The following is a 115343-nucleotide window of genomic DNA, read 5'->3' on the forward strand; positions in this document are numbered from 1 at the left end:
CCTCGATCCGGCCAAGGTCAACCCGAACGGCTCGGGCATCTCGCTGGGCCATCCGATCGGTGCCACCGGCGCACTGATCACCGTCAAGGCCGTGCACGAACTGCAACGCGTGCAGGGCCGCTATGCGCTCGTGACGATGTGCATTGGCGGTGGCCAGGGCATTGCTGCTATCTTTGAGCGTATCTGAGTCCTGATCCGGGGTTTGCCTTGCTGCGTCCGATGCCTTTCCGCCTGACCGTTGTGGCCGCGTTTGCGGTGTTCGTCCCGCTGGCCGCCCAGGCGGCTGGCGGCGAGTCGTTGTCGACGGGTGGGCAGGGCAGTCTCGGCATCAATGACGCGATCCGCGCTGGGGAAGCCCGGCGCGGGACGTCGTTGTCTTCGGGCCCGGTCGGCTCGCTGGCGCCGCGCTCCGAGTACGCGAAGTTCCCGGTCTACGTCGGCAACGTCGGCGACAAACAAGTGCGGCTGCGCGTGGGCGCCAAGACCGACACCCGCGACAGCCTGCAGGGCGAATACGCGTCCGGCGACGGCAAGGGCGGTGTGCGCCTGCTGTCCGGCGAATGGAACGAAGGCGCCTTCCTGATGGAAGAGTCCGATGACGGCACGCGTGTCTCGGGCAACTGGGAAGGCCGTATCGACCAGAATGGCGCGGTGAGCGGCACCTGGACCGACGCCTTCAACCCGGCCATCGTGCTGCCGTTCTTCATCCGCCCGCTCGGCGGTTATCTCGTCATTCCGCCGTTCGACATGCGGCCCAGCAGCGGCGTCACCTACGCGCCGCTCGTGCCGAAATCCTCGATCTCGATCGGCAACTCGCGCTGACATCGGCGTGGTGGCCCCTCGGCCACCCCGGCATTTGCTGGTAAGCTCGGACGTCTGATCCGACCTCCCGCAAAACGAGGAACTCGCCGTGTCCGACCATTCCCAATCCGACGCCTCCCGCTATCTCCAGACGCTCGCCGTCCAGCCCGAACTCGATATCGCGCCGGGCTTTGATTCGTTTTCCACGCCGACCTATCGCGGCTCGACCGTGGTCTTCCGCAATCTGGACGAATTGCGCGCCTATGGCGACCCCACCAAGACGTACTGGCGCTACGGCCTGCACGCCACGCCCACCAGCGAGGCGCTGTGCCAGCAACTCGCCCAGATCGAAGGAGGCCGGCAGACCCTGCTGCTGCCGTCTGGCATGGGCGCCATCTCGCTGGTCTATTTCGCGTTCCTGAAGTCGGGCGACGATGTGCTCGTGCCGGACAACGTCTACGGCCCCAATCGCGACCATGGCGAGTGGCTGGCCCGCGAATTCGGCGTGAGCGTGCGCTACTACCATCCGATGGCGGGTGCCAGTATCGCCTCGATGATCCAGCCGAACACCAAGCTGATCTGGCTCGAGTCGCCGGGCTCGGTGACGATGGAGGTGCCCGATACCGAGGCCATCGTCGCAGCGGCCAAGGCGCGCGGCGTGCTGACGGCCATCGACAACACATGGTCGGCGGGGGTCTACTTCCAGCCGTTCGCGAAGGGCATCGACGTCTCGGTGCAGGCGCTGACCAAGTACCAGTCGGGCGGCAGCGACGTGCTGATGGGCGCCGTGATCACGGCCGACGAATCGCTCCACAACCGCCTCAAGCGCACGCGCATGGTGATGGGCTGGGGCGTGTCCGCCGATGACTGCTTCCTGGTCCTGCGCGGCATGGCGAGCATGCCGGTGCGGCTGGCCGCGCACGACCGCGCCGCACGCGAGATTGCCGAATGGCTGACCAAGCGGCCCGAGGTGACCCGCGTGCTGCATCCCGCGCTGCCCGATTGCCCCGGCCATGCCGAATGGCGGCGTGACTTCACCGGCGCGAGCGGGCTGTTCTCGATCATCCTGCACAGCCGTTTTGGGCGCGAGCAGGTGGATGCCTTCGTCGAGGCGCTGAAGCTGTATGCGATTGGCTGGTCGTGGGGCGGGGCGCACAGCCTGGCCGTGCCGTACCACGTGGAGGGCATGCGCCCGGCGGGCACGTGGCCGCCGGCTGGCTGGGAAAATGCGGGGGAGCTGGTGCGGCTCTACATCGGCCTGGAAGATTCACGCGATCTGATCGCGGACCTGAAACAGGCGATGGAAAAGCACCTGCGCTGAAGAGGGAAGCAGAAGGCGTCCCTCCCCGAGGGGGAGAGACGCCGGCACATCAGGACGCGTCGGCCTTGCGCAGGGCCGGCTGCGCGGCTTGCTCGGACGTAGCCGGGCGCAGCGCCCAGACCGATTCCGCCGGGCCGTTGTGCGCGCGCCGCTGGGTGGCGCGGGCCAGCACCACATAGCCCACTGCCAGCGCGATGGCGCCGATATCGAAGMCCGCCACACCCCAGCGCCCGTGCAGGGCGGCCACGACGAAGTGGTCGCCGGTCAGCAGGGCATTGGCGAGCGGCACAGTCAGCGAGGCCAGCGCCGCCACATAGAGCAGCTCGACGGCCGCCCGCACCGGCGGACGCACCAGCGACCAGCCCACCGCCAGCAGGAACACCGGCCAGAACACATAGCTCACGGCGCGCTCAGGCCACAGCAGCGCGGCCGGGAAGCACAGCGCCACGCCGATACAGGTGCCGATGCACACGCCCACGGTGGCCTGCGCCAGCAGTCGATGCACGCGCGGCTGCTCGGCCTGGCGCGTCTTGCGGCGCGACTCGATCCACAGCAGGTTGCCCGAATAGAACAGGAACGCGCCCGCCAGACCGGCCAGCAGGTACAAGATCCGCACGGGCAGGTTGCCGTAGGTGCCGTAGTGCAGCGCGAAGACGCCGCTATACAGCGTGTGATTGGTGTCGCGCGCGCCGGGGGTCTGGTTGGCGATCAGCTTGCCCGCGTTCGGCTCGTTGGCCGCCGCGTGGATGCCCACCGAGCCGCCATTGCCGAGCGCGCGCTCGCTGTCGCCACGGACTTCCGCCACGGCATTGGCATCGCCATAGCGCTGGAAGCGGATGGCTTCCGGCGTGAAGCGTTCGCCGCCATGCTCGCGCGCGATGGCCAGCAGTTGCGCCGCCGGCATGGTCGGCGAAGGCCGTCCGGCCGCCGTCATTTCCGGCGTGGCCGCAATCGCGGTGGGCACCTGCTCGAACAGCTTGCCGTTGAAGGTGAGCGCGTTGAACACCATCACCATGACCAGCGACAGGCACAGGAACGCGCCCGTGACCGCGAACACCATGTGGAACGGCAGGCTGAACAGGCCGATCACGTTGTGCGCGTCCATCCAGAACCGCTTCAGGTTGCGGCCCGGCCGCACCGCGAAGAGGTCCTTCTTGAGGCGCGGCAGGTGCAGTAGCACGCCGGACACCAGCGCCAGCCCGTACAGCACCGAGATCACGCCCATGAAGTAGGTGCCGTTCTGGCCCAGGCCGAGCGAGTAGTGCAGGGAGTTCAGGAACGCCGACAGCTCGCCGGTCACGTGGTCGAGCGAGGTGTTGCGCTGCGCGGCGGCGTCGCCGTTCAGCGCCGTGCCATTGATGGTGTGCCACGCACCGGCCTTGTCCTGCCAGTAGGCGTTGAAATCGGGCTCTTCCTTGCTCGGCAGGGCCACGTAGACGCTGGCGGCGGCATCCGGATGCACGGCCACCAGCTTCTGGACGAAGGCGTCGACGGCCGGGCCCTCCACGTGGACCTCGGTGGCGTGACGGCCTTCCAGGCGGGCCGGGTTCTGCCAGATGTGCAGCTCGTGGTGGAAGATCGTGATGGCGCCGGCGAAGAAGGCGATGAAGAGCGCCCAGCCGGCCATCAGGCCGACCCAGGTATGCAGCGTCTGGTAAAGGCGGAGGGTATTGGGTTTCATGGAGAGGTCCTCACGACCCGGCCAGCGCGGACGCGGCGGGCATGGTGTTCGTCAGGCGCAGCGCCCACAGGAGGCCGAAGCAGATCAGGTTGGCGCCCCCCAGCCAGAGCCACGCGGCCGTGCTGGTGCGGAACAGCAGGCTCAGGCTGATCAGCGTGACCCAGGCGACGAAGCTGAGCAGCACTGCGGCGACCACGCCGCCATGCCAGCCGCCCGGCAGCCAGAGGATGCCCAGCGTGCACAGCGCGAGGGCCAGGGGCAGGCCCAGCAGTGTCCCGGCAAGCCATTTCGTGCCCATCATGCTGCGCTTCCTTCCCGGCGGGCCAGCCCGCGACGGTGGTGGACCCACGTGCCGATGAACGGCCACAAGGACAGGCTGCAGGTCAGCGAGACCAGCGTGGCGGCGATGGCCACGGGCCAGCCTTCGGGCACGCTCATGGTCCAGGCGCTGGCGACCGTCAGCAACAGGCCGAGCCAACCCAGCAGCCGGGGCGGCAGGGGCGCGCGGCCTTCACCGTCGGCGGAGACAAACAGAACCTGGTTCGGCGCAGCGAGGTACAAGCACGCAGCCGCCGCCAGTCCTAGCAATACAGCGAACGCTTGCATGCGGGCAACATCGGAATGGTTGGAACTCCGAATAATAATGATTCGTATTTGTTTTCACAAGGAAATCAATACGTTGCGGTACATTTCGGCGGCCGAACGGGGTGGAGAACTAGGGGAAATGCGATGCGGGCKCCGCCCGGAGCCAATCTCCGGGCGGGCTGGGGGGGGTGGAGATTTAGTGCGGGAAGAGGTTCAGCAGGCCGTCCAGGCCGACGTGGTTGAACGCCACGCTGGCCTGCGCGCGCACCACCGGCTTGGCCCGGAAGGCGACGGAGAGGCCGGCCACGGCCATCATCTTCAGATCGTTCGAGCCGTCGCCCATGACGATGGCCTGCGACACATCGGCGCCGATCTGCGCGCAGACCTCGCGCACCGTACGTGCCTTGACGTCCGCATTGACGATTTCGCCGACGACTTCGCCGGTGAGCTTGCCATCGACAATCTCCAGCGTGTTCGCGCGCGTGAAGTCCAGCTTCAGGCGCGGCTTGAGCTGGTCGGTGAAATGGACGAAGCCGCCCGACACCAGCAGCGTGCGCATGCCCAGCGCCTGCACGGTCTGCAGCATCCGCTCGGCACCCGGGGACAGGCGCAGGCGCTCCGCGTAGACGCGGTCGAGTACGCTGGCATCCAGCCCCTTCAGCAGGGCCACGCGGCGCCGCAGGCTTTCATTGAAATCGGTGATCTCGCCGCGCATGGCGGCTTCCGTGATCGCCGAAACCTCGGCCTTCAGCCCGCAAAAGTCCGCAATTTCGTCGATGCACTCGATCGTGATCAACGTCGAGTCCATGTCCATGGCCACCAGCCGGAAGTCCGAGAGCTTGCGCCCGGCCGGCACCACGGCCCAGTCGATGCCGCGTGGGCCGCAGGCTTCGTCCAGCGCCTTGTGCAGTGCGGGCGTCAGCGGGGCGCAGTCATCGGCGGCCGCGACGTTGGCCGCACGCAGCGTGAAGGCCGAAGCGTCGGCGATGGGGCGGATGGCGTCGAGATCGGCGGGCGACAGCGGGGACAGGCTCTGGAGAATCAGGGGCATGACGGCAGGGGGAAGTCGGGGCGGGGCGCGCAAAGCGAGGAAGGCGATATTGTAAGCGCACCGCCCTCCTGCTCAAACGCTCAAGCAGCTCAGGCGGCCACGCGCAGGCTGTCCACCACCTTGTGCAGGAAGGCTTCGCAGGCTTCCAGTTGGTCGAGGGCGACAAACTCGTCCGGCTTGTGGGCTTGCTGGATGTCGCCGGGGCCGCAGACCACGGCCGGGATGCCGGCGCGCTGGAACAGGCCGGCCTCGGTGCCATAGGCCACCTTGTTGGTGTCCCGGTCAGCGGTCAGTGCGCGCACCAGTTGCGTGATGGCGTCGGCCTCGGCAGCGTCGAKCGACGGCGCAGCGGCAATCTTCGCCAGCGTCAGCCCCGCGTCGGCATGTTCGGCGCGCATCTTCGGCAGCAGCACGCCATTCGCATATTCCTGAATCCGCGCGAAGATCGCCTCGGGATMCACGCCCGGCAGGTTGCGGAACTCGAACACGAACTCGCACAGCGCCGGAATGGTGTTCAGCGCGATGCCGCCCTGGATCGTGCCGGTGGAGGCGGTCGTGAACGGCACGTCGAAGGCTTGATCGTACGGGCCGTTGGCCTTGAATTCATCGGCGATGTCGCGGATGAAGCAGATCAGCCGCGCCGCGTATTCGATGGCGTTCACGCCCTTCGGCGTCAGCGACGAATGCGCGGCCTGACCCTTCACGCAGCAGCGGTAGGCGTTGATGCCCTTGTGCGCGACGATCACGCGCATGCTGGTCGGCTCGCCGACGATGCAGCCGCCCGGCCGCACGCCACGGTCTCGCAATTCGGCCAGAAGATACGGCGCGCCCATGCAGCCGATTTCCTCGTCGAACGACAGCGCGTAGTGCACCGGCTCGCGTAGCCTGGCCTCCAGGATGGTCGGCAGCAGCGCCAGGCTGGTGCCGATGAAGCCCTTCATGTCGCAGGTGCCCMGGCCATAGAGCTTGCCGTCGCGGATCACCGGCTTGAACGGGTCGGTGGTCCAGTTCTGGCCGTCCACCGGCACCACGTCAGTGTGGCCGGACAGCACGATGCCGCCATCGGTGGCGCCATTGGCCGCCGGCACGGTCACGAACAGGTTGGCTTTGTCGCCCTGCGGGTTGTAGCTCAGGTGCGGCCGCAGCCCCTTGGCCAGGAAGTGGTCGCGCACGGCCTCGATCAGGCCGAGATTCGAATGGCGCGACGTGGTGTCGTACGACACCAGCCGCTGGGTCCAGTCGAGCGCACTGCCGCGCGGCTTGGCTGCGGTGGCGGAAGATTGGGCATTGGCGTGGGCAGGCATGGGGCGGAAAGATGATTGATTCGTCAAGGATGCGATGCTACACCGTCACGCCAGTTGCCGCAGCGTGTGCTTGATGGTCTGGGCGCGCACGGCCACATCGGGCATCTTGGCCTCGATGCGCAGCTTGTCCTGCCCGGCCAGCTTGATATGGCGGTTCTTTTGCACGAGGTCGATGATGCGGATGGCGTCKATCGGCGGGTTCGGCACGAACTGCATGCTGATGGTGGCCTCGCCCGCATCGATCTTGCGCACGCCCAGCGGCACGGCGGCGATGCGCAGCCGGTGCGTCTCCACCAGCGCCTGCGCCTGCGGCGGCAGGCGGCCGAAGCGGTCGATCAGCTCTTCCTGGATGTTGTCCACGCTCTCGGCCGTCTCGCAGTTGGCCAGCCGCTTGTAGAGCGACAGCCGTTCGTGCACATCGGCGCAATAGTCGTTCGGCAGCAGCGCCGGCGTGCCGAGGTTGATCTCGGTGGTCACCTGCAGCGGGGCCATCAGGTCCGGCTCCTTGCCGGCCTTGAGCGCCTTCACGGCGGCGTTGAGCATGTCCGTATAAAGCTGGAAGCCGATTTCGTGGATTTCGCCCGATTGCTTGTCGCCCAGCACCTCGCCGGCGCCGCGGATTTCCAGGTCGTGCATGGCGAGGTAGAAGCCGGAGCCGAGTTCCTCCATCTGCTGGATGGCCTCGAGCCGGCGCTGCGCCAGCTTGGTCAGGCCATCGACATCATGGACCAGCATGTACGCGTAGGCCTGATGGTGCGAGCGACCCACGCGGCCCCGCAGCTGGTGCAGCTGGGCCAGGCCGAACTTGTCGGCGCGGTGGATCAGGATGGTGTTGGCGGTCGGCACGTCGATGCCGGTCTCGATGATCGTCGTGCAGAGCAGGATGTTGTCGCGCCGCGCCACGAAATCGCGCATCACGCGCTCCAGCTCGCGCTCGTGCATCTGGCCATGGGCCACGGCGATACGCGCCTCGGGCACCAGTTCCATCAGCCGGGCGCGCTTGTTCTCGATGGTCTCGACCTCGTTATGGAGGAAGTAGACCTGCCCGCCGCGCTTCAGCTCGCGCAGGATGGCCTCGCGGATCACGCCGTCTTCCTCGCGTCGCACGAAGGTCTTGATCGCCAGCCGCTTCTGCGGCGCCGTGGCGATGACCGAGAAGTCGCGCAGGCCCTCCAGCGCCATGCCCAGCGTGCGCGGGATGGGGGTGGCGGTGAGCGTCAGCACGTCCACCTCGGCGCGAAGTGTCTTGAGCGCCTCTTTTTGGCGCACGCCGAAGCGGTGTTCCTCGTCGATGATGACCAGGCCCAGGCGCTGGAACTTCACGTCGTCCGAGAGCAGCTTGTGCGTGCCGATGACGATATCGACGGTGCCCTCGTTAATCTGCTTGATGGCCGCGTCGATCTCCTTCTTGGTCTTGAAGCGCGACAGCTCCACGATGCGCACCGGCCATTCCGCGAAACGGTCGGACAACGTCTGGAAGTGCTGCTCCGCCAGCAGCGTGGTCGGCGCGAGCATGGCCACCTGCTTGCCGCCGAGCACGGCCACGAAGGCGGCGCGCAGGGCCACCTCGGTCTTGCCGAAGCCCACGTCGCCGCAGACCAGCCGGTCCATTGGCTTGCCGGAGGTCATGTCGGCGATCACAGCCGAAATGGCGGCGGCCTGATCGGGGGTTTCCTCGAAACCGAAGCTTTCGGCGAAGGTCTCGTAGTCCTTGGGCTGGAGTGGGAAGGCAAAGCCCTGGCGCAAGGCGCGGCGTGCGTACAGGTTCAGCAGCTCGGCGGCGGTGTCGCGGATCTGCTGCGCGGCGCGGCGCTTGGCCTTGTCCCACTGGCCGGAGCCGAGGTGGTGCAGCGGCGCGGATTCCGGATCGGCGCCCGAGTAGCGCGAGATCACATGCAACTGGTGCACGGGCACGTACAGCTTGCTGCCCTTGTCGTAGTCCAGGTGCAGGAATTCCTCCTCGCCCTGGCCCAGGTCCATCGTCACCAGCCCCTGATAGCGGCCGATGCCGTGCTCGCTATGTACCACGGGGTCGCCGATCTTCAGTTCGGCGAGGTCGCGCACCATCGAATCGACGGCGCTGGCCTGTTCCTGCTTGCGGCGGCCCGTGCGACGCGCGGTGCCGGCGTAGAGCTCGGCCTCGGTCACGAAGGCCAGTTGCGCCTGCGGCAGCGCAAAGCCGCTCTGCAGCGGCGCCACGGCGATCGAGAAGTGCGCGTCACCGGCCAGATAGGCGGCGAAGTCGTCCACTGGCTGCGGACGCAGGCCGCTTTCGGCGAAGAGTTGCATCAGCGTCTCGCGCCGGCCAGCGGAGTCGGCGCACATCAGCACGCGCGTGGCCTTGTTCAGCAGCAGGGCCTCAAGGTTGACCAGCGGGTCTTCGGCGCGGCGGTTGACCGAGACATCGGGCAGGGCAGCCGAGAACGGTGCCTGCTCGGCCGTGGCCTCGCGCTGCAGCACCACGCGCGCCAGCGGCTTGGCGGCTACGAAGAACTGCTCCTCGGACAGGAACAGGTCCGCCGGCGGCAGCAGCGGGCGTTCGCGGTCGTGCCGCATGAAGGTGTAGCGCTGGGTGGTATCGGCCCAGAAACGGCGGATGGCCTCGTCGATATTGCCTGCGAACGCCAGTTGCGTGCCGGCGGGCAGGTAATCGAACAGGGTGGCGCTTTCCTCGAAGAACAGTGGCAGGTAGTACTCGATGCCGGCGGACGGCACGCCGTTGCCAATGTCCTTGTAGATCGGCGATTTGGTCGGATCTCCCTCGAACACCTCGCGCCAGCGGCCCCGGAAGGCGGTGCGGGCGGTTTCGTCGAGCGGGAACTCGCGCCCGGGCAGCAGGCGCACTTCCTTCACCGGGTACAGGCTGCGCTGGGTGTCGGGGTCGAAGGCGCGGATGGTCTCGATCTCATCCCCGAACAGGTCGATCCGGTACGGCAGGGCCGAGCCCATCGGGAAGAGGTCGATCAGCCCGCCCCGTACGCTGTACTCGCCGGGGCGCATGACCGCGCTGACGTGCTCGTAGCCGGCCAGTGTGAACTGGGCCTTGAGCGCGTTTTCGTCGAGTTTCTCGCCCTGCTTGAAGAAGAAGGTGTACGCGGCCAGGAAGGCCGGCGGCGCCAGCCGGTACAGCGCGGTGGAGGCGGGCACCAGCATCACGTCGCACTGGCCGGTCTGGATGTCGTGCAGCGTGGCCAGCCGCTCGGATACCAGGTCCTGGTGGGGCGAGAAGCTGTCGTAGGGCAGCGTTTCCCAGTCCGGCAGCAGCCGCACACGCAGTTCGGGCGCGAACCACGGGATTTCCTCGGCCAGGCGCTGGKCGTCGGTGGCGTTGGCGCACATCACTGCCAGCATCGGCAGGGCGCCCTTGTGTTGGCGCGCGTAGGCGGCTACCAGCAGGGCGTCGGCGGAGCCGGTCAGGCCGGCCACCGCGTGACGCATGCCGGGCTTGACCAGCGACAGGTTGGCGAAGGATGTGACAGCGTGGATGTCAGGCATTGGCAGCAAGGGCKATCGAAACGACAGCGCCCCGCCGGCAGCGCGGGCGGGGGTTGGCCATGATAGTCCGGCCCCGGAAGGGATCTCCGTGGCGGTGGACAAGGGCCGTATTATAGAATGCGCACCGGCCGGTCCGCCGCCCGTCTTATTCCTACTTCGCCCCGCTACCCTGTGTCTGCTCGCCGCTTCGCCCTGATTCCCTGTGCCGGTACCGGCAGCCGCGCCGGCGGCCACGTCGCCAAGCAATACCAGACCGTGGCCGGCCGCCCGATGATCTGGCACGCGCTGGCCGCCTTTTCCGCCTGTGAGCGCATCAGCGCCACCGCGCTGGTGCTGGCGCCGGACGATATGCCGCTGGAATCGCGCTTCGGCGCGGAGGCGTTCGCGGGGCTGCGCTTCGATACCGCCTTCGTGGGCGGCGACACGCGCCACGCCTCGGTGCTGGCCGGCCTGCATCACCTGGCCCAGCTCGGCGCCACGGACAGCGACTGGGTGCTCGTGCACGATGCCGCCCGCCCAGGACTGACGCCGGCCATGATCGACACGCTGATCCGCGCCGTGGAGGCCGACGACGAGGCCGATGCGGCCATCGGCGGCATTCTGGCGGTGCCGGTGCCCGATACGCTCAAGCGGGCGGACGAAGGCACCCAGGTTGGCGTGCGGATTGGCGCCACCGTGCCGCGCGAAGGGCTCTGGCAGGCCCAGACCCCGCAGATGTTCCGCGTAGGCGTGTTGCGCCAGGCGTTGCAGGAGGCGCTGGCCGCCGGCGCCGTGGTCACCGACGAGGCGAGCGCCATCGAGCGCCTGGGCCTGCATCCGCGCCTGGTCAACGGCTCGCTGCGCAATTTCAAGGTCACCTACCCCGAGGATTTCGCGCTGGCGGACATCCTGCTCGCGCCGGCAGCCCCGCTGGCTGACCGTTAAGCATTTTTCAGAGGAGTCGCATTGAATCCGTTCGATATCCGCATTGGCCAGGGCTATGACGTGCACGCCCTGGTGCCGGGCCGCAAGCTGATCCTGGGTGGCGTGGACATTCCGCATGACCGTGGCCTGCTCGGCCATTCCGATGCCGACGCGCTGCTGCACGCCGTGACCGACGCGCTGTTCGGTGCCGCCGCATTGGGCGACATCGGCCGGCATTTTCCCGACACGGACCCGAATTTCGCCGGTGCCGACAGTCGCGTGCTGTTGCGCGAGGCGGCCCGGCGGGTGCGCGAGGCCGGTTACGAGATCGGCAACGTGGATGCCACGGTCATCGCACAAAAGCCAAAACTGGCGCCGCATATCGGCGGCATGGTGGCGAATCTCGCGGAAGACCTCGGCCTGCCCGTCACGCGTTGCAACGTGAAGGCGAAGACCAATGAGAAGCTGGGGTTCGAAGGGCGCGAAGAGGGCATCGTCGCGCAGGCCGCGGTGCTGATCTACCGCAAGGCTGGCGACGTTCAGGATTGAAGCAACTGCGCGATCAGACAGTCAGACCGGGGGTGGCGACGGTAGCGGCGCTTCCTCGGGCAGGATCGCGAAGGTGTAGTCGTTCAGGCGCGCCATGGCGCCGCTGCGTGCGCCGGCTTCGGTCCGTTTCTGGAAGCCCATCTGCTGGCAAAGTTTGTTGGCGGAGGCCATCTCGGGCATGGTCCGCACCACCAGCGCACTGGCGCCGATATCGCGCGCCCGCTGGATGCAGATCTGCATCAGCCGATGTCCCAGCCCCTGGCCACGCGCCTGCGGGCTGACCGACAGCAGCCGTGCCTCGGGCTGCGTCAGCGTCACGGTGCTGTCGTCCAGGGCGGGCAGCGTGGCGCCCGGATGGCAGAACAGCACGGCACCGCTGATGCCGTGGTCGCTCTCGGCGACCCACCATTCCATGTCGGGATTGTCCTTTGCGGCCAGCACGGACTGCATGCCGCGCTGGAACGATGCGCGGCAATCTTCCATGATCGCAAGCTCATACTGCCCATAGGCTTGCTGCGTGACCGCTGCGATGTCGCCCCAGTCGTACGCCGCCGCCAGGCGGAAGCGAAAACGGGGGGAGGTATGCGAAGGCAAGGTACTCATGGCCTCTGTATCCGTGTCCTTGCGTGGATTGTAGGCCGGTCGCGGCACAAGTGCATGGTTCCCGATCGCCCGTTTGCGTGTCAGACAACATGCCGCCCAGCGTATTGACATCGTCTTGACATCAGGCTTTCGCGCTGGGGCGAAAAAAAACCTGCCGCCCCTTGCGGTGGCGGCAGGTTTTCCTGACCAGGCGGGCAATGCCTGCCCGGCAAGCCTTATTCTGCGGCGATCACGTTGGCGGCAGCCCCGATCACGGCGGCGATGCGGCCCACGTCGCGCAGTTGCTGCGCGCTCATGCCTTGCTCGGTCTTCAGCAACTGATAGTGCGACTTCACGCAGAAGTGGCACTTGCCGATGATCGACGCGGCCAGTGCGTACATCTCGAAGCGGCGCTTGTCCACGCCACCATGGGTAGCGTAGGCGTTCATGCGCAGTCCGGCGGGCTGGCTCGACAGGTCCGGGTCCTCGGCCATCTCGATGTACGGATACCAGACATTGTTCATGCCCATCAGCGCGGCAGCCGTCTGCGCAGCGGTGACTTCCTCCGGCGACAGCACGTTCGCATTGCGGATGGCATCGACGATGATCTTGCTCTTGGCGGCGAAGGCGGCGGCGAGTGCCACGCCCACGGCGTCATTGCCTTCCAGCGACGAGCGCGCGATCGTGCCATCCACATTCAGGCGGATGTCCTTCGCGTAGTCGGGAATGAGGTTCTTAATCGTGCTGAGGAATTCCATTTATTTCTCCTATCGTCCAGGGCTCAAAAAACCCGCATTTGCGGGCTTTGACGCGGAAGCGCCGGTTTGGCCACTTCCGCGCGCGCCGGTCCGCCCGGGGAGGGCGGTTGGCAGGTCAAACAAATTACAGCGTGGCGCCGCCGACAGCGCGGTTGCACGGGCACAGCTCGTCCGTTTGCAGGCCGTCCAGAATACGCAGGACTTCGTCCGGGCTACGGCCGACGTTCAGGTTGTTCACCGACACGTGTTGGATCACGTTGTCCGGATCGACGATGAACGTAGCGCGCAGGGCCACGCCGGCAGCCTTGTCACGCACGCCCAGCTGGTCCACCAGCGAGCCGGTCACGTCGGCGAATTGCCACTGGTTCAGCTTGTTCAGGTCCTTGTGTTCGCGGCGCCATGCCAGCTTCACGAACTCGTTGTCGGTCGAGCCGCCCAGCACGATCGCGTCGCGATCAGCGAAGTCGTCGTTCAGCTTGGCGAAGGCGACGATTTCGGTCGGGCACACGAAGGTGAAGTCCTTCGGGTAGAAGTAGATGATCTTCCACTTGCCTTCGAAGGACTTCTCGGTGATGTCTTCGAAAGCCGACTGGCCATTCTCTTCGTGGTTGTTGAAACCCGGCTTCACGCCAACGATTTGGAACGATTCGATCTTGTCACCAACGGTCTTCATCAACTTCTCCTGATACGGTTGAACAGAGTAACGCACGCGACACGCCGGGCGGGGTGGGGCAGCACGGGGCTGCAGAACGCCACGATACGGCATCGCAACAAAGCCAGATTATGACCTGTCCGATACGCGCAGGGCCAATTGATTGTCTCAAAGAGACCGATAGGCATCGGCCTTTCCCTGCACGGCGCGCGCCAAAGACGAACGGTGAGTATGCCATGTGCGGACGCACATGACGAAAGCCGCCACAAAAGTTTCATCTTGTGGCGGCGATCGGGTCGGGGCCGCATCAGGCCACGCGTATCAGGCGGTGCGCAGGGCGCCCTGCAGGCGGCGGGTGCGGAAGATGACCAGCGTGGCCACCAGGCCACAGGCGGCGGCGAACGTCAGCCACAGGCCCGGCGCGGCCTTGTTGCCGGTTTCGTGGATCAGGTAGGTGGCGATGGCGGGCGTGAAGCCGCCGAACAGCGCCGTGGCCAGGCTGTAGGCGAGCGAGAAGCCCGCCGTGCGCACCGCCGGCGGCATGATCTCGGCCAGCGTGACGACCATCGCGCCGTTGTAGCTGCCGTACAGGAACGAGAGCCACAGCTCCACCATCAGCAGGCGGCCGAAGGACGGCTCGGCCACCAGCCAGGACACGGCCGGGTAGGCGGTCAGCAGGGTGGCGATGGTGAAGATCACCAGCAGCGGCTTGCGTCCCACGCGGTCGGAGACGGCGCCCATCAGCGGCAGCCAGATGAAGTTGGAAAGGCCGACGCACATCGTCACGATGAGGTTGTCCACGTCGCCGAGCTTGAGCACGGTCTTGCCGAAGGTGGGCGTGTAGGCGGTGATCATGTAGAACGACACCGTGGTCATCACCACCATCATGCAGCCCGCGAGGATGATGCCCCAGTTGTCGAGCATCGAGCGGTAGATCTCGCGCATGGTCGGCTGGTGCTTGCGGGTGCGGAAGGCTTCGGTTTCCTCCAGCGAGCGCCGGATCATGAACAGGAATGGCACGATCAGGCAGCCGATCAGGAACGGCACGCGCCAGCCCCAGCTATCCATCTGTTCCGGCGCCAGCGTGGCGTGCAGGATCACACCCATTAGCCCGGCAAAGATCACCGCCACCTGCTGGCTGGCCGACTGCCACGCCACATAGAAGCCTTTCTGGCCCGGCTTGGCGATCTCGGACAGGTAGACCGATACCCCGCCCAGCTCCACGCCGGCCGAGAACCCTTGCAGCAGCCGGCCCGCCAGCACCAGCAGCGGCGCGGCCACCCCGATCGAGGCATAGCCGGGCACCAGCGCAATCAGCAGCGTGCCCATCGCCATCAGGATCAGCGTGAGAATCAGGCCCTTGCGGCGGCCATGGTGGTCGATATAGGCGCCGAGAATGATGGCGCCGAGCGGACGCATCAGGAAGCCGGCGCCGAAGGTGGCCAGCGAGAGCATCAGCGAGGCGAATTCGTTGCCGCTGGGGAAGAACGTACGGGMGATGGCGGCGGCGTAGAAGCCGTACACCATGAAATCGTACATTTCGAGGAAGTTGCCGCTGACGACGCGGAACACGGTACGGGCGCTGTGCTGGGAAGCCGGCGCGGAGGCGGTGCTGGACATGGCTGTCTCTCGGTCAGCGCCGGTGCGGCCGGCGACATGTTGTGGGATCGCAATGGCCGCCAGTGTGCGCCGCGGGGCTGTCAATGCCCTGTCAACCGCCTTTCAATCTGCTATCAAATGCTGTCGAAAACCTGTCAGTGCCCGCGCGGGGTGGCGCCTCATGCGCGCCGGAAGCAGGCGCGCACCACCAGCCCGGACTTGGGTGGCGGCCGATTGGCGAGCACCAGCCGCCCGCCGTTGCGCTGGAGGATGCGGTTGACGATGGACATGCCCAGCCCCGCGCCCTTGGCCTCGCTGCGCGCGCTGTCGAGCCGGTAGAACGGCCGGGTCAGCAGCGAGAGCTGCGCATCGGGCACGCCCGGACCGTTGTCGGCCACGGTCAGCACGGCGTCCTTGTCATCGAGCCGGGTGGAGATCTCCACCTCGGCCATGCCGCTTTCCTCATCCTTGGCGTAGCGGCGCGCGTTCTCGACCAGGTTGTCCAGGATGCGCTGGATCTCCATGCGATTGGCCACCGCCATGACCGGGCCGTTGGCGCGCACGTGCACGCGCACATCGTCGTGCGCGGCATAGACGCCCACGGCGTCCTGGACCAGCGCGGAGAGATCCACCGGCTCCACCATTTCCTGGCCGGGCCGGGCGTAGTTGAGGAACTGGCCGATGATGGCGTCCATCTGCTCGATGTCGGCGATCATGGCGTCGCGCGTGATGTTGTCCACCGGCGACATCTCGGTCTCGAGCCGCAGCCGGGTGAGCGGGGTGCGCAGGTCGTGGGAGATGCCGGCCAGCATGACCACGCGGTCGTCGTCGAGCTGGCGCAGGTCGCGCACCATCTGGTTGAAGCTGCGGTTGGCCTGGGCTACCTCGCTGGCGCCATGCTCGCGCAGCGGCGGCGGGTCGCCGCCCGTGCCGATCTGGCGCGCCGCGTTGGCCAGCCGCTTGAGCGGGTAGTTCACACGTGCCGTGATAAAGGCCGCGCCGATGATCGACAGCAGCAGCGCGGCGATACTCCACCACAGCCACTGGATGCCCGGCACGCGCTCGAAGCGCTCCGGGCTGATGGCGACCCAGTAATCGTCCCCCTCGATCTCGAAGCTGACCCACACGCCCGGAATGTCATTGACGGTGGTGGCGAGCACGGTGTCCTCGCCCAGCCGCCCGCGAATCTCCTGCTGCACCAGCTGGGTCAGGAACGGGTTGGCCGTGGGCGCGGCGAAGTCGTCGTCCTTCTCGCGCGGATAGACCTTGATGCCCTCGTTCTGCACGAGGTCGAGCAGCAGGAAGCGCCGCCGCGCCGGGTCGGAATAGAGCAGGGCCGCGCGCGTGAGCTTGACCACGCTGACCACCTGCATGGCGATCTGCTGGGCGCGCGGTGCGCGTTCGAAGAGCCGGTAGCTCTGGAACCAGATACCCAGCGAGATCGCCAGCAACAGGGCGATCAGCATGAAGGTGCGCCAGAACAGCGAACCAAAGAACCGCGTTGCGGTACGGCCGAGAGCGGTCGCCACGATGCTGACTGCGGACGAACCGGGACTACTTCACGCCATCGGGAATGAAGACGTAGCCCAGGCCCCAGACCGTCTGGATGAAGCGGGGGTTGCCCGGGTCCGGTTCGATGAGCTTGCGCAGGCGCGAGATCTGCACGTCCAGGCTGCGGTCGAACACTTCGTATTCGCGGCCGCGGGCCATTTCCATGAGCTTCTCGCGCGAGAGCGGCTGGCGCGGATGCCGCGCGAACACCTTGAGCACCGAGAATTCGCCCGTGGTGAGCGTGATTTCCTCGTCGTTCTTGGTCAGCGTGCGGGTGGCCAGGTTCAGCACGAAATCGCCGAAGGCGAAGGTTTCGGGCGTCTCGGACGGGGCGCCCGGTACCTCGGCGGGGCCCTTGCGGCGCAGCACGGCGTGAATGCGCGCGATCAGCTCGCGCGGGTTGAAAGGCTTGGGCAGGTAGTCATCGGCGCCCATTTCCAGGCCGACGATGCGATCGACGTCCTCGCCCTTGGCGGTCAGCATGATGATCGGGGTCTGATCGTTGGCACCGCGCAGGCGGCGGCAGATGGACAGGCCATCCTCGCCCGGCATCATCAGGTCCAGCACCAGCAGGTCAAACCGCTCGCGCAGCCAGAGCTTGTTCATGGCGGTGGCGTTTTCCGCCACCAGTACCGTGAACCCCTGCTCGCCAAGGTAGCGGCGCAGCAGGTCGCGCAATCGCGGGTCGTCGTCCACGACGAGAATCTTGTGGCTGGTATTTTCCATGGCGGTATCTTAGCGACTTACGCTTTCGCTCAAAATGGCTTAACAAAACGTTACATACTTTACCCTGTGGTATGGCGGCGTGCATCTTTTGTGCAATTACACTCCGCAAACCGTAGCCCGACGCCGATTTGGCGCGACGGGCATTCACGGTGACCAAGGGGCGTCCCATCTCTCTKACGAAGGCGTTGGCATAGTGCCTGCGTCGTCCTCCACGCGGATGTGCGACCACGGTCAAGACCGCCATTATCCAATGAAAGTGAAGCAAAACCGGCACGGACAAACCCTGCAACGCACGGCGTGCGTGCGGGCGGCTTGCCATGCCGGCGCGGCCATGCTCATCGTACTGCTGCCGGCGCTCGCGCAGGCGCAGTCGGCGGGCATGGCCCAGTTACTCCGCCCTGCCCAGCCGGGCCACGCCAGCGGTGGCGCACCTACCCCCGCCGTGCCGGGCAAGCCGGGCGGCGGTGAGCGCCTGGACCAGCGCGAGGCCCGCACCCGCGCCGAAAAGTACCGCACGGAGCGCGACATGGCCGACCGCGCCGGCCGCCAGGGCCCACCGGGCGGGCATCCCAAACTCTCGCCCGACGAGCGCAAGACGCTGCGCAAGAATCTCCAGGATCTCGGCCGCGAGATGTACGAAGGCGGCTGACCGCCCTCCCTATCAGTCCTGCGGTCGGAAATGTCGCAGGAAATCCACGAATACCTCGGCCGCCAGCTGCGCATCTTCCACGGTGATGGTTTCCAGCGGGTTGTGGCTGATGCCGCCATTGCCGCAGCGCACGAACAGCATCGCCACGTCAGTCATGCGTTGCATCATCATCGCGTCATGCCCGGCGCCGGACGGCAGCTCGAACGCCTCCAGACCGCGCTTGCGCAGCACCGCGCCGAACTGATCCATCAGCCAGCGCGCGCACGGCGCGTTGTTCACCGGCGTCACTCGTTCGACGGTGGCGGTCAGGCCACGGCGCGCCGCGATCCGCTCGATGCCCATCACGATGTCGGTGATGGCGGCTTCGCGGATGCCGTCCTCGCCGGCGCGGATGTCCATCGAGAACACACACGCGGCCGGAATCACATTGCTGGAGCCGTTCGGCACCTGAAGCTGGCCCACCGTGCCGACCAGCGTCGGCACCTGCGCGCAGCGCGACTCCACCAGCAGGATCATCTCGGCGGCGCCGGTGGCGGCGTCGCGCCGCATGTCCATCGGCGTGGTGCCGGCGTGGCTGGCCAGCCCCTCCACCCGCACCTGGAAGCGGCTGCTGCCTGCGATCTGCGTGACGATGCCGAGCGCCAGGTCGCGGTTCAGCAGCACCGGGCCCTGTTCGATATGCACTTCGACGAACCCTGCCAGCGTGGCCGGATCKACCGCCGCGGCGCGCAGGGCGTCCAGGCTGCCGGCGCCGGGCAGGCCGGACTGGGCCAGCGCCTCGCGCATGGTCACCCCGTCCGGGTCCGCGCGGTCCAGCAGGGCCGGGTCGAAGCGGCCCGCCAGCACGCTGCTGGCCAGGAAGCTGGTCTTGAAGCGCAGCCCTTCCTCCTCGGCGAAGCCGACGATCTCGAAGTGATACGGCAGCCGGATGCCCGCCGCATGGAGTGCGCCCACCACCGCAATCGGCAGCAGGATGCCCAGCCGCCCGTCATACCGCCCGCCGTTGCGCACGGTGTCGAAATGAGAGCCGGTCATCAGCACCTTCGGCGCAGCCACGGCCGGATCGGCGGCATACCGCCCAATCACATTGCCGATGGCGTCCACGCGCACCGCCATGCCGGCTTCCTCCATCCACTGCACCAGTTGCGCCTGTGCCCGGCGATGCGCCGGCGTAAGGAACGCGCAGGTCAGCCCGTCCTCCATGTCGGAGTGGGCGGCGAGCGCGGCGGCGCGGTCGAGGATGGATTGGCCGAGCGAGGCGAGTACGGTAGTCATGGTGCGKATCGGGGTCGGGTCGGGATCAGTTCGGTTCGGTTCGATTCGGTTCGATGGCGGTCAGCGGTTGCGCAGCCAGGTCTTCCAGGCGATCCACAGCATGCGCATCGGCGTCAGGGCGATGCGCTGCGTCAGCACCTGGAACTGGTCGGCCTCGATCTCGTCGAGCTGGGCATGGGAGAGTGCCGCCATCACCAGCGCGGCGCGCTGGGCGCGGCGGTCCTGGCGCGGCAGCAGCGCCAGCGCCTCGCGGTAGAGCGTGCGGGCCACCTCGGCCTGCTCGCGCATCAGGGCCACGAAGCGCTCGGAGTAGCGCGACTGGAGGATGTCGGCCGCCGGCACCTCGTGGCGCTGGAGCGTGTCCACCGGCAGGTAGATGCGGCCCTGGCGGGCATCCTCGCCCACATCACGGACGATGGTCGCGCGCTGCATCGACAGGCCTAGCTGGCGGGCGAAGTCCAGCGTGCGCGGATCGGAAAACCCCAGCACCCGGGCCGACAGCACGCCCATGGCACCGCCCGCGCACTGGCAGTAGCGTTTCAAACCGGCTTCGTCGAGGTAGCGGGTCTGGGTCAGATCCATTTCCATGCCGTCCAGCATTTCAGAAAATTCGGATTGCGGCAGGCCGCACGGCGCAATATGGGGCTGCAGGGCCTGCGTGACCGGATGTGACGGTTGACCGTCATAGAGGCGGCGCAGTTCGCCGCGCCACCAGTCCAGCCGCTGGTGGGCTACGCCGGCGTCGTGGCTCTCGTCGATGATGGCCTCCAGCTCGCGGCGGAAGGCGTACAGCGCCGTGATGGCGCGGCGGCGTTCGGTCGGGAGGAACAGGAAGCTGTAATAGGGGAGGGAGCCGCCCGGGGCGGCCTTGTCCTGGCAATACTGATCGGGCGTCACGCCAATCTCTTTTTAATGCGGTCTGTGGGGCGATACGGACCGGCGCAGCGGGTCCGCGAAAGCGGCAAATTGTAACATCGCCCCCCGTCCACCCCGTGTCCGCCATTCGCGCCAAGTTTCGGCCCATTCGTMGCCCGGCGTTTGACGCACTCGGAGCCGCTCGTTATATTACTGACCGGCCAGTTATTAATTCCCCGGCAGGCACCCGCAGAAGGGTCCGCCGCGAGACGCTTTCCCCAATTGGCTGTTCCCCCGCACTCTCCAGCTTGTTCCGACGTTCCACCGACTCAAGACGCTTAACCCATGCCAGTGCCTTATGCCAGGCCGGATGTTGCGGCCGCCGACGTTGATGTTTCCCCGATGCCCGCCCGGACCCGCCGGACGCCGATGGTCGCCCTGCTGACCGTGGCGACGCTGGCGATCCTGGCCGGGCTGTCCGGCTGCGGGAAGAAGGCGGAGCCGGTGGAGTCCGTGCGGCCCGTGCGGCTGCTGCAATTGCATTCGGGTGCCGGGAAGACCGCATTCGAGTTTTCGGGCGAGGTACGGCCGCGCGTGGAGTCGCGCCTGGGCTTCCGGGTGCCCGGCAAGATTTCGGCCCGTCTGGTGGACGTAGGCGCCAGCGTCAGGAAGGGCCAGCCGCTGGCCCGCCTGGACCCGACCGACTTGGCGCTGGCCGAAGCCTCCGCGCGTGCCCAGTTCGATGCCGCCAAGACCGACCGCGATCTGGCCGACTCCGACCTGAAGCGCTACAAGGAGCTGGCCGCCAAGAATTTCATCAGTGCCGCCGAGCTGCACCGGCGCCAGGCCACCTACGATTCCGCCGCCTCGCGGCTGGAGCAGGCGCAGGCCAATCTGCGCAACCAGAGCAACCAGACCGGCTACGCCGTGCTCGCCGCCGATGCGGACGGCGTGGTGACGGCCGTCGATGCCGAGGTCGGCCAGGTGGTCACGGCGGGGCAGTCGGTGATCCGCGTGGCGCAGATCGCCGAGAAGGAGGTCGCCATCGGCCTCCCCGAGGATCAGGTGGACATGCTGCGTGGCATCTCCGACGTCACCGTGCGCACCTGGGCCGAGCCGGACCGCGCGCTGCCGGGCCGCGTGCGCGAGATCTCCGGCGCCGCCGATCCGGTCACCCGTACCTACCCGACGCGCGTCAGCGTGCCCAATCCGCCCGCCGACCTGCGCTTCGGCATGACCGCCGTGGTCACCTTTACCCGCACCGGCGAATCCGCCGCCATCCGCATCCCGCTGACCGMGCTGCTGCAGGACCGCGGCACCAATCAGGTGTGGATCTACCAGGGCGCGGCCAGTGGCGGCACGGGCACGGTCAAGCCGGTGCCGGTGACGCTGGGCGACCCGCAAGGCAATGAAATCGAGGTGCGCCAGGGGCTGGCGCCGGGCCAGACCATCGTCACGGCCGGCGTGCACCTGCTGCAGCCGGGCCAGAAGGTCAAGCCGATGCAGAGCGCCACGTCCGCCCAGCCTGCCCAGTCGGCCCAGCCGGCCTCCAATCCGGGCGCCGCCGCCGGCAGCAAGGGCTGATCGATGGAACACTCGCGCTTCAACCTATCGCGCTGGGCGCTCGAGCACCAGCCGCTGACCCGCTACCTGCTGGTGGTGCTGCTGATCGGCGGCCTGCTGGCCTTCTTCCAGCTTGGTCAGGACGAAGACCCCCCGTTCACCTTCCGCGTGATGGTGGTGCAGGCCTTCTGGCCCGGCGCCACGGCCGAGCAGATCGCGGTGCAGGTGACCGACAAGATCGAACGGCAGCTCCAGGAAGTGCCGTACGCCGACAAGATCCGCAGCTTCTCCAAGCCGGGCGAGACCACGGTGATCTTCCAGCTGGCCGATAACTCGCCCGCCAAGGACACCGCGCAGATCTGGTACACGGTGCGCAAGAAGATCGGGGACATCGCCCAGACCCTGCCGCAGGGCGTGCGCGGCCCGTTCTTCAACGATGAATTCGGCGATGTCTACGGCTCGATCTACGCGCTCTCGGCGGACGGCTTCAACTACAAGGAGCTGCGCGAGTACGCCGACCTCGTCCGCCAGGCGCTGCTGCGCGTGCCCGCCGTGGCCAAGGTCACGCTGCTGGGCCTGCAGGACGAGAAGCTCTATATCGAGTTCAACCAGACGCGCTTCGCGCAGCTTGGGCTCGACATCAACGCCATCGCCAACCAGATCTCGGAGCAGAACAATCCCACCGGGAGTGGCGTGATGGTCACCCCGACCGACAACCTCCAGGTCCGCGTGACCGGCCAGCTTGGCGATGTGCAGGACCTGGAGAGTCTGGTGCTGCGCGGGCCCAACGGCATCGCCAATATCCGGCTGGGCGACATCGCCCACGTCTATCGCGGCTATATCGACCCGCCCGCCAGCCGCATGCGCTTCAACGGCAAGGATGTGATCGGGCTCGGCATCTCGATGGAGAAGGGCGGCGACATCATCGCGCTGGGCCAGGAACTGCGCCGCGTGACCGACGGCCTGCGCGGCCAGTTGCCGATGGGCATCGAGATGGAGCAGGTGCAGGACCAGCCGCAGGCGGTCAAGCGCTCGGTGGGCGAGTTCGTGCACGTGCTGATCGAGGCCGTGGTGATCGTGCTGGCGGTCAGCTTCATCGCGCTGGGGCTGCACACCAAGCCGCTGCGGCTCGACGTGCGCCCCGGGCTGGTGGTGGCGCTGACCATTCCGCTAGTGCTGGCCGTGACGTTCCTGTTCATGAACATCTTCGGCATCGGCCTGCACAAGATCTCGCTCGGGGCGCTGATCGTGGCGCTCGGGCTGCTGGTGGACGACGCGATCATCGCCGTCGAAATGATGGTCCGCAAGCTGGAGGAAGGCTTCTCCAAGATGGAGGCGGCCACTTTCGCCTACACCTCCACGGCCATGCCGATGCTGACCGGCACGCTGATCACGGCGGCCGGCTTCCTGCCGGTGGGGCTGGCCAAGTCCACCGTGGGCGAGTACACCTTCGCGATCTTCGCCGTGACGGCGCTGGCGCTGGTGCTGTCGTGGCTGGCGGCGGTGTACTTCACGCCCTACCTCGGCTATCTGCTGCTCAAGACCCGCGCCAGCGACGGCGGCCATCACGAGGTGTTCGACACGCCGTTCTACGCGCGCTTCCGGCATCTGGTGAATTGGTGCGTGACGTGGCGCAAGACCGTGATCGCCGTCACGCTGGTCAGCTTCGCGCTGGGCCTGTGGGCGTTCAAGTTCGTCGAGAAGCAGTTTTTCCCGGATTCGAGCCGGCCCGAGCTGATGGTGGAGTTGTGGATGCCCGAGGGCACCAGCTTCGCGCAGATGGAGGGCGAGGCCAAGCGCTTCGAGACCGCCATGCGCCGCGACAAGGCCGTGGATAGCCTGACCACCTTCGTCGGCGTCGGCGCGCCGCGCTTCTACCTGCCGCTGGACCAGATCTTCCCGCAGAGCAACGTGGCGCAGGTGATTGTGATGCCGGTCAGCGTGGAGGCGCGCGACGCGCTGCGCAAGCGCGTGATGGAGGTGCTGGCCACCCAGTTCCCGCAGCTGCGCGGCCGCGTGAAGCTGCTGCCGAACGGACCGCCGGTGGCGTACCCGGTGCAGTTCCGCGTGATCGGGCCCGAGGCCGCCGGCGTGCGCAAAATTGCCGATCAGGTCCGGGCGATCATGGCCGCCAATCCGAACACGGTGGGCGTGAACGACAACTGGAACGAGAACGTCAAGATGCTGCGCCTGGAGATCGACCAGGACAAGGCGCGCGCGCTGGGCGTGACCACCAACGCCATCGCCCGTGCCACGCAGGCCGTGCTGACCGGCGTGCCGGTGGGCCAGTATCGCGACGCCGACAAGCTGATCGACATCATCATGCGCACGCCGAAGAACGAGCGCGACGCGATGTCCGACATGGCCAACGTGCTGGTGCCGACCAACACAGGCCGCGCGGTGCCGCTGACGCAGGTGGCGCGCGTGACGCTGAAGTCCGAGCCGGGCGTGATCTGGCGCGAGAACCGCGACTTCGGCATCACGGTGCAGGCCGATGTGGTGGATGGCATCCAGGGTCCGACCGTGACCGCGCAGATCAACCCGCAGCTCAACAAGCTGCGCGCGAACCTGCCGCCCGGCTACCTGATCACCGTGGCAGGGGCCGAGGAGGAGAGCGGCAAGGCGGGGGCGTCCATCGCCGCGCAACTGCCGCTGTGCATCTTCCTGATCTTCACGCTGCTGATGCTGCAGCTCCACAGCTTCTCGCGTTCGGTGATGGTGTTCCTGACCGGCCCGCTCGGGCTGATCGGTGCCGCCGCCACGCTGCTGCTGCTGCGCGCGCCGATGGGGTTTGTCGCCCAGCTTGGCATTACGGCGCTGCTGGGCATGATCATCCGCAACTCGGTGATCCTGGTGGACCAGATCGAGCAGGACATCAGCGCCGKGGTGCCGCCGTGGCAGGCCATTGTCGAGTCAGCGGTGCGCCGGTTCCGGCCGATCATCCTGACCGCCGCAGCGGCCGTGCTGGCGATGATCCCGCTCTCGCGCTCGACATTCTGGGGGCCGATGGCGGCCGCCATCATGGGCGGGCTGATCATCGCCACGGTGCTGACGCTGCTGTTCCTGCCGGCGCTGTACGCAGCGTGGTTCCGCGTGAAGCCGCCCGAGGGCGGCAGCGGGGTGATGGCGGGGTGATGGCAGGGTGATGGCAGGGTAGGCGGGGTGATCCCCGGGGGAGAAGAAAAAGCGCCGGTTACGACTGGCGCTTTTTCATTTGGGCGGTCAGCCGCACGATGTCCACCGCGATCTGCGCTGCGCGGCGGGGATCGGCGGCCACGGGTTTGCCGGTGCGGGGATCCTTCACCGACGGCATGCGGGCCATTTCCCGCAGCAGGTCGGCCAGCAGCGTCATGTCCTGCACCAGCGGCGCGCGCGGGTCGCCCGGCGGCAGCGTGATGCGGACCAGTTCGGACACGGCCTGATCGAGCGCCGGGGCGTGCACGGTCCGGCTGCGGTCGTCCGCTTCCTCGGGCGTCATCCGGCCGGCCTTGGTTGCCGCATTGTCGGCCTGCATGGCCTGGAAGGCGGTCGTGAAGGTCTTGTGGGCGCGCTCGATCTGGCGGGAAGCGGCCAGGCTGTCGCGCATGGCCTGGGGCACGCGCGGTGCCAGCGCGGCGGTACCCACCACCAGCACGGCGGCAACGGCTGCCGCCATGGCCAGGCCGCGCCGCAGCTTGCTGGCGTAGCTGGCGCGGTCCAGCCGCACCGGCAGGCATAGCGCGATCAGCGCGCCGCCGATCAGGCCGCCCACGTGCCCGGCGTTGTCCACGCGGGTTGACAGGAAGCCCTGCACCAGCGAATAGCCGATCATCACCGCGGCGTCCGTCGTCAGTTGCCGATGGATGCCCTCGGGCAGCAGCCGGCGATGCCGCAGCACCCCCGCCAGCAGCGCGCCGCCCACGCCGAACACGGCGCCCGACGCTCCGACCGACACCGCCGTCTGCGCCCCGAAATGCAGGCTCAGCGCGCTACCGGCCAGCCCCGCGCCGAGATAGATCAGCAGGAAGCCGCGCRTGCCGTAGAACCGCTCCACATGCTTGCCGAGCAGGAACAGCACCAGCATGTTGGCGCCGATGTGCCGGAGGCTGCTGTGCAGGAAGGTGGCCGTCAGCAACCGCCACCACTGGCCCTCCTGCACCAGCACGGCGGCGTTGCCGCCCCAGTCGACGAGCTTGGCGGGCGCTGTGGCGTCGAGCGTGGCGCCGTGCGTGAGCGTGAAAAGCCAGATCCCCACGTTGAGGGCGATCATCGCGTACAGGCCCCAGGTGTGCGGCAGTGCCTGCATCTCGGCCCGGAAGGCCTGGTCGGCCGCCAGCGCGTTATCGACTGCGACGCCCGCCGTACGCATGTGATGGGTGACCAGCGCCTGGGCGAGCTGCTGGTCTGCCTCGCGCATCAGGGCCAGCCGGATCGTGAACGCCGCCGGGGTCCGTTTCCGGGCGCCCGGCACGGGCTTGGGAAAGACCTCGATCACAGGACCGCCGCGCAGGTTGCGCACCGCCACAGCGGCGATCTCGGCCCAGCGCAGGTGGGGGCGGCGGCGCGGGAAGGACGTCGAGCCGATGCCGCCGGCGTCCACCGTCAACAGCGGCTTGCGCAGCGGCGCGTGCCGGCCCCAGGACCATTCGAACAGGATCAGCACGCCGAAGAAGCCGGCGCCGACGACGATCAGGCTGGTCTTGCCGTGCGAGAACAGCAGGAGCAGCGTCCCCAGCCCGCCGAAGCAGAGCCAGAGCAAGGCGCGCACGAGCAGCGCGGACCCGAATCGGCGCACATGGAACGCGCCGCTGCGGCGCGAGCCGATGGCCGGCGCGCGCATGAATAGCGATGTCTGCATGGTTCTTCCCGACAAGACGATGTCATCGCGTCATCTCGCTGGCCCCGGTGCGGCAGGGCCACGGCGCGCGTCACGCGACGATATGCGGTCGTCCGTMGGGAAGCATCTCCCCCGTCGGGAGGGTTGCGGCCCTAGTCGGCCAGTTCGAAGACCACGTCCTGCGCGCCCTCCCAGAGCACCTTGGTGCCGAGCGCCCGGAGGTTCTCCCGGCCTTCGACGATGGTCAGAAAGTGGTTGCCGGCCAGCTGGCCCATCTTGCTGGCGAAGCAGCAGCTGCCGTAGGCCAGGATGATCTCGGTTTCGCTGTAGCCGCCCGGGTAGAACAGGATGTCGCCCACGGACGGGTKGCTGGTGTGGTTTTCGAAGCCAACGCCCAGCTTGAATTCGCCGAGCGGAATCCAGCAGCCTTCGCCGCTCCAGCGCACGTGGATCAGCTTCTGCCGGTAGGGCAGCAGCTTCAGGAAGGCGGCCACGGTCTCGGGGGCGTCCGGGTGGGTGTCGGCMAGGAAGGTCTGGCCGGCGGCGGTGATGCGGAGTCGGGRCATGGCTATATCTATATAGAGGGGTCGATGGGGGCCGGGTCAGGCCAGCGCCGTCATCAGCGTCTCCGCCACGGCGATCAGGCTGCGGTCGCTGCCCTTCGGGCCGAGCAGGGAAATGCCGAGCGGCGCGCCGGCGCGGCCGGAGAGCGGCAGGCTCAGTTGCGGGAAGCCCGACAGCGGCGTCAGGCACAGCGAGTGGGCGGCGGCGGTGCGGTAGTCCTCCAGCGTCTCGCCGGCGGCGGTGCGCAGCGGGGCGATGTCCGGCATGGTCGGCAGCACCAGCACGCCGTCATGGCCGAGCAGGCGACCCAGGTGCGCGGTGAACTCGCGGCGCACCGCGCTCGACTGCTCGAACTGGGCTTGCGTGACCCCCTTGCTGAACGCGAAGCGCGCGGCCACGTCCGGGCCCATCTGCAGGCCGTAGTTCTCGATCAGGGCGCCATCGGCCTGCCAGGCTTCCCAGCCCTGCACGTAGCGGAAGGCCCAGTACAGGTCGGCCAGCGGCCGGTCGGCCACGTCCACCGGGGTGGCATGGCCCAGCACGGCCTCGATGCGCGCCACCGTGGGCGCCAGCGCGGCGCGAGCTTCGGGTGTCGGCAATTCGAACAAGTCCGATGCCAGCAGCAGGCGAGGCCGGGCCGGCAGCGGATCGGCATCCTTGCCGAACAGCACGTCCGCCACGCGGGCGAAGGTGCCTATGTCTCGGGCGAAGAAGCCGCAGGTATCGAGCGTCTCGCACAGCGGCATGCAGTGCTGGAGCGAGATACGGCCATGCGAGGGGCGGATGCCGAACAGGCCGCAGTGGCTGGCCGGGGCGCGCACCGAGCCGCCGGTGTCCGTGCCGAGCGCGAAGTCGCACAGCTTGTTGGACACCGCCGAGGCGGACCCCGACGACGAACCGCCCGTCACGCGATCGGGCGCGCCACCGTTGACTGGGCCGCCGTAGTGCGCGTTCTGGCCGTTCATCGAGAAGGCCAGCTCGTCCGTGTGCGACTTGCCGACGAACATCGCGCCGGCATCGAGYAGCTTCTGCGCCGTGGGCGCGGTCACGCTCTTGATGCCGGAGCGGGCCAGCACGTGCGGATTGCCGCCGCCGGTGGGGTAGCCGGCCACGTCGAACAGGTCCTTGACGGCGAAGGTCAGCCCCCGCAGCGGGCCGATGGCCGCGTTGGGCACGGGCGCGTCGGGGTAGGGCATGAAGGCGCGGGCGGGATGGGTGGCCAGGGTCATGGCGTTCGGCTTCCTTCTTTTTCGGAGGATGGATGGAGTTTAGGCGGCGGCCGGCGAGGCAGCGGCGGTATTCGAAGGTTCGGAGCTATCGGCCACCAGCACGCAACTGACGCGGTGGCCGTTGCCCAGCGCCACGCTGCGCGGCACCTCGGCCAGGCAGGCGGGGCGGGCGTGCGCGCAGCGCGGGGCGAAGGTGCAGCCCGGCGGMAGCGCGGCCAGGTCAGGCGGGGCGCCGCCGATGGCCTGCAGCCGCTGGCCGCGATCCATGCCGTGCTGGCGGCTTTGCAGCAGCGCCATCGTGTACGGGTGGCGCGCCTCGCGCAGCAGCGTGCGGATCGGGCCTTCCTCGACGATGCGGCCGCCGTACATCACGGCCACGCGGTCGGCAATCTCCACCGCCGCACCCATGTCGTGCGTGACGAAGACGATGGAAAGGCCCAGCTCGCGTTGCAGCTCCCGCAGCAGGATCAGCACCTGGATCTGCACGGTGGCGTCCAGCGCCGTGGTGGGCTCATCGGCCAGCAGGATTTTCGGTTGGGCCGACAGCGCGAGCGCAATCATCGCCCGCTGCCGCATGCCGCCGGACATCTCGTGCGGATAGGCGGCCAGCCGCCGCTCGGGGCTGGGAATGCGCACCGCTTCCAGCGCCTTCAGCGCCAGCGCGCGGGCTTCGGCGGCGGACACCTTCTTGTGCGTCCGAATGCACTCGACGATCTGCTGGCCCACCGTGTACACCGGGTCCAGCGCCAGCAGCGGCTCCTGGAACACCATGGCGACGGTGCCGCCGCGCAGCCGGGCCAGCGCGCGCTTGTCCAGCGCGAGCACGTCCTGGCCATCGACATGGATCTGGCCGCCGATGCGCGTGCGGCGGGGCGGATGGAGGCGCATCAGCGCGCGCAGCGTCACGCTCTTGCCGGAACCGGATTCGCCGATCAGCGCCACGGCTTCGCCGGGGGCCACGTCGAGCGACACGCCGTTCACCGCGCGGATGGTCTTGCCGCCGCCGGCGAAGGTGACGTGGAGGTCCTTGACCGAGACGGCAGGGGAATGGGGGGCTGTCATAGGGGTCTCCCGCAGGTCAGGTGGGTCAGGGCGTGGCCGCGTGCAGGCCCGGCGTCATGCGCCGCAGCGGCAGCGAGTGGCCACCGTCGGGCATCGCCATCAGGCAAGACACGGGATGGCCGGCCAGTTCGTCGGCCAGCACGGGGGTGCGGCGCTCGCAGACCGGCTCGGCGCGGGCGCAGCGCGGATGGAAGCTGCATCCGGACGGCGGATTGATCGGGTTGGGCGGGTCGCCCGCCAGCGGCGCGGCCAGCGTGCGGTGGTCCGGGTCCATCGACGGCATCGACGCCAGCAGCGCGCGCGTGTACGGGTGCGAGGGATTGGCGTAGATCGACTCCGTATCGCCAATCTCCACCACCTTGCCCAGGTACATCACCATCACCCGGTCGCACAGGTAGCGGATGACGTTGAGGTCATGGCTGATGAAGACGTAGGTCAGGTCGAACTCGGCTTTGAGGTCGAGCAGCAGGTTCAGCACCTGGGCTTCCACGGATTTGTCGAGCGCGGACACCGCTTCGTCCAGGATCACCAGCCGGGGCCGCAGCGACAGCGCGCGGGCGATGTTCACCCGCTGGCGCTGCCCACCGGACAGTTCGTGCGGATAGCGCCCGGCAAAGCGCGCCGGCTCCAGTCCCACGCGCTCCAGCAGGTAGCGCGCCCGCTCGGTGGCCTCCCGCGCCGGCACGCCGTGCACGCGCGGCGTGAAGGCGATCGATTCCTCGATGGTCAGGCGCGGGTTCAGCGACGAGTAGCTGTCCTGGAACACCATCTGCACCTGGCTGCGGAACGCCTTCATCGGCAACTGGGGCKAGCCCACGCCCTGGGCGTCGAAGATCAGCTCGCCGCTGTCTTGCGCGGTGAGCTGCATCAGCAGCCGMGCGGTGGTGGACTTGCCGCAGCCGGACTCGCCGACCACGCCGAGGGTTTCGCCCTTGAGCACGTCGAAGCTGACGCCGTCCACGGCGCGGACCTCGCCGGCCTTGTGGAACGGGATGGCCGACTTGAGCGGGAAATGCTTGACGAGATCGCGCGCGATCACGAGTGGCTGGGCCGGGCCGCCGATGTCGCGGGCGTGGGCGGGTGCGGGCGCTGTGAGGAGGTCGCTCATGTTCATTCCTTGATTTCCATGGCCGAGCGGATGCCGTCGGCCAGCAGGTTGAACGAGATCKAGGTCAGGAAAATCATCGCGCCGGGCAGGGCGGCGACCCAGGGCTGGGTGTAGATGGCGGTGCGCAGCGTGTTGAGCATCAGGCCCCATTCGGGCTCGGGCGGCTTCACGCCGAGGCCGAGGAAGGAGAGCCCGGAGGCCAGGATCATCGACACCGAAATCAGACTCGTCGCATAGACGAAAATCGGCCCAAGTACGTTATTCAGCACATGGGCGCGCACGATGGTCAGCGAGCTGGCCCCGGAGGCGCGCGCCGCATCGACGAACTCGCGGTTGCGTACCTGCGTGGTCACGCTCTCCGCCACCCGCACGATCTGCGGCACGAAGACGATGGTCAGCGACAGCAGCGCGTTGCCCACCCCGGCGCCCAGCGTGCCGGACAGCGCGATGGCCAGCAGCACCGACGGAAAGGCGTAGAGGATGTCGGTGAGCCGCATGATGATGGTGTTGGTCCAGCCGCCCGCGTAGCCGGCGATGATGCCGAGTGCGCTGCCGATCACAAACGCCAGCAGCACCGGCGTGATGCCCATGAACAGCGAGAGCCGGCCGCCCAGCATCAGGCGCGAGAGCAGGTCGCGGCCCAGTTCGTCGGTGCCGAGCGGATAGCCAGCCGTGCCGATCGGCTTGAGTCGCTTGAGGATGGAGGACGCGTACGGGTCCGCCGGCATCAGCGCCGGGGCGAAGATCGCCAACACCACCAGGGCGATCAGGATCAGCGCGGCGGCCATCGCCAGCTTGTTGCGCAGCAGGCGGCGGCCCACGGTGGCCCAGTAGCCGGGCGAGCGCGCCACGGGCAGCGGCGCCACGGCCTTGTTCAGTGCGATCTGCATGGGGGCCTCCTTAATTGCGCTGGATGCGGGGGTCGAACAGCGTCTGCAGCGCGTCCACCAGCAGGTTGAGCAGGACAAAGAACACGGCCAGCACGAGGATCGTGCCCTGCAGCAGCGGGAAGTCGCGCTGGAAGATGGCCGAGTTCAGCAGGAAGCCGGTGCCGGGCCACGAGAACACGGTCTCGATCAGGATCGACCCGCCGAGCAGGTAGCCGAGCTGGAGGCCCATCACGKACAGCGCGGTCGGCGCCACGTTCTTGACCACGTGGCGGAACACGGCCACGTCCGACAGGCCCCGGGCGCGCAGGCCGACGATGAACTCGTTGGACAGGATCTCCGCCACCAGCGCCCGGATCGTGCGGGCGACGATGCCCATCGGGATCACCGACATCGTGATGGCCGGCAGCAGCATGTACTGGAAGTGCTCCCAGTCCCACGCCCAGTCCCCCGAGCCGCCCGGGCCGGCGCCGGTGGCRGGCAGCCAGCMGAGCAGCACCGAGAAGGCGATGACCAGCACCATGCCGAGCCAGTAGTGGGGAATGCTGACGCCGAGCACGGACAGGAAGGAGGCGGTGCGGTCGGCGATGGAATCGCGCAGGTAGCCGGCCACGAAGCCGAACAGGCAGCCGAAGGTGAAGCCGATCAGCGTGGCCACGCTGGCCAGCCGGATCGAGTTGATCACGGCGGTGGAAACCTCGCTCATCACCGGCCGGTTGGTGGCGATGGAGGTGCCCAGGTCGCCATGGAGCGCGCGGGCCAGCCAGTGCAGAAATTGTTCGAGGAACGGTTTGTCGAAGCCGTACAGCGCGGTGAGTTGGCGCCGGAGGTCTTCGGAGGCATCGGGCGGCAGCACCGAGACGAGGGGGTCCCCGGGGGCGATGTGGACCAGCGAGAAGCAGAGCAGGGCAACCCCAAGCAGGATAGGCAGCGCATAGAGAATGCGGCGAAGCAGGTAAGTCATGGTCTGTGGCCGGCTAGTGTGGGGGCGGAGGGTTTTCTCCCCTCGCCCGCTTGCGGGAGAGGGGCCGGGGGAGAGGGCCGGAGTGTCTCGATGCGATGTCTCAACTTGAACCGCTGCMCTCTCCCCCGCCCCTCTCCCAAGGGGAGAGGGGAGAACACAACGGGGCGCAAACCAACTCAGTCCATCGACATCGTCGCGATATCGATAAACCAGCTCTGCGGCTGCACCACGCCCTTGACCTTCTTCGAGATGGCGCGCGGGCCCACGTCGTGGGCGATCAGCACGAATGGCGACTCTTCCACGATGCGCGCGTGCAGCTTGGCCAGCGCGGCGTCACGGGACTTTTCGTCGAACGAGGTGCGGGCGGTCTCGATCAGCTTGTCGAACTCCGCATTGCCGAAGAAGCCCCAGTTGTTCGAGACCGGCGGCTGCGTCTTGGTGCTGACGAAGCGGACCATCGCGAAGAACGGGTCCATCGCCGCGAAGCTGACGTTGATGGCGTTGGCGCCGTGCGCGCTGGCATCCTTGGCGCCGATGCGCCAGTTGGTGAACAGGGTGTTCCACTCCACGACGTCGAAGTCCACGTCGAAGAAGCACTCCTTGAGGTTCTGCTGCACGTACTCGTTCATCGGCAGCGGCTGCATCTGGCCCGAGCCGGACGCCGACACCTGCACCTTCACCTTGAGCGGCTTGGCGGCCGAGTAGCCGGCTTCGGCCATCAGCTTGCGGGCGGCGTTGGCGTCGTACTTGATGTCGAACTTGGGATTGCCCCACCACGGGTTGCCGGCTTCCACGATGCCCTTGGCCTCGGCCATGTAGCCGCCCAGCAGCGTCTTCAGGCCCGAGCGGTTCACGCAGAGGTTGGCGGCCTGGCGCACGCGCTTGTCCAGCCACGGCGAATTCGGCGCGAAGGAGAGCTGCCACGGCCACATGTGCGGCTGGGCGTTGGCGTAGACCTCGAAGCCGCGGCTCTTGATCTGGGCGACGGCGTCAGGCGCGGGAGCTTCGATCCAGTCGACCTGGCCCGACAGCAGCGCGGCGGTGCGCGCGTTGGCCTCGGGCATCGGCACCATTACCACCTTGTCGATCTTGGGCACGCGCTTGCTGTCCCAGTAGCTGGCGTTCTTGGCCAGTTCCAGGCGCTCGCGCGGGACGAAGCGGGTCATCTTKAACGGGCCGGTGCCGGAGGCGTCGGCGGCGAAGGCGACCCACGCCTGCTTGCTGCGCTCGGCCGCATCGGTCACCGAGGCTGGCACGGCGGCGAACTTCTTCTCCCACTGCGTGGGCGAGGCCATGAACAGGTTCGAGATGTTGTACGGCAGGAACGAGTCCGGCTCGGACGTGACCAGCTCCACGGTCAGGTCGTCGATCTTCTTCGCGCTGCGCAGCGTGGGCATGCGCGAGGCGGTCACGCCCACCTGGCTCGCATCGAACTGCTTGGCGGTCTTGTCGAGCACCTTGTTGACGTTCCAGACCACGGCGTCCGCGTTGAAGGCGGAGCCGTCGTGGAACTTCACGCCGGGACGCAGCTTGAAGGTCCACTTGGTCTTGTCGGCGGCGTCCACCTTCCACTCGGTGGCGAGGTCGGGAATCAGCAGGCTGGGGCCGTTGCCCTTGGAGAGGTCCCACTGCGTCAGCGCGTCGTACATCGGAATGCCGGTGAAGCGGTTGCCCTCGAAGCCCTGGTCGGGCTGGCCGAGCGTGCGCGGGATGTCGGCAGCGGTCATGCCGATGCGCAGCGTCTTCTCGGCCATGGCGGCGCCGGGCAGTGCGAGKAACGAGAGGGCCAGGACTGCGGCGGAGAAACCTTTCGCGTGGGCGGACGTTTGGTGGTTCACAGGCAATGCTCCTGAGTGGGGGAAGGGCTGCCTTCGGTCTAGCAAGTCATGTGCCAGTCGCGCCGCCCCGGCGCGTGGTCTGGTTCTTGCACCGGGCGTTGGTCATTCATCATTCACTCACGAAGCAGACAAGGCAGACATGGATTCGAAAGTTCTTCCCCGCATCAATGGCGCCCGGCTGTGGCAATCGCTCATGGATCTGGGCGCGATCGGCGCCACGCCGAAGGGCGGCGTGTGCCGCATCGCGCTGACCGATGAAGACCGCAAGGGCCGCGACCTCGTGGTGCAGTGGTGCCGCGAGGCGGGCCTGGACGTGCGCGTGGACGAGATCGGCAATGTCTTCGCGCGCCGCGCCGGCACGGACCCTGCCGCGCGGGCCGTGGCCACGGGCAGCCATATCGACACCCAGCCCTCGGGCGGCAAGTTCGACGGCAACTTCGGCGTGCTGGCGGGGCTGGAGGTCATGCGTACGCTCAACGACCTCGGCATCCAGACGCGCGCGCCGCTGGAGGTGGCGTTCTGGACCAACGAGGAGGGCACCCGCTTCACGCCGGTGATGATGGGCTCGGGCGTGTTCGCCGGCGTGTTCGATGCCGACGAGGCGCGCCGCCAGCAAGACCGCGACGGGGTGAGCGTGGGCGACGCGCTGGCCGCCATCGGCTATCACGGCGCGCAGCCTGCCGGCGAGGTGCCGGGCGGCATGTTCGCGGCCTACTTCGAGGCCCATATCGAGCAGGGACCGGTGCTGGAGGCGGCCGGGCTGCCGATCGGCGTGGTCTCGGGCGCGCTGGGCCAGCAGTGGTACGACGTGACCGTGACCGGCCAGGACGCCCACGCCGGCCCGACCCCGCTGGCGCTGCGGCACGATGCGCTGCTGGCAACGGCGCGGATGATCGAGGCCGTGAACCGCATCGCCCGGGATGCCGCACCGCATGGCCGGGGCACCGTCGGCTATGTCGAGGTCAAGCCGAACTCACGCAACGTGATTCCGGGGCGGGTGGACTTTACGGTGGACTTCCGCAACCTGTCGCAGGACGGGCTGGACCGGATGGATGCGGCGATGCGCGCGGCCTTCGCCGGCATTGCTGACGTGGCGGCGGTGAGCGTGGAGATTCGCCAGGTGGTGAAGTTCGAGCCCTGCCTGTTCGCCCCGGCCTGCGTGGACAGCGTGCGGCGCGCGGCGGCGGCGCTGGGGCTGTCGAGCATGGACGTGGTCAGCGGTGCGGGCCACGACGCCGTCTACGTGGCGCAGCGCGCCCCCACCGGGATGATCTTCGTGCCCTGCAAGGACGGCATCAGCCATAACGAACTGGAAGATGCGCTGCCCGAGCACATCGAGGCCGGCGCCAACGTGCTGCTGCAGGCGATGCTGGAGCACGCTCGCTGATCGCCGGTGGCAGCCTCAATGTCCGATCGACCTTGAAATCGCCCACGCGCACTCGATGACGAGGGGCCCCAGCTTGCGCTGGGCCTCCGCCATCGTCCACCGGCTGGCCGGCGGCGACACATGCACCGCCCCCACCGCCACCCCCTGGCTGTTCACGATGGGCGCCCCCACGCCCATATCGCCCAAAAACAGCTCCTCCTCGTTGCAGGCATAGCCCAGGCCCCGGCACGCCACCACCTGCGCGAAGATCGCGTCTACATCGGTCAGCGTGGCCGGCGTGCGCGGCGCGCGCGTGGAGGCCTCCAGCACCKCGCGCACCTGCGCATCGGGCAACGTGCTCAGGTAGGCGCGGCCGGAACTCGTGCAGTACATCGGAATGCGCATGCCCACCGGCGTCAGCACGGGCATGTGCTTGGCGGTCATCAGTTGCGCCACGTAGACCATGTCCAGCCCCACGGGCTCGGTCAGATTGGCCGTCTCGCCGCTGGCGTTGGCCAACTGGGACAGGTAGGGGCTGGCAATCGGAATCAGCGCATCGGCGGCCAGGTAGTTGTAGCCGATCTCCATCACCTTCGGCGTCAGGCGGAAGCGGCGGGTCTGCGGGTGCTTGTCGATATAGCCGAGGCTTTCGAGCGTATGGACCGTGCGCTGGGCCGAACTCTTGGTCATGCCGGTGAGGCCGGCCACTTCGGAGAGCGTCAGCGTGCGATGGACGGCGCTGAAGGCGCGCAGGACTTCGAGCCCTTTTTCGAGCGATTGATTGAACAGCGGATCGGCGGACATGGGAGACGGACAGCGGGGCGGATTACCAAGGTTCGGCACCATCGTCGTGAAACCCTGCACCACGATGGCTGCATATTGCACCAAGATACGCATGAATCGATTATCGATTTCATAACGTCCCGCCATGATACCCGGCGCCTCGACGGCTGGCGCGTCTCTGGTGTTTACCCCTAGGGTTTTCCGGGTTGTCTCCAGTGAAATATCACACTAGTATCACAGCAACTTCAACGAACGTTGAGACGAAGCGAGCAACCCGTGGCGAACCCTATTCGACTGGTCGGCGGTGCCGACCCCCAGCCGGCAACCACTCCCGTAGCGCCCCTCATGCCCCCCACGCCTGCCCAGAGCGGCGCGGCGCTGCGCGAGCAGGCGTACACGGAGATCAAGCGCCGCATCATCGCGTGCGAGTTCCGTCCCGGCGAGCCGCTGATCGAGGCCCAGGTGGCCGCGCTGCTCGGCCTGGGCCGCACGCCGGTCCATCAGGCGCTGCATCGGCTCGAAGTGGAAGGGCTGGTGTCCATCCTGCCGCGCAAGGGCGTGCTGGTGACGCCGCTGTCGCTGAACGAAGTGCTMGACATGATCGAGGTGCGCGCCACCAATGAGGTGCTGTGCGCCACGCTGGCCTGCGAGCGCGGGCACGACAGCGACTTCAAGGCCATGCGCGACATCGTGGACCGCTCGCCCGAGCTGATTGCCCGCCGCGACATTCCCGCGCTGGCCTCGCTCGACCTCAAGTTCCATACCGCCATGTCCGCCGCCTCGCGCAACCGCGTGCTGGCCGAACTGCTGCGCGGCCTGCATGAGAAACAGGCGCGCTTCTGGTTCCTCTCGCTGTCCGATCCCCAGCACCTGGAGAACGTCTACCAGGAGCATCTGGAGATCGTCGACGCGCTCGAGCGCCGGGACATCCCGGCCGTGCGCGAGGCGATCCGCGAACATATCGACGAATTCCGGAAGAACATCATCCGGACTCTCTGACCGACCCTTTTCCCTCGTAACAAGGTAGTACGCCATGCCGACACTGCACCTCCAGGTAGCCGGCGGGGGCCCGCTCGCCCTCGACGTCCAACGACTCATCATCGCCGGCTGGACTGGCCGCGACGCCGCCGCTGTCCAGCATCACATCGAAGAACTCCAGACGCTGGGCGTGAAGCCGCCCGCCACCGTGCCGACCTTCTACCCGCTGGCCGCCTCGCTGCTGACCACCGCCGACGTGCTCGAGGTGCCGCGCGACGACTCGTCGGGCGAGACCGAATTCGTGCTGCTGCAGGGCGCGGACGCGCTGTACATCGGCATCGGCTCGGACCATACCGACCGGAAGGTCGAAGCCTATGACGTGACCGTCTCCAAGCAGATGTGCGGCAAGCCGATGGGCCGCGAGGTCTGGCGCTTCGACGAGGTGGCCGATCACTGGGACGAGCTGGAAATGCGCTGCTGGCGCGTGCGCGACGGCCAGCGTGCGCTGTATCAGGAAGGCAAGGTCACGCGCCTGCTGGACCCGCGCGATCTGGTGCAACGCCTGACTGGCGAAGCGCAGCTGCCGCCCGGCACCGCCATGTTCTGCGGCACGCAGGCCGTGATCGGCGACCTGGGGCACGGCGACGCCTTCGAGGTGGAGCTGCACGACCCGGTGCGCCATCGCACGCTGCGCCATGCGTACCGCGTGGCGTCGCTGGAGGTGGCTGAATGAGCGCCGCCCCGACCATTGCCGCCCTGGCGGCATCGCTGGCGGCCGGGCGCACGACCAGCGTGGCGCTGACCGAAGACGCGCTGGCCCGGATCGCGCAGCACCAGCGTGCTGGCGGCGTCGCCTTCCTGCACGTGGACGCCGAAGGTGCGCTGGCGCAGGCCCGCGCGGCTGACCAGGCGCGCGCCGCCGGGCTCGTGGCATCGCCGCTGGCCGGCCTGCCGGTGTCCATCAAGGATMTGTTCGATGTGCGCGGCCAGATGACGCGTGCCGGCTCGGTGGCGCTGGACGGCACCGCCCCGGTCCAGGCCGACGCGCCCGCCGTGGCTCGCCTGCGCGCGGCTGGCGCGGTGCTGATCGGCCGTACCAATATGAGCGAGTTCGCGTTCTCGGGCCTGGGGCTGAACCCCCACTACGGCACGCCGCGCACGCCGTTCGACGCCGAGCGCATCGCCGGCGGCTCCACCTCGGGCGGCGCGGTCAGCGTGGCCGAGGAGATGGCCGTGGCCGCGCTGGGCACCGACACGGGCGGCTCGATCCGCATTCCGTCGGCGTTCTGCGGGCTGACCGGCTTCAAGCCGACCGCGCGCCGCGTGCCGCTGTCCGGCGCGGTGCCGCTGTCGACCTCGCTCGATTCGGCCGGCCCGCTGGCGCGCTCGGTGGCGTGCTGCGTGGCGATGGACGCGGTGCTGAGCGGCGAGACGCTCGACACCCGGCCCGCCGATCTGTCCGGCCTGCGCCTCTACGTCACGCGCGACTTCGTGATGGATGGTGTGGAGGCCGAGGTGGCGCAGGCGTTCGAGGCCACGCTGTCGCGTCTGTCGGCCAAGGGGGCGCAAATCGTTACCTTCGATTTCCCCGAACTGCGTCGCCTGCCCGAGATCAACGCTGGCGGCGGGCTGACCGCCGCCGAGTCGTGGACCTGGCACCGCGATCTGCTGGCCAAGCAGGGCGACCGCTACGACCAGCGCGTGGCCCAGCGTATCCGTCGCGGCCAGCAACAGAGCGCCGCCGACTACATCACGCTGCTGGCCGAGCGCGCCGCCATGCAGGCGCGCGCCGCCGAGCGCCTGCGCGATGCCGACGCCTGGCTGATGCCGACCGTCGCCGTGCGCCCGCCGCGCCTGGATGCGTTGGCGCGTGACGAGGACTTCTTCGCCACGAACGGCCTGGTGCTGCGCAACCCGAGCGTGATCAATTGGCTCGACGGCTGCGCGGCGTCCCTGCCGATGGGGCAGGGCATCGGCCTCGGCATCTGCGGCCTGCACGGGCACGACGCCCGCGTGCTGCAGGTAGCCGGCGCCATCGAGCAGGGCCTGGCGTAAGCCGGGCAGCCAGCAAATCGGCCGGATTCCCACGGCCGCGGCAACGCGCTCCAGCACAACACAGCGCAAGCCAGAGGGCGCCGCCAATGTAGCGGCGCCCCGCCCACCACACCCAAGGAGTAATCACCGATGTCTTCCGTGATGACCGGCGCCCCTGGCGCCCTGGAGAGCCTGCCGCCCGCGGAATTGGCTCAGCAACGCAACGAGGCGTACCGCAAGATCACCGTGCGCCTGATCCCGTTCCTCGTGTTCCTGTTCATCCTGGCCTGGATCGACCGCGTCAACGTGGGCTTCGCCAAGCTCCAGATGCTCCAGGATCTGCAGTTCAGCGAGGCCGTGTACGGCCTGGGCGCGGGGATTTTCTTCATCGGCTACTTCCTGTTCGAGGTGCCGAGCAACCTGCTGCTGGAGAAGATCGGCGCGCGCAAGACGCTGGCGCGCATCACCATCCTTTGGGGCCTGGCCTCGATGGCGATGATCTTCGTTAAGACGCCGGGGCAGTTCTACGCGCTGCGCTTCCTGCTGGGGATTTTCGAGGCGGGCTTTTTCCCGGGTGTGGTGCTGTACCTGACCTACTGGTTCCCGGCCGACCGCCGCGCGCGCATCAACGGCCTGTTCATGACCTCGTTCGCGATCGCTGGCGTGATCGGCGGCCCGCTGGCCGGCTTCATCATGAGCGCGATGGACGGCGTGGATGGCCTGGCCAACTGGCAGTGGCTGTTCGTGATCGAGGGGATTCCGTCGGTGCTGGCCGGTGTGGCGGTGCTGATGTTCCTGCCCGAGAAGCCGGTCAACGCGAAATGGCTGACGGCCACCGAGCAGACGCTGGTGACGCGCGAGGTGGAGGCCGAGGCACGTGACCCGGCCAAGCATTCATCGCTCAGGGACGCCTTCGCCAATTCGCGAGTCTGGATCTGCGCGGCGATCTACTTCTGCGTGGTGAGCGGCAATGCCACCATCGCGTTTTGGTCCCCGTCGATCATCAAGGAGCTGGGCGTCAAGGGCAACCTGCAGATCGGTCTGATCTCGGCGATTCCGTTCGTGGCCGGCACCATCGCCATGGTGCTCAACGGCATCCACTCGGACCGCTCGGGCKAACGCCGGATGCACTGCGCCATGGCCACGCTGCTGGCCGCGGTGGGCCTGACGCTGACCGGCATGTGGCTGCACAGCGCCACGCTGGCACTGGTGGCGCTAACCATCGCCTCGGTCGGCATCCTGGCGGCTTTCCCGGTGTTCTGGTCCCTGCCGTCGGCCTTCCTGGCCGGCACGGCGGCGGCGGGCGGCATCGCCCTGATCAACTCCATCGGCAACCTGGCCGGCTTCGTGGCGCCGTACATGATCGGCTGGTTCAAGACCAATACGGGGCGGCTGTCGTCCGGCCTGTATTTCGTCGCCGCGCTGGAAGCCTGCGCCACGGTGTTGGTGCTGGCCTTCATCCGCACCCGGCGCTAAGCCCCAGGCGGGGCCGGACGAGGCGCAAGCCGGGCAGGGGGCTGGATTCCCGCTGCGGCTTGCGCTACAATCCGCAGCCTTGTCGACCGTTGGAAAAAGTTACCTCAACGGCACGGCCGGCATCCGACGGCAGATCATGAAAGGCGGGCAGTTCCAGCCGCCTTTTTTGCTTTGTCGAGGATGCGCAGCGCCAACCGACAACGCGGCCGCCCGCCAGGGCAACCGCCGCAAGGACCGCGAGGGTGGCGAAATTGGTAGACGCACCAGGTTTAGGTCCTGACGCCAGCAATGGTGTAGGGGTTCGAGTCCCCTCCCTCGCACCAATCATCATTTGTGGGTTATTCGCCACAATTTCCTGCCTCACGCGGGCTACCCAGCCAACGGGGGTCGTCCCCTGCGTCGCGGCACAACCGGCCCCTAACGAGACCGGTCCCCCCCCTCAATTCAACGGAAAGCGCTTCGCCAATGCGGTGAACCGTGCATCTTCCTTGCGCACCTGTGCGGCGAATTCTTCTGGCGTGTTGACCAGCGGTTCGGCGCCAACGGCCGTGATCGCTTTTTGCAGTTCGGCATGACCCATGGCTTCGCGCACGGCGGCGTAGATGCTCTGGGTGACGGCTGGCGGCGTGTCTTTCGGTGCGAACAGGCCGAACCAGGTGGTGTACTCGTACTGCGGCATGCCGGTCTCCACCACGGTGCGCACATCCGGCGCCTCGCTGAACCGATGGGTGCCCTGGTTGGCGACGATCTTCAGCGTGCCCGCCTTCTGGTGCGGGAGCGCCGACGCCACGCCGGTCACGGCGAAGTTCACGTTGTTGGCGATCATGTCGGTGATGATGGCTGCGGTTCCCTTGTAGTTGACCACGATCAGGTTGGGCAGCGCTTCCGCCTTCAATTGCTGGCCGAAGAGCTTGGCGACGTTTTCGCCCGTGCCCATGGAGCAGGGCGTGGCGGCTGTCTTGCAGTACTTGATCAGTTCGGGCAGGGAGGTTGCGGGGAATTTTCCGTTGGCAACGATTACGCCCGGCGATTGCGCGATGTTGGTGACGGGTACCAGGCTGGTCAGCGGATCGGTGCCCGTGAACGAGGGCGCGTGCTTGGTGAGGACGATGGCCGGCGTTTGGAGCAGCAGCGTGTAGCCGTCGGGCTTGGCCTCGGCGACCTTGCGCGTGCCGATCAGGCCGTCGGCGCCAGGCAGGTTGACCACCAGCACCGGCTGGCCCCATTGCTCGCCCAGCAGTTTGGCCGTCGCGCGCGCGGAGGCGTCGGTGCCGCCGCCCGGTACGTAGGGCACGACGATGGTGACGGGGCGATTGGGCTTCCACGCCGTCTGCGCCAGCGCGGGTGTGACAGCGCCCCAGGTGGCGGCTGCCAGGACGGCGCAGCGCAGCAGCGGGCCCTGATAGGCGTGGCGGCGGGGGTTGGTGTGGGTGATCGGCATGTTGGGTCTCCTCCTGTGATTTTTTCTAGTGTCGATTGGCGGGTCAGCGCGCCCAGCGCTTCTCGAAGTCCCAGACCTCTTCGAAGCCGATCAGCCTGCAGAACTCGTTGAAGTCCGCCATGGGAATCTCGGGCGACAGGCTGGTGCCCGCCTCCTTGAGGTGGCGCAGGGACTTCTCCATCGCGGCGGCGGCGACCAGGCTGGTCATGGCGGGGAAGATGGCGAGCGAGTAGCCGATCTCCTTGAGCACGCTGGCTGGCAGGATCGGCGTCTTCCCGCCGTCAGCCATGTTGGCCATCATGGGCAGGTCGAAGGCGTCGCAGGCGCGGCGCATTTCTTCCTCGGACTGGGGCGCCTCGAAGAACAGGATGTCGGCGCCGGCCTTCGCATAGGCCTCCATGCGGCGCATGGCATCGTCCACGCCCAGGCTGGCGCGGGCATCGGTACGGGCGATGATGAGGAAATTCTCCTTGTCCTGACGGGCTTCCGACGCGACCTTGATCTTTTCGACCATGTCCTCGATCGGCACGCAGCGCTTGTAGGGCGTGTGGCCGCACTTCTTGGGAAATTCCTGATCCTCGATCTGGATGGCGGTGACGCCGGCTTCCTCGTAGCCGCGCACGGTGTGGTGCACGTTGAGCAGGCCGCCGTAGCCGGTATCCGCATCGGCGATCAGCGCCGCCTTTGAGGTGCGGGTGATGGTGCGCATGCGGTCCACCATCTGCGTATAGGTGGCAATGCCGGCATCGGGCAGCCCCAGGCTGGAGGCGGTGAGCCAGTAGCCGGAGCCGTAGATGATCTCGAAGCCGACCTTGTTGGTCATGACGGTGGCGATCATGTCCTGCACGCCGGGGATGACGATGAACTCGCCGGCGGCAAGTTTTTGTCGGAGGATGGGATTGGCCATGGCGGCTCCAGTAGGCTAGAAAAGGGAAGGGAAGTGCGGCTTAGTCCATCGAGGCCAGCCACGGCTGGTCGCGCTGCACGCGCGCCTCATAGGCGCGCAGCGCCGCGTCATGACGCAGGGTCCGGTCTACCTCGTCTTCGGCCGAGAGCAGTTGCTCCGCATGGCCGTCGGCGAGCGTGACGGGAATGACGCTGCCATCGGGAAGCTGCAGGCTGCGCTCGGCAACACGCAGGTGCAGCGGCGCGTCCACCGCCCCAGCGAGTGCTTGCAAGAGGCGCGCATGATCCGCTGGCGTCACGGTGGCGGCCACCACGCCGTTCTTCACGCAGTTGTTGCGGAAGATGTCGCCAAACGACAGCGCGACCACGGCCTGCACGCCGTAGTCCGACAAGGCCCAGACGGCATGTTCGCGCGATGAGCCGCAACCAAAGTTCTGCAATGCGACCAGCACCTGCGGCGGCGACGGTTGGGCCATGAACGCCACTTCCGGGCGGCCTTCGGCCAGCCAGTCGGCAAACAGGTGCGCTCCCATGCCAGTGCGCTGCACCAGGCGCAGGAAGCGTCCCGGGAAGATGGCATCGGTGTCGATGTCGTCGCGCTGCATGACCGCAGCGCGGCCTTGGACTTCTGCGATAACGGCTTTCATGCGAGGTACTCCCGGGGGTCGGTCAAGCGTCCTTGCAGGGCGGATGCCGCGACGGCGGCGGGGCTCATCAGGTGGGTACGGCCGCCTTGTCCCTGCCGGTTCTCGAAGTTCCGGTTGGAGGTGGAAGCGCAGCGCTCGCCCGGCGCGAGGCTGTCGCCATTCATGCCGATGCACATGGAGCAGCCCGATTCACGCCACTCGAAACCCGCGTCGACAAAGACTTTCGCCAGGCCCTCGGCCTCGGCCGCGCGCTTGACGCTGCCCGAACCCGGGACCACCAGCGCACGTACGCCCTTGGCCACGTGGCGACCGCGCACCACATCGGCAGCGGCGCGCAGATCTTCCAGTCGACCATTGGTACAGGAGCCAATAAAGGCCACGTCGATCGGCACCGAAGACAGCGCCTGGCCGATCTTGAGACCCATGTAGGCGAGGTTTTCTTCCAGACGGTTGCGCTCGGCTTCCTCGCCGAGCATGGCGCCGTCGCCGACGTTGCCGGAGAACGCAGCGCTGTCGGCTGGCGTGGTGCCCCAGGTGACGAGCGGGGAGACGGTGGCGGCATCGAACGCCACGCTGCGGTCGTAGTCGCCCGTCGCATCGGTGCGCAGCGCGCTCCATGCCTGCGCGGCCTGCTCGAAATGGTCGCGCGCGGCGCCTTGTACGCGGTCGCGCAGGTAGGCGAGGGTGGTCGCATCCGGTGCGATCAGGCCGAAGCGTGAGCCGGCCTCGATGGTCATGTTGCAAAGCGTGAGCCGCGCCTCCATCGACAGCGCATCGACCATCGGGCCGAAGTATTCGACGCCGTAGCCATTGCCGCCGCTGGTGCCGATGTGATGGATGATGGCCAGCGCCAGGTCCTTGGCGTAGACGCCCCTGGCCAGCGCGCCCGAGATGGCGATGCCCATCGTGCGCGGCTTGCGCATCCACAGGCTCTGGGTGCTCATGACATGGGCGACTTCCGAGGTGCCGATGCCCCAGGCCAGCGCGCCCAAGGCGCCCAGCGTGGCGCTGTGCGAGTCGCCACAGACCACGGTGCTGCCCGGCAGCACGTAGCCCAGTTCCGGCGCGATGACGTGGACGATGCCCTGCAAGGGGTGGTCCAGGTCGAACAGGCGCATGCCGGTGGCCTGCGCATTGCGCCGCAGGGTGGCGATCTGCTCGCGGCTTTCCGCGTTGGGGATGTGGGTCAGGCGGTCGGCCGTGGTCGGTACGTTGTGATCCTGCACGGCGATGTGGCGCGGCGACGAGCGCAGCGCATGACCCGCCTCGGCCATGCTGGCGAAGGCTTGCGGACTCGATACCTCCTGCACCAGGTGCCGGTCGATATAGATCAGGTCCTCGCCGGCATCGTTACGGGCCACCGCGTGGGCCGCCCAGATCTTGTCGAATAGAGTTGTCATGGTGTGGGGTCACTCAGCATGGGTCGGTGGTGCCACCGTCCAAAGTCAATCGAGCTTGATGTGGGCAGCCTTGACGATCGCCTTGTTCTTGTCGAGGTCACGCACGATCTCGCGGCCATAGGCATCAGGCGTGCCCGGCGTGGCGACGATGCCGAGCGACGCCAGGCGCTCACGCATCGCGGGGTCGTTCAACACTTTCTGTAGCGCGGCGCTGAGCTTGTCGATCACAGGCTTGGGCGTGCGGGCGGGGGCCATCAGACCCACCCACGAGCTGATCTCGAAGTCCTTCATGCCAGCTTCGATCAGCGTCGGCACGTTCGGCAGCGAGGGGGCGCGCTCGCGCGACGTCACGGCCACCGCATCGACCTGGCCGCTCTTGACGAAGGGCATGGCGCCCGTCACCGCCGCGAAGGTCACGGGCAGGTTGCCCCCGACCACATCGAGCAAAGCCTGGCCGCCACCCTTGTATGGCACGTGGGTCATCGGGATGCCGGTGCGCTGATGGAACATCTCGCCGGCCAGATGGGTGGTGCTGCCATTGCCCGCGCTACCGTAGGACATGCCCCCAGCCACCGTCCTGGCGTAGTGCTGCAAGTCCGCCACGGTCTTGATGCCCAGCTTCGGATTGGCGGCGATCATCAGCACGGCGTCACCGATCTTGCCGATGGGCGTGAAGTCCTTGACCGTGTCGAAGGGCACCTTGGCATAGACATTGGGATTGATCACCAGCGTGCCGTCATAGCCGAGCAGCAGCGTGTAGCCATCGGGATCCGCCTTCGCCGCCATCTGCGTGCCGATATTGCCGCCAGCGCCGGGCTTGTTATCGACGATGATCTGCTGGCCAAGCTGCTGGCCGAGCTTCTCTGCCACGATGCGGGCGCTGGTGTCGGTCACGCCGGCATTGGCGAAGGGCACGATCAGGCGGATTGGCTTGTTGGGATAGTCGGCTTGCGCATGCGCGGCGGATATGCCGCAAGCGGTCAATGCCAGGGTGGCGCCGAGCAGGCGGCGGCGGGCTTGGGCGGACAGGCTGAGAGGCTGTTTCACGATGGTTGTCTCCGGTCTTTGTAGTGGGGAAGGCATCGACGTGCCTTTTCTATGACGATTGCAGCGGAACTTCGAAGTCGGTGTGGCTCAGGCTCGTGGGTCGCGGGCGCGACGGTTGGCGGCTATCGCCATCAGGTTTTCATCGCGCCAGGCCCGTCGGGATTCCAGGTCTGACTGCGGCAGGTGCTCGCGGCGTTGCGCCTCCACTTCCCGGATCAGCGCCGGGTCCCAAGGTGTCTCGTGGCCGCGTGAATTCGCGATGCGCTGGTACAGCGGACCCAGCCGCACCGCATAGTCGGCCACGCCGCCCGGCGCGTTCAGGTCGATGGTTTCGAATGGCCCCATGAACGACCAGCGCCAGCCCAGGCCGTCGCGTATGGTCTTGTCGATGTCCTCGCAACTGGCCACGCCTTCCTGCGCCAGCGCCCACGCTTCGCGCAGCAGCACAGCCTGCAGCCGGTTCAGGACGAAGCCTTCCACTTCCTTGCGCACGTGGACCACGGTCTGGCCCACGGCGCGCATCAGGGCGTCGGCAAAGTCGACTGTGCTCGACGCCGTCTCCGGCGACGGCACCAGCTCAACGACCGGGACCAGATAAGGCGGATTGACCGGATGGGCGATCAGCACGCGCGGCGAGATGGACAGGCCCAGGGCAAACGCCGATCCGGGGATGCCGGACGTAGAGCTTCCGACGACCATATCGGGGGAGGCCAGCGCGTCGAGATCCACCATCAGCTGGCGTTTCACCTCCACGCGTTCGAGCACCGACTCCTGCACATAGGCAACGCCTTCCACCGCCTCGGCCAGCGTGGCAACCGGCGTGATGCGGGCCAGCACGGTGGCGGGGTCCTCATCGATCAACCCGTGCCGCTGCAAGCCGGCCAGTTGCCCTTCGATGAGCGGCACCGCCTGGCGCGTGATCTCCGGGTTGGCGTCGAACATCGTCACGTTCAGGCCAGCCCGGGCAAAGACGATGGCCCAGCCGGCGCCTACCAGCCCGGCGCCGACGATGGCTACCGGGCGGCCGGCGCAGAGCGCCTGAATCTTATGGTTGTCGGTCATGTTGTCTTGGGTCTCCTGTTATGTGGCGTCGCGCTTGCGTACGGTGCCGCGCTCGACCAGCACGCAGGGCACATCCACGCTGCTCGCCATGACCTGTCCGCCGATCTGCTCGAACAGCAGGGTCCGCGTGGCGTGCACCATCTGCTCCACGTTCTGCTGCACGGTCGTCAGGTCGAAGGACGGCCACGCGGCTTGCGGCACGTTGTCGAAGCCCACCACGGAAACATCGCGCGGCACTTGCATGCCCAGTTCGGCACGCAGGGTCTCCAGCGCCGCGATGGCCATGTGGTCATTGGCGGCGAACAGCGCGTCCGGGCGGTTGTCGGGGTCACGGAACAGCGCGAGCACCGCGCGCCGCGCTTCGGCGAAGTCGTAGTCGCCGACGCCCCGGGCATGCAGCGGCAGGCCGGCTGCAGCGAGGGCATCGCATAGCCCGGCCTCGCGGTCGCGGCTGGTCGATGCGTTCTCCGATCCGGCCAGCCAGGCAATGCGGCGGTGGCCGGTGCGCACCAGCAGTTCCCCGACTTGCCGGCCGCCCGCGCGGTTCTGCGAGGTGACCGAACTGGTCGAGTAGCCGCCCATGGGGCCAACCTGTGCCACCCGGTTGAACAGCACTACGGGAATGCCGGCGTTGATGCAGTCGTTGGCAAGTGCCGACGACAGCGTCGTGGAGGCCATCACGATGCCATCGACCTGATACTGGAGGATGTCCGCCAGGACGTTGTCGGCCTCTTCCGTCTCGCTGATAAACAGCAGCACGTKATAGCCATCCTGCTGCAGCGCCTGGCACAGGCGTTCGATGACCACGGGGTAGAACTGGTTCTCCAGATAGCTCATGACCAGGCCGATGATCCGGCTGCGGCGGGTGATCAGGCTGCGGGCGATGGCATTGGGCCGGTAGCCGAGCTTGCGGGCGGCGGTCTCGATACGCTCACGCGTTTCGGGCGCCACGCTGGCGCCGGGCGTGAAGGTGCGGCTGACGGCGGACTGCGAGACTTCCGCCAGGCGGGCCACGTCGTGGGCGGTGACTTTTTTCATGCCGCTGTCCATCCTCCGTCAAGCATCAGCGCGCTGCCCGTCATCAGGCTGGAAGCGTCGCTGGCGAGGAACACCACCGGACCCATCACCTCGTCGATCCGACCCAGCCGGCCCAGCGCGATCTTGTCGAGCACAAAGCGGCGAAACGACGGGTCCTCGAACATCGGCGCGGTGAGCGTCGTCTCGATAAAGGTAGGGCAGAGCGTATTGACGCGGATGCCCGCCGGTCCCAGCTCCCAGGCCAGGGCCTTGCTCATGCCCTCGATCGCATGCTTGCTGGCGCAGTAGAGCGCACGGCGCGGGCTGCCCACGTGCCCCATCTGCGAGGAGACGTTGATGAAAGAACCGGGCAGGCCCGCCGCCTGCAGGCTGCGCGCCACTTCGCGGGAGACATAGAAGGTCGCCTTTACGTTCAGCGCAAAGACCGCGTCGATGTCTTCGTCGGACGTTTCGGTCAGCAGTTTGGGCCGATTCATGCCCGCGTTGTTGACGAGGATCTGGAACGGGGGGCGGCTGCTGATCGCGCGCTCGACAGCCGAGGGGTCCGTGACGTCCAGCACCATGAAGTCGGCGCTGCCGCCTTGCGCACGAATGGCGGCGCAAGCGGCCTCCAGCTCGGCACCGGACCGGGCGGCCAGGGTGACCTCGGCACCAGCCTGTGCCAGTGCCACGGCCGCCGCCAACCCCAGGCCGCGGCCTCCGCCGGTGACGAGGGCGCGCTTGCCATCGAGACGAAAGCCGCCGAATGCCGGCAATGGCGTCACGGCTGTCACCCCTGCAACGCCGGCACCGGCGCGTACCACGGCACTTCGGGACGTTCGCCATAGCGGCGCACGCGGATGTTGGCCTGCTCGCCATGGCCCGCGAAGTTCTCCATATGGCACAGGCGCGAGCAGTATTCGCCGATCTCGGCGCTGGCGGCATCCGTCGTCACGCGCTGGAACGTGCAGGTCTTCAGGAATTTGCCGACCCACAGGCCGCCGGTATAACGCGCCGCCTTGTTGGTGGGCAGCGTGTGATTGGTACCGATAACCTTGTCGCCAAAGGCGACATTGGTGCGCGGTCCCAGGAACAGCGCGCCGTAGTTGGTCATCTGGTTCAGGAACCAGTCGGGATCGCGGGTCATCACCTGCACGTGCTCCGAGGCGATCTCATCCGCCTTCTGTAGCATCTCTTCGCGCGTATCGCAGACGATCACCTCGCCAAAGTCCGCCCAGGCCTTGCCGGCGATCTCCGCCGTCGGCAGGATCTTGAGCTGCCGCTCGATTTCGGCCATGGTGGCGTGCGCCAGCGCTTCGCTATCTGTCAGCAGAACCGCCGGCGAGGTCAGACCGTGCTCGGCCTGGCCCAGCAAGTCGACCGCACAGATTTCGCCGTCTACCGAGTCGTCGGCAATGACCAGCGTTTCAGTGGGACCGGCGAACAGGTCGATGCCGACACGGCCGAACAGCTGGCGCTTGGCTTCCGCCACGAACATATTGCCCGGACCGACCAGCATGTCCACGGGTGCGATGCTGGAGGTGCCGACGGCCATCGCCACCACCGCCTGCACGCCGCCCAGCACCAGGATCTCGTCCGCGCCCGCCATGTGCATGGCGGCGACGATCGCCGGGTGCGGCTCGCCGTGGAAGGGGGGCGCCGTCGCCACCACGCGCTTGACGCCGGCGACCTTGGCGGTCAGGACGCTCATGTGGGCCGAGGCCAGCAGCGGATACTTGCCACCCGGGATGTAGCAGCCGACCGCATTGACCGGAATATGGCGGTGGCCCAGGAACACGCCGGGGCGGGTTTCGACCTCGACGTCGAGCATGGAGTCACGCTGGATCTGTGCGAAGTTGCGAACCTGTGCCTGCGCGAAGCGGATGTCCTCCAGTTCGCGCGCCGAGAGGCTGTTCATCGCCTTCTCAATGGCGGCCTGCGGCAGACGGAAATCCTGGGGGTCCCAGTTATCGAACTTCTTGCTGTATTCGCGCACGGCCGCATCGCCGCGCGCTTCGATGTCGCGGATGATGCCTTCGACGGTATTGCGAACAGCGCTGTCGTCATTGGCACGCGCCTGGACGTCACGTCCACGCTTGAGGTAGCGAATCATGGGGAGTTCCGAGGTTGGTTGTGCATACGTATGCACAGTAACTTTCTTGCATTCGTATGCAAACTCAGTGTTTTCCCTAGCCGATTCTGCGTGACGGGTAAGTCTCAAGTATTCTCCGAACCTGCCGTTAGCCGTGGATCACCCGAGGTCCTAACACCAATAATATGCTCGAAAAAACCTATTTCCCCCGACTGCTCGCCGGCCTCCTCGCGGCAAGCCTGGCATTGTGTGGCGCCGGTGCATGGGCCAGTACCGATCCGATGGCAGCCGAAGGGCCGGCTGTGGAGGCGGACCGGCCGTCCGATGCGTCGCGGACGCGCCTTGTGGCGGAGCTTCAGCAGCGGATCAAGGACAAATCAGTTCGCGAACTGCGCGCGAGCGCCAATGGCGAGTACGCCACGACCCTGATGCTGGCGGAAGATGAAGTGGTCTGCTACGTCGGGCTGCTCTACCAGAACAAGCTGTGGCGCGTGTCGCGTTTCAGCTCGCTGGCGAGCGCGGAATCGGCATACCGCAAGGCCACCGCGCAGAGCGCGGCGCTGGCCGATCAGGCGATCCGCCGGCAAGTGCTGGCGACGGAGCAGCGCCAGTACGAGCGGGCGATCCAAAGTGCGGAAGCCCAGGCGGACGCGCTGGCCACTGAACTGCGCGCCGAGCAGGCGCAGCGTGAGCAGTTCGCCGAGGACCAGAAGACGTTCCGCGCCGACAACGACGCCCGAGAGGCCGACAACCGCAGCGCGCGCAGCCAGTTGGCGAAGCTGCGGCAGGAAATTCGCCGCCTGGAGGCGTCTCTGGCGGACTCTGGCCAGAAGCTGCCGGCGCCGGACAAGGTGCGGCGCTAACAGCATCGCCCGGCCCGGGACCACAAGTCCCAGGCCGGACCGGATGAATCCATGGAGGGGGAGGGGCGCGAGCCCGCTCCCCCTTTTGCCATCCCGCTCAAGGATTGAACGTATCCCCGAGGACCACCCCTTCACGGCGCGGATCCGTGCCGCCCATCCACACCGCCGCGCCGCCTGACTGGCTGCGCAGGACCGTGTTGACCCCGCTCGCCTGCGCGCCGATCGATACCGTATGGCCCAAGGCACGCAGGCCCGTGACCAGCGGATCGTTGCCGCCGTTGCTTGTGGCGTCGATGTTCGGATGCTCGCCCCCGACCGTGGTGCTTGGGTTGTTGCTGGCACCGAAGTCGACGAGGCCCGAGGACTGCTGGGCGTCGAGCCCCCAGTCGAGCACACCCACGAGCGTCTTCACGACGTATTGCGGGATCGTGCCGCCGCCCGGCGAGCCGGTGGCCATCAGGAAGTCGCCAATCGACCCATCTGCGGCCTGACGGAACACCATCGTCGGCGCCATCGAGCTGCGCGGCCGCTTGCCGGGCTGCACCCGGTTGGCCACCGGTATGCCGCCGCTGTCGGTCGGCTGGGCCGAAAAGTCGGTCAGCTGGTTGTTGAGCAGGAAGCCGTTGGTCATGTGGAACGACCCCATGCTCGATTCAACCGACGTGGTCGCGCTGACCACGCTGCCGTCCGCATCGACGATCGTGAACTGGTTCGTGCCGTGCTCGATCAGCGACGCCACGCCGAGGGGCACCGAACCGAGGTTCCCAGCCGTGGCCGTGCCCATGCTGACCGTCGGCGAGATCAGTGCCGCGCGGGAGGCCAGGTACGGCTTGTTMAGCATGGTGTTGGCGGAGCCGCCGGGCAGGGGGACGAAGTCGGTATCGGCCACGTACTTGTCACGGTCGGCGTAGGCCAGCCGTTCGGCTTCGCTGACGAAGTGCACGCCGAGCACGGTGGGCTTGCCGCMTTCGCCGTCGATGGCGGTCGGCTTCAGCGCGGCGAGGTCGAAGTTCTCGAGAATCCCCATCGCCGACAGCACCGTGATCCCGCCMGACGTCGGCGGCGGCGCCCCGCAGATCCAGTACGCGCGATACGTGATGCAGACCGGGTCGCGCTGCTTGGCCTGATAGTTGGCCAGATCGGCCAGCGTGGTCTTGCCCGGCGTGATCGCCGAGCCGTCCGTGGCGGCCGTCGTGCCGATCTTGGCGATGATGTCGCTGGCGATCTGGCCCGTGTAGATCGCATTGGCCCCGTTGGCAGCCATCTGCGTCAGGGTGTTGGCGTAGGCCGGATTCTTCAGCACCGTGCCGAGCGCCTTGGGCGTGCTGTCGGCGTTGAAGAAATAGGCGAGGGCTTCGGGGTCACGCTTGAGCGACGTGGCGTTGCTCTGGATGGCGGCGGCCAGCCGTCCGCCGATCGGAAACCCGTTGGTGGCCAGCGTGATGGCATCCCCGAACAGGTCCTTCCACGCGAGCTTGCCATGCTCCTTCTGCACGCGTTCGATCAGGCGCGGGATGCCGACGGTGCCGATCGAACGGCCGCTGGCGCGGGCGCTCGGCACGGGCGGGTTCGTGTTGGTGGCGTCGTCGATATAGCGCAGATAGTTCTCGGTGGCGGCGGCCGGCGCCGATTCCCGGCCATCGTAGGCCTGCACGGCGCGCGTGCGGGCGTCGTAGTAGAGCATGAAGCCGCCCGAGCCCATGCCGGTGGCTTCCGGCACGGTCAGCCCGAGCACGGACTGGACGGCCACTGCGGCGTCTGCTGCGCTGCCGCCTTTCTTGAGCACCGCGCAGCCGGCCGCGCTGGCATAGGCGTTCGACGACGACACCATATAGGTCTTCGCGTAGACGGGCTTGAGCCCCTTGCGGTAGCCGGACGCCGGCTCGGGCAGGGAAGGGTCGCCGGGCTGGTTCGATCCCACCACGACCGTGCTGCCGTCGCTGGCCAGTACCTGGCAACTGGTGTCGGCCTGTGGGGTGGTTGGGGTGGTGGGGGGTGTGGCGGGCTTGTCGTCGCTGCCGCCGCATGAAGCGATCAGCAGGGTACTGGCAACGGCGGTGGCCAGCGCCAGCGGGGTTTTCTGGATGCGCAACACGATCTTTCCTCCGGAACTACGACGTGAAAGAACGAGCCCGAGGGCTCGGACTGCAGTGCTGCAAGCTGTTTGGGCGTTGGCATGTCGTCGCGCACGGGCGTGCCCTCGCCCCGCTGGCGCGTGTTGGGCTGCGGTGTGAAAAAACGCGATAAGCGACCCCGTCCCCCGACGGGGGAACCTGTCGGGGGATGCGGTATCTGGAGCCGGATTCGGGAGGGTGGAGCGCTAAGACGAGTCGGTGTCAGTCATGACGCGCTAGACACTTTTGATGGGGAAGTGTCTAGCGTAGTACACCACTATCGATATGCAAGTGCGTTACGCCACGTTTCGTGGTGTTCAGCCGCGCGTGCCTGCCATGGCCTCGCCGTAGCGTTCCATGTGGAAGTCCGTATCGCCGAACAACACGTCCACCATCGTGAGCTGCTTGAAGTAGTCGCCGACCTCCAGTTCGTCKGTCATGCCCATGCCGCCGTGGAGTTGAACGGCTTGCTGGCCGATGAAGCGCGCCGCCCGGGCCACCACCACCTTGGCACCGGCAAGCATGCGCCTGCGCGCGGCAGCGTCGGTCTCGTCGAGCGCCTGTACCGCAACGTAGGCCATCGACAGCGCGAGTTCCTTGTGCACCAGCATCTCGGCCATGCGGTGCTGCAGGGCCTGGAACGTGGCGAGCGGCGTGCCGAACTGCCGGCGCGTGCGAAGGTATTCGCCCGTCAGTTCGATCAGGCGCTCCATCGCACCTACTGCAGCGGCGCACTGTGCGGCGATACCGTGGTCGAGCCCATGTTCGAGCGCAGCCAAGCCGATTTCCGCCTGTCCGATCCGCGCGGCGGCTGGCACTGTCACGCCTTGCAGCCGCAGGTCGGCGCCGCGCAGGCCATCCATGGTCGGATAGCTGGTGACGTGCAGCCCTTCTGTGTCGCGCGGCACGAGGAACAGCGCGAGATCGCCCTCAGGCGCCGGGACCCGCGCGCAGACCAGATAGGTGTCCGCCGCATCGCCATGCCAGACCAGCGATTTGATGCCATCGAGCCGATAGCTATCACCGTCACGCACGGCCGTCGCCTGCGCGGCTTCCGGCCGATAGCGCGTGCCCGGTTCGAGATAGGCGAGGGCGAGCACGCGCTCGCCGCTGGCAAGCGCCGGCAGCCATGCCGCCTGTTGCGCCGCGCTGCCATAGTTGCCGAGCACGGCCGTGCCGACCACCGCGCTCGGGATCACAGGTTCCAGCACCAGCCCGCGCCCCAGTTCCCGGTGCACCACCAGCTGGCTGGCCGGGCCTTCGCCAAAGCCGCCGAAGTCGGTCGACACGGTGAGGCCCAGCACACCCATCTCCGCCAGTGCGGCCCAGATGCCGCGATCGAACGCGCCACCCTGGCGAGCAATCTCCCGGCGCCGCGCAAACGGATACTCGGTCTCGACGAAACGCCGCAGGCTGTCCGCCAGCATCTGCTGTTCTTCGCTGTATTGGAAGTCCATGCTTGTGTCTCCCTTCAGAATCCGATGATCATCTTGGCGATGATGTTCTTCTGCACTTCGTTGGCGCCGCCGTAGATCGATGTCTTGCGCGTATCGAAGTAGGTGGCCGCAGCCGGCGATGCCCAATCCGGCCCGCTGACCGGCTGGACGGTGCCCGCCTCGCGCCACTCCGGCGCGTACGGCCACGCGTTCGGGCCCGCCACCTCCAGTTGCAGCATGGCGATGTCCTGCTGCAGCTCGGAGCCGCGGATCTTCAGGATCGAGGCTTCCGGACCGGGCCCACGGCTACCTTCCTGCGTGGCCACGCGCAGCAGGAGCATTTCCATGGCCATCAGGTCCATCTCAAGCCGGGCGATCTTGTCGCGCATGCGCACATCGTCGATCATCCGCCGGCCCTTGCCGTCGGTAGCCTCGGTGGCGTAGTGCTTGAGCAGGCGCATCTCGCGATGGCAATGGCCGATGCCGGCGATGGAAGTGCGCTCATGGCCCAGCAGGTACTTGGCGTAGGTCCAGCCGCGGTTCTCCTCGCCCACCAGGTTCTCGACCGGCACCTCCACGTCTTCGAACCACGTTTCGTTGACGTCGTGGCCCCCGTCGAGGGTGGTAATGGGACGGATCGTCACGCCGGGGCTCTTCATGTCGATCAGCAGCATCGAGATGCCGTCCTGGAGCTTGGCCTCGCCATCGGTGCGGACGAGGCAGAAAATCCAGTCGGCATATTGCGCATACGACGTCCACGTCTTCTGGCCGCTCACGATGTAGCGGTCGCCCTGGCGCACGGCGCGCATCTTCAGCGAGGCGAGGTCGGACCCCGCGCCGGGCTCCGAGTAGCCCTGGCACCAGAAGTCTTCCATGGTGGGGATGCGCGGCAGGAAATGGGCCTTCTGCGCAGCGTTGCCGTACTTCTGCAACACCGGCCCGATCATGGCCAGGCCGGTCGGCAGCAGGCGCGGGGCGTCGCCGTGGAAGGTCTCGATCTCGAAGATCAGCCGCTGGATGGCGTTCCAGCCGGTGCCGCCGTACTCGACCGGCCAGTTCGGCGCCCCCCAGCCGTGCGCCTGGAGGATGCGATGCCACCGCACGAAGTCGTCCTTTTCCAGACGCTGGTGATTGCGGACTTTGTCGGCGATGTCGGCGGGCAACTGGCTCCGCACGAAAGCGCGGACTTCCTCGCGGAAATCCTGTTCGGCTCGGGTGAATCGCAAGTCCATGCACGGCTCCCTGCTGGCTGTTGGTCGGATCAGGGGAACGAGCATAGCGGTGGGGCCCCCTCCGCCACCCTCCCCAACATGGGTAGGGGCGGGGAACGGGGTGATCGATACGAAGCAGGTATCGGGCGACATGAAGACGGTATTTGTCGCGGCCGGGGTGCGTCCGTAGCATGCGCTCCATCGTTTCGAGGAGATTGCGATGGAGGTGGAAGGTACTGCACGCGCCACGGGCGCAGTTGGCGAGGACGGCAAGGACGGCAAGGAGAGTAACGGGCCGCTGGCCGGGATACGCATCCTGGACCTGACCACGGTGTTGATGGGACCGTACGCCACCCAGATCCTTGGCGATCTCGGCGCGGACATCATCAAGATCGAGCCGCCCGGCGGCGACACCGTGCGTGGCATCGGTCCTGCCCGCAATCCCGGCATGGCGGGCGTTTTTCTCCATGCCAACCGCAACAAGCGCAGCGTGGTGCTGGATCTCAAGCAGCCAGCCGGGCGTGATGCGCTGCTGCGCCTGGCCGCTGACGCCGATGTGCTGATCTATAACGTCCGCCCGCAGGCCATGCAGCGCCTGCGGCTCGGCTACGCGGACATCGCGGCGGTCAATCCGCGCATCGTCTACGTGGGTGTCTACGGCTACGGCCAGCGCGGTCCCTACGCGGCCAAGCCGGCCTATGACGACCTGATCCAGGGCGCCGTGGGCATCCCGGCGCTGAGCACGCTGGCCGGCTCCGAAGAGCCGCGCTACGCGCCGAACGCCATGGCGGACCGCATCGTCGGCATGAGCGCCGCCAACGCGGTGACGGCCGCGCTGCTCTACCGCACCCGCACCGGTGAAGGCCAGTCGATCGAAGTGCCGATGTTTGAGACCATGGCGCAGTTCGTATTGGGCGATCACATGTACGGCGCGACCTTCGATCCGCCAATCGGCCCCGCCGGCTACGCGCGCCTGCTGAACGACAACCGCAAGCCATACCGCACGCGTGACGGCTACCTGTGCGTGATGGTCTACAACGACAAGCAGTGGAAAACGTTCTTCGCGCTGATCGGCCAGCCCGACGTCATGACGAACGACCCGCGCTTCCACTCGATCGGCGAGCGCACGAAGCACATCCACGAGTTGTACCGGATGCTGGCCGAGGTGATGGCCACGCGCACGTCGGCGGAATGGACGGCGGTGCTCGAAGCGGCCGACATCCCAGTCATGCCCATGCACACGCTCGACTCGCTGATGAACGACCCGCACCTGCAGGCGGTGGGGTTCTTCGAGATGGTCGAGCATCCGAGCGAAGGCCGCATGCGCTCGATGGCGGTGCCGTCACGGTGGTCGAAGTCCCAGCCGCATATCGCCCGGCAAGCCCCCCGGCTTGGCCAGCACAGCGCCGAGGTGCTGGCGGAAGCCGGCTACAGCCCGGCGGAGATCGAGGCCATGGCGGCGTCGGCCGCGACCCTCGTCGCGGACGCCTGATCGGGCATCCACCCCCAAGACATCGTTCCAGGAGATGCAGTGATGCACGAGCAAGATTCATCCATTGTCATCGTGGGCGCGCAGCGCACGCCCATCGGCGCGTTCCAGGGCGCTTTATCGACGTTCTCGGCGCCCGAGCTTGGCGCTGCCGCCATTGCCTCCGCCGTGGCGCAGGCAGGGGTGTCGGCCGATAGCGTCGACGAAGCCATCATGGGCTGTTGCCTGTTCGCCGGCCTTGGCCAAGCCCCGGCCCGGCAGGCCGTGCTTGGTGCGGGATTGCCGCCATCGGTGCCGGCGACGACGATCAGCAAGATGTGCGGGTCCGGCATGAAGGCAGCCATGCTGGCGCATGACCTGCTGCGCGCCGGCAGTTGCACGGTGGCGGTGGCGGGCGGCATGGAGTCGATGACCAACGCGCCGCACCTCGTGCCGCGCGGCCGGCAGGGCTACCGCCTCGGCCACGGGCAGTTCCTGGACCATATGTATCGCGATGGTCTTGAGGATGCGTATGAAGGCCATCTGATGGGCTATTACGCCGACCTGACCGCCGAACAGGCTGGCATCTCGCGCGCGGCGCAGGATGCGTTCGCCGCCGAAAGCGTGGCGCGTGCGCAGGCTGCGGTGCGCGAAGGCCGCTTTGTGGCGGAGATCGTCGAGCTGTCGCCGAAGTCGGGGAAGAGCCGCAATCGCGAGCCGCTGCGCGATGACGAGACCCCGGCGCGCTGCGATATCGACAAGATCCCACGTCTGTCGCCCGCCTTCCGCACCGAGGGCACGGTGACGCCAGGCAACGCGTCGTCGATTTCAGACGGCGCCGCCGCGCTGGTCATGATGCGCGAGGCGGATGCGCGGGCAAAGGGCATCGCGCCGCTGGCCCGGATCACCGCGCTCGCCACGCATGCACTGCCGCCGGGGCAGTTCTCGCTCGCACCGGTGGGCGCCATTCGCCGCGTGCTGGACAAGGCCGGCTGGCAGGCTGGCGACGTCGACCTGTTCGAAATCAATGAGGCCTTTGCGGTGGTGACGCTGCTCGCCATGCGCGAACTGAACCTGCCGCATGCGCGCGTCAACGTGAACGGCGGCGCCTGCGCGCTGGGCCATCCGGTCGGCGCKACGGGCGCCCGGCTGCTTGTGACGCTGGTCCATGCGCTGCGCGAACGGGGGCTGCGCCGTGGCGTGGCGAGTCTGTGCCTGGGTGGCGGAGAAGCCACGGCCATGGCGGTGGAGGTGGCATGAGCATGACCTTCGATCATTCCCCCGAACATCGCGAGATTCGCGAGGCCATCCTGAAGGTCTGCGAGCGCTTTGACGCCGAGTATTGGCTGGAGAAGGACAAGGTCGGCGGCTTTCCGACCGATTTCCATCAGGCGCTCGCCAGGGACGGTTGGCTGGGCATCTGCATCCCGCAAGCCTACGGCGGTTCGGGCCTCGGCATCACCGAGGCCGCCATCATGATGCAGGCCATCGCCGAATCCGGTGCCGGCATGAGCGGGGCTTCGGCCGTGCACATGAACATCTTCGGCCTGAACCCGGTGGTGGTCTTCKGCAGCGAGGCGCAGAAGCAACGCATGCTGCCGCCCCTGATTCAGGGCAGCGAGCGGGCCTGCTTCGCCGTGACCGAGCCCAACACCGGCCTCAACACCACGCAACTGAAGACGCGCGCGGACCGGCACGGCGATCACTACGTGCTGAACGGCGCCAAGACCTTCATCTCCACCGCCAGTTGCGTGGAGAAGATGCTGATCCTGGCGCGCACCACGCCGCTGGAGGCCATCAAGAGCAAGACGGAAGGCCTGAGCCTGTTCTACACGACCATCGACCGGAACCACGTGGAGACCCGCGAGATCGACAAGATGGGCCGCAAGGCTGTCGACACCAACCAAGTCTTTATCGACGGCCTCAAGGTGCCCGTGGAGGACCGCATCGGCGAAGAGGGCAAGGGGTTCCAGTACATCCTGCATGGCATGAACGCCGAACGGATCCTGGTGGCGGCGGAAGCGGTTGGGCTCGGGCGCGTGGCGCTGGCGCGGGCCACGCAGTACGCCAAGGAACGTATCGTGTTCGACCGCCAGATCGGCAAGAACCAGGGCATCCAGCATCCACTGGCCGAATGCTGGATGGAGCTGGAAGCCGCCAACCTGATGGTGCTCAACGCGGCTGCGAAGTTCGATCGCGGCGAGCCCTGCGGCGCGGAGGCCAATGCGGCCAAGTACCTCGCGGCCGAGGCCTGCTACAAGTCCTGCCAGACGGCGGTGATGACGCACGGCGGCTATGGCTATGCCAAGGAGTATCACGTGGAGCGCTATCTGCGCGAAGCGCTGATTCCCCGCATCGCACCGATCAGCCCGCAGCTGATCCTGTGCTTCGTGGCCGAGAAGGTGCTTGGCCTGCCGAAGTCCTACTGAGGAGGCAACAGATGGATATGAAGCGTCGCCGCGCGGTCGGCCGGCGTGGAGAAGGAATAGCCGGCGGCTGCAGGGCTGCCTTTCGTCCCCTTACCGAAATCAGAATCCAAGCATGAGCGACTTCCTCAAGATCGAAACCATCGGACACGTGGCCGTTGCCACGATGAACCGCCCGCAGACCCGCAACGCCTTGTCGGATGACGATGCGATAGAGAGCATCGTCGACCTGTGCCAGGCGATCAACGACGACCTCTCGGTGCGTGTGCTGGTGCTGACCGGGGCGGGCCCGGCGTTCTCGTCAGGCGGTAACTTGAAGACGCTGCGCGATACCGTCGGCACCGGGCTGGGCGTGCCTGCGAATAGCCGTTACGCGTACCGGAACGGCATCCAGCGGCTGCCGCTGGCATTGCAGGCGCTTGAGGTGCCGACGATCGCCGCCGTGAACGGCCCCGCGTACGGTGCCKGCAATGACCTCGCGTGCATGTGCGATATCCGGATTGCCTCGGACAAGGCCGTGTTCGCGGAGAGCTTCGCCAAGTTGGGATTGCTGCCCGGCGATGGCGGGGCGTGGCTGCTGCCGCGTGCCGTGGGCATGTCGCGCGCCTGCGAGATGTCGTTCACGGGCGAGGCGATCGATGCGCAGCAGGCGCTGGCGTGGGGGCTGGTCTCGCGCGTGGTGCCTGCGGACGAGTTGATGCCGGCCGCCATGTCGCTGGCGGGGCGAATCGCCGCCAACCCGGGGCACGCGCTGCGCATGACCAAGCGGCTGCTGCGCGAAGGCCAGCAAACCAGCCTCGCCACGCTGCTCGAAATGTCCGCCGGCTTCCAGGCGCTGGCGCACCATACCGAGGAGCACGAGGCCGCGCTCGACGGTTTCCTGAAGCGCTAGCGTCACACCAGCCGGCCGTCGCCGGTCGGCACATAACCATAATGGAGACAACAATGCATCGACAAATCGCGGGCCTGTGCATGGCCGCCATGCTTTGCGCGACCAGCGGCGCCGCCGCCGCCGCGGACTACCCAGACCGGCCGGTCAAGATCGTGGTATCGCTGCCGCCCGGCAGCGGCGCCGACACCACCGCGCGTTTTATCGGCAAGCACCTGACCGAGAAGTTCGGCCAGCCCTTCGTGGTCGAGAACAAGCCGGGCGCCAACAGTTTCATTGCCGCGCGCCAGGTAGCCGAGTCGGCACCGGACGGCTACACGATGTTCGTCGCCAGCAACTCGCCGATGGTGACCAACGCGGCAGTCTTCCGCCAGCTGCCTTATGACCCGATCAAGGACTTCGTGCCCGTGGCGCGCATCGCGCGGTTCCCGATGGTGCTGGCGGTGCCCGCCAGCTCGCCGTACACGACGCTCGACGGACTGGTCACGGCCGCGCGCAACGCGCCGGGCAAGCTGAACTACGCAGCCGGCACGCCGACCTATCAGGTGGCGCTGGAACTGTTCCACGAAACGCGTGGTATCCGCGCCATGCCCGTGCCGTACAAGGGGACGTCGCTCGCCATGAGCGACCTCGCCGGCGGGAGCGTGGATTACACGATGGCGGAGGTGAGCGCCGTGATGCCGCTGGTGCGAGCCGGCAAGGTGCGCGCGCTGGCGGTAGGCAGCCCGGAACGGCTCAAGGAGCTGCCCGGCGTGCCCACCATCGCCGAGACCGGCAGCAAGGGCTACGAGGCGTTCGCCTGGACCGGCGTGTTCCTGCCGGCCAAGACGCCGCAGGCCGTGGTCGACCGGATTGCCAAGGCGGTGGGTGATCTCCTTGCGACGCAGGAAAGCGCGCGTTTCATCGAGACGATGGGCGGCACGGTGTTCCCGGCCACTCCACAGCAGTTCCGCGATTTCCAGGTCAGCGAGATCGAGCGGACACGGCGCATCGTCAAGACGGCGAATATCCACCAGGAGTAGTGCCGCCAGCCTCGCCCGCCAAGCCCGCTGCAGCGATGCTGCGGGCGACGGCGACGAAATTGCTCGCCGTGGCGGTCATCGCATCCGGCAGCGTGGCGAGTGCAACGCCCATGGCCTGTTGCATGGGCCAGTCCCGCAACCGCAGCAGCCGCACGCCGGTGCCGGCGTACTTGACCGCGTTGTTCGGCACCAGCGCCACGCCCAGCCCGCTATCCACCAGACTCAGGATCGATTGCACCTGCACCGCTTCCTGCGCGATGCGCGGCTTGATGCCGGCGCCGTGCAGCGCGCAGGTGATCAGCATGTGCATCGACGGCACCCGCGTGCGCGAGTACATGATGAAGGGCACATCCCCCAGTTCGGATAGGGCGATGTCCGCCTGTGCGGCCAGCGGCGAGTCCGTGCTGACGGCCAGCATGAAGTGGTCGCGCTGCAGCAGGGTCAGTTCGGCATTGGTGGGTTCGAGCACCGGGTAGCGCACCAGCGCCACGTCGAGCGAGTGGTCCTCGAGCCGGCTCAGCAGTTCCACGGTCGTCGATTCCTCGATGGCGAGGTCCACGCCCGGGTACTGTCGCCGATACGTACGCAGCAGTTCCGGCATCACTGAGTACGTGGCCGATCCGATGAACCCCAGCCGCAGCATGCCTTGCTCGCCCGCTTCGCCCTCGCGCGCGGCACGGCGCACTTCCTCCGAATAGAACAGCGTGCGGCGCGCGTTGCGCAGCACCACCTCGCCCGCCGGCGTCAGGCGCAGGCCCGACGGCAATCGATCGAACAGCGTCACGCCCAGCTCTTCCTCGAGCTTGCGGATCGACGTGGAAAGCGGCGGCTGCGCCATGTGCAGTTTTTCGGCGGCACGGTGAAAGTTCAGCGTTTCCGCAAGAATGAGGACTTGCCTGAGTTGACGAAGCTCCATGGGCGCGAAGAAGGGCGGTTGGCAATACGGCTGGCGTATCGGGCGGTCTCTATCCGGTATTGGACGCGGCCGGGCGGGGGCCATAGATTATGCCATCCCGGCACCGCAACAGGCGGCCTGCCGGCCATGCAAAAACCGGAGCCATCTTGACGACTTTGCTTCCCACACCCGGCCTGATTGCGATCCCGCCCGAGGACGAGGCCCTGCGTGCACCGGTGCGCGCCTTCCTGCGCTCGGCGATGCGCGACGTCGCACCCGAGGTCCGCTCCCGCTCATGGCTTGGCTTCGATGCCAGCTTCAGCCAGGCGCTCGCCGCACAGGGCTGGATCGGCCTGACCCTGCCACGGGAATACGGCGGCGGTGGCCGCAGCGGCTTCGCGCGCTTCGTGCTACTCGAGGAATTGCTCGCTGCCGGCGCGCCGGTCTCCGCCCACTGGATCGCCGACCGGCAGACCGCGCCACTGATCCTGCGCTACGGCACGCCGGCGCAGCGTGACTTCTACGTGCCGCGCATCATTCGCGGCGAAGCGTTCTTCTGCATCGGCATGAGTGAGCCCGATACGGGCTCCGATCTCGCCAGCGTGCGCACCCGGGCCACGCGCAACGACGCGGGCTGGCTGCTCAACGGCCGCAAGATCTGGACGACCAACGCGCATCGCTCGCAGTACATGGTGGCACTGGTTCGCACGTCGGGCGTGACCGAGGATCGCCACCAGGGCTTGTCGCAGGTCGTCATCGACCTCTCGCTGCCCGGCATCACGATCCGCCCCATCCGCGACGTGGCCGGCGACGCCCACTTCTGCGAAGTGCTGTTCGAGGACGTGCAACTGCCGGCCGACGCACTGATTGGCGAGGAGGGCTCGGGTTGGAAGCAGGTGACGGCGGAGCTGGCTTTCGAGCGCAGCGGCCCCGAGCGCATCTATTCGAGCCTGGTGCTGGCGGAAACATGGCTGGCGGAGGTTCGCGCGGCGGGCGAGGTGTCGMTGGCATCCACCGAACTCGCGGGCCGGATCGTCGGCAATCTGGCGGTGCTGCGTGCGATGTCGCTGGCCGTGGCCGACAAGCTGAACCGGGGCGAGAACCCCGAGCAGGAGGCCGCGCTGGTCAAGGACCTCGGCACCGAATTTGAACAGGCGATGCCCGACTGGATCCAGACGGCGCTCGAGCGCGACGCGCAGGTGCCATCGCCCGCGCTCGCACGCACGCTGGCCTACGTGATGCAGCTCGCCCCAAGCTACTCGCTGCGCGGCGGCACGCGCCAGATCCTGCGCGGCATCATCGCCCGCAGCCTCGGATTACGCTGATACTGGAGATGGTTTGATGACCGATTCCCTGCTGGAAGGATTCGAGCGGCCCCTGCTCGATCTCTGCGACGACGAACAACTGCGCCGGACCGAAGCTGGCGAGGGCGCCGCCGACCTCTGKGCGCGCATCGACGCGCTCGGCTACACCGACGCGCTCTTGCCCGAGGCGAGTGGCGGCGCCGGGCTGTCGCTGTCCGACTTGTTCCCGCTGGCGCTGGCCGCGGCGCGTGCCGGACTGCCGCTGCCGTTTGCCGAAACCGCCGTGGCGCGAGCCATCCTGGCCTCGGCCGGCATCACGGGGGGCCCGGGTGCCATCGCCATCGCCCCGCTCGCGCTGGAGGTCGGCGGACAGATCGTCTGCCCGGACGTGCCCGGCGCGGCGCTGGCCGACCATGTATTGCTGAGTCGAAACGACGCCTGGTGGCTGATGCCGACGGAAGGCGCGCAACGCGAGCCCGGAGCCTTCCGGCCGCGCGTGTCGGCCACGGTCCGCTGGCACAGCTCGGCGCAGGCGGTGGCGCGTATTCCCGCCGCCGGGGCCGATGCCGAGACGCTCTGCAACGCGCTACATGCCGTGGGCATGGCGGGCGCCATGCAGCGCATCCAGGCGCTCGGCGTGACCTACGCGACCGACCGCCGCCAGTTCGGGCGCGCCATTGGCCAGTTCCAGGCGGTGCAACAGGAGTTGAGCGTGCTGGCCGAGCAGGTGGCGGCAGCGGTGCTGGCGGCCCGGCTCGGCTGCGCGGCCAGCGCGGGATATCTGCCCGATCCGCTGCTCGCGGCGACGGCCAAGCTGCGAACCTCGGCGGCCGCCACGCGCGTCGCCGCCATCGCCCACGCGGTGCATGGTGCCATCGGCATCACCGAGGAACACGTGCTGGGGCTGTTCACGCGCCGACTGCACGAATGGCGCACCACGGCGGGCACGGAGTCGCGCTGCGCTGCGCGGCTGGGCGGCGCGCTGCTGGCCGAGCCGGCTTCGACGCTGTTCGACTTTGCCCGCACGCGTCTGGTCGCCGAGCGGCCGGCAGTGGCCATGGAGGGCTGAGATGGGGGAGGCGAACCGCAAGGGGCCGCTGGCCGGCGTACGGATCGTCGAGCTGGCCGGCATCGGTCCCGGGCCGATGGCGGCGATGCTGCTGGCCGACATGGGGGCCGAGGTGATCCGCATCGAACGCGAGACGCCGGTGGACCTCGGCGTCAGCAAGCCGCTGCGCTACAACCTCACGCTGCGCAATCGCACATCGATTGCGTTGGACCTGAAGCAGCCGGCCAGTGTCGAACGCGTCCTGCAACTCGTGGCTGACGCGGATGCGCTGATCGAGGGCTTCCGGCCCGGCGTGACGGAACGGCTGGGGCTCGGCCCCGACGTCTGCCTGGCGCGCAATCCCCGGCTTGTCTACGGCCGCATCACGGGCTGGGGGCAGGAGGGGCCGCTCGCCCAGGTGGCGGGTCACGACATCAACTACATCTCGCTGACCGGCACGCTCGATGCCATCGGCCGGCAGGGACAGCCGCCTTCCGTGCCGCTKGCGCTGCTCGGCGACATGAGTGGCGGGGCGCTCTATCTGGCCATGGGCGTGCTCGCCGCCATCCTCGAGGCGCGCGGCTCCGGCCAGGGGCAGGTGGTGGATGCGGCCATCGTGGACGGCACCGCGTCCATGGCGATGACGTTCTTCGGGCTGGCGGCGGCCGGGAAGTGGCAGCCCGAACGCGGCACCAACATCCTGGACTCCGGCGCGCCGTTCTACGATGTCTACGCCTGCGCCGACGGAAAATGGATTTCGATCGGCCCGATCGAGGCACGCTTCCATGCCGAGTTGCTGGAGCGCATGGGCATCCCGGCAGACGCCATCGGCCCGCAGATGGACACCGCGAGCTGGCCGCATACCCGCGAGGTGCTCGCCGCCGCGTTCCGCACCCGCACGCGCGCGGCTTGGTGCGATCTGCTCGAAGGCACCGATGTCTGCTTTGCGCCGGTCCTGTCGTTTGCCGAGGCGCCGTCGCACCCGCATCTGAAGGCGCGCGGCACATTCGTCGAGGTGGATGGCGTGGTGCAGCCCGCGCCGGCGCCACGCTTCAGCCGCACGCCTTCGGCCATGCCGACGCCGCCACAGGCGCCGCAATCGCCCGATGCCGACGGCGTGGATGCCGCGCTGGCCGCCTGGGGCTTGTCGCCCGAGGCGATTGCCGGCTGGCGGGGCGCCTGAGCCGGCGGCGGTTCGAGCGGTGGCAGGAAAGAAAACAGGCCCTTGCGGGCCTGTTTTCGTCAGGGGCTGGTGCGGTACCGCTCGCGCAGCGCCTGCTTGTACAGCTTGCCGGTCGGCAACCGGGGCATGCGGTCGATGAAATCCACCGAGCGCGGAATCATGTACCGCGCCACCTTCCCGCGCAGGTAGGCGATCAACTCCTCGCCGAGCGCCGCGCTGGGCACGATGCCTGGTGCCGGCTCGATGATGGCCTTGACCTGCTCGCCCATCTCGGCGCACGGAACGCCGATGACCGCCACGTCCCCGACCTTCTCGTGCGTGACCAGCGCGTCCTCGATCGCCTGGGGATAGATGTTGACGCCGCCGGAGATGATCATGAACGTCTTCCGGTCGGTCAGGTACAGGTAGCCTTCCTCGTCCACATAGCCCACGTCGCCCACCGTGGTCCAGTTGCGATGCCGGGGATGTCGCGCGGACTCGGTCTTCTCCGGATCGTTGTGGTAGTGGAACGCCAGGGTGTCCCGCTCGAAGTAGATCAGGCCCGGCTGCCCCGGGGGCAGGACGTCGCCCTCGTCGTTGCAGATGTGTAGCTTGCCGATGGCTTCGCGGCCGACCGAGCCCGGATGCGCAAGATAGCCGGCACTGTCGATCATCGTCAGCCCGCTGCCTTCGGTGGAGCCGTAGTACTCGTGCAGGATGGGGCCCCACCATTCGATCATGCGCAGCTTGACGTCGGCCGGGCAGGGCGCCGCCGAGTGCACGGCCATGCGCAGGCTCGACAGGTCGAAACCGTGCCGCTCCTGCTCGGTCAGCTTCATCAGCCGGACGAACATGGTCGGCACCCACTGGCTGTGCGTGACACGGTAGCGCTCGATCAGCGCCAGCGCGGCGAGCGGTTCGAACTTCTCCATGAACACGGCGGTGCCGCCCGTGGCTTGCAGCTGCAGCGCCCAGGCCAGCGGTGCCGCGTGGTAGAGCGGGGCCGTCGACAGGTAGACCATGTCGTCGGAGAAGTCGTAGTGGCGCAGTTGGCCGCGCCGGAACGGGTCGATGAAATCGGCCATCCGGGTCGAAGGCTGGGCACGCACGATGCCCTTCGGGCGTCCGGTGGTGCCCGAGCTGTATAGCATCAGGGCACCGAGGGTTTCGGCGTCGAGCGGGGCGTCCGAGACCGTCGCGACGACAGCTTCGTAGCTGTCCCAGCCGTCGATCGTGCCGTCCACCATCAGCCGCGCGGAGCAGTTCGGCATCAGCCCGGTCAGCCCTTCGGCCAGCTCGCGCATGGCATGGGAACTGATGACCACGCGCGACTCGCTGTCCTCGACGATGTAGGCCGCCTCGGCCGGCGTCAGGAACCGGTTGACCGGCGTGACGAGCAACCCGGAGCGCAAGGCCGCCCAGCCGATTTCGAAACAACGGAGGTTGTTCTCCAGCACCATGGCGATGTGGTCGCCCGGGCGCAGCCCCATTTGCTGGAGCCGCCGCGCGAGGCGGTTGGCACGCCGGTCCAGCTCGCCGTAGGTCAGGGAGATGCCATTGCTGCCATTGATGACGGCGATCCGCTCGGGGTGCCGCCGCGCGCGGTCGCCCAGGTGTGTCCAGTCTTCGTTCTGCATGGTCGTGTTGTCTCCGGGTGGCATCCAGCTATGGCAGCGTGTTGGCGAGCACCAGCGCGGCGGCGGCCGTGAACATGCCGCCCACCCCCTGCACGAAACTGCACTGCACGCCATCCACCTGCCGGAAGGCCTCGCCGCGCAGCTGGCGCACGGCCTCCAGGATCGCGAACATGCCGTACATGCCGGTATGCGTGTACAGGATGCCGCCGCCATTGGTGTTCATCGGCAGCTTGCCGCCGGGGCGGGTATGGCCGGCCTCGATGAAACGCGCGGCTTCGCCGTGCGCGACGAAACCGAGATMGGCCAGCCCGTAGAGCGGCAGGTGCGCGAAGGCGTCGTAGATCATCAGATGATCGATGTCAGCGTGGCTCACGCCAGACTCCGCGAACGCCTGGCGGCTCGACAGGCGGAACGCCTTCGAGCTGGTCATGTCGTCCATCATCGAGATTAGCGGGCTGTCGCAGGCCTCGCCCGAGCCGAGCAGGTAGACCGGGCTGTCCGCGCGCCGGAGGTTGCGCGCGCGCTCCGCCGTAGTGATAACCAGGGCCCCGCCGCCGTCGGTGACCACGCAGCATTCGAGCTTGTGGAACGGATAGGCGATCATCGGGGACGCCATCACGTCGTCCACGGTCAGCAGCTTGTTGCGGCTGGCGCGCGGGTTGCCGGCGGCCCAGTGGCTCTGCGCCACGACCACTTCGGCCAGTTGCTCGTGGGTGGTGCCGGTCTCCTTCATGTAGCGCAGCATCGGCAGCGTGAAGGTGTTGGGCGGCGCGCCGCTGCCGTAGGGCATCTCGAACTGGCCCAGCATCGAGAATGGCGGCACTGAGCGAGGCGGCCAGCCCACACGCGAGCGGCCGGACTGGCCGTGGAGCACCAGCACGGTGTTGCAGAGTCCGGCGCGGATCGCGGCGGCGGCGTGCCGCACGTGGACCATGAACGAGCAGCCGCCTACCGAGGTGCCGTCGTACCAGGCGGGCGTGATGCCGAGGTAGTGGGCGACGTCGATGGGGCTGTCCACGGCGCTCGTGATGCCGTCCACATCGGCCAGCGTGAGGCCGGCGTCGGCCAGCGCGCGGCGCGCGGCGTCGGCGCGCAGGTCCATCTCGGACAGGTGGGGCAGGGCGCCCAGTTCCGTCTCGGCGGCGCCGGCAATGGCGATGATCTGGTCGAGCCGGCTCATCGGGCGGCCTCCGTCTGGGGCTTGAACTGCGGCAGCATGACCTCGCCGCGCGGCTCGAACACCACTTCGAGCGGCATATCGAGCACGAGGTGCGCCGGGTCGGCGGGTACGCCGACGATATTCGTCATCATGCGCGGGCCTTCCTCGAGTTCCACCACGGCAATCACGTAGGGCGTCTGGCCGGCCCAGCCCGGCATGGCCAGGTGGCTGATCACATAGGAATACAGGCGCGCACGGCCGCTGGCGCGGACCCACGACAAGGTCTCGGCACCGCATTGGTGGCAGTGCGGGCGTGGATACAGCACGTGCGTGCCGCAGCTGTCGCAGACCTGGAGGCGCAGTTCGCCGGCCTGCGTGCCTTCCCAGAAGGGGCGCGTGCCGGGCACCGGCTGCGGCGTGAATTTCGCGACGGGGGATGGAGTCGGGGTCATGCCGGAACGCCCTCGCGGTGCGGGATCTCGCCCGAGATCAGCGCGTTGGGCGCGGCGCGGGCCACCAGATCGGGGATGTGCGCCGACAACTCCTCCGGCAGCCAGCGGCCCTCTTTCTCGATGCGAGGGCCGGCGTGCCAGCCCTCGGCCACCGTGATGGCGCCGCCGCGCACGCCGAACACGCGTCCGGTAATGGTGCTGGATTGCGTGCTGCCGAGCCAGACCACGAGCGGCGCGACGTTGCCGGCGTCGAGCGGATCGAAGCCGCCGCCGGCCTGCGTCTGTTCCGCCTGCGCGGCCATGCCGTTCTGTCGGAACAGGTCTTCGGTCAGGCGGCTCATGGCCGTCGGGTAGATCACGTTGACGGTGGCGCCGTAGCGCTCCAGCTCCCGTGCGGCAACGATCGACATATTGGCGATGCCCGCCTTGGCCGCGCCGTAGTTGGTCTGGCCGACGATGCCGTAAAGGCCCGACGACGAACTCGTGTTGATCACGCGCGCCTCGCGGGTGCGCCCGGCCTTGGCCTCGTCGCGCCAGTAAGCGGCGGCGTGGCGCATCGGCGCAAAGGTGCCGCGCAGATGGACGCGGATCACGGAGTCCCAGTCCGCTTCCGTCATATTGACGAGGGTACGGTCGCGCAGGATGCCGGCGTTGTTGACGAGCACGTCCAGCCCGCCAAAGTGGTCGATGGCGGTCTGGATCAGGCGTTGCGCGCCGTCCCAGTCCGAGATGTCGTCGGTATTGGCCACGGCTTGTCCGCCTGCCGCGAGGATTTCGTCGACCACCGCCTGTGCGGGGCCGCTTGCCGCGCCGGCGCCGTCAGGTGCGGCGCCCAGATCATTGACCACCACGCGTGCGCCGGCGCGTGCGAATTGCAGCGCGTATTCGCGCCCGATGCCGCGACCGGCGCCAGTAATGACGACGACGCGATCCTTGCAAAGCTCGCTCATGACACTCCTTCTGTGTGTGCGGGGGATTCGGAGGTACGGGGAATTCAGCGCCGGGCCTGCTGGATGGCCTCGACTGCGCGCCGATATCGTGTGGATTCGTTGGCAAGGTCCTGATCGGCCTGCGCGCCCGAGACGGACATCGCTTCGGAGCCGGCAAACGTCGTCAGGAATTGCAGGTAGGCCGGGGACCGTGTGATGGCGGCGACAGCCTGTTCCAGACGCCGCGCCGTGGCGTCGTCGGTCTGGCGGCGGACCGCGAGCCCGATCCAGACATACATCTCGTAGCCGGGGAAGCCCGTTTCGCGCAGCGTGGGCACGGCGGGCAGGTCCGGCAGGCGGGTCGTGGCGGTGCTGGCCAGTGCGCGCAGCTTGCCCGCGCGCACCAGCGGCATGGAGGCGCCGGCGTCGAGCAGGCCGAGGTCCACCGCACCGCCGATCACATCGGCCGATGCCTGCGAGAAGCCCTTGTAGCTGACCGCATTGAACGCCAGGCCACCTTGCTGGGCCAGCAGCATGCCGGCGACGCGGTAGGTGTTGCCGTAGTCGGCCAAACTGACGGCGCCGGGCGTGGCGCGGACGGTCTCCAGCGCCTGCTTCACGTCGGCGTAGGGCTTCTGCGGCCCCGTCACGAGCAGCGCGGAGTTGCGGTAGAGGAACGACACCATGCGGAAGTCCCGCTGGAGATCGTAGTTCGCGGCCTTGTTCAGTAGCGGACCGCTGAGCATGGAAGGCGTCACCAGCAGGATGCTGTAGCCGTCGGCCGGTGCGCTCAGGACGCTCTGCACAGCGATCAGGCCCTCCGCGCCGGGGCGATTCTCGACGATGACCGGCTGGCCCAAGGCAGCGCCGAGCTTGTCGGCGACGAAGCGCGACACGGCATCGCCGCTGCTGCCGGGGCCGATCAACAGGACGATGCGCAGCGGACGGGAGGGAAACGTTTCAGCGCGAACACCGCCAGCGCACAACCCCAGGGTCACAGCGAGTGCGGCCAGCATCGCGCGCCGCTTCGCCGTGGTGCAGCATGGAAACTTGCGTGCCATCGTCATCCCCTCGAAACATACGGTGTTCGGGGATGATGTAGGTCAAAGAGGGTAGGCTACCCTCCCTGTAATGGGGGGGGCGGGTCTGCCCCAGTTGGGTGGGCGCGAACACGCCGTTCCTAATCGAGCTGGACATTGGCGCGCTTGACCACCTCGGTCCAACGCTTGTTGTCCTCCGCGATCACCTTGGCGAAGGTGTCGCTCGTGCCATAGAACGGCTGCGCGCCTTCGGCAATCAACTGCTTGACCATCGCCGGATCCGTGGCGACGGTCCGCACGGTGTCCTGCAGCTTCCTGATGACCTCTGCGCTGGTGCCGGCCGGTGCCATCAGGGCTGACCACGACTCGGTCTCGGCGTTCTTGATGCCGAGTTCCTCAAACGTCGGCACGTCCGGAATCGCGGGATTGCGCTGGTGGCTGGCCACGCCGAGCAGCCGGATCTTGCCGGCCTTCGCATACGGCTGCAGGCCCGGAAGATTCGCGAACAGGATCTGGATCTGGCCGCCGAGGAGGTCGGTGGTCGCCGGTCCCGCGCCTTTGTACGGCACGTGGGTGAACTTGACGCCCGTCCGCAGCATGAACAGCTCGCCGATCATGTGGTTGACGGAGCCCTGGCCGGCGGAGCCCATGTTCAGCTTGCCGGGATTCGCCTTGGCGTACTGGAGCAGTTCGGCCATGTTCTTCGCCGGCGTGTTTGCGGAGACAGCCAGCACGTTCGGCACCGTGGCGAAGAGCGCGATTGGCGTGAAGTCCTTCGCGGGCGAGAAGGTCAGGTTCTTCGTCAGGAGCGGCTGGATGACCTGGCTGCCCATGGTGGCGTACAGCAGCGTGTAGCCATCGGCACGTGCCTTGGCCACATAGGCCGCGCCGATGGCGCCGCCGGCGCCCGGCTTGTTGTCGACGATCACCGGCTGTCCGAGCATCTGGGACATGCGCGTGGCCAGCAGCCGCGCGGTGAGATTCACAGTGCCGCCGGGCGCGAAGGGCACGACGAGGTCGATCGGCTTGTTGGGGTAGCCCTGCGCGCCGGCGGCCGAGCAGCACGCCATGGCCGCGATGAGCACGGTGGTGAACTTGAACATGGTTGTCTCCTCTATTCTTGATGTTGTCAGCCGGCGGCCAGGTTCCGGGTGCGCTGCTCCAGCAATGCGGCGGCGTCGTCGATGCGGGTGACGGTGGCGTCCAGCGCGGTGGTGCGGGTATCGAGCGCGCGGCGCTGCACGTCGAGCCGCTCGCGCACGCCTTGCGGGGCTGGCGCGCCGTACGACTGGCGACTGTTCACATTGCGGATCGGGTCCAGGCATTGGGCGACGTCCTCGGCCGAGAGCCCGGCGGGCCTGCCAACTTGCTCCGCAGTGGCGTCATCGATCATCGCTGGGGTGATCGCGGTCGCCGGCAGGCCCTCGTCGAGCGCACGCCGCACTACGGCGCCGATAATGTGATGGGCATCGCGGAACGAGAGGTCGGCCTTGCGGACGAGCAGGTCGGCCAGATCGGTCACCGTGGAGAAGTCGTTAGCCGCGCGCGACGCCATGCGTTCCCGCTCGGGCTGCACGTCCCGCACCAGCAGCTTCATCAGTTCCAGGCTCTTCAGGGCCTCTTCGCAGCTMTCCCAGCAGGTTCGCGTGCTTTCCCGGCTGCTGTCGCCGGAATGCGAGAAATGCGTGGATTTCACCGTCGTGAGGGCGGCCGAGGTCAGGCCGATCAGCTGGGCGGTCTTGCCACGCAGGTATTCGAGCACGACCGGGTTCTTCTTCTGCGGCATGATGCTCGACGTGCCGGCGATGCTGTCCGGAAACGTCAGGTAGCCGAATTCCGGCGTCGACCAGATATAGAAGTCCTGCACCATCCGGCTGCAGGTGATCATCATGATCGAGAGTGCCGCGCTCAACTCCAGCGCAAAGTCCCGGGACGCCACGCTGTCCAGCGCGTTGCCAAGCGGCTGGCTGAAGCCGAGCAGGGTGCTGGTGAGGGTGCGGTCGACCGGAAATGACGTGCCGGCGAGCGCGCAAGCGCCCATCGGGCAGCCGTCGAGGGTTTCCAGGACGTGCATCAGGCGGTCGATGTCCCGGGACCAGGCTTCCACCAGCGCCGACAGGTAATAGCCATAGGTGATGGGCTGCGCGGCCTGCATGTGGGTATAGCCGGGCATGACGTAGTCGGCGTAGGCATCCGCCTGGCTCAGCGCGGCGTCGCATAGCCCGGCCAGCGCCGAGCAGATCCGGATCACGAAGCCGCGCGCGCGGATCCGGTCATTGGTCGCCCCAATATCGTTGCGGCTCCGTGCCGTGTGCAGACGGCCGCCGACATTCTGGCCAATCAGGCGGATCAGGTGCGCCTCGTAGTTGAAATAGGCATCCTCCCGCGCTTCATCGAGTTCGACGACCTCGGGGCCCTCGCGCCGCATTTTCAGCAGGGCGTTGGCGAGGGTCGCCGTGGTGGTTTTGTCGAGAATCTCCTGCTGGTCCAGCATGACCAGATGGGMCAGGTTGATTTGCGTCAGCACTTCGAAATTCTTGGTAAAGAATTCACGCGTGGTACGCGGCTGGAAAATGTACTGGATAACCTCTTTGGCGGGAGGTTGCTTAAGCCGGCGGCTGACTTTGGATTCCATTTTCAAACTCGGTTGAAATAAACATACATCGAGTTTGGTTTGCGACAACCCATGCGTCAAATCAGCCGATCGCACTGTCTTATACAATTCCGATATGGGTTGAGGGCGGGGTGGCGCATGCGTCCCTGCGTGCCACAATCGCCATCTTTCGGGAGGCCGTTCCATGAACTTCAAAGAAATCGAGGCGTTCCGCGCCGTGATGATGTCGCGCTCCATGACCACGGCGGCCGGTCTTCTGCATACGTCGCAACCCAATATCAGCCGCTGGATCGGCTTGCTGGAGAGCAAGGTGGGCTTCCAGTTGTTTCAGCGCGTGGGGACCAAGTTGATTCCGACGGCAGAGGCCGAGGCGTTCTATGCGGATGTCGAACGCGCTTTCATCGGACTCGAATCTCTGGACGATAGTGCGAACACCATTCGCAGCCGGGGCACCGGGCTACTGCGCGTGGGGGCCGTCGGCTCCATTGCCGACAGCATATTGCCGGACGCCATGCGATTTTTTCGGCAGGATTTTCCCGATATTCCAGTGCTGCTGAATACGGGCAGGTCCGAGGTGGTGGCTAAATGGATCGCGAGAGGATTTTGCGATATTGGATTTTGCTCCGTTCCGACCGAACTACCGAGCCTGCAATATGAGGAAATCAATCTCGCGCGTGGCGTGGGCATTGTTCCCGCATCCCATCGGCTGGCGACACGTTCGGTCCTGAATCCGGCGGATTTCGAAGGGGAATCCTTCATTTCGCTGCCGGCGGAAAGCGCGAACCGGCGGGAGATCGACCGGCACTTTCCGATCGGCTCGCGGCTGCTGGCCATCGAAACGCCGTTTGCCACGACGATCTGCAAGATGGTCAGCAAGGGTCTCGGCGTGTCCATCGTGAGTCCGATCGTCAGCCACGCGCTTGGCTTGCCCGATGTGCGCGAGATTCCGTTTGCGGGCGAGGTCATGTTCCGCAGCTTCGCGGTCACGTCTGACCATTTCCCCTTGAATTTCCTGGCTAGCCGGCTGGCGGCGTGCGTGCGGCAGGCGTTCGACGCAGCGGATGACTGAGGCGGTTAATCCGCCGGTCGCCACTGGCCGGAGTCGTGGCGGACATCGACCCTTTCGCCATTCAGCCGCAATTGCTCGGCATTCATCGTCGCGGCAGCGGCAGGGTCAATATCGAATTTGATGTTGAGCGCCTGTTCGACGGGGGCCCTTTCGACCGGCAACTCCCAGGTCAAAAATAGCTGTGTCCAATCCTGGTCCGAGGGAAAATCGGCCAAATCGAAACCATCGCTGCCGCGCCGAATGACGGCGTGCGGCTGGCAGGTATCGAAGATCATCACCGTCCCCCGTTGCAAGGGGATACGAAGATCCAGCGCCGGAAAATGCACGTCCAGCCCTTTGTCTTCACTCAGGAAGAGATTGCAGAAGGCCAGACCGGCGTATTGCTCTCCATCATGGTGATAGCGCGCGCCGCGGCAGGCCATGAGCGCGACGTCGGTCGACAAAATCATGCCGAAGGTGCGCGCCCAATCTGACACCGCCTGTACGCAGGCCGAGTAGTCGGGCCAGCGCATTCGCGCCCGTGGCAGGGACATCGCTTCGACATCGCCGGTTTCCAGCGACATATTGGACCCGATTTCCCGCGCCCAATCCGCGCGCAGCCGGGCGGGCGGTTCGGGAATGTCGACCGTGCCGGATAACACGACGTCACTCACACTCCGGCTGCGGATGGCATCGTCACTCCAGAAATAGGCAATGAGCGGTGCAGGAGAGGGTTGGGGGATGTGGTGCATGGCCGACAGTGTAATGCGTCGCCCTCATTCTGCAGGGCAGTGCTTCCTCGGTATTCCCGAGGATGTATTTTCATTGACGATTCAACGAAAATGGCATTTCCGGCCTGTGCACAGGCCGCTAATAACAAGAGCCCTCGCATGTCCCGTCTTGCCTCGCTGCGTCCCGCACTGCCAATTCTCATTGGCGCCTCCGTCATGCTGTCGCTCGCCATGGGCCTGCGGCAGAGCCTGGGCATTTTCGTGCCGCCCCTGACCCGCGACATCGGGATTTCAGTGGGCGATTTCACGATTGCCGTGGCGGTACAAAACCTCACCTGGGGTGTGTTGCAGCCATTTGCCGGCGCGCTGGCGGTACGAACCGGGTTCCGCCCGCTGATGGTCGGGGGCGCGTTGCTGTACCTGATCGGGCTGGTGCTGCTCGCCACGTCCCACGGACTCTGGGCGGTCGTGCTCGGCGCCGGGGTGCTGATCGGCATGGCGATGGCTTCCACCGGCACGGCGATGGCGATGGCCGCGGCATCGAGCGCCGTGAACGTTCAGGTGCGCAGCCTGGTGCTCGGCTGCGTGTCGGCCTGCGGTTCGCTCGGGGCGATGATCGCCGCGCCGCTGGGGCAGAGCATTGCCAGCGAATGGGGCTGGCGCATGGGCGTGGCCGCCTTTGTCGTGCTGGCGCTGGTGATGCTGCCCGCCGCCTGGTTTGCTGGCCGTTCTGACACTTCGCGCCAGGCGCCCACGCGGGCGCAGCCGGAGCTGAGTGGCCGCCAGGCCCTGATGGGCGCGCTGCGGCATCCGCCGTTCGTGGTCATGGCGCTGGCCTACACCGTCTGCGGGATGCAATTGGTGTTCCTGACGACGCACCTTCCCGCATACCTCGATATCTGTGGCATGGACCCGATGCTGTCCGCCAAGGCGCTCGGCATGATCGGCGGATTCAACGTGCTGGGCAGCCTGTTTTTCGGATGGGCGGGCGGGCGGGTCAACAAGCTGCTGTTGCTCGGCGGCATCTATATCTGCCGGTCCCTCGGCTTCATCTGGTTCTTCCACACCCTGCCGACCCCGGAAAGCACGCTGGTGTTCTCCGGGGTCATGGGGTTTCTCTGGCTGGGCGTGTCGCCGCTGGTGCAAGGATGGATTGCGCAGACGTTCGGCCTGCGCTGGCAGGCGATGATCGCCGGCGTGGCGTTCTTCAGTCACCAGATCGGCAGCTTTATCGGCGCCTTCGGGGGCGGCTGGCTCTATGACCTGATGCAGAACTACTCCGTCGCGTGGAAGGTGGGCGCCGCGCTGGGGTTGACCGTTGGCCTGATCCAGATCGCCTTCGCGCTGGTGCCGAGGGCGCCGTCGCCGGATCTGGTGCCGTCCTCCTAATCCAGCGCGCGGTTCCTCGACTCCACGTTGACGGCGCCAATGGCGACCGCCCCGGCGAGCAGCATGGCGGAGATCAAGGCCAGCGCCAGGGTGAAGTGCGTGGCCATCACCGGGGCAATGATCGAGGGCGCGAACAGTCCGCCGAAACGCGCCACGGCGCCGCACGTGCCCATGCCCGTGGCCCGCAGGTCGGTCGGATAGACCTCGGGGGTGAAGGCGTACAGCGCGCTCCATGTGCCAAGCAGCGAGAAGCTCATGAGTAGCGTCGAGCCGACCACCACCGTGGGATCGGTGCCAAAGCTGTACAGCATGCACCCCGCGGCGCTGAGCAGCAGGAAGCCGATCAGGGTGGGCTTCCGGCCCCAGCGTTCCACGCCATAGGCAGACAAGGCGTAGCCCGGCAACTGCACGATGGCGAGGATCACCAGGAAGACCTGCCCGCGCATGAAGGCGAATCCTTCGGCGCCGAGCTTGATCGGCAGGTAGACGAACACGCCGTAGTACGCGATGGAGACGAGCGCCCATGCCGCCAGCAGCGCCAGGGTGCGGCGCCGAAGACCGCCCGAGAACAGCGCAAGGACCGATTTTGGCGCGGCACGCTCCGCTTGCAGCGGCGGGATTTCCACCTGCCTGCCGTTCGCATCGGCCACACGCTGGAGCACCGCGCGCGCCGCGTCCGGCTTCCCGTTTCGGTTGAGGAACATCGGCGATTCCGGGATATAGAAGCGCAGGACCACGCCCACCAGCGCGGGAATGGCGGTGACAAGGAAGATCGCGCGCCAGGCCTGATCGCCATAGGACAGCGCTGCCAGCGCCAGCAAGGCCAGGCAGAGCGTGCCGAGCGCCCAGAAGGACTCCAGCAGGACCAGCCAGCGGCCACGGCGGTCGCGGGGCAGGAACTCCGCCATCATGGTGTAGTCGACGGGCAGCGTGCCGCCGACGCCAATCCCCGTGAACAAGCGCAGCACCAGCAGCCAGGTCAGGTCCGGCGCGAAGGCGGAGGCGACCCCGCAGATCGCGTCGATGACCACGGCCGTCATCAGCACGGKCCGCCGGCCGATGCGGTCCGCCAGTCGCCCGAAGAAGAACGCCCCCGCCAGCATGCCGACGAAGAAGAACGTGCCCGTTTGCAGCGCCTGGGGCACGGAGATGCCGAACGTCTTCGCAATCGACGGGGCGCTGAAGCCGATGGACAGCACCTGCATGGCGTCCGCCAGCCACACCAGGCCGAAGATGACAAAGAGCCGGTACTGGAACTTGCCGACGCCCGCGGCCTCGATGGCGCTTTCCAGAGACACCGGGGCGGCCGTAGCGTGGCGGGGGATGTGATCGAGCGTGCTGGTCATGTTGGGGGAGACTGTCGATGGGAAGGTGTCAGGCCGATCGCTCGGCAGGGGCCCGGCTCAGGCGGCGAACTGCCTGCGGCGGTTGCCCGGTGGTGCGGACGAAGGCGCGCCGCATGCGCTCGCGGTCAGAGAATCCGACTTCCTGCGCGATCACGTCCAGCGAAAGTCGGCCTTTCTCCAGCAGCAGCCTCGCCGCCTCCACGCGCAGGTGTTCCACGGCCTTTGCGGGCGATTGACCGGTCTCCGCGCTGAATGCCCGGCTGAACTGGCGTGGACTGAGCCCGGCGACATCGGCCAGTTCGTCCACCGTCAGCGGATGGCGCAGGTTGGCGTTGGCGTGGTCGATGGCTTTCTGGATCCTGTCGGACTTCGGGTCGAGGTCGAGCAACGTGGAAAACTGCGACTGGCCGCCCGCGCGCCGATGATAGATGACCAGCTTGCGCGCCACCGTGCGCGAGACCTCCGCGCCGTGGTCCTTCTCGATCATGGCGAGCGCCATGTCGATGGTGGCCGTCATGCCTGCGGAAGTCCAGATCGGCCCGTCCACGATGAAAATCTGGTCCTCTTCGACCGCGATCTTCGGGAAGCGGCGCTGCAGGTCATGCGCGAACCGCCAATGGGTGGTTGCGCGCCGGCCATCCAGGACGCCCGCCTGCGCCAGGATGAAGGCGCCCGTGCATGGCGCCGCAATCCGCCTTGCCGTCTTCAGCGAACGGGCGACGAAAGCGGTCAACGCGGCGGAAGTGATGTCGATCTCGACCCCCGAGCCGAACATGACCGTGTCATAGGCGTTGTCGCCGAAGGGCTGCGAATCGACCCGAATGCCGGCCGACGACATCACCAGTCCGCCGGTCTCCGACAGCACCGTCACGTCGTAGGCCCGCTCTTCGAGGACGACGTTGGCCAGCTCGAACGCCGTGACGGCCGCCAGGCCCATCAGATAGAAGTTCGGAAAGACGACGAAACCGATCGTGTGCATGGTGATACCCGGGGTCATGTCCTGAATTGACGGTATATATGACATTTGAGACACGGTCAACGGCGAATATGATCGATATCAACCGCATTTCACCGAGTTGCTCCTATGGATCGTCGACTACTGATACTGGCGCTGGGCATGTTCGCCATGGGCACGGACAACTTCGTCGTCGCCGGCATCTTGCCCGGCGTGGCGGCTTCGTTGCACACATCGATCAGCATGGCCGGCCTGATGGTGACTTGCTACGCGTTGACCTATGCCGTGGCGGCGCCCGTGATGGCCGCCGTGGCGGGCAACTTGCCGAGAAAGCGGCTGCTGGTGACCGCGCTGGGCATTTTCGTGATCGGCAACGCCATCAGCGCGCTCGCTACCGACCTCCAGTGGGTGCTGCTGAGCCGGGTGCTGGCAGGCTTCGGCGCCGCGCTGTTTTCGCCGACCGCATTGGGTGTGGCCGCCGCGCTCGCCGCACCGGAGAAGCGCGGGCGTGCGCTGGCCACGGTCACAGCCGGCCTGACGGGGGCCACGGCGCTGGGCTCGCCACTCGGCACCTTTATCGGCGGATTCGGCGGGTGGCGGGGAACGCTCTGGTTCGTCACGGCGCTCGGTATCGTCGCGATGATCGGCGTCTGGACGATGCTGCCGTCCGTTCCGTTGCCAGCGGCCGTCCGGTTGCGGGAGCGGCTTGCTCCCTTGCGTGACAGGCGCGTCGCGCTGACCTTGCTCACGTCACTGTTCGCGTTCGGCGGGTTCCTGATGGTCTACACCTACGCCGGCGTGGTGCTGGCGCGCGTGACGGGTGGCGACGAACGCATTCTGGCTGGGATGTTGCTGGTGTGGGGCGTTGCCGCGACGTTCGGGAACCTCATGGCCGGCCGTCTCGTGGACCGCTTCGAGAGCCGCCACATCATCCACGCGATGCTCTGGGTGGCGATCCTCAACTTCTGTGCGCTGCCGTGGATGGCCGGCCACGCGGCGACGGCCCTGGTTTCGCTGGTCATCTGGGGCATTTGCGGATGGGGGCTCATCGTTCCGCAACAGCATCGGCTCGTCCAGTTGTCCCCGACGACGGCGCCGCTGGTGCTTGCGCTGAACAATACGGCTACCTATACAGGGCTGGCCTGCTCGGGCCTGCTGGGCGGGGTCGTAATCCAGTCGACAGGCGGGCAGTACCTGAGCCTGGTCGCGGCCGTGTTGATCGCCATGGCCTTCGGCTTTGCCATGGCCGCGCATCGAAGTATGGCGAGCCAGCGCCGAGGCATCCGCCCAGCGATGGTCTCCTGACTGCTCGCGAAATTCGCGCTTCACCGGAGCCCCCGCCGCACCAGCGGATTTCGTGATTCTCTCTGCATTTTCGGCCGTCACGGCGCACGCCAGTGACGGCTTTCGCACGTCTTCTCCCGTCTGAAAATTAAAGAATCGTCGATTTATCGGGCGGGCTGTCCTCCCTATTATTCGCTCGATTGCAGCGAAGCGTTCCCGACCACGGCAACACGTCCTGCAAACAGGCTGGCCACATCCGTACGCATGTTCGCAATGTCCAGATTCTCAGTCGTTTTACCTCTGCATAGATTCCTTCATGAAAAGCAAACTCCTCTCCGCCTTGATCATTGGTGGCACCGCAATGGCTTCGCAAATGGCTGCAGCCGCCGACGGTACGATCACCTTCACCGGCAACGTCACGGCGCAGACTTGTGCCATCAATGGTGGCGCTACCAATTTCGTGGTTGCCCTGCCGACCGTGTCGGCGTCCTCGCTCTCCGCAGCGGGCAAGACCGCCGGCCGCACGCCGTTCAGCATCGCGCTGTCGGGCTGCACGCCGACCGCAGGCAATGTGCGCACCTTCTTTGAGGCGGGTCCCAACACCGACGCCTCCACGGGTCGCCTGAACCTCACCGCAGGCGGCGCCCAGCGCGTGCAGATCGGCCTGCAGAACGCCTCGGACGAAACCAACATCAACGTCGGTTTCGCCAATGCCCTGCAAAACTCGAAGTCGGTTCCCCTGGCCTCTGGTGCCGCCACGCTGCGCTACTACGCCCAGTACGTCGCCACCGGCGCGGCAACCGCCGGCGCGGCCAATACCAGCGTGATGTACTCCATCGCCTATCAGTAAAGCCGTATCGGGTGGCGCGGTGTCGCGCCACCTTTTCACCCCTTGTTTCCTGAATACCGCGTGCAATCATGATCACCAACCAGAAAATCCGTTCCGTACTGACCGCAGCCGTGCTCGTGCTGAGCCTGCCTGCCGCGTGGAGCGCCCACGCTTCGGTGGTGATCGGCGGCACGCGTGTGGTGTACAACGCCAACGAAAAAGAAGCGACGATCAAGCTTTCCAATCAGGGAAATGCTCCGGCGCTGACCCAGGCCTGGCTCGACAATGGCGACCCCAAGGCCGCGCCATCTACCGTGGAGGTGCCATTTCTGGTCACTCCGCCCGTGATGCGCATTGATCCGAAGAAGGCGCAGACCCTGCGCATCCTCCATACCGGCGAGCCACTGCCGCAGGACAAGGAGTCGGTGTTCTGGCTCAACGTGCTGGAAATCCCGCCCAAGGCCGAAGCCAGTGGCGCGAACACCAACCATTTGCAGCTCGCGTTCCGCTCGCGCATCAAGATGTTCTATCGCCCCGCAAACCTGAAGGGCAGCGCACTGGACGCTCCGGGGCAGGTGGCCTGGCGGTTGGTGGCATCCGGCAATCAGTTCAGCCTGGAAGCCCGCAATCCGACCTCGTACCACGTTTCCTTTACCGCGCTGGAAGTGAAAGGCAGCGACGGCAAGGTCGCCAGCTTCGATGACGGCGGCATGGTGAACCCKGGCGAAACCCAGGTGTTCCCGCTCAAGGGCGACGTCACGCAGTCCGCAGCGCCCAAGGTCCATTACACCGCCCTCAATGACCATGGCGGAGCGGTCACCGGCGAAGCCGCCGCGACCCACTGAATAGCGGCGCTTGCCGGCGAAGCTGTCGCCGCGCAGGACGCCTCCAACGTATCCCCTATCTAGCGTTTTTGCGATGCCGCCATACGGCAGGGGATCGGCTTGTCTGAATTTGTGATGAAGATCCCCGTGTCCCACCAAAAACAACCCCTCGCATCCCGTTTCCGCCTGCGTCCGACCATGGTTTCGCTCGCGCTGTTCACCAGCGCCTCGGCGTGGGCGGATGGAATGGCCACCCCTACTGCTGGGGAGGTTGCCTTCAACGATATCTTCCTGCACCAGCCCGGTCACGGGCGGGTGGATGTCAGCCGCTTCAGCAAGGGGAATGCGGCCGTACCGGGTACGTACCGGGCGGATCTGCATGTCAACGAAGTCTGGCTGGGCCGGACTGAGGTTGTCTTGCGCCAGGCCGGCGCAGCAAACGAGGTGCATCCGTGTTTCGATCGCGCCCTGCTCGAGCGCATCGGCGTGGACCTTGCCGCGCTGACGCCGGAGGCCAATGCGCTACTGGACGATGCCGCTGCCTGCCCGACGCTCGCGCAACTGGTGCCGGACGCTGTCGCGCACTTCGACAGCAGTGAGCAGCGCCTCGATCTGAGCCTGCCGCAAGTTGCCATGAGCCGCCAGCCGCGTGGCTACATCGACCCGAAGTATTGGGATGAAGGTGTGAGCGCAGGACGCCTGCTCTACAACGCCAGCGTTTATCACAATAGCKGGCAGGGTTTTTCCGCCACGCAGGGCTTCGTCGGGCTGAATGGCGGCGTGAACGCGGGCGCATGGCGTTTTCGTCACAACGGCAGCCTGACCCACCACGAACGCACCGGCACCCGCTACCAGGCGACGCAGACGTTTGTCCAGCGCTCGCTTGCTTCCATCAAGAGCCAGCTGGTCTTTGGCGATGCCTACACCGATGGCACCATGTTTGACAGCGTGGGCTTTCGAGGCGTGCAACTGTCGAGCGACGATCGGATGTATCCGGAGTCGCAGCGCGGCTATGCGCCGGTGGTGCACGGCATCGCCAGCAGCAATGCCCGGGTGGAGATCCGCCAGAACGGCAACACGATCTACGAAACCAACGTCGCGGCCGGCGCCTTCGAGATCAACGACCTGTACCCCACCGGCTATGGCGGCGACCTCGAAGTGGTGGTGACGGAGGCCGATGGCAGCGTGCACATCTCGAAGGTGCCCTATGCCGGCGCGGTGAATGCTCTGCGGCCGGGCGTGACCCGCTATGGCGTGGCCGCGGGCCAGTATCGAAGCGCCACAAGCAATGGCAAGCCGCTGATGATGCAGGCCACCGTGCAGCATGGCTTCACCAACCTGATCACAGGCTTTGGCGGGGTGACGGTTGCGCAGGACTATGCGGCCGGCGTGATTGGCGCCGCGCTTAACACCCGCTTTGGTGCGCTGGGCGCGGATATCACCCATGCCTCCACGCGGCTGCGCAGCGAGCCGGACCGTCATGGGCAGAGTGTGCGGCTGAGCTTGAGCAAGCTGGTGGAACCCACCAACACCAACCTGACGCTGGCCGCCTATCGGTACTCCACGGGCGGGTACCTCAGCCTCGCGGATGCCGTCGCCCTGGGCGATCTGGACCGGAAAGACATGGGCGTGGCCTTGCACGGCACCCCACGCGGCCGGCTGCAACTGGTGCTGAACCAGGCGCTGCCGGGCGGCTACGGCAACTTCTACGTGAGTGGATCCACCCAGGACTACTGGCGGCGCAACGGCCGCGATACACAGTTCCAGCTTGGCTATAACAACAGCTTCCGGCGGGTCAACTATGGTGTCTCTGCCGCGCGCCAGTTCGACGTGAACACCGCGAGGTGGAACAGTCGCGTGATGCTGAGCCTGGGCGTTCCGCTGGGCAAGGCCACGCAGGCACCGTACTCGACGACCAGCGTACAGACCGGCTCGTCGGGGCCTACCTCGGTGAACCAGTCGGTGACTGGATCGTACGGCGTCGACAACGCATTCAGCTACGGCTTGAATGCCGGGTACACCGGAGGGGGCAGCGCGAGCCATGCCACGAGCGTCGGTGGGAACGCGTCGTATCAGTCGACACTGGCCGCGTTCACGGGCGGTGCCAGCAAGAGCAACACCTATACCCAGGCATCCGCCGGTATCTCGGGCGGCGTTGTTGCCTACAGCGGCGGCGTTGTCCTGACGCCGAGCCTGGGCGACACCCTGGCGATCGTCGAAGCGAAGGGTGCATCCGGTGCGCGGGTCGGGGGCGGCAATGGCTTGCGGGTGGATCCGTGGGGGCGTGCGGTGGTGTCGAGCCTGATGCCGTTTGCCCGAAACGAGGTGGAAATTGATCCCAAGGGCCTGCCGCTGGATGTCGAACTCAAGTCGACGCTGCAACAACTCGCCCCGACCGCCGGCGCAATCGTGAAGGTGTTGTTCGAGACGGCGAACCCCGGCCGGGCCGCCATCGTGCGCGTGCGGACGGCGGATGGCAAGCCGGTGCCGTTCGGCGGGGAAGTGCTCGACGCCGCGGGCGAATCGGTGGGCATGGTGGGGCAGGGCGGGCGAATCATCGTCCGTGGCCTGCAGAGCGATAGCGGCGAGTTGACGGTGGCTTCGGCCGATGGCGCGGGGCAGGCATGTCAGTTCAGCTATCGACTCCCCGCGCTGTCCGATGCGCGCAACGCGATCGGCATCGCCACCGTCGATGCGCAATGCCTGTAGCCGCGCGGCTTCGGCCCGCAATCGCCGCCGGAAAGCCGGAGGCAAATGCCAACAGCGGAGGATTTTTGATGTCAGTCATTACAGCAGCAAAGCTTGGGCGGACGATGGTGATCACCGTGGTGGCATGGCTGGCGCTTGCCCAGGGGCAAGCCCACGCCCAGGGTCTCACGTGTAACAGTCCCAATCCCGCCGTGTTCAATTTCCAGCTACCCGTGGGGACCTTCGCGGTGCCAAGGGATGCGCCGGTTGGCACGCGCATTTCCCCGTGGACCAGCAGACAAACTGCGGGCAGGCAGACGTGGCGATGCACTGTGCCGGCGGACGTGAACATCGGGCCGGCTTATCGGGCAGGGCTGCCGCGGGCCGGGCAACTCCACTATTCCGAGGGCGGGGAGAGTTTTCCGGTCTTCACCACGAATGTCCAGGGGGTTGGACTGGTGATCGGCGTCAATTCAGGGGCGGGGGGCAATTGGTATGGCGGCGATAACGCGAGGCTGCACGGCGTCCCGACAAATTGGGAGGTTGCCGTCGGGACAACAAGCAGTAGCCGCCAACCCATGGGGTTTGGGACGCGAATGAGTTTCGCATTCGTCAAGACCGGGCCGATTACAGCCGGCGCGGTGAATCTTCCGGGTGCTGTCCTGCAGGTCGGCATTGACGCAATGTACGACGGGAATCCGCAAGCCATCGTCGATGTGAGGGCAAGTGGCAGCCCCACCTTCTCCGAAGTGGCCTGTACCACGCCCAATGTCAACGTGAACATGGGCACGCGGTCGCACACGGATTTTCAAGGTGTGGGGTCCGCCGCGCCCGCGACCGCGTTCACCATTGACGTCAACAATTGTCCCGGGGGGCTGAATGGCATCCAGTATCGGGTGGATGCCGTCACCCAGGTACTTAATAGCGCCAATTCAGTGGTGGCCCTCGATGGGAATTCGAACGCGCAGGGCATTGGCGTGCAGTTGCTGGATGGCGCCGGTGCCGTGCTGCCGCTCGGGGTGGATAAGCCATTCACCGGATATAACCGCACGTCTGGCGGAAGCTACAAGATTCCGCTAAAGGCACGCTATTACAAAACTGGCGAAGTAATAAGGGGAGGCACCGCCAATACGGCAATGACCTTCACCATGACTTACCAGTAATGCATCAAAAGCAGGTAAATATGTCAGTGATTCACACAAGAACCCTCCTTCGCACGACAGGAGGCGCCGTGATGGCGTGGTTCGCCCTCGTGCAGGGGGAGGCCCAGGCCGTGTCGTGCGACAGTCCCAACCCCTCGGTGTTCAACTTCCAGCTGCCCTCGGGCAACTTCGGGGTAGCGCGGGATGTGCCGATCGGCGCCCGCATTTCTMCGTGGACAGGCATGCAGAGCATGGGCCGGGAGGTGTGGACCTGCATGCTGGCGGCGTATCGGCCTGCGGGGCCGTACTATCGGTCAACCCTCCAGCAGTCTGGCGTGACATTCATTGAAAATGGCGTGAATTACCATGTCTACAATACCAATCTACAGGGCGTTGGCCTGGTTATCGGTGTGAATTCAGGGACGCGGCGCGAGTGGTATGGCGGTGACAACGCGAAGCCTGTTAGCGTGCCGCCGACCTGGGGCATTACCATGGGGACGACGAATCCCGGCGCGACACGGATGCAATGGGGAACGCGAATGAATTTCGCCTTMGTCAAGACCGGGCCGATCAGGGCCGGCACAGTGAGTCTGCCGGGCAGGGTCGCACAGGCTGGCATCGAGGAGTTCTACAAGCAGCTTCCCATGGCTGGCGTGGATGTCACAGTGAGTGGCAATCCCACGTTCTCCGAGCTTGCCTGCTCAACCCCCAATGTCACGGTGAATATGGGCACGCGCTCGAATATGGATTTTGGGGGGATCGGATCGCCCGCGCCCGCCACGTCGTTCGCCATCGACGTCAACAACTGCCCGGCGGGGATACAAGGCATTCAGTATCGACTGGATGCTGTCACGCGGGTTCTCGACGCCGCTAAATCGATCGTGGCGCTCGACAGCAACTCAACCGCGCGGGGCGTTGGCGTGCAATTGCTGGATAATGCCGGCGCCATACTGCCGCTCGGCGCGAACCGATCATTTACTGGCTATTGGCCCACGGCTGGCGGAAGCTACCGGATTCCCTTGAGGGCCCGCTATCACCAGACCGCCTGGGCGATAACCGGCGGAACTGCGAATACGGCGATGACCTTTACCATGACTTACCAATAGCGCGCGGCGGGAACGTGTGGCACGCCACGTAGCCGTGGCGGTGCGGCCTGTTATGCTCTGGACGTGACATCTCGTCGATAGGCCCCAATCCCCGTGCCGCGCCTGACCCCGAATCAATACCGACTGCTGTTCTCGATCTGCGCGGTGGCCGTGCTGGTCCTGTCGCTGCTGCCGCTCTCGGTGCCGCAGCCTACCACCGGCTGGGACAAATCCAACCACCTTCTTGCCTTCGGGGTGCTCGCGCTGCTTGGCGTGCGCGCCTGGGCCGGCCGCATGGCGGCGGTGCTGGCCGGCCTGATGGCCTATGGCGTGCTGATCGAATGGCTGCAAGGCATGACGGCGACCCGCTCGTCCGACTGGCATGACCTGATCGCCGACGCCGCCGGGCTGGCGCTGGGCCTGCTGGTGCATGCCGCACTGACGCGGGTCTGGCCCAGTCTGTCGGCCCATCGGAATGAGCCCCGGGCCTGACGCGCGCCGGGGTCAGTTATCGAGCGATTCCAGCGTGTAGCTTGCGCCGGCATCCTGACCGAGCAAATCCACCAGCAGCGGCATCGCCTCCTCGATCGTCTCCTTGAGCCGCCATGGCGGGTTGACGATGAACATCCCGCTGCCATGCAGGCCGAGCCCGCCTTCCACCGGATGCTTCACAGTCAGCGTCACATGCAGCCAACTCTTCAGCGGCAGGCGCATCAGCTGCGCCGGCAGTTGGATCGACTCGCGCCGCTGCACCTGCGGATACCAGATCGCATAAACGCCAGTTGCAAACCGTTCGAGGCTGTCTTCCAGGGCCTGCACGGTACGCGCGTAGTCCTGTTTGTCTTCGTATGAGGGGTCGATCAGCACCAGCGCGCGGCGCGGCGGCGGCGGCAGGATGGCCTTGATGCCATTGAAGCCGTCGCCGTCGTAAAGCATGACTTTGCGGCCCGCGCCGCGGAAATTGTCGCGTAGCACCTGGATCTCGGTACTGTGCAGCTCGAACAGCCGCAGGCGGTCCTGATCGCGCAGCATCTGCCAGGCCAGCCATGGCGAACCCGGGTAGTGACGCAGGTTGCCGTCCGGGTTCTGGGCGCGCACCTGGTCCAGGAATTCGTCCAGGAACGGGGGCAGGGTCTGGCCATCGGCGGCAGCCTGCCAGATGCGCGAAATGCCGGTTTCGAACTCGGCCTTCTTCTGCGCGTAGGCGTGGTCCAGCGCGTAGAGGCCGGCGCCGGCATGGGTGTCGATGTACCAGAACGCCTTGTCCTTCTGCGTCAGGTGCTCCAGCAACTGGACCACGACGGCGTGCTTGAGGACATCGGCATGGTTGCCGGCATGGAAGGCGTGGCGATAACTGAGCATGATGAGGCGGGATAAAGCGGGATGACGGCGCGCAAGCGTCGGCGAAAAAAGCGTCGGCGGGCGCGTGGCGCGAAGGGCGCTATGCTACCATCCGCCGCCCCCGGAAGCCCGTTTTACGGCCCGTTCCTGCGGCTGTTGCCGTCCGAAGTGTCCCGTCCGCCGATGCCTGCCATGCCGCGTGCCCTCGAGTCCGCCGAGCCGATCCTCTCCCCCGACGGCATTCCCTTTTCGCCACGTTACGACGACGTCTATCACAGCACGGAAGGCGGGCTGACGGAGGCGCATCACGTGTTCCTGGGTGGCAATGGTCTGCCCGGCAACTGGGCGGGGCGCGACCAGTTCGTGATCGTGGAAACCGGATTCGGGCAAGGGATGAACTTCCTCGCCACCTGGCAGGCCTGGCGCGACGATCCGCACCGCTGCCGTCGGCTTCACTTCGTTTCCGTTGAAAAACATCCATTTACGCGCGATGGACTGGCGGCGCTGCATGCCGGACTCGGCGATTTGCTACCGCTCGCCGAACCGCTGCAAGCGGCCTGGCCCGATGCGCTGCCGGGCTTGCATCGACTCGAATTCGAAGGCGGTGCGGTCACGCTGACGCTGGCGCTGGGCGATATCGACGCAATGCTGCCCAAGCTCGCGCTCGGCGCCGATGCGTTCTATCTCGATGGTTTCTCCCCCTCCCGCAACGCGGACATGTGGTCCGAAACCGTCTTCCGGGGGGTATCCCGGCTGGCCCGGCCCGGTGCCACGCTCGCTACGTATACAGCGTCCGGTTCGGTGCGGCGCGGCTTGCAGGCAGTCGGGTTTGAGGTCGACAAGGCGCCAGGTTTCGGCGGCAAGCACGACATGACAGTGGCGCGCTTCGCCCCAGCCTGGAAGAACCGGCGCCATGCCCCGACACCCGCTGCGGAGTGGCGAGAGCGTCACGCCATTGTGATCGGCGCGGGGTTGGCCGGCTGCGCGGTCACCGAGCGGCTGGCAGCACGCGGCTGGCGCGTGACGCTGTTCGACGCCCATGATGGCCCGGCGCGCCAGACCTCCAGCCATCGCGCGGCGGCCATGCATGCCCATGTGTCGCCTGACKAAAGCCAGTTGTCCCGGCTCTCGCGCGCCGGCAATCTTCATGCGCTGCGCGCGTGGACGGCCCTCGCGGCGGCGGGGCACCCGGTGAACTGGCATGGCTGCGGCGTGCTCCAGATCGGGGAGGGTGATGCCGATAGTGCGGCCCAGCAGGCGGCGCTGGCCGCCCTGGGCTTCCCCGAATCGTTCGTCAGGTGGATGGACCCCACCGAAGCGGCTGTGCGCCACGATGCCACGGTGGCGCGCGGCGGGCTCTGGTTCCCGCGTGGCGGATGGGTGGCGCCGCCCGACATCTGCCGCGCCCAACTCGACAAGGCCGGCGCGGCCCTGGATGCGCGGTTCAACTGCCGGGTGGCCGCGATCGAATATGTGGATGGCGCCTGGCAGGCGAGGGCGGCCGATGGCAGCGTGCTGGCTGAGGCGCCGGTCCTGGTGCTGGCCAATGCCCATGAGGCCGAACGGCTCGTCTCCAACCGTTTTCTGGCCCTGCGCCGGGTGCGTGGACAGCTGACCGATCTCTCCCCGGCGCAGGTCGCGGCGATGGGTCGCTGGCCCGACTGCGTGGTGACCGGGGGCGGCTACCTGCTGCCGCAGGCCCCGGAGGGCGGGGCGCGCATCGGCTCGAGCTATGACGCTGACGAAGGCCCGCTGGCCGAGCGTCCCGAGGTCCACGCCGCCAACCTGGAGCGCCTCGCCACGCTGCTGCCGGACCGTGCCGCCGACATCGCCCATCTCGATCCCGCGCAGTTGACCGGCTACGTCGGCGTGCGCACCGTGACGCACAACCGCCTGCCGCTGATCGGCCCCCTCGCGGATGAGGCGCAGGCGCTGGCCCGGTCCGGGCCACTGCGCGGCGCCCACCTGCGGGACCTGCCCCGGATGCCGGGGCTCTACGCGGCACTTGCGTATGCGTCGCGCGGCCTCACATGGGCCGCACTGGGCGCGGAGTTGATTGCCAGCCAGATCGAGGGCGAACCGTTGCCCATCGAGTCGGATCTGGCCGAWGCCGTCGACCCCGCCCGGCTGCTGCTGCGGGCGCTGCGGCACGGCAACACGGCGGACGGGCCGGCTATCGATCCCGGGGCGGCCTCGGACGCGTCAGGGTAAAAACTGCCGGAAGCGAACAAAAACCGTGCGATAATCCCCGTTTTCCGTTTGCGCGGAAGCCCTTCGTTCGCGTCGGGATTCCGTAGGTTTCACTGGCCGCGGCCAGGCCGGTGCGCAGGCGGTTGCGCTTAAAACTACATTTCTGGATTGGATTAACGACCATGTCGAACGTCATTGAAAACCTCGGCAAGCTGGACCGTAAGGTAACCCTGGCTATTCCCAAGGCCGAAGTGCAGAAGGAAACCCAGGAACGCCTGGTGCGCCTGTCGAAGACGGTGAAGATGTCCGGCTTCCGCCCGGGCAAGGTGCCGATGAAGATGGTCGAGAAGCAATATGGCCAGCAGGTCGAGTTCGAAGTGCGCTTCGACAAGGCCGCCCGCAAGTTCTTCGACATCACGCAGGCCCAGGACGTGAAGGTTGCCGGCCAGCCTAAGTTCGACCTGAAGACCGACGGCGTGTCGGAAGACGAAGTGGCGTTCGAAGCCACCTTCGAGGTGTACCCGGAAGTCAAGCTGGGCGACCTGGCCACGGCTGAAGTGACCCGTACCCAGACGGAAATCGGCGACGCCGAGATCGACAAGACCATCGACATCCTGCGCAAGCAGCGCGTGCACTACCACGTGCGCGGCGAAGCCGGCGCCCATGGCGACGGTGGTGCCGATGACGCCGCCAAGAATGGCGACCGCGTGACGCTGGACTTCGTCGGCAAGATCGACGGCGTGGAATTCCCTGGCGGCAAGGCCGATGACTTCGCTTTCGTGCTGGGCGAAGGCCGCATGCTGCCCGAGTTCGAGCAAGCCGCGCTGGGCCTGAAGCTGGGCGAGAGCAAGACGTTCCCGCTGGCCTTCCCGGCCGACTACCACGGCAAGGAAGTGGCCGGCAAGACTGCCGAGTTCACGATCACGCTGAAGAAGGTGGAGTGGGCGCACCTGCCGGAAGTGGACGACGGCTTCGCGAAGTCGCTCGGCATCGCTGACGGCAGCGTCGAGAAGATGCGCGCCGACATCCGCGAAAACCTCGAGCGCGAAGTCAAGCGCCGCACGCACGCCATGCTGAAGGACCAGGTCATGGAAGCGCTGCTGAAGGTGAGCGAGCTGGACGTGCCCAAGGCCCTGATCGAACAGGATCAGGAACGCCTGGTGGAAATGGCCCGCCGCGACCTCGAGCAACGTGGCATGCCGAACGCCAAGGACATGCCGATTCCGGCCGAGATGTTCACCCAGCAGGCCGAGCGCCGCGTAAAGCTGGGCCTGATCCTGGCCGAGATCGTCAAGGCACACGGCCTGCAGGCCAAGCCGGAGCAGATCAAGACGGAAATCGAGGACTTCGCGAAGAGCTACGAAGACCCGAAGGAAGTCATGCGCTGGTACTACGGCGACCAGCAACGCCTGGCGGAAATGGAAGCCTACGTGCTCGAAAACAACGTGGTAAATTTCGTGTGCGACAAGGCCAAGGTCACGGACAAGTCGGTGTCGTTCGAGGAACTCACCGCCGAGACCAACGCGCAGCAAGCCTGAGCGTTCGCATGACCGGATCGCGCCGCACGAATTGCGCGGCGCGCCCCGGTTGCGCGGCATCCGGCTTGGCGCGCAAGTGCTGGCCGGGGCCGATTGGCGCATTCCCTGAATACCTGGAGAACCTGCATGACCCGCAATGATTTGCTTGACCGTCTCGCCACGACGCAGGCCTCTGCTCTGGAAACCCAGGGTCTTGGGCTGGTGCCGATGGTCGTCGAGCAGTCCGGCCGGGGCGAGCGCGCGTATGACATCTACTCGCGCCTGCTCAAGGAGCGCGTGGTGTTCATGGTCGGCGAAGTGAACGACCAGACCGCAAACCTGGTCGTGGCCCAGCTGCTGTTCCTCGAGAGCGAGAATCCGGATAAGGACGTGTCGCTGTACATCAACTCGCCCGGCGGTTCGGTATCCGCCGGCCTGGCGATCTACGACACGATGCAGTTCATCAAGCCCGACGTGACCACGCTCTGCATGGGCATGGCGGCGAGCATGGGCGCCTTCCTGCTGGCGGCTGGCGCCAAGGGCAAGCGCAGCGCGCTGCCGAACTCGCGCATCATGATCCACCAGCCGCTGGGCGGCGCGCGTGGCCAGGCCTCGGACATCGAGATTCAGGCGCGCGAGATCCTGTACCTGCGCGAGCGCCTGAACAGCATCCTGTCGGAAGTGACCGGCCAGCCCGTCGAGAAGATTGCCCGCGACACCGATCGCGACAACTTTATGAGCGGCGACCAGGCCGTGGACTACGGTCTGATCGACAAGGTCATCTCGCGCCGCGGTTGAGCCGACGCCGGTGTGTCGGAGCGGGCGGCCCACGGCCCTGCGCCGGGGCTCCCGCCACACAGCCTGCGCCAAATGACGCAGGCTACACCGGAACGAGGCTGTGCGCCTCGTTTTTGCGTTTTGCCCCACACGCCGGGGAAGCCGCCGACTGCGCCAATTGTTTTGGCGTATGATGCGTTTAATGCGTTTCCCGTGGGGCTCTCCCGCCGTGCGGGGACCACACTGCTAATGTGACTGATTCCTATGGCGGACAAAAAAGGTTCATCCAGCGAGAAGCTTCTGTATTGCTCGTTCTGCGGCAAGAGCCAGCACGAGGTCAAGAAGCTCATCGCGGGCCCGTCGGTGTTCATTTGCGACGAATGCATCGACCTGTGCAATGAAATCATCCGTGACGAGGCCGCCGCGACCGATAAGGACGCCACGGCCGCCACGCGTTCGGACCTGCCCACGCCCCACGAAATCCGCGAAAGCCTGGATCAGTATGTGATCGGGCAGGAGCAAGCCAAGAAGATCCTGGCGGTAGCGGTGTACAACCACTACAAGCGCCTTAAGCATCTTGGCAAGAAGGATGACGTCGAACTCTCCAAGAGCAATATTCTGCTGATCGGGCCGACCGGCTCGGGCAAGACATTGCTCGCGCAGACGCTGGCCCGGCTGCTGAACGTCCCGTTCGTGATTGCCGACGCCACCACGCTGACCGAAGCCGGCTACGTGGGCGAGGACGTCGAGAACATCATCCAGAAGCTGCTCCAGAACTGCAACTACGAGGTCGAGAAGGCCCAGCGCGGCATCGTCTACATCGACGAAATCGACAAGATCTCGCGCAAGTCCGACAACCCGTCCATCACGCGCGACGTGTCGGGCGAGGGCGTGCAGCAGGCGCTGCTGAAGCTGATCGAGGGCACGATGGCCTCGGTGCCGCCGCAAGGCGGGCGCAAGCACCCGAATCAGGACTTCCTGCAGGTGGATACCACCAACATCCTGTTCATTTGCGGCGGCGCGTTCGACGGCCTGGAAAAGGTCATCATGCAGCGCTCGGACAAGACCGGCATCGGTTTTGCGGCACAGGTGCAGAGCAAGGAAKAACGTGATGTCAGCGAGGTGCTGCCCCAGACCGAGCCGGAAGACCTGATCAAGTTCGGCCTGATTCCGGAGCTGATCGGCCGCCTGCCGGTGGTGGCCACGCTGGCCAAGCTGGACGAGGCCGCGCTGATGCAGATCCTGGTCGAGCCCAAGAATGCACTGCTCAAGCAGTACCAGAAGCTGCTGGCGATGGAAGGTGTGGAGCTGGAGATTCGTCCGGCCGCGCTGTCCGCCATCGCACGCAAGGCCATCCGTCGCAAGACGGGGGCACGCGGTTTGCGTTCCATCCTGGAACAGTCGCTGATGGACGTCATGTACGACCTCCCGAACTACAAGGGCGTGCAAAAGGTGGTGATCGATGAAAATACGATCACCGGCGATGCACCGCCGCTGCTCATGTACGAAGAGCAGCAGCCCAAGGTTGCGGGGTCCAACTGACGAACGCGCCGGCCTACGTGGTGCATGCCACACCGGCTTAAAAATCAAGCGGCCGTTCGCCTGAAAGCGAACGGCTTTTTTTCTTCAATTCGACGATACGAACGGGAGGAAACGCGGGTATGCTGTTTCAGAGTGGGTCACAGGTGCTTTGCGCGGCACTTTTTCGCGCGGCATGACGGCACAAAGAATCGGGGGCGGTACCTTGCAATCGATTCCCGTGACCCTATTTACGCCTTAAATGACTGACTGGGGAAAATGATGTCCGGAACACAACTCCTCCCGGCTGAGCCGATTCGCCTCCCACTGTTGCCGCTGCGCGACGTGGTGGTGTTTCCGCACATGGTGATCCCGCTGTTCGTGGGTCGCCCGAAGTCCATCAAGGCGCTTGAGACTGCGATGGAGTCGGGCAAGAGCATCATGCTCGTGGCCCAGAAGACGGCTGCCAAGGACGAGCCGACGGCTGACGACCTGTACGAGGTTGGCTGCATCGCGAATATCCTGCAAATGCTGAAGCTGCCCGACGGTACCGTGAAGGTGCTCGTGGAAGGCACGCAACGCGCGAATATCACCGAGGTGAGCGAGGACGATTCGCACTTCATGTGCGAAGCCGTGCCTGTGCCGCCCGCGCCGGTCGAATCCGCCGAGACCGAGGCCCTGCGCCGCGCAATCGTGTCGCAGTTCGACCAGTATGTGAAGCTGAACAAGAAGATCCCGCCCGAGATCCTGACGTCGCTGTCGGGCATCGATGAAGCTGGTCGTCTGGCCGATACCATCGCCGCGCACCTGCCGATCAAGCTCGAGCAGAAGCAGAAGATCCTCGAGATGGTCAATGTGACCGAGCGTCTCGAGAGCCTGCTCTCGCAGCTCGAAGGCGAGATCGACATCCTGCAGGTGGAAAAGCGCATCCGTGGCCGCGTGAAGCGCCAGATGGAAAAGAGCCAGCGCGAGTACTACCTGAACGAGCAGGTCAAGGCGATTCAGAAGGAACTGGGCGAGGGCGAGGAAGGCGCCGACCTTGAGGAGCTGGATAAGCGCATCAAGGCCGCACGCATGCCCAAGGAGGCCAAGAAGAAGGCCGACGCCGAGTTCAAGAAGCTCAAGCTGATGTCGCCGATGTCGGCCGAAGCCACCGTCGTGCGCAACTACATCGACACGCTGGTCAACCTGCCGTGGCGCAAGAAGAGCAAGGTCAACAATGACCTCGCGAACGCCGAGCGCGTGCTTGACGAAGACCACTATGGCCTGGAGAAGGTCAAGGAACGGATTCTCGAGTACCTCGCAGTGCAACAGCGCGTGGACAAGGTGAAGGCGCCGATCCTGTGCCTGGTCGGCCCCCCCGGTGTGGGCAAGACCTCGCTCGGGCAGTCGGTGGCACGCGCCACGAACCGCAAGTTCGTGCGCATGGCACTGGGCGGCGTGCGTGACGAGGCCGAGATCCGCGGCCACCGCAGGACCTATATCGGMTCGATGCCGGGCAAGATCCTGCAGAGCCTGTCGAAGGTTGGCGTGCGCAATCCGCTATTCCTGCTCGACGAGATCGACAAGATGGGCATGGACTTCCGTGGTGACCCGTCGTCGGCGCTGCTCGAGGTGCTGGACCCGGAACAGAACCACACGTTCCAGGACCACTACATCGAGGTGGACTTCGACCTGTCGGACGTGATGTTCGTGGCGACGTCGAACTCGCTGAACATCCCGCCGCCGCTGCTGGACCGTATGGAAGTGATTCGCCTCTCGGGCTACACCGAAGACGAGAAGGTGAACATCGCCACGCGCTACCTGCTGCCCAAGCAGATCAAGAACAATGGTCTGAAGGTTGGCGAGATCGACATCACCGAAGCGGCCATCCGCGACATCATCCGCTACTACACCCGGGAAGCCGGTGTGCGGTCGCTGGAACGCGAGGTGTCGAAGATCGCGCGGAAGGTGGTCAAGCTGCTGCTCCTGAAGAAGGAATCGGGCGCGGTGAAGGTCGATTCGGAGAACCTGGACAAGTTCCTGGGCGTGCGCAAGTACGACTTCGGCCTGGCCGGCAAGGAAAACCAGGTGGGCCAGGTGACCGGCCTCGCGTGGACCGAGGTGGGCGGCGATCTGCTGACCATCGAAGCCGCCATCATGCCGGGCAAGGGCAACATCACGCGTACCGGCTCGTTGGGCGATGTGATGAAGGAATCAGTCGAAGCTGCGCGTTCGGTGGTGCGTTCGCGGGCACGTCGCCTGGGGATCACGGATGAGATGTTCGAGAAGCGCGACATCCACATCCACGTACCCGAAGGCGCCACGCCCAAGGATGGTCCGTCGGCCGGCGGGGCGATGACGACTGCACTCGTGTCGGTGCTGACCGGCATTCCGGTGCGGGCGGACGTGGCCATGACTGGCGAGATCACGCTGCGCGGCGAAGTGCTGCCGATCGGCGGTCTCAAGGAGAAGCTGCTGGCGGCCCATCGTGGCGGCATTAAGCTGGTGCTGATCCCCGAGGAGAACGTCAAGGATCTCGCCGAGATTCCGGACAACGTGAAGAACGCCATCGAGATCGTGCCGGTCCGCTGGATCGACAAGGTGCTGGAGCTGGCACTCGAGCGCAAGCCCGAGCCGCTGGCCGAGGAAGAGGCCAAGCCCGCCGAGGTGGCGGACAAGGCCAAGGCCACGGTCGAGATGATTCATCACTGATTGACCGAGCGCTGTCAGGAAGATGCCGCGGGGTTCCCCCGCGGCATTTTTTTTTTGCGCGGCCGGGGTTGGCAACGCGGAAAGTCTCGTATTACAATCGCGGCCTCGCAACGCAAACAGCGGCAGCCAGGCAGTAACCGCCGAGTCGTGCGAAGCGAGATTACCCAGCGGGCGCGCAAGCCCGCGATGGTCTAGTGGGTGCTTAGCTCAGTTGGTAGAGCGGCGCCCTTACAAGGCGTAGGTCGGGGGTTCGAGCCCCTCAGCACCCACCACTTCACCATCCCAAGGGAACCCACGCAGGAGTGGTAGTTCAGTTGGTTAGAATACCGGCCTGTCACGCCGGGGGTCGCGGGTTCGAGTCCCGTCCACTCCGCCAAGCAAAATCGCCCGCGCATGCGGGTTTTTTTGTATCTGTTGTCTTCCCAGCCATTCCCCGCTTACGTGACGCTGCCGCATCAGCAAATGACGGTTTCGCGCCCAGCACCTGCTAGAATCGCGGAGTTTGTCTTCGTGCCAACCCCTTACCAGAATCAGCATGCTTGATTTCGTACGCAACAACCGGCGCCTGATGCTTTTGCTGCTGCTGGTGCTTGTCTTCCCGTCGTTCGTATTCTTCGGCGTGGAAAGCTATTCGCGCTTCATGGATACCTCGCACGACGTCGCCAAGGTCGATGGTCGCGCAATCACCGTGCAGGAAGTGGACAACGTGGTGCGCGACCAGAGCGAGCGCATGCGCCAGATGCTGGGCAATCAGTACGATCCGCGCATGTTCGAAGGTGCCGCCGCGCGCCAGTCCGTGGTGAACCAGCTGATCCTGCAACGCGTGGTGTCCGACGCCACCGCCAAGAAGAATCTGACGGTGTCCGATGCCCAGGTGGCGGCAGCCATCCAGAACATCCCGGCCATCGCCCAGCTGAAGACGGCGGACGGCAAGTTCGACGACAAGGCCTACATCCAACTGCTGGCCACGCAGGGCATGACGCCCGAGCAGTTCGATGCGCGCCTGCGCTTCGAACTGGCCACGCAGCAGCTTGGCGGCGCCGTGGGGACCACGGCGTTCGTGCCGAAGTCGCTGCTGGACCGCCTGATCGCCGTGCGCGACCAACAGCGTGACGTGCAGACGCTGACGATCAAGCCGGCTGATTTCACGTCCAAGGTCACGGCTGACGCCGCCGCGCTGAAGGCCTACTACGACGCGCATGTGTCGGCCTACACCACGCCGGAACAGGCGAAGGTGGAGTACGTGGTGCTGTCCGGCGACTCCCTGGCCGCGAGCCAGACCGTGACGCCGGAAGAGCTCAAGTCCTACTACGAGAGCAACATCGCGCGTTTCCGGACCGACGAGCAACGCCGTGCGAGCCACATCCTGATCTCAGCGCCCAAGGACGGCAAGGAAGCCGACCGCAAGGCCGCGAAGGACAAGGCCACCAAGCTGCTGGAAGACCTGCGCAAGCATCCTGAGACGTTCGCCGACGTGGCGAAGAAGCAGTCGCAGGATCCGGGTTCGGCGGAGAAGGGCGGCGACCTCGGCTTCATGGGCCGCGGCGCGCTGGTCAAGCCGTTCGAGGACGCCATGTACGCGCTCAAGGACGGCCAGATCAGCGATGTGGTGGAAACCGACTACGGCTACCACATCATCAAGCTGACCGGCATCAAGGCGGCCGAGACGCAGCCGCTCGAGGCCGTGCGCCCCGAACTGGAAGCCGAACTCAAGAAGCAACTGGCGAGCAAGAAGTACACGGAGCTGGCCGATGCCTTCGGCAACACCGTCTACGAGCAGTCCGAAAGCCTCAAGCCGGCCGCCGACAAGTTCAAGCTGACGATCCAGACCGCCGACAACGTCACCCGCACGCCGAACCTGGCGCTGGGCGCGCAGAACCCGCTCAACAATGAGAAGGTGCTGAAGGCCCTGTTCAGCGACGACGCGCTCAAGAACAAGCGCAACACCGAAGCGGTGCAGGTGGGCCCGACCACGCTGGTGGCGGCACGTATCGTCGACTATCGCCCGGCGACCGCGCGTAAATTCGAGGACGTGGAAGCCCAGGTGCGCCAGGCCTACGTCGCCCAGCAGGCTGCCGAACTGGCCCGCAAGGATGGCGAAGCCAAGCTCGAAGCGTTGAAGAAGGCCGACAGCGCTGCCGGCTTCGGCCAAGCTGTGACGGTGTCGCGTACCAAGGCAGACGGCCTGTCGCCGAAGGCGGTCGAGGCCATCATGCGCGCCGACACGACCAAGCTGCCCGCTGTGGTCGGCGTGGACCTCGGTGCGGATGGTTATGCGATCTATCGCATCGGCAAGGTCAGCTCGCCGACCCAGGCGAACCCGGGCCAGCGCGACGCCGAGTCGCAACAGCTGGCCCAACTGGCCGGCCAGGCCGAACTCGCCGCCTACTATGAAACGCTGAAGGCGCGGGCGAAGGTCAAGATCCTGCGTCCGATCGCGGCCACCGACGTACCGGCCAGCGAAGGCGCAGCGCAGTAACCGGCGCGGCTTGCCAGCAAAAAACCCCTGCGGTCAGCGACCAGCAGGGGTTTTTTGTTTGGGGAGGACGATCTCAGCGCTTTTTCGCCGGCGCTTTCAGCAGCGGCTGCAACTGCGGCCAGACATTGTCGAGCAGCGTGGCCTGGGCGGCGGAGGTGGGATGAATGCGGTCGTCCTGGAACCACTCGGGCCGGGCGATCACCTTGTCGAGGAAGAACGGCACCAGACTCACGCGGTACTCGCTGGCCAGCTTGCTGTAGAGCGCGAAGAAGCGCTCGGTATAGTCGGGGCCGTAGTTCGGCGGAATCCGCATGCCGACCAGCACCACGCCGGCGCCCGCCTGGCGCGCCGCCGTCAGCATGCCGCGCAGGTTGGTTTCTGTGGATTGCAGGGACAGACCGCGCAGGGCATCGTTGGCGCCAAGCTCCACGACCACCACGGCCGGCTTGTGCCGGGCGAGCAGGTCCGGCAGGCGCGTCTTGCCGCCCGACGTGGTCTCGCCGCTGATGCTGGCATTGACGACGCTATAATCGAGGCGCTCCTTGTGCAGGCGGTCCTGCAGCAGGCTGACCCAGCCGGTGCCGCGCGCGATGCCGTACTCGGCCGACAGGCTGTCGCCAAGCACCAGCACCGCGGGCGCAGCGGTGGCAGCCGGTTTCGCGGCCGTTGGCCTGGCCTGAGTTTGGGCCTGAGCCTGGGCGCCGGCCGGCAGCGCCGCCATCAACATCGCCGCGCCCAGCATCGCACCGCACGCCGCCAGCGCCCTGGGGCGCCAACCGTATCCAATCCTCTCGCTCATGTCCTCTTCCATTCTCGCTGTCGAGTCACTCGGAAAGACCGTTGCCGACACGACAGGTTCGCTGACGATTTTGCACGACGTCTCGTTTTCCGTCACGCCGGGCGAAACGCTGGCCATCGTCGGCGCGTCCGGCTCGGGAAAATCCACGCTGCTGGGGCTGCTGGCGGGCCTGGACCTGCCCAGCACGGGCTCGGTGCGGCTGCACGGCCAGGATCTGTTCACGCTCGATGAAGACCAGCGCGCCGCGCTGCGTGGCCGGCACGTGGGCTTCGTGTTCCAGTCGTTCCAGTTGGTGGGCCACCTGACAGCGCTCGAAAACGTGATGCTGCCGCTCGAGTTGCGCGGCGAGACCGACCGCGTGCGCGAGCGTGCCACGGAAATGCTCGTGCGCGTGGGCCTGGGCAAGCGCCTGACCCACTATCCGCGCACGCTTTCCGGTGGTGAGCAGCAGCGCGTGGCGCTGGCGCGGGCGTTCGTCGCCCGGCCGGACATCCTGTTCGCCGATGAGCCGACCGGCAGCCTCGACACGAGCACCGGCGAGGCCGTGATCGCGCTGATGTTCGAGCTGAACCGCAATGCCGGGTCCACGCTGGTACTGGTCACGCACGACCGCTCCGTGGCGGCGCGCTGCGCCCGCATCCTGACCATCGACGCCGGCCGCGTGGCCAGCGACGAGTGGATGGGCACCGAAGTCTGACGCTCCGGCGGGCGCGGCGTCAGCCGCGCGCCAGCACGGGGCGCGCGCGGGCGATCAGCGCCGCCGTGGACGCATCGTGCGTAGCCTGGGCGCTGCCATTGAGTTCGGCCTCGATCGGGCGCGCAAGGATCTTGCCCAGCTCCACGCCCCACTGGTCGAACGAATTGATATTCCACACCACGCCCTGCACGAACGTGCGGTGCTCGTAGAGCGCGATCAGCGCGCCGAGCACATGCGGCGTCAGGTCTTCCATCAGCAGCGTGTTGCTCGGGCGGTTGCCCTCGAACACCATGTGGGGCAGGCGGTCCTCGTCGGTCATGCCGGCCGCGCGTAGCTCCTCGGCGCTGCGCCCGCGCATCAGCGCCTCGGCCTGCGCGAAGCAGTTGGCCAGCAGCTTGGCATGATGGCCGGGCAGGCTGCGCGGCGGCACCAGCGGTGCCACGAAGTCGACCGGCACGATCTGCGAACCCTGGTGAATCATCTGGAAGTAGGCGTGCTGGCCATTGGTGCCGGCCGTGCCCCAGACCACGGGCGAGGTCTGCACGTGCGCCGGCTGGCCGTCCAGCTGGACCGACTTGCCGTTGCTCTCCATTTCCAGCTGCTGCAGGAACGCCGGGAAGAGTTCGAGCGAGGTCGAATACGGCGCCATGCAGCTGGTCGGCATGCCGAAGAAATTGCGATACCAGATGCCCAGCATCGCCATCACCACGGGCATGTTGCGCGCCAGCGGGGCGGTGCGGAAGTGATCGTCCATGGCGCGCGCGCCGAGCAGCAGGTCGTCGAAGGCATCAAAGCCCACGGCCAGCGCGATCGACAGGCCCACTGAAGACCACAGCGAGAAGCGGCCGCCAATCCAGTCCCAGAATTCGAACATGTTGGCGGGGTCGATGCCAAACTCGGTCACGGCCTCGCGATTGGTGGACACCGCCACGAAATGCCGCGCGAGCTGGTTCTCGGGAACGCCGTTGCGCAGGAACCAGTCGCGCATGCTGCGCGCGTTGGCCATGGTCTCGAGCGTGGTGAACGTCTTGGAACAGACGATGACCAGCGTGCGCGCCGGGTTCAGTCGGACGAGCGTTTCGGCCAGTTCGGTGCCGTCTACGTTGGAGACGAAGTGGATGCGCGGCCCGGTCTGGTCGCCCAGGTGCGCCAGCGCGCGGCAGACCATGCGCGGGCCGAGGTCAGACCCGCCGATGCCGATGTTGACGACATCGGTGATGGTCTGGCCCGTGGAACCGGTCCAGGCGCCGCCGCGCACGCGCTCGGAAAAGTCCTGCATACGGCAGCGCACGTCATGGATGGCCGGCATCACGGAGACGCCATCGACCTTGAACGGCGCATCGGGCAGCGCGCGCAGCGCCACGTGCAGGGCGGCACGGTCTTCGGTGGTGTTGATGTGTTCGCCCGCGAACATGGCGTCCCGGCGCTGCGTCACGCCGGCTTCCTCGGCCAGCTTCATCAGCAGCGCGAAGGTTTCGAACGTGATGCGGTTCTTGGAGTAGTCCAGGTACAGGCCGGCGGCTTCCAGCGAGAAGTCCTCGACCCGCCGGGCGGCTTCGGCTTCGGCAAACCAGTCCTGCATCGGCGTATGGCGGATGGCGTCGTGGTGTTGGCGAAGGGCGGTCCAGGCGTGGAGTTCAGTCGGCATGCGGTGTTCGGTTTGTCTCAGGGGGGCAAACGCCCGGCGTGGCGGGCAGCGGTAGTATATCGCCGGAATTTGGCGGTACATGCGCGGTAACGGACGGATCTTTCCCGTCTTTTGTTCCGATTGCGTCACCAAGGGCGGATGGGCGGACGCACACGCTACCTTAGCAGCCATGGCGTCCGTGTTTTATCGGACATTGTCCGACGTGGTGCGTTCCCCTGCTGCCCCTCAAGTGCGGGGACGGGCGCGTGCCGCGAGCCGGCCCGCCACACGGCGCAGCAACGGCTCGCCGCCGGCCACGCAGACGCCGCCCACGCAGATCACGGCGATGCCGAGCGCGGTGGTCCAGTCCGGCAACTGCCCGAATGCGAAGTACCCGACCACCGTGGCCGAGAAGATCTGCAGGTACAGGAAGGGGCTCAGGAACGAGGCATCGGCGTACTGGAACGCGCGGATCACGAAGTAATGCCCAAGTGACCCGGTGATGCCGGCGGACAGCAGCAGCGCGGCCTGCGCCGGCGTGGGAACCGCCTCGAACCAGAAGAATGGCACGATGAGCGTGGTCAGCACCGCGCCGGTCACGCCGCTCTGGATCAGCGTGGTCATCGGCGCGTCATGGGCGGCGATGTGGCGCGTCAGCATTTGCAGCAGCGCGAACAACATCGCGGACAGCAACCCCAGCCCCACGCCGAGCGTGCTCAGTTCGCCGCCGGGCCGCACCACCACCAGCATGCCGGCGAAGCCGATGGCGACGCCGATCCAGCGCGTCCAGCGCGCGTGCGCCCCCGGGCGCTCACCGAGCAGCCACGGCGATAGCGCCACCACGAACAGCGGCGCGCAGAAGTTGAGGGCGGTGGCCTGCGCCAGCGGCATCAGGCGCAGCACGCTGAAGAACACCAGCGTCGATGCCAGCATCAGCACGCCGCGCAGCCACTGGAGGCGTGGCCGCGAGGGCCGATACTGCAGCCGCCAGCGCGTCGGCCCCAGCAACAGGAAGATGGCCACGACATGGCCGAGATAGCGCACCCAGGCCACCGCGACCACGGGCAGGCCCTGCTGGGTCAGCGTCTTGCCGGTGGCGTCGAGCAGGCTCAGGATCCATTGGCCGAGCACCAGCAGCGCGATGCCGGTCAGCAGGCGACGGCGCGGATCGTCGCCCGTGGTGAGACTGGCGGCCTGGGTCATGCCGTCCGGCCCTGGATCAGCGCATTGAGGATGTCGCGGGCGGGCAGATAGAGTTCGCTGGCAGTCATGCCCGCCGGGCCGGTGCCGCTGGCGACCAACCGGTCGGCGGCGCACCCATGGATCCAGACCGCCGCGCAGGCGGCGTCCTTCGGCGCCATGCCTTGCGCCAGCAGCGCGCCGATCATGCCGGCCAGCACATCGCCCGTGCCGGCCGTGGCCAGCGCGGCGTTGCCGGTCGGATTGATGGCGATGCTGTCCACGCCAGCCGCCGCGATGAGCGTGCCGGAGCCCTTCAGCACGATCGTGGCCTGCCATGCGGCGGCCAGCGCGCGCGCGGCGCCAAGGCGGTCACGCTGGATCTCGGCCACGGTGCAGCCGAGCAGCCGCGCTGCTTCCAGCGGATGCGGCGTCATCACGTGCGGCACGCCGCTGGCGCGCAACGCATCGGCCAGGGTCTTGTCGCCAGACAGCAGGTTCAGCGCATCGGCGTCGAGCACGAGCGGCGGGGGTGGGCTGGCCTTGGCGCAGGTGTCGATCCATTGCCCCAGCAGCTTGCCCGCCGCGCCGCCGGTACCCATGCCCGGCCCGATGACCAGCGCGGACATGGTCTCGACGGCCATGTCGGCCACATCGTGCAGCATCAGTTCGGGGTGGACCGGGTCCATCAACGGCGCCGGCTGGGCGAGGAAGCCCACATGCACGCGCCCCGCGCCCAGATGCAGCGCCGCCCGCGCGCCGAGCAGCGGCGCCCCGGCCATGCCGTGGCTGCCGCCGAGCACCGCCAGCGAGCCAAAGGTGCCCTTGTTCACCGCATGCGGGCGCCCCGGCAGCGCATCGCGGAATGCGCCCGGCAGGTTCACATGGGCGATGGCGGCCTGCGCCGGCGGATAGGGCAGGCCGAGCGGGGCGATGTCGATCTCGCCTGCGCAGTCGCGGCCGTCCAGCGTGAGCAAGCCCGGCTTGGCGGCGATGAAGGTCAGCGTGCGGCGCGCGCGGATGGCCGGTCGGCCCGCGCCGGTATCGGCGGACAGCCCGCTTGGAATGTCCAGCGCGTACACCGGCAGTCCGGCGGCGTTCACATGATCGATCCAGCGCGCCACGTTGCCGTCCGCCGGGCGGTTCAGGCCGATGCCGAGCAGGCCGTCGACCAGGGCAGTGCAGCCCGCCGGCCAGGGCGGCAGGGCAGCGGTGGTGTTGGACGGGTCGGCCGGCACGGCCAGCAGCGGCACGCCGGCCGTGCGGGCCTCGGTCCAGGCACGCGAGGCATCGGGCGGCAGCCGGTCGGTCTCGGCAGTCAGCCAGACTTCGACCTGCCGCCCCGACTGGTGCAGCCGCGTGGCCGCGACCAGCGCATCGCCGCCATTGTTGCCGGCGCCAGCCAGCAGGACGATGCGGCCCTCCGGCACCTGCCGCGCCAGCCAGTCGGCGGCGGCATGGCCGGCGCGCGTCATCAGCGTGAAGGCGGGCAGTGCCGCCAGCGCCGCATGCTCGATCTCGCGGATCGTGGCCACGTCATGAAGCGGCGTGGCGTCGGTGCCGGTGGGGTCGAGCGGCAGCCAGTCAGGCAGTGGGGAAGACGGGGAGGGCGAGGCGGTCATGGTCGGCATCAGGCCAGTATCAAGCGGAGGCCAGGCCGTAGCGCGCAGGGGTGAGGCCGTCCATGTCGATGGCCGGTCCGTCGCCTTGTCCCGCGCTGGCGGCAATCTGGTCCGCCGCGATTTTGCCCGATCCGCAGCCCATCGCCCAGCCCGTGGAGCCATGGCCGAGGTTCAGGAACAGGCCGGGCACGCGCGTGGCGCCGATCAGCGGCGGGCCGTCCGGCAGCATCGGCCGGGCGCCGGCCCACAGCGTGGCCTCGTTGTAGTGGCCCGCCACCGGAAACCAGTCGCGCGCCACCTTGATCAGCGTGTCGAGCGCAGCCGGGCGCGGGTCCAGCCGGCGCGAGCCGAGTTCGGCCGTGCCCGCCACGCGCAGCCGGTTGCCCATGCGCGTGATGGCCACCTTGTACGACTCGTCCATCAGGGCGGCGAGCGGCGCCTGTAGCTCGTCGCGCACCATGACCGTGGCCGAATAGCCCTTCACCGGATAGAGCGGCACGCGCAGCCCCAGGGGGCGCAGCAGCGCGGCACTGCCGACGCCGGCGGCCACCAGCACGCGGTCCGCCTGCAGGGTCTCGGGCGTGGCGCCGCGCGGAGCGGCCAGTTCGACTGTCAGGCCGCCACTGTCAGTGGGGCGCAGCCGGGCCACATCGGTATCGAGCCGGAATTGCACACCCGCCGCTTCGGCATGCTGGTGCAGCCGTCGCACGAACATCGGGCAGTTGCCCGATTCATCTTCGGGAAGATGGAGGCCGCCCGCCAGTGCCGTGTCGGCAGCCAGGCCGGGTTCGATCCGCCGGCAGCCGGCGGCATCGACCAACTGATGGGGCACGCGGTTCTCGCGCAGCACGGCCAGCGCCGGCGCGGCGAGGTCGAGGTCCCGTTGGGTGCGGAACAGTTGCAGATAGCCGCGCGACTGCTCGTACTCGATCTCCAGCGCCTCGCGCAGCCCATGCAGGCAGTCGCGGCTGTAGAACGCCAGGCGCTGCATGCGCAGCTTGTTGGCGCGGTAGCGCTCCGGCTGGCACTCGCGCAGCCAGCGGCCGATCCAGCGCCACATGGCCGGATCGGCGCTGGGCCGGAAGACAACGGGGGATTCGCGCTGGAACAGCGTCCGCAGGACCTTGCCCGGCATGCCCGGCGCGGCCCACGGCGTGACGTAGCCCGGCGCGATGACGCCGGCATTGCCGAAGCTGGCCTCCTGCGCCGGCGCGCCGCGCCGCTCGAGCACCGTCACGGAGAAACCGGCCTGGCGCAGGTACCAGGCGGAGCACACGCCGATCACGCCGGCACCGATCACAATCACATGCATCTTGGCGGTTTGTCCCTGTGTCGATGAACCCTCGATGGCGCCGCCGCTACTTCAGCTCCTTCGCCATCACCACGTCCGGCAGCCACGTGACCACGGCCGGCCAGACCGTCACGATGGCGATGGCGAGCACCATCATCATGAAGAATGGCAGCGATACCCGGGCGATGTAGTTACTGTCCTTGCCGGTCATGCTCTGTAGCACGAACAGGTTGAACCCGACCGGCGGCGTGACCTCGGCAATCTCCACCAGCAGTACGATGAAGATGCCGAACCATACCAGATCGAAGCCGGCCTGCTGCACCATCGGCAGCACCGTGGCAGTGGTCAGGGCGATCATCGAGATGCCGTCCAGGGCGGTGCCGAGGACGATGTAGATGATCGTCAGCACGCCGATCAGTGCCCACGGGGACAGGTGCAGCGCCGCCACCCACTCCGCCAGCGCGCGCGGAATGCCCGTGAAGCTCATGGTCACCGAGAGGAACGAGGTGGCGCCCAGCACGAACATGATCATCGCCGTGAGCCGCGTGGCCGACATCAGGCTGTCCCAGAACGCGCGGCGCGTGAGCGACCCGCCCATCCAGGCCAGCGCCAGCGACGCCACCACACCATAGGCCGCGGCCTCGGTGGCGGTGGAGTAGCCGGCCATCATGATCCAGGTGATGAACGCGATCAGCACGATGCACGGCATCAACTGGCGGATGGAAGCCAGCCGCGAGCGCCAGCCGAAGGTCTCGGCGGGCGGCACGCGCTTCGGGTTCATCAGCGCCCAGACCACGATGTAGCCCGAAAACAGCACCATCAGCAGCAGCCCGGGCAGGAAGCCGGCCAGGAACACGCGGATGATCGACACATCGGCAGATACCGCGTACACCACCATGGTGATTGACGGCGGAATCAGGATGCCCAGCGTGCCGGCCGTGGCGAGCGAGCCGAGCGTCATGCGCTCGTCGTAGCCGCGCCGGGTCAACTCGGGCAGCGCCGACTTGGCGATGGTCGCGCAGGTGGCCGCTGACGAGCCCGACACCGACCCGAAGATGCCGCAGCCCAGGATGTTCACGTGCATCAGCCGGCCCGGCAGCCAGTTGAGCCAGGGCGAGAGCCCCGAGAACATCTGCTCGGACAGCTTGGTCCGGAACAGGATCTCGCCCATCCACACGAACAGCGGCAGCGAGGCCAGCGTGTAGGAGGCGCTCGACGACCACCACGCGTTGGCGAGGTTGACCAGCGCATCGTGGTCCGAGAACACCACCAGCCCCACCCACGAGGTGACCGCGATGGCCACCGGAATCCACGTCCCCACCGCCAGGAAGACCACCAGCACGACCAGCAGGATCAATGCGACGACAACGGTACTCATCAGATCGTCTCCCCGAAGTCGCCCGACGCCAGCTTGGCCTCCTGCGCCAGCTGGTAGCGCGGCTTCAGGCGCCGCACCACGCGCAGCCATTCGTCGGCCACGGCGAGCAGGAAGCCCACCGCGCCGATCACGGCGAAGCTCTGCGGAATCCAGAGCGGAATCACGATCTGCCCCTGCGACACATCGCCAATATCCCAGCTCTGCCAGGCGAAGGTGCCCAGCGCCCAGGACGCGTAGCCGGCGAACAGCAGGCAGATGGAGAGCGAGAGCAGCTCCAGCATCCAGCGGCGGCGCGGCCCCACGGCCTCGAGCAGCATCTCCACGCGCACGATGCCGCCGTGCTGGAAGGTCTGTCCGAGGACGAGGAAGGCCGAGGCGGCGCACAGCCAGGCGACGATGTCGTCGCCGCCCTTGAGCGTGATGGTGGTCTCGCGCGAGATCGACATGGCGATCATGACGATGCACACCGCAAGGATGCAGAGCGCGCCCAGCACGGCGCAGAAGTCCAGCCAGCGATCCAGCCAGCGCTTGTCAGGCAACGGAGTGGTCATGGGGGTTACTTCTTGTAGGCGCCGAGGATGGCCTTGCCGTCGTCGCCGGCGCTCTTGGCCCATTCGTCGACCATGACCTGGCCAACCTTCTGCATATCGCTCTTCAGCTGGGGCGAGGGCGGTGCCACGGTCATGCCGTTCTTCGCCAGCGTGGCCAGGTAGTCGCGCGTCTTCTGCTCGGAAACCTGCCAGCCGCGCTTCTCGGCATCGGCCACGGCCTTGAGCAGGGCGTCCTGCGTGGGCTTGTCCAGCGCGGCGAAGGCCTTCTTGCTGACCACCAGCATGTTCTTGGGCAGCCAGGCGTCCACGGTGTAGAAGTACTTGACCGATTCCCAGACCTTGGTGTCCACGCCGGTGGCGCCGGAGGACATGAACGAGTTGACCGTGCCGGTGGCGAGTGCCTGGGCGAGGTCGGCCGCCTGGATCGTCACGGGCTGGGCGCTGACCAGTTCGGCGATCTTCGACGTGGCCGGGTTATAGGCGCGCCATTTCAGGCCCTTCATGTCGGCGGCGCTGTTGATCGGCTTGTTCGCGTAGATGCCCTGCGGCGGCCAGGCCACGGCGTAGAGCAACTTCATGCCCTGGCGGTCCAGCACCTTCTCGGTCACCGGCTTGGAGGCTTGCCAGAGCTGGAAGGCATCGGCGTAGCTGGTGGCCAGGAATGGCACGGCATCCACGCCGAAGACCGGGTTCTCGTTGGCCAGCGTGGACATCAGGATCTCGCCCATCTGCACCTGGCCGGTCTGCACGCCGCGCTTGATTTCGTTGGCCTTGAGCAGCGAGCCATTGGGATGGAGCAGGATCTTGAGCTTGCCGCCGGTGGCCTTTTCCACGTCGTTGGCCATCTGCTGCAGGTTCTCGGTGTGCAGGTTGGTGGCCGGATAGCCGGTGGGCAGGTCCCACTTGGTGTCCGCCCATGCTGCCGTGCTGCCAAGCAGCAGGGCTGCCGCCGCAACTGCCATTGCCTTGACTCGCATCTCGATCTCTCCTGGTGTTGCGCGTGGGCGCCTGCCCGACTGCGCGGGTTGGAACTACCGGGCGCGCGTCAGATATCAGGCAATACAGGGTTCGATTGTCTGAGACATGACGTACGCCGCGATCACGCGCGCGGCTTCTGGCTCGGTCGCCGCGCGGTGAGCATTGCACGATGGCTTCGAATGCAAGGGCCGTGCCCAGTGGCTGCGCACCGGGCATGGCTTCGGGAATCCACAGGGTAGCAAGAAGCGCCCGGCGCCGACAGATAGGGTTCGTCTGGATGTGGCGGGCGCGCCGCGCGGGTCAGGACGCGGCCGGCTCGCGGGCGGGCGGGGGGAATTGCATCGCGAAACGGGTGGTGCCAGGCGCGGAGCGCACCGAGATGCTGCCGCCGTGCGCGGCGACGATGGCGCGGGTGATCGACAGCCCCAGGCCCACCGTCTCGGACTCCGGCCGGGCGCGCGACTTGTCGCCCCGGAAGAAGCGATCGAACAAAGAGGGCAGCAGGTCCGGCGCGATGCCGGGGCCGTCGTTCTCCACGGCGACTTCCACCTCGCCCGCCTGCCGGGTGACGGTGACCGTGACGCTGCCGCGCTCGGGGGTGTAGCGCAGCGCGTTCGACAGCAGGTTGCTGAGCGCGCGCCGCAGCATCAGGCGGTCGCCGTCGATGCGCGCATCGCCCACCAGCCGCAGGGCGATGCCCTTGTCCTCGGCCAGCGCCTCGTAGAACTCGAACAGGGCCAGCACCTCGGTGCCGATCGAGATCGACTCCTTGTGGGGGAGGTCGAGCCCATGCTCCATCTTGGCGAGGTAGAGCATGTCGGAGACCATGCGCGACAGGCGCTGCAGCTCTTCGACGTTCGAGACCAGCACGTCGCGGTAGCGGGCCGCGTCGCGCGGCTGCGAGAGCGCCACCTGGGTCTGCGTCATCAGGTTGGTCAGCGGCGTGCGCAGTTCGTGGGCGAGGTCCGACGAGAATTCGGACAGCCGGCGGAAGTCGTCCTGCAGGCGCGCCAGCATCGCGTTCAGGTCGGCGGCCAGGGCGGCCATCTCGACCGGCACGGCCTCCACGGGCATGCGCTGGTCGAGCTTGTCGCCGGTCACGGCCTTGGCGCGCGAGGCCATCGCACGCAKCGGCGACAGTCCGCGCCGCGCCGCCCACCAGCCGAACAGGCCGCTCGCCAGCACCGCCAGCGCCACGTAGAGCACCAGCGAGCGGCGGAACGCGCGCAGGAAATGCTCGTGGATGTCGGTGTCCATCGCCAGGATCACGCCGATGGGCCGGGCGGCATCGCCCGCCGGCACCGCCGCGCGCAGGCCCCGGTAGCGCTTGCCGGCCTGCTGCCAGGCGAGGCGATCTTCGCCTTCTTCGTGGACCGGCCGGGCGGCCAGCGCTGCCGTGAAGTCAAAATCCGGGGTGGCGTAGCGGGTGCGGCCATCGGGCTCGCGGAGGTGGATCAGCACGCCGGCGTGGTGCGCGTAGGGGTCGCCGGCATGGCCCGCATGAAGTGCTTGGGGCGAAGCGCCCGCCGCCAGCGATTTTTCGATGACGCGGAGGTTATCCCGCAGCAGCGCGTAGTCCTCATCGGCGAAATGGCTGTCCATGGCCGAGAGGATCAGCCCGGCCAGCCCGAGCAGCACCACCGCCGACGACAGCGAGAACAGCACTGTCAGCCGCGTGGTGAGCGAGTATCGGCGCCTCACGCCTCGTCCTCCGGCACCTCGAGCACGTAGCCCATGCCGCGCACGGTCTGGATCAGCTTGGGTTCGAAGTCATCGTCGATCTTGGCGCGCAGCCGGCGGATGGCCACGTCGATCACGTTGCTGTCGCTGTCGAAATTCATGTCCCAGACCTGCGAGGCGATCAGCGAGCGCGGCAGCACCTCGCCGCGCCGGCGGGCCAGCAGTTCCAGCAGGGCGAATTCCTTGCCGGTCAGCACGATGCGGCGGCCGGCGCGCGTGGCCCGGCGGCGGGCGAGGTCGAGCACAAGGTCGCCGATCTCGATGCGGTCCAGCTGCACGATGGCGGTGCCGCGCCGGAGCAGGGTCCGGACCCGGGCCAGCAACTCGGAAAAGGCAAAGGGTTTGACGAGGTAGTCGTCGGCGCCCAGTTCCAGCCCCTTGACCCGGTCGGCCACGCTGTCGCGGGCGGTCAGGAACAACACGGGCACGGGGTTGCCGGCCCCGCGCAGGGTCTGGAGGACGCGCCAGCCGTCCATGCCGGGCAGCATCACGTCGAGGATCAGCAGGTCGTAGGCCTCGGTMATCGCCAGGTGCCCGCCGTCCTGACCGTTGACGGCCAGATCCACGACGAAGCCGGCCTCGGTCAGGCCCTGCCTCAGGTATTCCCCGGTTTTCGGCTCGTCTTCCACCACCAGCAGCTTCATGCCCACTCCCATCCGTGCGAGGCAACAGTGTATGTCGCTCCCTCAACATGACAAGAAGATTACCGGAATGTAATGTTCGGGTCATTTGTCGGTTACTGCGAAGTCACTAAGCTGGCTGCGCCTATATAAGAGACACCAAGGATTCATTGCATGCGACCCATATCTCCGGCGGGGCTGTTGCTGTCATCGCCGCGCGGCCTGACAAGGCGTCGATTCGTTCAGGGCCTGGCGGCAGGCGGCGTGCTGGGGGCGGTTGGCGCCGTGCCGGCATGGGCGCAGGCGTCCACCGGCCCGGCCCGCGCCGGCAGCGGCACCGCGCCGGTGCTGCGCGGCACCGAGTTCGATCTCGTCATCCAGGACGCGGTGGTGGACTTCACCGGCCGGAAAACCATCGCCCCGACCATCAACGGCATGCTGCCCGGCCCCACGCTGCGCTGGCGCAAGGGCGATACGGTGACGATCCGCGTGACCAATCGGCTGAACGAGCCCACGTCGCTCCATTGGCACGGCATCCTGCTGCCGTACCAGATGGACGGTGTGCCCGGGATCAGCTTCCCGGGCATCGCGCCCGGCGAGACGTTCACCTACCGCTTCAAGGTGGCGCAGAGCGGCAGCTACTGGTACCACTCGCATTCCGGCTTCCAGGAGATGACCGGCGTCTACGGCGCGATTGTGATCGATGGCGATGACGACACGATCCGCGCGGATCGCGACTATTCGGTGCTGCTGTCCGACTGGACGGAAGAAGACCCGATGCGCATCCTGTCCAAGCTCAAGACCCAGAGCGACTACTACAACTACAACCGGCCCACGGTGGGCGACTTCTTCCGCGATGTGTCGCAGGACGGCCTGGGCGCCGCGCTGGAGAAGCGCAAGATGTGGAACCAGATGCGGATGAATCCGACGGATCTGGCCGATCTCTCGGGCGCCACGCTGACCTACCTGATGAACGGCGTCACGCCGGCCGGCAACTGGACCGGCCTGTTCCGCGCTGGCGAGACGGTGCGGCTGCGCTTTATCAACGGCGCCGGCAATACGTTCTACGACGTGCKGATTCCGGGGCTGAAGCTCAAGGTGGTCCAGGTGGACGGGCAGGGCATCGACCCGGTTTCCGTGGACGAATTCCGATTCGGCCCCGGCGAGACCTGCGACGTGCTGGTGACGCCGACCGACGACGCCCACACGGTCTTCGCCCAGTCGATGGACCGGAGCGGCTACGCGCGCGGCACGCTGGCCGTGCGGGATGGGATCAAGGCGCCCGTGCCGCCGCTGGACCAGCCCGAGTGGCTCACCCCGGTCGACATGATGGGCAGCATGGACCATGGAGCGATGGACCATGGGGCGATGGATCACGGCGCGATGGATCACGCTGCGATGGGGCACATGGACCACGGCGCCATGGATCACAGCCAGCACGGCATGGCCGCGCCCGACCGGCTCCGGGTGCCCAGCACCAAGGCGCGCCACGCGCGCACCGAATACGGCCCGAGCACCGACATGCGCGTCGACATGGCCCGCACCAACCTCGACGACCCCGGCATTGGCCTGCGCAACAACGGGCGGCGCGTGCTGACCCTCTCGGACATGTATACGATCGGCGGCCCGATGGACCAGCGCGGCCCGGGGCGTGAAGTCGAACTGCACCTGACCGGCAATATGGAACGCTACACGTGGTCATTCGATGGGGTCGAGTTCGGCAAATCGACGCCGGTGCGCTTCCGCCACGGCGAGCGGCTGCGCGTGATCCTCCACAACGACACGATGATGACCCACCCGATGCACCTGCACGGCCTGTGGAGCGAGCTTGAGGCGCCGGACGGCTCCTTCCAGGCGCGGCGGCACACCATCCCGGTTCAGCCCGCGCAGCGCATCAGCTTCCTCGTCACCGCCGACGCGCTCGGCCGCTGGGCCTGGCATTGCCACCTGATGATGCATATGGACGCCGGCATGTTCCGCGAAGTGGTGGTGGCATGATGACGCTGCAATTTCGGAAAAGAATGATTGTCGCGGCGCTGTTTTCCGGGCTGGGCACGAGCGCTGCGCTGGCCCAGCACGATGCGATGCAGGGTGGCAGCGCGCCCGCCGATGCGCGCGACCCGCACGCGTATTCGGATGGTTACCAGCTGGGCGTCGGCCAGTACGCACTGGGCGGCCATCGGTCCTTGCACATGATGGATGAGCACCCCTTCGGCTCGGTGCTGATCGATCGGCTCGAATGGGCGCACGGCAACGGCAACAATGCCGCCGCCTACGAGGCCCAAGCGTGGTTCGGCGGTACCTACAATCGGCTCGTGATCAAGGCCGAAGGGGGGGCCGCGCAGGGCAGGGTGCACGATGCGCGCACGGAATTGCTCTGGGGCCACGCGGTGGGCTCGTACTGGGACACCCAACTCGGCTTCCGGAACGATGTCGGCCATGGCCGGCCGGCCCGGAACTGGCTGGCGATGGGCATCCAGGGGCTGGCGCCGTACTGGTTCGAGCTGGACGCGACGGCCTATGTCGGCACAGAAGGGCGCACCGCGCTGCGCCTGGCGGCGGAATATGAGCTGCTGCTGACGCAGCGGTGGATCCTCCAGCCGCGTATCGAGGCCAATCTGTACGGGAAGAACGATCCGGAGACGGGCGTCGGCAGCGGGCTGTCGAGCGGGACGGTCGGCATCCGGCTGCGCTACGAGATCAGCCGGCAGTTCGCACCCTATATCGGCGTGGAGCGC

The 115343-nt window shown here is 67.0% G+C and carries 97 protein-coding genes and 3 tRNA genes (2 of these 100 cut by a window edge); 43 read left to right on the plus strand and 57 right to left on the minus strand.

Annotated features, from left to right (window positions below):
* The 3 genes from bktB to AC1EJR_RS14375 form a co-directional block, all read left to right on the plus strand.
* Window positions 1-187, plus strand: partial view of a beta-ketothiolase BktB gene (gene bktB, locus AC1EJR_RS14365; protein ID WP_477147252.1) — the final stretch only. It extends 998 nt beyond the left edge of the window; the window shows 187 of its 1185 coding nt (coding positions 999-1185); the start codon falls outside the window, past its left edge; it ends in the stop codon at window positions 185-187.
* A 32-nt stretch (window positions 188-219) separates the two neighbouring features.
* Entirely contained in the window at window positions 220-822 is a 603-nt protein-coding gene (locus tag AC1EJR_RS14370; RefSeq protein WP_092292944.1) for a hypothetical protein, read from the plus strand.
* 88 nt (window positions 823-910) lie between these two features.
* The gene (locus AC1EJR_RS14375; RefSeq protein WP_092292946.1) at window positions 911-2122 is read left to right on the plus strand and encodes a cystathionine beta-lyase; all 1212 of its coding nucleotides are present in this window, start codon (window positions 911-913) and stop codon (window positions 2120-2122) included.
* Window positions 2123-2171: 49 nt separating this feature from the next.
* Here AC1EJR_RS14375 and AC1EJR_RS14380 read toward each other — a convergent pair whose 3' ends face one another.
* The 6 genes from AC1EJR_RS14380 to mfd all read right to left on the minus strand — a co-directional run bounded on the left by AC1EJR_RS14380 (window position 2172) and on the right by mfd (window position 10238).
* Entirely contained in the window at window positions 2172-3803 is a 1632-nt protein-coding gene (locus tag AC1EJR_RS14380; RefSeq protein ID WP_477147253.1) for a PepSY-associated TM helix domain-containing protein, read from the minus strand.
* Between the two features lie 10 nt (window positions 3804-3813).
* A complete protein-coding gene (locus AC1EJR_RS14385) occupies window positions 3814-4104 on the minus strand; it encodes a hypothetical protein (RefSeq protein WP_177219880.1) in 291 nt (96 codons plus the stop codon).
* Window positions 4101-4409 carry a hypothetical protein gene (locus tag AC1EJR_RS14390; protein ID WP_441591141.1) on the minus strand — a complete coding sequence of 103 codons (309 nt, stop codon included), beginning with the start codon at window positions 4407-4409 and terminating at the stop codon, window positions 4101-4103. The genes AC1EJR_RS14385 and AC1EJR_RS14390 overlap by 4 nt, the downstream gene beginning before the upstream one ends.
* 175 nt (window positions 4410-4584) lie before the next feature.
* Entirely contained in the window at window positions 4585-5439 is an 855-nt protein-coding gene (gene serB / locus AC1EJR_RS14395) for a phosphoserine phosphatase SerB (RefSeq protein WP_441591140.1), read from the minus strand.
* Window positions 5440-5528: 89 nt separating this feature from the next.
* On the minus strand, window positions 5529-6743 hold the full coding sequence (gene argE, locus AC1EJR_RS14400; protein WP_477147254.1) for an acetylornithine deacetylase: 1215 nt from the start codon (window positions 6741-6743) through the stop codon (window positions 5529-5531).
* 45 nt (window positions 6744-6788) lie between these two features.
* Window positions 6789-10238, minus strand: a complete 3450-nt coding sequence (gene mfd, locus AC1EJR_RS14405; RefSeq protein ID WP_477147255.1) for a transcription-repair coupling factor — start codon at window positions 10236-10238, stop codon at window positions 6789-6791.
* Window positions 10239-10409: 171 nt separating this feature from the next.
* Between mfd and ispD the strand changes: the two genes are divergently transcribed.
* Together ispD and ispF are read left to right on the plus strand one after the other, a co-directional pair.
* Window positions 10410-11162 (plus strand): 2-C-methyl-D-erythritol 4-phosphate cytidylyltransferase, encoded by a 753-nt coding sequence (gene ispD / locus AC1EJR_RS14410; RefSeq protein WP_143093869.1) that lies wholly within the window; start codon window positions 10410-10412, stop codon window positions 11160-11162.
* A gap of 21 nt (window positions 11163-11183) precedes the next feature.
* Window positions 11184-11690 carry a 2-C-methyl-D-erythritol 2,4-cyclodiphosphate synthase gene (ispF, locus tag AC1EJR_RS14415; protein WP_092292957.1) on the plus strand — a complete coding sequence of 169 codons (507 nt, stop codon included), beginning with the start codon at window positions 11184-11186 and terminating at the stop codon, window positions 11688-11690.
* Between the two features lie 21 nt (window positions 11691-11711).
* Here the strand turns inward: ispF and AC1EJR_RS14420 are convergent, their stop codons facing one another.
* From AC1EJR_RS14420 to ompR, 6 genes are all read right to left on the minus strand, one after another.
* Window positions 11712-12293: a GNAT family N-acetyltransferase gene (locus AC1EJR_RS14420; RefSeq protein ID WP_092292959.1), complete on the minus strand. Its 582-nt coding sequence runs from the start codon at window positions 12291-12293 to the stop codon at window positions 11712-11714.
* 215 nt (window positions 12294-12508) lie between these two features.
* Window positions 12509-13030 carry a carboxymuconolactone decarboxylase family protein gene (locus AC1EJR_RS14425; protein ID WP_092292961.1) on the minus strand — a complete coding sequence of 174 codons (522 nt, stop codon included), beginning with the start codon at window positions 13028-13030 and terminating at the stop codon, window positions 12509-12511.
* A 124-nt stretch (window positions 13031-13154) separates the two neighbouring features.
* Window positions 13155-13703 (minus strand): peroxiredoxin, encoded by a 549-nt coding sequence (locus AC1EJR_RS14430; RefSeq protein WP_092292963.1) that lies wholly within the window; start codon window positions 13701-13703, stop codon window positions 13155-13157.
* 300 nt (window positions 13704-14003) lie between these two features.
* Window positions 14004-15302, minus strand: a complete 1299-nt coding sequence (gene tcuC / locus AC1EJR_RS14435) for a tricarballylate/proton symporter TcuC (protein ID WP_477147256.1) — start codon at window positions 15300-15302, stop codon at window positions 14004-14006.
* A 158-nt stretch (window positions 15303-15460) separates the two neighbouring features.
* Entirely contained in the window at window positions 15461-16810 is a 1350-nt protein-coding gene (locus AC1EJR_RS14440) for an ATP-binding protein (RefSeq protein WP_092292967.1), read from the minus strand.
* Window positions 16811-16835: 25 nt separating this feature from the next.
* Window positions 16836-17558, minus strand: a complete 723-nt coding sequence (gene ompR / locus AC1EJR_RS14445; protein WP_006576352.1) for an osmolarity response regulator transcription factor OmpR — start codon at window positions 17556-17558, stop codon at window positions 16836-16838.
* A gap of 331 nt (window positions 17559-17889) precedes the next feature.
* On the opposite strand from ompR, the gene AC1EJR_RS14450 reads away from it, so the two are divergent.
* Complete coding sequence (locus tag AC1EJR_RS14450; RefSeq protein WP_441591137.1) at window positions 17890-18207, plus strand: hypothetical protein; 318 nt, start codon at window positions 17890-17892, stop codon at window positions 18205-18207.
* Window positions 18208-18219: 12 nt separating this feature from the next.
* Here AC1EJR_RS14450 and AC1EJR_RS14455 read toward each other — a convergent pair whose 3' ends face one another.
* Window positions 18220-19482 (minus strand): Zn-dependent hydrolase, encoded by a 1263-nt coding sequence (locus tag AC1EJR_RS14455; RefSeq protein ID WP_092292971.1) that lies wholly within the window; start codon window positions 19480-19482, stop codon window positions 18220-18222.
* A 60-nt stretch (window positions 19483-19542) separates the two neighbouring features.
* A complete protein-coding gene (gene hpnD, locus AC1EJR_RS14460) occupies window positions 19543-20379 on the minus strand; it encodes a presqualene diphosphate synthase HpnD (RefSeq protein WP_092292973.1) in 837 nt (278 codons plus the stop codon).
* Between the two features lie 303 nt (window positions 20380-20682).
* On the opposite strand from hpnD, the gene AC1EJR_RS14465 reads away from it, so the two are divergent.
* Window positions 20683-21921, plus strand: coding sequence for an efflux RND transporter periplasmic adaptor subunit (locus AC1EJR_RS14465; protein WP_477147257.1), 1239 nt, complete (start codon window positions 20683-20685; stop codon window positions 21919-21921).
* A gap of 3 nt (window positions 21922-21924) precedes the next feature.
* Entirely contained in the window at window positions 21925-25035 is a 3111-nt protein-coding gene (locus tag AC1EJR_RS14470) for an efflux RND transporter permease subunit (RefSeq protein WP_477147258.1), read from the plus strand.
* Between the two features lie 58 nt (window positions 25036-25093).
* Here AC1EJR_RS14470 and AC1EJR_RS14475 read toward each other — a convergent pair whose 3' ends face one another.
* From AC1EJR_RS14475 to AC1EJR_RS14510, 8 genes are all read right to left on the minus strand, one after another.
* Entirely contained in the window at window positions 25094-26737 is a 1644-nt protein-coding gene (locus AC1EJR_RS14475; protein ID WP_477147259.1) for a rhomboid family intramembrane serine protease, read from the minus strand.
* A gap of 131 nt (window positions 26738-26868) precedes the next feature.
* On the minus strand, window positions 26869-27282 hold the full coding sequence (locus tag AC1EJR_RS14480) for a DUF3830 family protein (protein WP_477147260.1): 414 nt from the start codon (window positions 27280-27282) through the stop codon (window positions 26869-26871).
* 36 nt (window positions 27283-27318) lie between these two features.
* Window positions 27319-28509, minus strand: a complete 1191-nt coding sequence (locus tag AC1EJR_RS14485) for an amidase (RefSeq protein WP_477112949.1) — start codon at window positions 28507-28509, stop codon at window positions 27319-27321.
* A gap of 39 nt (window positions 28510-28548) precedes the next feature.
* A complete protein-coding gene (locus AC1EJR_RS14490; RefSeq protein WP_441591132.1) occupies window positions 28549-29571 on the minus strand; it encodes an ABC transporter ATP-binding protein in 1023 nt (340 codons plus the stop codon).
* Between the two features lie 25 nt (window positions 29572-29596).
* On the minus strand, window positions 29597-30679 hold the full coding sequence (locus tag AC1EJR_RS14495; protein ID WP_477147261.1) for an ABC transporter ATP-binding protein: 1083 nt from the start codon (window positions 30677-30679) through the stop codon (window positions 29597-29599).
* Window positions 30680-30681: 2 nt separating this feature from the next.
* Window positions 30682-31569 (minus strand): ABC transporter permease, encoded by an 888-nt coding sequence (locus AC1EJR_RS14500; protein ID WP_477147262.1) that lies wholly within the window; start codon window positions 31567-31569, stop codon window positions 30682-30684.
* 10 nt (window positions 31570-31579) lie between these two features.
* Window positions 31580-32530 carry an ABC transporter permease gene (locus AC1EJR_RS14505; RefSeq protein WP_477147263.1) on the minus strand — a complete coding sequence of 317 codons (951 nt, stop codon included), beginning with the start codon at window positions 32528-32530 and terminating at the stop codon, window positions 31580-31582.
* A 176-nt stretch (window positions 32531-32706) separates the two neighbouring features.
* On the minus strand, window positions 32707-34284 hold the full coding sequence (locus AC1EJR_RS14510) for an ABC transporter substrate-binding protein (RefSeq protein WP_477147296.1): 1578 nt from the start codon (window positions 34282-34284) through the stop codon (window positions 32707-32709).
* Between the two features lie 223 nt (window positions 34285-34507).
* On the opposite strand from AC1EJR_RS14510, the gene AC1EJR_RS14515 reads away from it, so the two are divergent.
* A complete protein-coding gene (locus AC1EJR_RS14515) occupies window positions 34508-35755 on the plus strand; it encodes a Zn-dependent hydrolase (protein ID WP_441644415.1) in 1248 nt (415 codons plus the stop codon).
* 15 nt (window positions 35756-35770) lie between these two features.
* On the opposite strand, the gene AC1EJR_RS14520 is transcribed toward AC1EJR_RS14515, so the two are convergent.
* Window positions 35771-36538, minus strand: a complete 768-nt coding sequence (locus AC1EJR_RS14520; protein WP_477147297.1) for an IclR family transcriptional regulator — start codon at window positions 36536-36538, stop codon at window positions 35771-35773.
* 255 nt (window positions 36539-36793) lie between these two features.
* Here AC1EJR_RS14520 and AC1EJR_RS14525 point away from each other — a divergent pair, with 255 nt between their 5' ends.
* The 5 genes from AC1EJR_RS14525 to AC1EJR_RS14545 all read left to right on the plus strand — a co-directional run bounded on the left by AC1EJR_RS14525 (window position 36794) and on the right by AC1EJR_RS14545 (window position 41328).
* Complete coding sequence (locus tag AC1EJR_RS14525) at window positions 36794-37516, plus strand: GntR family transcriptional regulator (protein WP_092292994.1); 723 nt, start codon at window positions 36794-36796, stop codon at window positions 37514-37516.
* Between the two features lie 34 nt (window positions 37517-37550).
* Window positions 37551-38228, plus strand: a complete 678-nt coding sequence (locus AC1EJR_RS14530; protein WP_477112948.1) for a DUF2848 domain-containing protein — start codon at window positions 37551-37553, stop codon at window positions 38226-38228.
* Entirely contained in the window at window positions 38225-39550 is a 1326-nt protein-coding gene (locus tag AC1EJR_RS14535; RefSeq protein ID WP_477147264.1) for an amidase, read from the plus strand. The genes AC1EJR_RS14530 and AC1EJR_RS14535 overlap by 4 nt, the downstream gene beginning before the upstream one ends.
* A 129-nt stretch (window positions 39551-39679) precedes the next feature.
* Window positions 39680-41005 carry an MFS transporter gene (locus AC1EJR_RS14540; RefSeq protein WP_477147265.1) on the plus strand — a complete coding sequence of 442 codons (1326 nt, stop codon included), beginning with the start codon at window positions 39680-39682 and terminating at the stop codon, window positions 41003-41005.
* A gap of 236 nt (window positions 41006-41241) precedes the next feature.
* A tRNA-Leu gene (locus tag AC1EJR_RS14545) sits at window positions 41242-41328 on the plus strand.
* A gap of 116 nt (window positions 41329-41444) precedes the next feature.
* On the opposite strand, the gene AC1EJR_RS14550 is transcribed toward AC1EJR_RS14545, so the two are convergent.
* From AC1EJR_RS14550 to hisD, 9 genes are all read right to left on the minus strand, one after another.
* Complete coding sequence (locus AC1EJR_RS14550) at window positions 41445-42446, minus strand: Bug family tripartite tricarboxylate transporter substrate binding protein (RefSeq protein WP_092293002.1); 1002 nt, start codon at window positions 42444-42446, stop codon at window positions 41445-41447.
* Window positions 42447-42489: 43 nt separating this feature from the next.
* Window positions 42490-43353: an isocitrate lyase/PEP mutase family protein gene (locus AC1EJR_RS14555; RefSeq protein ID WP_092293004.1), complete on the minus strand. Its 864-nt coding sequence runs from the start codon at window positions 43351-43353 to the stop codon at window positions 42490-42492.
* 40 nt (window positions 43354-43393) lie between these two features.
* A complete protein-coding gene (leuD, locus tag AC1EJR_RS14560) occupies window positions 43394-43999 on the minus strand; it encodes a 3-isopropylmalate dehydratase small subunit (RefSeq protein WP_477104980.1) in 606 nt (201 codons plus the stop codon).
* Window positions 43996-45399 carry a 3-isopropylmalate dehydratase large subunit gene (gene leuC / locus AC1EJR_RS14565; protein ID WP_092293008.1) on the minus strand — a complete coding sequence of 468 codons (1404 nt, stop codon included), beginning with the start codon at window positions 45397-45399 and terminating at the stop codon, window positions 43996-43998. The genes leuD and leuC overlap by 4 nt, the downstream gene beginning before the upstream one ends.
* Window positions 45400-45444: 45 nt before the next feature.
* Window positions 45445-46446, minus strand: coding sequence for a Bug family tripartite tricarboxylate transporter substrate binding protein (locus tag AC1EJR_RS14570; RefSeq protein WP_255370749.1), 1002 nt, complete (start codon window positions 46444-46446; stop codon window positions 45445-45447).
* Between the two features lie 87 nt (window positions 46447-46533).
* The gene (locus AC1EJR_RS14575; RefSeq protein WP_092293011.1) at window positions 46534-47508 is read right to left on the minus strand and encodes a 3-hydroxyacyl-CoA dehydrogenase; all 975 of its coding nucleotides are present in this window, start codon (window positions 47506-47508) and stop codon (window positions 46534-46536) included.
* Window positions 47509-47526: 18 nt separating this feature from the next.
* On the minus strand, window positions 47527-48546 hold the full coding sequence (locus AC1EJR_RS14580) for a LacI family DNA-binding transcriptional regulator (RefSeq protein ID WP_477147266.1): 1020 nt from the start codon (window positions 48544-48546) through the stop codon (window positions 47527-47529).
* Window positions 48543-49310, minus strand: coding sequence for an SDR family NAD(P)-dependent oxidoreductase (locus AC1EJR_RS14585; protein ID WP_255370750.1), 768 nt, complete (start codon window positions 49308-49310; stop codon window positions 48543-48545). Before AC1EJR_RS14585 ends, AC1EJR_RS14580 begins: the two co-directional genes overlap by 4 nt.
* A 5-nt stretch (window positions 49311-49315) precedes the next feature.
* Entirely contained in the window at window positions 49316-50638 is a 1323-nt protein-coding gene (hisD, locus tag AC1EJR_RS14590; RefSeq protein WP_441591074.1) for a histidinol dehydrogenase, read from the minus strand.
* Window positions 50639-50802: 164 nt separating this feature from the next.
* On the opposite strand from hisD, the gene AC1EJR_RS14595 reads away from it, so the two are divergent.
* Complete coding sequence (locus AC1EJR_RS14595; RefSeq protein WP_092293017.1) at window positions 50803-51480, plus strand: DUF2968 domain-containing protein; 678 nt, start codon at window positions 50803-50805, stop codon at window positions 51478-51480.
* Between the two features lie 97 nt (window positions 51481-51577).
* Here the strand turns inward: AC1EJR_RS14595 and AC1EJR_RS14600 are convergent, their stop codons facing one another.
* The 3 genes from AC1EJR_RS14600 to AC1EJR_RS14610 all read right to left on the minus strand — a co-directional run bounded on the left by AC1EJR_RS14600 (window position 51578) and on the right by AC1EJR_RS14610 (window position 56262).
* The gene (locus AC1EJR_RS14600) at window positions 51578-53566 is read right to left on the minus strand and encodes a gamma-glutamyltransferase family protein (RefSeq protein WP_477147298.1); all 1989 of its coding nucleotides are present in this window, start codon (window positions 53564-53566) and stop codon (window positions 51578-51580) included.
* A 345-nt stretch (window positions 53567-53911) separates the two neighbouring features.
* Window positions 53912-55051 carry an acyl-CoA dehydrogenase family protein gene (locus AC1EJR_RS14605; RefSeq protein WP_477112945.1) on the minus strand — a complete coding sequence of 380 codons (1140 nt, stop codon included), beginning with the start codon at window positions 55049-55051 and terminating at the stop codon, window positions 53912-53914.
* A 14-nt stretch (window positions 55052-55065) separates the two neighbouring features.
* Window positions 55066-56262, minus strand: a complete 1197-nt coding sequence (locus tag AC1EJR_RS14610; protein WP_441591072.1) for an acyl-CoA dehydrogenase family protein — start codon at window positions 56260-56262, stop codon at window positions 55066-55068.
* A gap of 199 nt (window positions 56263-56461) precedes the next feature.
* On the opposite strand from AC1EJR_RS14610, the gene AC1EJR_RS14615 reads away from it, so the two are divergent.
* The 5 genes from AC1EJR_RS14615 (at window position 56462) to AC1EJR_RS14635 (ending at window position 62046) form a co-directional block, all read left to right on the plus strand.
* Window positions 56462-57733 (plus strand): CaiB/BaiF CoA transferase family protein, encoded by a 1272-nt coding sequence (locus tag AC1EJR_RS14615; protein ID WP_477110175.1) that lies wholly within the window; start codon window positions 56462-56464, stop codon window positions 57731-57733.
* A 42-nt stretch (window positions 57734-57775) separates the two neighbouring features.
* Window positions 57776-58969, plus strand: coding sequence for a thiolase family protein (locus AC1EJR_RS14620; protein WP_477112944.1), 1194 nt, complete (start codon window positions 57776-57778; stop codon window positions 58967-58969).
* Between the two features lie 2 nt (window positions 58970-58971).
* A complete protein-coding gene (locus AC1EJR_RS14625) occupies window positions 58972-60138 on the plus strand; it encodes an acyl-CoA dehydrogenase family protein (RefSeq protein WP_477147299.1) in 1167 nt (388 codons plus the stop codon).
* A gap of 112 nt (window positions 60139-60250) precedes the next feature.
* Window positions 60251-61027 carry a crotonase/enoyl-CoA hydratase family protein gene (locus AC1EJR_RS14630; RefSeq protein ID WP_477147267.1) on the plus strand — a complete coding sequence of 259 codons (777 nt, stop codon included), beginning with the start codon at window positions 60251-60253 and terminating at the stop codon, window positions 61025-61027.
* Window positions 61028-61080: 53 nt separating this feature from the next.
* Window positions 61081-62046: a Bug family tripartite tricarboxylate transporter substrate binding protein gene (locus AC1EJR_RS14635; RefSeq protein WP_092293032.1), complete on the plus strand. Its 966-nt coding sequence runs from the start codon at window positions 61081-61083 to the stop codon at window positions 62044-62046.
* Here AC1EJR_RS14635 and AC1EJR_RS14640 read toward each other — a convergent pair.
* Window positions 62018-62962, minus strand: coding sequence for a LysR family transcriptional regulator (locus AC1EJR_RS14640; protein WP_092293034.1), 945 nt, complete (start codon window positions 62960-62962; stop codon window positions 62018-62020). The genes AC1EJR_RS14635 and AC1EJR_RS14640 overlap by 29 nt on opposite strands.
* Window positions 62963-63108: 146 nt before the next feature.
* Here AC1EJR_RS14640 and AC1EJR_RS14645 point away from each other — a divergent pair, with 146 nt between their 5' ends.
* From AC1EJR_RS14645 to AC1EJR_RS14655, 3 genes are read left to right on the plus strand one after another with little or no spacing between them, the layout of a single operon-like run.
* On the plus strand, window positions 63109-64266 hold the full coding sequence (locus AC1EJR_RS14645; protein WP_477147268.1) for an acyl-CoA dehydrogenase family protein: 1158 nt from the start codon (window positions 63109-63111) through the stop codon (window positions 64264-64266).
* A 16-nt stretch (window positions 64267-64282) separates the two neighbouring features.
* The gene (locus AC1EJR_RS14650; protein WP_477147269.1) at window positions 64283-65314 is read left to right on the plus strand and encodes an acyl-CoA dehydrogenase family protein; all 1032 of its coding nucleotides are present in this window, start codon (window positions 64283-64285) and stop codon (window positions 65312-65314) included.
* Window position 65315: 1 nt separating this feature from the next.
* The gene (locus AC1EJR_RS14655; protein WP_477110172.1) at window positions 65316-66476 is read left to right on the plus strand and encodes a CaiB/BaiF CoA transferase family protein; all 1161 of its coding nucleotides are present in this window, start codon (window positions 65316-65318) and stop codon (window positions 66474-66476) included.
* A 59-nt stretch (window positions 66477-66535) separates the two neighbouring features.
* On the opposite strand, the gene AC1EJR_RS14660 is transcribed toward AC1EJR_RS14655, so the two are convergent.
* The 7 genes from AC1EJR_RS14660 to argH form a co-directional block, all read right to left on the minus strand.
* Entirely contained in the window at window positions 66536-68092 is a 1557-nt protein-coding gene (locus AC1EJR_RS14660) for an acyl-CoA synthetase (RefSeq protein ID WP_092293043.1), read from the minus strand.
* A gap of 28 nt (window positions 68093-68120) precedes the next feature.
* Window positions 68121-69272 carry a thiolase C-terminal domain-containing protein gene (locus tag AC1EJR_RS14665; RefSeq protein ID WP_477147270.1) on the minus strand — a complete coding sequence of 384 codons (1152 nt, stop codon included), beginning with the start codon at window positions 69270-69272 and terminating at the stop codon, window positions 68121-68123.
* Complete coding sequence (locus AC1EJR_RS14670; RefSeq protein WP_441591065.1) at window positions 69269-69703, minus strand: Zn-ribbon domain-containing OB-fold protein; 435 nt, start codon at window positions 69701-69703, stop codon at window positions 69269-69271. The genes AC1EJR_RS14665 and AC1EJR_RS14670 overlap by 4 nt, the downstream gene beginning before the upstream one ends.
* Complete coding sequence (locus tag AC1EJR_RS14675) at window positions 69700-70653, minus strand: SDR family oxidoreductase (protein ID WP_092293047.1); 954 nt, start codon at window positions 70651-70653, stop codon at window positions 69700-69702. Before AC1EJR_RS14675 ends, AC1EJR_RS14670 begins: the two co-directional genes overlap by 4 nt.
* A gap of 44 nt (window positions 70654-70697) precedes the next feature.
* Window positions 70698-71693, minus strand: a complete 996-nt coding sequence (locus tag AC1EJR_RS14680) for a Bug family tripartite tricarboxylate transporter substrate binding protein (protein WP_441591064.1) — start codon at window positions 71691-71693, stop codon at window positions 70698-70700.
* Window positions 71694-71812: 119 nt separating this feature from the next.
* Window positions 71813-72775 carry a Bug family tripartite tricarboxylate transporter substrate binding protein gene (locus AC1EJR_RS14685; RefSeq protein ID WP_092293051.1) on the minus strand — a complete coding sequence of 321 codons (963 nt, stop codon included), beginning with the start codon at window positions 72773-72775 and terminating at the stop codon, window positions 71813-71815.
* Window positions 72776-72801: 26 nt separating this feature from the next.
* The gene (argH, locus tag AC1EJR_RS14690; RefSeq protein WP_477147271.1) at window positions 72802-74307 is read right to left on the minus strand and encodes an argininosuccinate lyase; all 1506 of its coding nucleotides are present in this window, start codon (window positions 74305-74307) and stop codon (window positions 72802-72804) included.
* Between the two features lie 163 nt (window positions 74308-74470).
* On the opposite strand from argH, the gene AC1EJR_RS14695 reads away from it, so the two are divergent.
* Window positions 74471-75355 carry a LysR substrate-binding domain-containing protein gene (locus AC1EJR_RS14695; RefSeq protein ID WP_092293055.1) on the plus strand — a complete coding sequence of 295 codons (885 nt, stop codon included), beginning with the start codon at window positions 74471-74473 and terminating at the stop codon, window positions 75353-75355.
* 5 nt (window positions 75356-75360) lie between these two features.
* Here AC1EJR_RS14695 and AC1EJR_RS14700 read toward each other — a convergent pair whose 3' ends face one another.
* The gene (locus AC1EJR_RS14700; RefSeq protein ID WP_092293057.1) at window positions 75361-76086 is read right to left on the minus strand and encodes a hypothetical protein; all 726 of its coding nucleotides are present in this window, start codon (window positions 76084-76086) and stop codon (window positions 75361-75363) included.
* Between the two features lie 138 nt (window positions 76087-76224).
* Here AC1EJR_RS14700 and AC1EJR_RS14705 point away from each other — a divergent pair, with 138 nt between their 5' ends.
* Window positions 76225-77454 carry an MFS transporter gene (locus tag AC1EJR_RS14705; protein WP_441591062.1) on the plus strand — a complete coding sequence of 410 codons (1230 nt, stop codon included), beginning with the start codon at window positions 76225-76227 and terminating at the stop codon, window positions 77452-77454.
* Here AC1EJR_RS14705 and AC1EJR_RS14710 read toward each other — a convergent pair.
* Together AC1EJR_RS14710 and AC1EJR_RS14715 are read right to left on the minus strand one after the other, a co-directional pair.
* Complete coding sequence (locus tag AC1EJR_RS14710) at window positions 77451-78800, minus strand: MFS transporter (RefSeq protein ID WP_477147272.1); 1350 nt, start codon at window positions 78798-78800, stop codon at window positions 77451-77453. The two genes, AC1EJR_RS14705 and AC1EJR_RS14710, sit on opposite strands and share 4 nt — an antisense overlap.
* A 28-nt stretch (window positions 78801-78828) precedes the next feature.
* Window positions 78829-79779 (minus strand): GlxA family transcriptional regulator, encoded by a 951-nt coding sequence (locus tag AC1EJR_RS14715; protein ID WP_092293333.1) that lies wholly within the window; start codon window positions 79777-79779, stop codon window positions 78829-78831.
* A gap of 105 nt (window positions 79780-79884) precedes the next feature.
* On the opposite strand from AC1EJR_RS14715, the gene AC1EJR_RS14720 reads away from it, so the two are divergent.
* From AC1EJR_RS14720 to AC1EJR_RS14750, 7 genes are all read left to right on the plus strand, one after another.
* Window positions 79885-81060, plus strand: coding sequence for an MFS transporter (locus tag AC1EJR_RS14720; RefSeq protein ID WP_092293063.1), 1176 nt, complete (start codon window positions 79885-79887; stop codon window positions 81058-81060).
* 295 nt (window positions 81061-81355) lie between these two features.
* Window positions 81356-81889 (plus strand): fimbrial protein, encoded by a 534-nt coding sequence (locus tag AC1EJR_RS14725; protein ID WP_092293065.1) that lies wholly within the window; start codon window positions 81356-81358, stop codon window positions 81887-81889.
* 68 nt (window positions 81890-81957) lie between these two features.
* Entirely contained in the window at window positions 81958-82713 is a 756-nt protein-coding gene (locus tag AC1EJR_RS14730; protein WP_092293067.1) for a fimbria/pilus periplasmic chaperone, read from the plus strand.
* A 114-nt stretch (window positions 82714-82827) separates the two neighbouring features.
* The gene (locus tag AC1EJR_RS14735; protein WP_477147273.1) at window positions 82828-85401 is read left to right on the plus strand and encodes a fimbria/pilus outer membrane usher protein; all 2574 of its coding nucleotides are present in this window, start codon (window positions 82828-82830) and stop codon (window positions 85399-85401) included.
* 68 nt (window positions 85402-85469) lie between these two features.
* Entirely contained in the window at window positions 85470-86543 is a 1074-nt protein-coding gene (locus AC1EJR_RS14740; RefSeq protein WP_441591059.1) for a fimbrial protein, read from the plus strand.
* Window positions 86544-86614: 71 nt separating this feature from the next.
* A complete protein-coding gene (locus tag AC1EJR_RS14745) occupies window positions 86615-87628 on the plus strand; it encodes a fimbrial protein (protein ID WP_477147274.1) in 1014 nt (337 codons plus the stop codon).
* Window positions 87629-87721: 93 nt separating this feature from the next.
* Window positions 87722-88099, plus strand: coding sequence for a VanZ family protein (locus tag AC1EJR_RS14750; RefSeq protein ID WP_441591058.1), 378 nt, complete (start codon window positions 87722-87724; stop codon window positions 88097-88099).
* 12 nt (window positions 88100-88111) lie between these two features.
* Here AC1EJR_RS14750 and AC1EJR_RS14755 read toward each other — a convergent pair whose 3' ends face one another.
* A complete protein-coding gene (locus AC1EJR_RS14755) occupies window positions 88112-88969 on the minus strand; it encodes a 23S rRNA (adenine(2030)-N(6))-methyltransferase RlmJ (RefSeq protein ID WP_092293071.1) in 858 nt (285 codons plus the stop codon).
* Between the two features lie 171 nt (window positions 88970-89140).
* Between AC1EJR_RS14755 and mnmC the strand changes: the two genes are divergently transcribed.
* The 8 genes from mnmC (at window position 89141) to AC1EJR_RS14795 (ending at window position 100123) form a co-directional block, all read left to right on the plus strand.
* On the plus strand, window positions 89141-91159 hold the full coding sequence (gene mnmC, locus AC1EJR_RS14760) for a bifunctional tRNA (5-methylaminomethyl-2-thiouridine)(34)-methyltransferase MnmC2/FAD-dependent 5-carboxymethylaminomethyl-2-thiouridine(34) oxidoreductase MnmC1 (protein ID WP_477147275.1): 2019 nt from the start codon (window positions 89141-89143) through the stop codon (window positions 91157-91159).
* Window positions 91160-91320: 161 nt separating this feature from the next.
* Entirely contained in the window at window positions 91321-92676 is a 1356-nt protein-coding gene (gene tig, locus AC1EJR_RS14765; RefSeq protein WP_092293075.1) for a trigger factor, read from the plus strand.
* Between the two features lie 126 nt (window positions 92677-92802).
* A complete protein-coding gene (gene clpP, locus AC1EJR_RS14770; RefSeq protein WP_092293077.1) occupies window positions 92803-93453 on the plus strand; it encodes an ATP-dependent Clp endopeptidase proteolytic subunit ClpP in 651 nt (216 codons plus the stop codon).
* A 243-nt stretch (window positions 93454-93696) separates the two neighbouring features.
* A complete protein-coding gene (gene clpX, locus AC1EJR_RS14775; protein ID WP_477147276.1) occupies window positions 93697-94974 on the plus strand; it encodes an ATP-dependent Clp protease ATP-binding subunit ClpX in 1278 nt (425 codons plus the stop codon).
* A 258-nt stretch (window positions 94975-95232) separates the two neighbouring features.
* The gene (gene lon / locus AC1EJR_RS14780) at window positions 95233-97644 is read left to right on the plus strand and encodes an endopeptidase La (protein WP_092293081.1); all 2412 of its coding nucleotides are present in this window, start codon (window positions 95233-95235) and stop codon (window positions 97642-97644) included.
* Between the two features lie 196 nt (window positions 97645-97840).
* Window positions 97841-97916: transfer RNA gene (locus AC1EJR_RS14785), tRNA-Val, on the plus strand.
* 27 nt (window positions 97917-97943) lie between these two features.
* Window positions 97944-98020: transfer RNA gene (locus AC1EJR_RS14790), tRNA-Asp, on the plus strand.
* Between the two features lie 159 nt (window positions 98021-98179).
* The gene (locus AC1EJR_RS14795; protein ID WP_477112940.1) at window positions 98180-100123 is read left to right on the plus strand and encodes a SurA N-terminal domain-containing protein; all 1944 of its coding nucleotides are present in this window, start codon (window positions 98180-98182) and stop codon (window positions 100121-100123) included.
* A 73-nt stretch (window positions 100124-100196) separates the two neighbouring features.
* Here the strand turns inward: AC1EJR_RS14795 and AC1EJR_RS14800 are convergent, their stop codons facing one another.
* Window positions 100197-100922 (minus strand): arylesterase, encoded by a 726-nt coding sequence (locus AC1EJR_RS14800; protein WP_255370755.1) that lies wholly within the window; start codon window positions 100920-100922, stop codon window positions 100197-100199.
* On the opposite strand from AC1EJR_RS14800, the gene AC1EJR_RS14805 reads away from it, so the two are divergent.
* Window positions 100921-101619 carry an ABC transporter ATP-binding protein gene (locus AC1EJR_RS14805; RefSeq protein ID WP_092293087.1) on the plus strand — a complete coding sequence of 233 codons (699 nt, stop codon included), beginning with the start codon at window positions 100921-100923 and terminating at the stop codon, window positions 101617-101619. The genes AC1EJR_RS14800 and AC1EJR_RS14805 overlap by 2 nt on opposite strands.
* A gap of 19 nt (window positions 101620-101638) precedes the next feature.
* Here AC1EJR_RS14805 and pgi read toward each other — a convergent pair whose 3' ends face one another.
* The 9 genes from pgi to AC1EJR_RS14850 all read right to left on the minus strand — a co-directional run bounded on the left by pgi (window position 101639) and on the right by AC1EJR_RS14850 (window position 112629).
* Window positions 101639-103267, minus strand: coding sequence for a glucose-6-phosphate isomerase (gene pgi, locus AC1EJR_RS14810; RefSeq protein WP_092293088.1), 1629 nt, complete (start codon window positions 103265-103267; stop codon window positions 101639-101641).
* 225 nt (window positions 103268-103492) lie between these two features.
* Window positions 103493-104449, minus strand: coding sequence for a DMT family transporter (locus AC1EJR_RS14815; RefSeq protein WP_092293090.1), 957 nt, complete (start codon window positions 104447-104449; stop codon window positions 103493-103495).
* The gene (locus AC1EJR_RS14820) at window positions 104446-106047 is read right to left on the minus strand and encodes an NAD(P)H-hydrate dehydratase (protein WP_177219890.1); all 1602 of its coding nucleotides are present in this window, start codon (window positions 106045-106047) and stop codon (window positions 104446-104448) included. The genes AC1EJR_RS14815 and AC1EJR_RS14820 overlap by 4 nt, the downstream gene beginning before the upstream one ends.
* Window positions 106048-106066: 19 nt before the next feature.
* The gene (locus AC1EJR_RS14825; protein ID WP_092293094.1) at window positions 106067-107359 is read right to left on the minus strand and encodes a D-amino acid dehydrogenase; all 1293 of its coding nucleotides are present in this window, start codon (window positions 107357-107359) and stop codon (window positions 106067-106069) included.
* 46 nt (window positions 107360-107405) lie between these two features.
* The gene (locus AC1EJR_RS14830; RefSeq protein WP_441591054.1) at window positions 107406-108716 is read right to left on the minus strand and encodes a TRAP transporter large permease; all 1311 of its coding nucleotides are present in this window, start codon (window positions 108714-108716) and stop codon (window positions 107406-107408) included.
* Window positions 108716-109267 carry a TRAP transporter small permease subunit gene (locus AC1EJR_RS14835; RefSeq protein WP_092293098.1) on the minus strand — a complete coding sequence of 184 codons (552 nt, stop codon included), beginning with the start codon at window positions 109265-109267 and terminating at the stop codon, window positions 108716-108718. Before AC1EJR_RS14835 ends, AC1EJR_RS14830 begins: the two co-directional genes overlap by 1 nt.
* 5 nt (window positions 109268-109272) lie before the next feature.
* Window positions 109273-110244 (minus strand): TRAP transporter substrate-binding protein, encoded by a 972-nt coding sequence (locus AC1EJR_RS14840; RefSeq protein ID WP_092293100.1) that lies wholly within the window; start codon window positions 110242-110244, stop codon window positions 109273-109275.
* Window positions 110245-110545: 301 nt separating this feature from the next.
* Window positions 110546-111946: a heavy metal sensor histidine kinase gene (locus tag AC1EJR_RS14845; RefSeq protein ID WP_477147277.1), complete on the minus strand. Its 1401-nt coding sequence runs from the start codon at window positions 111944-111946 to the stop codon at window positions 110546-110548.
* Window positions 111943-112629: a heavy metal response regulator transcription factor gene (locus AC1EJR_RS14850; protein ID WP_477147278.1), complete on the minus strand. Its 687-nt coding sequence runs from the start codon at window positions 112627-112629 to the stop codon at window positions 111943-111945. Before AC1EJR_RS14850 ends, AC1EJR_RS14845 begins: the two co-directional genes overlap by 4 nt.
* A gap of 150 nt (window positions 112630-112779) precedes the next feature.
* On the opposite strand from AC1EJR_RS14850, the gene AC1EJR_RS14855 reads away from it, so the two are divergent.
* Window positions 112780-114603 (plus strand): copper resistance system multicopper oxidase, encoded by a 1824-nt coding sequence (locus tag AC1EJR_RS14855; protein WP_477147279.1) that lies wholly within the window; start codon window positions 112780-112782, stop codon window positions 114601-114603.
* Window positions 114603-115343, plus strand: partial view of a copper resistance protein B gene (locus AC1EJR_RS14860; RefSeq protein ID WP_477113009.1) — the 5' portion only. It continues 96 nt past the right edge of the window; 741 of the gene's 837 nt are visible here — the first part of the coding sequence; its start codon is at window positions 114603-114605; its stop codon lies off the right edge, out of view. Before AC1EJR_RS14855 ends, AC1EJR_RS14860 begins: the two co-directional genes overlap by 1 nt.

The organism is Cupriavidus sp. 05T42 (assembly GCF_056396345.1).

What these genes read in the sequence shown, in the direction of transcription:
- AC1EJR_RS14370 (WP_092292944.1), top strand. Translation starts at nt 220, where the DNA reads ATGCCTTTCCGCCTGACCGTTGTGGCCGCGTTTGCGGTGTTCGTCCCG.
- AC1EJR_RS14385 (WP_177219880.1), bottom strand. Translation starts at nt 4,104, where the DNA reads ATGATGGGCACGAAATGGCTTGCCGGGACACTGCTGGGCCTGCCCCTG.
- AC1EJR_RS14390 (WP_441591141.1), bottom strand. Translation starts at nt 4,409, where the DNA reads ATGCAAGCGTTCGCTGTATTGCTAGGACTGGCGGCGGCTGCGTGCTTG.
- serB (WP_441591140.1), bottom strand. Translation starts at nt 5,439, where the DNA reads ATGCCCCTGATTCTCCAGAGCCTGTCCCCGCTGTCGCCCGCCGATCTC.
- AC1EJR_RS14420 (WP_092292959.1), bottom strand. Translation starts at nt 12,293, where the DNA reads ATGAGTACCTTGCCTTCGCATACCTCCCCCCGTTTTCGCTTCCGCCTG.
- AC1EJR_RS14425 (WP_092292961.1), bottom strand. Translation starts at nt 13,030, where the DNA reads ATGGAATTCCTCAGCACGATTAAGAACCTCATTCCCGACTACGCGAAG.
- AC1EJR_RS14430 (WP_092292963.1), bottom strand. Translation starts at nt 13,703, where the DNA reads ATGAAGACCGTTGGTGACAAGATCGAATCGTTCCAAATCGTTGGCGTG.
- ompR (WP_006576352.1), bottom strand. Translation starts at nt 17,558, where the DNA reads ATGGAAAATACCAGCCACAAGATTCTCGTCGTGGACGACGACCCGCGA.
- AC1EJR_RS14450 (WP_441591137.1), top strand. Translation starts at nt 17,890, where the DNA reads ATGCTCATCGTACTGCTGCCGGCGCTCGCGCAGGCGCAGTCGGCGGGC.
- AC1EJR_RS14515 (WP_441644415.1), top strand. Translation starts at nt 34,508, where the DNA reads ATGGATTCGAAAGTTCTTCCCCGCATCAATGGCGCCCGGCTGTGGCAA.
- AC1EJR_RS14530 (WP_477112948.1), top strand. Translation starts at nt 37,551, where the DNA reads ATGCCGACACTGCACCTCCAGGTAGCCGGCGGGGGCCCGCTCGCCCTC.
- AC1EJR_RS14550 (WP_092293002.1), bottom strand. Translation starts at nt 42,446, where the DNA reads ATGCCGATCACCCACACCAACCCCCGCCGCCACGCCTATCAGGGCCCG.
- AC1EJR_RS14555 (WP_092293004.1), bottom strand. Translation starts at nt 43,353, where the DNA reads ATGGCCAATCCCATCCTCCGACAAAAACTTGCCGCCGGCGAGTTCATC.
- leuD (WP_477104980.1), bottom strand. Translation starts at nt 43,999, where the DNA reads ATGAAAGCCGTTATCGCAGAAGTCCAAGGCCGCGCTGCGGTCATGCAG.
- leuC (WP_092293008.1), bottom strand. Translation starts at nt 45,399, where the DNA reads ATGACAACTCTATTCGACAAGATCTGGGCGGCCCACGCGGTGGCCCGT.
- AC1EJR_RS14575 (WP_092293011.1), bottom strand. Translation starts at nt 47,508, where the DNA reads ATGACCGACAACCATAAGATTCAGGCGCTCTGCGCCGGCCGCCCGGTA.
- hisD (WP_441591074.1), bottom strand. Translation starts at nt 50,638, where the DNA reads ATGATTCGCTACCTCAAGCGTGGACGTGACGTCCAGGCGCGTGCCAAT.
- AC1EJR_RS14595 (WP_092293017.1), top strand. Translation starts at nt 50,803, where the DNA reads ATGCTCGAAAAAACCTATTTCCCCCGACTGCTCGCCGGCCTCCTCGCG.
- AC1EJR_RS14610 (WP_441591072.1), bottom strand. Translation starts at nt 56,262, where the DNA reads ATGGACTTGCGATTCACCCGAGCCGAACAGGATTTCCGCGAGGAAGTC.
- AC1EJR_RS14615 (WP_477110175.1), top strand. Translation starts at nt 56,462, where the DNA reads ATGGAGGTGGAAGGTACTGCACGCGCCACGGGCGCAGTTGGCGAGGAC.
- AC1EJR_RS14635 (WP_092293032.1), top strand. Translation starts at nt 61,081, where the DNA reads ATGCATCGACAAATCGCGGGCCTGTGCATGGCCGCCATGCTTTGCGCG.
- AC1EJR_RS14640 (WP_092293034.1), bottom strand. Translation starts at nt 62,962, where the DNA reads ATGGAGCTTCGTCAACTCAGGCAAGTCCTCATTCTTGCGGAAACGCTG.
- AC1EJR_RS14660 (WP_092293043.1), bottom strand. Translation starts at nt 68,092, where the DNA reads ATGCAGAACGAAGACTGGACACACCTGGGCGACCGCGCGCGGCGGCAC.
- AC1EJR_RS14670 (WP_441591065.1), bottom strand. Translation starts at nt 69,703, where the DNA reads ATGACCCCGACTCCATCCCCCGTCGCGAAATTCACGCCGCAGCCGGTG.
- AC1EJR_RS14675 (WP_092293047.1), bottom strand. Translation starts at nt 70,653, where the DNA reads ATGAGCGAGCTTTGCAAGGATCGCGTCGTCGTCATTACTGGCGCCGGT.
- AC1EJR_RS14680 (WP_441591064.1), bottom strand. Translation starts at nt 71,693, where the DNA reads ATGGCACGCAAGTTTCCATGCTGCACCACGGCGAAGCGGCGCGCGATG.
- AC1EJR_RS14685 (WP_092293051.1), bottom strand. Translation starts at nt 72,775, where the DNA reads ATGTTCAAGTTCACCACCGTGCTCATCGCGGCCATGGCGTGCTGCTCG.
- AC1EJR_RS14695 (WP_092293055.1), top strand. Translation starts at nt 74,471, where the DNA reads ATGAACTTCAAAGAAATCGAGGCGTTCCGCGCCGTGATGATGTCGCGC.
- AC1EJR_RS14700 (WP_092293057.1), bottom strand. Translation starts at nt 76,086, where the DNA reads ATGCACCACATCCCCCAACCCTCTCCTGCACCGCTCATTGCCTATTTC.
- AC1EJR_RS14705 (WP_441591062.1), top strand. Translation starts at nt 76,225, where the DNA reads ATGTCCCGTCTTGCCTCGCTGCGTCCCGCACTGCCAATTCTCATTGGC.
- AC1EJR_RS14715 (WP_092293333.1), bottom strand. Translation starts at nt 79,779, where the DNA reads ATGCACACGATCGGTTTCGTCGTCTTTCCGAACTTCTATCTGATGGGC.
- AC1EJR_RS14720 (WP_092293063.1), top strand. Translation starts at nt 79,885, where the DNA reads ATGGATCGTCGACTACTGATACTGGCGCTGGGCATGTTCGCCATGGGC.
- AC1EJR_RS14725 (WP_092293065.1), top strand. Translation starts at nt 81,356, where the DNA reads ATGAAAAGCAAACTCCTCTCCGCCTTGATCATTGGTGGCACCGCAATG.
- AC1EJR_RS14740 (WP_441591059.1), top strand. Translation starts at nt 85,470, where the DNA reads ATGTCAGTCATTACAGCAGCAAAGCTTGGGCGGACGATGGTGATCACC.
- AC1EJR_RS14755 (WP_092293071.1), bottom strand. Translation starts at nt 88,969, where the DNA reads ATGCTCAGTTATCGCCACGCCTTCCATGCCGGCAACCATGCCGATGTC.
- tig (WP_092293075.1), top strand. Translation starts at nt 91,321, where the DNA reads ATGTCGAACGTCATTGAAAACCTCGGCAAGCTGGACCGTAAGGTAACC.
- clpP (WP_092293077.1), top strand. Translation starts at nt 92,803, where the DNA reads ATGACCCGCAATGATTTGCTTGACCGTCTCGCCACGACGCAGGCCTCT.
- AC1EJR_RS14795 (WP_477112940.1), top strand. Translation starts at nt 98,180, where the DNA reads ATGCTTGATTTCGTACGCAACAACCGGCGCCTGATGCTTTTGCTGCTG.
- AC1EJR_RS14805 (WP_092293087.1), top strand. Translation starts at nt 100,921, where the DNA reads ATGTCCTCTTCCATTCTCGCTGTCGAGTCACTCGGAAAGACCGTTGCC.
- AC1EJR_RS14800 (WP_255370755.1), bottom strand. Translation starts at nt 100,922, where the DNA reads ATGAGCGAGAGGATTGGATACGGTTGGCGCCCCAGGGCGCTGGCGGCG.
- pgi (WP_092293088.1), bottom strand. Translation starts at nt 103,267, where the DNA reads ATGCCGACTGAACTCCACGCCTGGACCGCCCTTCGCCAACACCACGAC.
- AC1EJR_RS14815 (WP_092293090.1), bottom strand. Translation starts at nt 104,449, where the DNA reads ATGACCCAGGCCGCCAGTCTCACCACGGGCGACGATCCGCGCCGTCGC.
- AC1EJR_RS14820 (WP_177219890.1), bottom strand. Translation starts at nt 106,047, where the DNA reads ATGACCGCCTCGCCCTCCCCGTCTTCCCCACTGCCTGACTGGCTGCCG.
- AC1EJR_RS14825 (WP_092293094.1), bottom strand. Translation starts at nt 107,359, where the DNA reads ATGCATGTGATTGTGATCGGTGCCGGCGTGATCGGCGTGTGCTCCGCC.
- AC1EJR_RS14830 (WP_441591054.1), bottom strand. Translation starts at nt 108,716, where the DNA reads ATGAGTACCGTTGTCGTCGCATTGATCCTGCTGGTCGTGCTGGTGGTC.
- AC1EJR_RS14835 (WP_092293098.1), bottom strand. Translation starts at nt 109,267, where the DNA reads ATGACCACTCCGTTGCCTGACAAGCGCTGGCTGGATCGCTGGCTGGAC.
- AC1EJR_RS14840 (WP_092293100.1), bottom strand. Translation starts at nt 110,244, where the DNA reads ATGCGAGTCAAGGCAATGGCAGTTGCGGCGGCAGCCCTGCTGCTTGGC.